This window comes from Allomuricauda sp. F6463D (assembly GCF_023015965.1).
Classification (GTDB): domain Bacteria; phylum Bacteroidota; class Bacteroidia; order Flavobacteriales; family Flavobacteriaceae; genus Flagellimonas.
The window spans coordinates 1,058,844-1,174,186 of the sequence record NZ_JALKAN010000001.1 but is presented as its reverse complement, the minus strand read 5'-3'; the positions used below and the strand labels follow the sequence as shown (position 1 = coordinate 1,174,186).

Sequence of the window (115,343 nt, the reverse complement as noted above, 5' to 3'; positions counted from 1 at the left end):
TATTGGCAATTATCCGACACCGGATGCGATTGGTTTTTTCAAGTTTATCCGATCAAACCTTAAAGCGGATGATTATTTTTTAGTTGCTTTTGACCTAGTGAAGCACCCCAGAAAAATTCTTGCCGCGTATGATGATTCACAAGGCGTTACCAAACGCTTCAACCTTAATTTACTGGAACGCATGAACCGGGAGTTGGGCGCTGATTTTGATGTGGAGCAATTTGATCATTTTCCTTTTTACGACCCATTGACGGGAATCGCTTCTAGTCAGATTGTAAGTTTGAAAGCGCAAACCGTGGAATTTGCGGATGGGTTCTCTGCCTGTTTTGATGCTTTTGAAGCGATCCATACTGAAATTTCCAAGAAATTTTTCTGGGACGATATAGAAGAAATAGCGCATCAATCACAAATGAAGATTGTCCACTCCTATTTGGATGACCATAATGGGTATACGCTGGTTTTGTTCCAGCCCCATGGGCAAGTTGGCACACCTAAATAGGAGCCTTAAAGTTAAGAGGGGATACTAGGGACAGCCCAATTCTTGACCTTGATGATGCAGGGATGAAAATATATCCCGTTTCCACCCAAGGTTGCAGCACCAGCACAAAGGATGTTCCAGAAATTGGCCGATTGCTTGTTGGTCCGTTCTTCCAATCGATCCAAAGGTTCCACACATCGGTATGAAGCCCAAAAACCAATATATTGCGTTTTAGGGCCACGTATTTTCGATATCCTGGGGACGCACCCATTCCCCAACCGTTTTCCCGTTCGTTCTCGGTGCTGAAATCCTGGCGGCCGGTACTATTGGCGCTAACCCGAAACAACCATGACGTATTGGGGGATACAAAGCGCTCATGGTTCACGGCAACAATAAAACCTGCTGGATAGGCCTGTAGCTCCAAACCGTAAAGATGTTCTTTGGAATCCGGCTTTAACTGTACGATGAGCGCGTGGCTCCCGAACAACAAAAAAAGTGCGCTAAGTCGTACGGTCTGTAACATAACCGGGTTCATAATAGCTTTAATCTTGCTTCCAAGGCCTTGTTTTTTTTGAGCATTTCCTTACCATCCCGGTAACCGAGATAGTTATGCCCTTGTTTTTTATTATAGCGGGCTATCCGATATAAAAGCCGCCAATGCCGTATAATCTCTTTCCATGCAAAAACCAAGGAGTGCTTAGGGTCATATATATGGGTGGGTTCACTTCCCGCCCCGTTCACTTCGATGACCTTAAAGTTGGTTCCTTTGGAAAGGTCCTCGATGGATGTGCATAAAATGTCCAGCCTGCCAAAATGAAACCCTTTGATCGTAGAACAGATCTTGTTCAAGGTTGTTTCCAACTCCTGGGTGTTACGATGGCTCTTATCGATGAACTTGGCACCCCGGGTATGGCTGCCGAACGGCACCAATACCTGTTTTTCCCCCTTGGGCAATACCTTGTTCCAGCTATCGCGAAATCTACGTGCTAAGCTGTGGCGCTGTAAGCGGCTTCTTGGTTGCTTTTCAATGAGTTGTCCAAAGGTTTCGGTGCCATTACCGGTTATGGAGAGAAACTTCTTTTGAACGATGCCGGTAATCCTACCATCCTTATTTCCCGGAGTACGTACGAAAAAAACACCCAGTTCCAAGGGATGCTCCACCAATTCCTGGACCAAAAAGTCAGCTTCCAAATTTTGTTGGTACGCCAACAGGTCCTGATGGGATCCGATACGTTCCACACCAAGACCTTTGAGCCCAATGTCCGGTTTGGCAATGTAGGGGGGCTTAAACCCGGCCAGTTCTACTTTTTGGACCACTTCCAATGAGGGGTCTGATGTTTTGATCAATATCGTTTTGGGGATATGATCTCCTGGCATGAGGTCGTAGATGGCCTTTTTGGATTCCATGGCCATTCCGCCATTTGCGATGGAAGGGTTTACCGCATTAAAGAAAAAAAAGGACCTTGCCCGTAACGAAAAATAGAGCCAAAAGGGGAACAAGGGATAATAAATGGCCCAAAAAGGCCAATATTCCCAATGTGACAATCTGTAAAAAAAATCCCGTATGCCCATTATAAATTGTGTTTTAGCTATATATACTGCTTTCGGCTTTTTTGCATACTGTAGGTGCCAAGGGCTCATAATCCAGTGAAAACCCCTTTTTATCGGGTTGGGCCTGAGTAATGCTTACCGAGATGATATTTTTCCCATTTTTGTGCAAAACATCCGTGCCCAATCGTTGAAATTGTCCTTTGTGTAACCTGAAAATGTCACGGGGCAATGGGGAGCCGTTTGTCAGGTTCAAAAACTCTCGGAAAATGGATTCCTTTCTTTGGCTGGTCTTTTTATCGTAGAGTGTAGCAGAAGACCATATATGGGACTGATTTACGTCGAGTTCACCAAATGTTGCTTTTTGGTCGTTCCATCGCACTTCAATCAAACGGTCAACGCTTGATAACAGAAGGGTGAACGGAGCCATGTTGTGGAAGTCTGTTTGTTTCAACAGCCACAGAAAGTTTGGGTGACGCATAAGTTCCAACATGATCATCCCCCTGCTTTTTATATGATGTGGCTCCGATTTAAAAGGCTCCAAGGCCCCATTGAGCAAGACGGCGACCCAACCATCTTTTCGGATGGCCATCCAAGTGCCACCTTTGCTGGGGTCTTTGGGATAACATATGGTTTGTTGTCCATGCCTGTAAAGTTTTGGCGGGATGGCTTTGGCACGGGATACATTTTCATCACGGGTAGAGGTGATAATACGGCCATGTGGCCCATTACTGTAGCTTACTGTGCACATTGATCTCTAAATTTTAGTGTTGAGGGCGCCACTCCAAAGGAAGTGGGGAGCACTATGGTCGTAAAATCTGCTATGGCTACTCGCAATAATGCTTCATGGTGTATGGTGTGCTCTAGATTGTACATCAATTCCCGATTGTAGCTTGTGGGGATCGTGTATTTGTCCCCATTGAGTTGATGGGTCAATAGTAATTTTTTATCGGCTTGTTGGAGGTTATGGGCTATTTTATGGAGCAACTTGACGGCATACGTGACATTTTCCTCTATTTTTTTATTTCTGGGCCTATCATCATAGGATACATGCCCGGATTGATAGCCATTCAACAATACGAGGTACATCTCAACCACATGACGGGTATGTTGTCCTATGGAAGCATCCGACAATAACTGGCAAGGCTCTGTATAAATCTCATAGGGCAGTTCCAATAGGATATCCCGCAATTCCAGTAAAACATTTTTAGTGGTTTCAAACATGGGCTTTGTAAAAAGATTTTAAATAAAGTTTGTAGAACAGTTGTGTCATATAAATGGCCAATCCCAGATAAAAAAGCCCCAAGAGCCATGTGAACATAAAATCATAGCGCTCCATATAGGTTTGTAGCCTATGGGCCATGTACACGAACATGGCCATACCGATGAGGGTTCCCAATGCAATGCCAAAGAGATAGACCATGGTCCAAGCGTTTCCTTTTCTCAGGATTTTCCTTTGATACAGCCATTGGTTCCAACCGCCCCAAAAAGGGAACTGTAACGGATTGCTGATGCCCAGGACAACACCCAAGGTGAAAGGGGAAGTCAGGGGTAATGGCAATGTCTCCGTTAGGGATCCATCCATCTGCTTTATGGTTATATCGCCAGTGAAGAAGCAGGAGTAGGATAGGTATATCAATAATAGTACGGCAATGGGCATGACATAGGGCAGGTATTTCTTCCCGGCCCTAAGTGCTGCCGATGCCTTTAATAATCCAAGGACCACCATTATTTCAATCAATAGGATCGTTGAGATAAAAATGATGGTCTTTGAAAGACCGCTCGAACCATAAATTTGACTGGCGGTAAGGTTTAGGGAGCCTATGGGCAAGGCTCCCAAAAAACTTATGGCAAAACCTGCAAAAAACAGCTTCCAGTATCTTTGAAAAAATGACGTTTCCATGGATGTATAGGATATTCCCAAGGGAAAGGTTTCTTACTAAGGTTTGTAATTCGCTTTGACTGTCACTTCGATTTCCTTGGCGATATTGGTCGAAGGTTTTCCTTTGGAAAAGGTTACCCCATAATCAGCCAATACGATGTTCATTTTGGACTCAAGGTTGATTTGTGAGGAAGCCACTGTAATCGCTGCGGTAGCCTCGAAATTTTGGGTAGTTTCCTTAATGGTCATTTCCCCGGAAATCTGAGCGGTGTACGATCCATCCGTGTCAAATTTTATAGCGCCCATATTGGTGATTTTTCCAACAAATTTCGCTTTGGGGTACTTTTTGGTATTCAAAAAGTTTTTACTGTTGTAATGCTTTTGCATCAGTGCCTTTTCAAACTCAAAGCCCTGCATGGGCACCGAAAAGACCAATTCTCCCGTATCGGTATCCAAGGTGGTGGTCACCTTATAATTGTTGGCCGTAATGTCCTCGACGGACGTATGGGAATAAAAACTGATATGGGCATCCTTGGCGACCAGTTTTGCCGGTGGCAAGGCAGTGAAGGCTGTTAGGGCACAAATACTTACAAAAGATAGAATCATTGTTACTTTTTTCATGTTGTTGAATTTTAATTGTGTTTAAATATGATATGATTTACTCTTTTACAATGTCGCATTTTTCAAGGATGACATCCTCGTAAAGTTCCATGTCGGCATCGTAGGATGCGCCGGAACGAATGACCCCTTTGACGGTGATTTGCTGTCCGGTCTTAATGTTGTCCGCATGCTTGTTCGTGTGCTGGGTAAAGGTGCAGCTCACCCCGGCCTTGTCATTGGCTTCCATAAGGAGTATCACTTTTTGTTGGTTCATGTCCTCATCGATGGATTGGACCGTTCCAGTGACCGAAAGGATTTTGGATTCCCCTTCATCGTTGAGGTATTTGGCATTGGCAGCAGTAGGGTTCTCCAAATATTCATGGACGATGGTCGAAGCGGTCAAATTGAAATCCGCTTTGGAACCCACGACATTCCTATGGGGCATGTTGAACAGGTATAGGGCAACCCCAAGGCCTACGATCAGAACACCTAAAAACACCAGACCAATTATTTTTATTCGTTTCATTTTTTCTGTTTGCCTGAATAGTCAACGGATTTTATTTTCCTGACAATTCTTTTTAAAGAGTGAAGATAAAATTGACTTAAGGGCCAAGAAATGTTTTGGTTCTTTTTGCGACTGACCTAAAGAACCTTCAGAAACAATCACTATAAAATGGACCATCAACTGATCGATTGGTTTGAAGCCTATTCCGACGACCTTTACGGTTGGGCATACTACAAAACCAGTTCCAAGGAAGTCGCGGAAGATTTGGTTCAGGACACTTTTCTCTCCGTCGCCAAAGCAAAAAAGGGATTCAATAACCAAAGTTCGGCCAAGACTTGGTTGTTTTCCATATTGAACAACAAAATTGTGGACCATTACCGAGGAAGGGCCAAAAAACAAAGGATTGCGGAGGAAATCAAGGAAAAGGAAATGTCCGAGACCATAGGTTCCTTTTTCGTGTCCGATGGCAGTTGGTCAGGTCCGCAAACGGGACGAGTGGATTGGCATCGAGACCACGAAATTTGGGACAATCCGGAGTTTGTTCAAACAATGAATTCCTGTATGGCCGATCTTCCGGATCATTGGCGATCGGCAATCTCCTTTAAGTACCTCTTTAATAAAAAGAGCAAGGAAATCTGTCAGGAACTCGGGGTAACGCAGTCCAATTATTGGCAGATCATACATCGGGCCAAGTTATTCCTGAGGGATTGTTTGAACAGACTTCAAGGGAACTGGCGCCGATAAAATTAAAAATAGAAGTGATGTTGAAAAGGATTATGGACCGATTGTTTTTTACCTGTGAACATACCAGTTATTTGGTGGAACGGGATAAGGTTGATAGATTGCCGCTGCTGCAAAGGTTTAGGTATTGGGTCCATTTGCGGTATTGTACCACTTGTATGAAATTTAAAAAACAATCGGACAGACTTGACGACATTTTAGCACTCATGTTCCATAAAAATCATGGAAGGAAGAAGTTGGAGAAAATGGACGAAGTCTCCAAGGAAACCATGCGTAAACGACTGGAAGAAAAAATCAATCGTTAGCCCAATTATATTTACCTGCTGGCAGATCTCACATTTAATTTATTCAAGATGAACAAGGAAGTTTCCCATAATACACTGTTCTTCATTCCCGATATTTCTGGTTTTACCAAGTTTGTCACGGAGGTGGAAATGGAACATAGCGGTCATATCATAGCCGAATTATTGGAAATTCTAATAGCTTCCAATACCCTAGGGCTTAAAGTGGCCGAAATTGAAGGGGATGCTGTTTTTTTTTATCGTAGGGGACATGAGCCCACCTTTCATGAAGTTGTTGGGCAGGTCGAGACCATGTACTTTAATTTTCACCAACATCTCAAATATTATGAACGAGATCGTATATGTCAATGTGGTGCTTGTTCCACGGCCAACCAGCTTACTTTAAAATTTATTTACCATTTTGGCACGTCCACCGAACGCAAGATCGGTCATTACACCAAGTTGTTCGGACCAGATGTGATATTGGGGCACAAGTTTTTAAAGAACACCATTAAGGCGAACGAGTATGTACTTTTTTCCCATTTACCGCCATTTTGTGACTGGCATAAAGAGGATTGGGTCGAACTAAGGCATGGATCGGACCATTACGAGGATATTGGGGAGGTTCAGTTCGATTATCTTCCCTTGGTACGACTCCGTAATAAAATGGAAGACCTGCCCCCTCGGCCGCAATTTAAAAGGTATGGCAAGCCTATCGTTCACAAGGTAGTACTGGATACCACGCTCAAGAACCTCCATGGAACCATTACCGATTTTTCATTGAGACCTCAATGGGTCTTTGGGTTGCGATCCGTGATTGCCCCCGACAAAAAACTGAAGACCGTTGGTGCAAAGCACCTTTGTGTCATGCCCAGGGGAAAGATGGAATTTGAGGTGACTTCCCAAAATATCGAGGAGGGGCATATTGAATATACCGAACAAAGCAATAGTGTTGGATGGTTGGCACCATTGACCACCATTTTTATATTGAAACGTTTATCAAACGGGAAAGCTTCGCTACAAATGGAGGTGCATTACAAACGTAGCCCACTTACCCGCTTTTTTTTGGATATGCCCTTAAGGATGATGCTATATTTTATGATGGTTTTATCCTTGCGCAAGCTAAGAGGATTGATCTAAAGTGTTTCCCTGTGATATGATATATGGTTTGGTTACCCAAACCCGCTGATAGGTTAGGGCGTGTTGTACTTTTCCAATCGCTTCCCCAGGGTGTCAATAAGGTCATCAAGAGTGGGGGATTGGTTCAATTCCCTAGCGTTCATTAAAGTTTCTATCTCCTGCTCTTGGGTCTTGATCAAGATAACGGGAAGTTCGTCCATGAAAGCAGCTTCAATTTCAGTGGTTTCATCTTTGTGCAGGAAGGTTTTGGTATAGGGAAGAGAGTCCAGATAGGTGGCCCACCGTTCTTTGATGGACATATTTCCATAGGTGAGTTGGCATAGCGAACAAGGGTAGGTTGATGGAAAAAATAGTTTATGGGCGAAATCACTCAGGGTACTGAACAAGTCGGATTTGGCATTGTAAACGAAGATGATTTCTTTGTCAAAGGTTTTCATAATATGATGGGTTTCAAAAGGATTCAATGGACTCGACCTTTTCTGATCTAATTTCACAGAATCATAATAATGGTCGTAATTCCTGTCAATCCTGACAATCGCACAGTCAAGTTGTTCTGTCATAATCTGCAAAGCTTATTTGTCAGGTTTTTGGAAGCCAGCGTCTGTTTTCAAAAATATATAGATGCGCCCACTATTTTATATTGGTTTGTTATTGCTGATGAACATTTACCCCATATTGGGCCAGACCTGTTGTTCCGGAGGGGTGCCCTTGGCCAATAACCTTGGGTTGCCCAATGAGGGAAACGGTGTGCTGAGCTTGAGTCTTAATTATGATTATAACAACCTTAACACCTTAAATGCAGGAACAGAAAAATTGGACGATCAATCCAGACAACGCATCACGAATTCCATCTTATTGGGGCTAGGGTATGCCTTTACCGATAGGCTTTCAGTGGAGACCATGTTTACCTGGGTCAACCAGAGCCGTACGATTACCCAGTTCGGCAATGAAAATTTCACTGAGACATCGGGGGTGGGGGATGCCGTGGTTTTAGGGAAGTATGCCTTTCCTTCGCTTTTGGGTTCTGCGTGGCAGCTGAACTTGGGAACTGGGGTGAAAATTCCATTTGGGCGATCGGATATATTGACCGACCAGGGCATACAGCTCACGGCAGATTTACAACCGGGCAGCGGGGCATGGGATATGCTGGGCTGGATCTCCATATCAAGACCTCTTGGCTTTAGGCCCTCAGCTACCATTTCGGGTAGTCTTACACATCGGTTTACCGGGACGAACAATTCCTATCTCAACAACACCGCAACCTATGAGTTCGGCGATGAGACCCAAGTGAATGTTGGATATGCTGACCAAATTTTTGCCCTAGGTACTGTTGTGAGGCCGGGCTTGGTCCTTAAATATAGAAGGGCCAGACAAGATAAAATTGATGATTCGGACATCCCCAATACAGGAGGGGAGTGGGTCTTTGTCCGACCTGAGGTCGGTATTGCGCTCAATCCGGATATCGCAGTGAATTTTAGAGCAGAACTGCCCTTGTACAGTTATGTGCAAGGGACACAATTGACCCCGACATCCCGCTTGACCATGGGGATGCTGGTCAATCTTTTTAGAAACAAAACACCACAAATAAATAGTTTGCCATGAAAAATGTATTGATTCTACTATTAGCATCAGGGCTTAGTTTTGCCTGTAGCTCCTCCTCGGATAGCACCGCACCACCTGATGGACCGGGACAGGGTAATGGAGGGGATAGCCCCTCAAATGTAGAGTGGTCGATTCCCAGATCAGAGGTCTTGGATGGTGGCCCGGGTAAAGATGGTATCCCGGCCTTGATAAATCCGGAATTGGTTTCCATTGAGGCCATTGACTTTTTGTCGGATGATGATTTGGTCATTGGTTTTAAAAACGGGGATGACGTTCGTGCATACCCCCATGCCATTTTAGATTGGCACGAGATCATCAATGACAATATCGGGGATGTTTCCGTGGCGGTAACCTATTGCCCTTTGACAGGAACTGGCATTGGGTGGAGCAGGCTGATCGATGGGTCCGAAACTACTTTTGGAGTATCCGGACTTTTGTACAACACTAATTTGATACCCTATGACCGTGCAACGGACACCAATTGGTCACAGATTCTCAACGAGGCCGTGAACGGTCCCCTTATCGGTACCTTGGCGGAAACCATTACCCTTTTTGAAACCGATTGGAAAACCTGGAAAGCCTTATATCCCGATTCAAAGATTGCAGGGAGGAACACGGGATTCTCCAGAACATATGGCGTATCCCCTTATGGGGATTACAACACGAACAACAATCGTTTTTTATTTCCTGTGCCCAAAGACTCCCGCTTGCCATCCAAGGAAAGGGTTCATGCCCTGTTGGACGGTGACCGGGCAAAAGCCTACCGTTTTTCCAGTTTTGATTCGGAACATGTGATTTCAGATGTGTTTGGAGGGAAGGGGTATCTGATTGTAGGTAATGCAAATTTTATCGTGTCCTTTGAAATGCCAGCAGGTAAAACCGTTGATGATTTTGAATATATCCATACTGGAGGGGAACTGTTACTGGAAGATAACGACGGCAATCAATGGGATGTATTTGGAGAAGCCCTTATGGGTCCAGATACGGGGTCTTTTTTAATCAAATCCAAATCCATGATGGGTATGTGGTTCTCCATTCCGGCATTCTATGAAACGGACATTTTCGGGCAGTAGAGGTTATGGGGTTTTATGCGCTTTAGATGAAGGTCCCAATGAAATAGTTAAAGGGAGGTCCCGTAAAATGGGTGATTGACTGTGCTTATTTTTTAAGTTCAAGTGCGGGACCTAACTTTTAGATCTTCTATATGTTTTTTATAAAACGTACTGAGTTCATGGGCCCCTGCACCGGACCATTTTTTCATATAAACACCTAAATGAAGCCACTGTAGCCTCCAGACTCCAATTGTATGATAGTGTCTTGCGGATGTGGTTATCGTTTTTCTTATCACTTTGAAAGAGGTGTTTTTATAGAGCCTTTGGATGAACTCGTTGTCCTCATAGACCTCATAGGTTTCGTCATAACCGTTCAGTGCAAAAAAGAGTTCGCTGTCGACAAAGAGTGATTGGTCGCCTCCCCTGCAGCAACTATGGTTGATTACTGTTGCCCACCCCATGAGTTTTAACCACCAATGGCCACTGTCAAAACGGAGTATAAAGCATCCGGCCTTGACCCTTGCGGTATGCGTTAAGGTTTTATGGATAAAATGGTCAAAGTGTCTTGGGGGAAAACTATCCGCGTGCAAAAAGTAGAGTATGTTTCCCTTTGCTATTTTGGCCCCATGGTTCATTTGTATGGCACGTCCTTTTTTAGAGGTGACATATTGGACATCGGAATATTGGGCCAATTTGGCTTTAATGTTATCGGAACCTCCACCGCCATCAACAAGAATCACCTCGGCTACGTGACCAAAGGTATTTTTATTCAGGTGCTCTATCAAATGGATGATACAGTCCGATGATTCATTATAAATGGGTACGATAATACTGATCATGATGCCAATTTAAAACTATTTGCCATTTAGGCCCCAATCATAATCCAAATAGTCAATATCTGCATTTGAAGAGATATCTATCTCGGTATATTTTTTAATATAGATGCGAATATCACCATCCAAAAAGTCATTTTTGTACCATTTAAATATTTTAGAGAGGTTCAGCTGCTCCCTGCTTATTTGGTTCCGTTCGGAATTGATAAAATCCTTTGTTGCGCTCTCCAATTGCTCATCAAGTCCTTTTGCTTCATAGGCTTTATTGGATAATTTAGGACAGGACGCTGAAGCACAGTTGATGGCAAAATGGATTCGGGGTTCTTCCATTTTTCGCAATATTTTATGTTCCAAATCGCCCAATGAGATCATGTCGCCCTTTAAGGGTATCAATTCTTGATCCCAAGGTTTTTTTATTTTTTTGATGCTCTCCGTAGGATAATTATCCAAGATCAGGAGTACGGTGTAGGCATTGTAGAGATTGATATAATAGGCCAGTTTTTCATTTTTTGACCACGTTTGTGTTGGTTGGTCCTCCTTTAGTAGTTTTAGGTATCCCTCTAAAATCTGTCTGTCCTTTGCAAACCCTTGATAGTCTACCTGTCCATTATCGTCCACATGTTGTTGCAACAGGAATTGCCATAGTGTATGGTCTGGATATTTGCCTTTGTCCTGTAGGACAGTTATTTCATTGTATCCATTGAACTGGCCCATAGAAGGGGGGGTAAAAATCAGTAAGGTTATAGAAAACAAAATCGTTAAGAAAAGTAACTTCATAAATATAGGATTGAATTTTTACTAATGTAGTCGGATAAAATGATTTTCCTGACAATTCAATGGGAATGCCATGGTCAGAATAGGCGTAAGTATTTTTCAGCATTGTGTTCGATTTTGAGATTTAAATGGAGAAAGATTACGAAAGATATGTCAGGAATACCATATGCCTCGTCTATTGATAATGTTAAGTCAGTTTTGGTTAACCAGTGTTTTATTTTTTGGTAAAAGCCCTAAAAGCCGGGGTATCCGTAAATGGTTAAGTTGAATAGGATATCCCCTTTTAGGCACTATGGCATCAAAAGAGTATGTATGTGTTGTTATGCAACTATGTCGGTGTACTGTAAAAAGATGCTGAGATTAATGCTCTTAACCGCTAGTAAAGAGAGACTCGATGTTCAGTGGATTGGTCAAAGCGTAATAATATATCCAAGAACCTAAGAAAATACTAATTCAATATTTATAAACTATGAGTATACCCAAATTGAATATCGAAAAGCTAGAAGTATCTACAAAGTCACAAACACTGTCAATTGTATGATTTTCAGTGTTTTTTTCTTTTAGGTAAATCGTTTGAACTCATTTAAATAATGAAGCTCAAGGCCCCTGACTTCCGAATCCTGGGCCATGGAGCTATAATGCCTTAAATTGAAATAGAATTTATTTGTTTTATACCGCAGTTCTTTGCGATGGCAAGTTTTTAACTTTCTACTTTTTTCAGAGGGGAATGATGTTCACTCACGATTTTCCATCCGTTATCCGTCTTCACGAATAACAACGAAATTTGGTCGTTTACAACAACAAGGTCTTCACCAAACTTCAGATGAAAATCAGAATGAAAGGTTAAATTGGCTACATCACCGTACACGGCAACCTTCATATCTTTAGTGTCGAATTTTACAACTTCGGTTACAGCTCCAAATGTATTGCGTTCAAATTCTTCATTATCCTTACTTCCATTTCGCGGAGCTCCATTTTTAAATTCAGTAAACTTTGGACTATAAGCATGGAAAGCAATTAGTTTATCCATATTTCCGTCTTTAAGACTTTGCGCAATGTCATCCCAGGTTTTCATTATTTCTTGTTTTGCCTCAGGAAATTCATCATTAATCAAATCTACTTTTACTTCTGCAACTTCTACTTTTTCTTCCTTTTCTTCACAACTCGTAACTACAATTCCGAGAATCATAATCATTACAAATATCAATTTTGTTCTCATAATTTTATATTTATTTGATTATTAGTTATTTATAAATATATGAAATTATGAATTAGTCGGAATTCGGGAATGTTTTGTCCTTAAATCTTGCTACAGGTTAATGTTGATTTTAAGCTGTTTTTAAATAAACCATATTCGGTGCTCCATAATCTTAAGATCAAAGTAATCTGATTTTATTGTATCGATTGATTGTATTTTTTGTTGTTCTTGTCGCGTGAGCTACGTCTGTATAATAGGTATCACGTTTTAGGTAAAAACTGGTACATACATCTTAAGTTTGATTCTCTTAAATTATTGATATACCCAGAAAGAACAGAAGAGAGAATTAAAGGTATGTTATATGATGAAAATTAAGGCTTCATCAACATTGGTAATCCCCTCTCTTTTATTACTCGGTCCATGTTCCGTTCTGTGAATCATTAATTCTCGTTTTCAAGTTATTGTTATACCTGTAACTGGCTGGCTCTTTCAAAAACTTGTACTTATGAATACATATAAAGAAACTATTTGGAGTCGACATCAGTAAGGGTCTATTTGTTGTGTATAGCAATACCGCAGGACATGTTGGGAATAACAATGAGTTCCGTATTCAAGAAGTCCCAGAGCGATAATACCTTAAATTGAAATAGAATTTGTTTTCACCTCAGTTCTTTGTTGGCACTTGTTTTTCTGTTTAATACTTTAATTCCAAGTGTTATTAAGACCACTATGAATGCAATAAAAAACATACTTGTTGAAATGCTTTTTATAACTGAAAATATATTAGTTGCATATGCTGTAGTCTCTTTCAATTCGGGATAGTTTTTAAGCATTGTGATAATTCCGAAATTCTCCAGATAATCTGCAATTCCGGCAATTATCGGTATTAGGCAGAGATAAATATATGGGGAATTTAATTTGTTCAATTTTTTCAAGAAATATCCCAAAAGCAAACAGTAAGAAAGTCCGAATAGTAGTGGGTAAATCATATCCACAGGTATTTGGTTGGTTAGATAAGTCACCCGTCCATTTTCTCCAAGCGAAGTGAATAGTTCACTGACATAATTCAAATCATATCCTGTGGGCATCATATCCAATAATTTCATTCCGTTAGCGAATTCCATTGTTTTGGGAATTGTAACTGTCAGCATAAAGGTGTAAACAACATTGGTCAAGATAAAAAGTCCTAAAACCTTTTGCCCTGATATGTTCTTTTCTAAAAATTCAGTTAATCGTTTCATTTTTTTCTCAAATAATTGCTGACGGTTGGTATATGAAAAGTAGGCGATTTGGAAGCACCAAACTTTCAGCTAAGCACAAAGTTTGATACGAGCCAAAAACCATGATTTTAGTACTGTTTCGTCTATTTTTCATAGGCTAACGATGTTAGCCACTGGTTTAATTTAATTCAGTTAAGGTATCATCTATGTATTTTTTAATAATATCTAGCAAAAGATCTACCTGTTCAAGATGCGTTCTAAATTGTACAACTGCTATTCGTATCCAAAACACATTATTTATGTTCGTTGAGGATAAAAATATACGTCCATCATTTTGAATGGCTTCAATTAATGCACTGTTGAATTCGTTTGCATCTCCATCTTTGGGCACATACCTAAAAATAGCAACAGAAAGTTCTGGTTCTGGCCCTACTTCAAAACCTGGTGTTTTTTGTATTTCATCATAAAAATACTTTGTTAGGTTTAGTTTTTCTTCTAATGCTGCTCTAAAAGGTTTTAAACCAAACAATTTTAATGGTAGCCACATTCTCATCCCTCGAAAGTGCTTTGTTTGTTCAGCAGATATATCTGCAGGTGAAATTTCATCTTCTTTACCAATAATATCTTGCATATAGTCTGCTAAGCAGTGATAGGCTTTTAATAAATTCTCTTTGTCTTTTATGAGTACAGCACCTGTTCCATAAGGAAGAAAAAGTGTTTTGTGCGGATCTAGTGTAATAGAATCGGCTTCTGTTATTCCTTTAAATTTTGAATCTAATTCTTTAACTAATTTAAAGAAACCACCATAAGCTCCATCGACGTGAAACCATATTTTGTGTTCTTTAGCTATCTCTGCAATGGTTTCTAAAGGATCAATTGTACCTGTATTTGTGGTTCCAAAAGAGGCATTAATATAGAACGGAATCAAACCATTTTCTTTGTCTTCAACAATTGCCTTTTCTAAATGTTCTGCGGAAAGCTTTAGGTTGTCGTCTAAGGGTATATATCTTAATTGCGCTTCAGATAATCCTGAAATCCGGATGGCTTTTAATATAGAATGATGTGCTTGTTTTGTAAGATAAATTACAGCTTTTTCAAAATCTCGTGCTTTTAAGTTACGGACTTCACGCGCTGTTACTAACGCCATTAAGTTAGCAATGGATCCACCCGAGGTTAAATTACCAAAGGCCGTATCAGGATAGCCCATAAGGCGGCACATCCATTTAATAATCATATTTTCTAAACGAACGGCTCCTGGTGCTGCATAAAATACGCCAGCATAACGATTGCTAATTGCTGCAATATAATCTCCAAGCGCAGAAGGGTAAAGCCCTCCACCAGGAATGTAACCCATGTGTCCTCCAGAGGCAGGATTTATACCTACACCATCAATATTTTTTGTTGTGCTATCTAATAATGACGTTAATTCAATCGCTTGCTCTTCAATATCTAAATTATATATAGCCTTGCCATTTTCTTTAGACTGCATAAAAGCTTTTGAAGTGTCTAAGTTGTTTATAAATGTATTGGAATACTCTAAAACCTCTGAGTTCCATTTTTCTCTTGTGCTTTCTTTAGGGTCTAAAAGGCGAGATAATTTCTCTAGCTCTTTAATTTTATTAATCATAGTTAAATAAAAGTTCTGAATGTTATTGTATTGTATACTTGTGGCTAACGGTTTAGCTATGAACAGTACGGGAGCAAACTAGCGTTTGCTTTCCGCCACGCACATAGCGAAATCTTTTGTTTTTGTTTTTTCTTTTTTTGTGTCAAAGCGAAATCCTAAAGATTTCGCGACCTTTTAAAAATACGCAAACCATTCGTTTAAGCCCGAAGCCTGTATTGTTTATAGGTTTTGTTGACATCTGGATTTTGCGTTCTGTTTTTCTATTATCACTTCCATTTCCAACTACGGTCATATTTTTCAATTTCGAAAATATTGATTCCTAATATTTTAGATTTTAATAATTCTTTTGATAAATCATTTCTTATGAAAATGATTTTATCTAAAATGCGATTATCATTTTCTTTGTGAGGAAATTGTCCCAAAAAAAATAACGGTAGATTATTAGGTATTTTTTTTTCATCAATTTTCAAAGGTGTAATTTGAGAAATGTTATATAGCTTACTCCAATCATCATACTCTCTACGATACGTGGAGTTTTTGTAATCCAAACAATCTACCCCAATTAGTGGATTAAACAAATAATAATCTTCATGAAAAGCGATACCATTTATTTTTGCCCGAGTCTCAAAGTATTCCCCACTTACACTATACCTTTCAAAGATATTTTTAATGCTTTTGGAAATAAATAGTTTTCCTCCTACAGTTAAAACAGGTGTTTTATCAATACTTAGTTTATTATCGGGAATATTTTTTTGACTTTGGATATTGAGTAAATCATCAAAGTCATAATTCGTCTTTTTTCCATTAAGTATCAAAGCATCAAATACCGATTGACGAGTTTTCTCATCTGCAAATTCGTATAGCGAATTGGAATCAACTAATATCTTATAATTCATTCTAGAAAAAGGATTAGTTTACGGGCTATGATTGACTTATAATTAAACATCTTTTTTTTATTTTCAAATCTTGTTATAATTTGACTCTGTTTTTATTAGCTTGTTGCCAACGTTGTCGGCCATGAGTAGTTGCGTGGTTTAGCACTTAACTTTGCAAGTACACAGCAAACTGAAAACCGCTAGGATTTTCAGAAATAGGCGAGAACAAGCAATTACTTATAGCATCGATGAAAAAGCAGTAAGTCGAGTATCTTTAAAATGAACTAAAAATTAAAGATATGATTACTCAAATTACTGCTGTACCGAAGTTATACATTGGCATCGACATTCACAAGAGAAGTTGGAAAGTGTATTGCGCCACAGATTTGTTTTCAGGCAAGTCCTTTTCAATGAATCCAGACCCTGAACAACTTAAAGATTATGTTAATAAACATTTCGCTGATTATGAAGTGTCGACCGCATACGAGGCAGGTTGCTGTGGATATTCAGCGCATCGTTGTTTCAAGTCTTATGGTTGGTTTTCTTTAGTGGTCAATCCTGCCGATATTCATAGAAAAGGCAAGGAAAAACATACCAAGACCGATAAGATAGATGCACAGCTGATAGCCAGAGAACTTAAAGATGGTAGATTGGAAGGTATTCATATCCCTGATGTTGATCGTGAGGAGCTACGAAGTCTGTTTCGAAGAAGGAATGATTTGGTAAAGGATTTTCGGAGGATAAAGAGTTACATAAAAATGCAGCTTTTGTATTTCGGTATTAAAGAGCCAGAAGAATTTGATAACGACCATTGGAGTCATAAGTACAGGAAATGGTTAGATGATATTGTGTTTAAAAACCCAACGGCAAAAGCTACTTTAGAGAGTCGTATGCGCTTCTTTCGTTTTGTGGACCAAGAGCTTCGAGATGTTTCTACTCAGCTTCGTAGGTATTGCAAAACGTACCATAAGAAGGATTATATGTTGCTTCGCAGCATACCGGGAATCGGCGGAATTGTTGCTTGTGGTATCTTATGTGAATTGGGAGATCTGCGACGTTTTAATAGTGTCAAACATTTGGCCGGTTATGTAGGATTGGCACCTGGAGTTCACCAAAGTGGAAGTAACTATAAAACCCTTGGTATAACTCCACGCGCACATCGTTTAATACGGAGCTATTTTGTAGAGGCATCTTGGCAGGCGATACGAGCCGATCCAGTTATGCAAGCTTACTATCGTAAGCATAAAGCTAGAAACGTAAAGAGTATTATTATTAAAGTAGCGCGAAAACTACTTAGTAGAACTTTGGCCGTTATTAAGACAGAGACCCCTTATTGCATAGGGGTACTGGAATAAAAAATAAACCATAACAAAGCTCACAAATTAGTAGTGAAACCCGTACCACAAAACAACGTGGGTGATCCAAGAAATTGGAATCACATCTTTATAGCAAGTGGCCGGGTCTATTATAATTTATAATCATACAGATGCTGGTGAACCCTAATAAAAATGGTGTATCACAAATAGGATGCGGAGCAAGTTATATTAAAATAAAAAAGGTGGTTTAAGGCAAAAAGAAAATATTATTTAACTTTAGAGAACCGGACTAGGGCTTTTCATAGGAGCCATTGTTAGCTGCTGGTTTTTTCGTTAAACGTATATTTTCCAAGTCTTAAAATACAGAAAAAAACTAAAGTTATAGCCTGTAAATTGTAATCCGAAAATTCTAAAAATGAGTGAGCAATATTGTTCCTCAAATTTTTTCCTTTTCGAGTGAATGTATACTTAAACAATTCAATGTCCTTTTCTGTAAAGTACTTTTTTGTTGTTTGGTTTTCTAATAATTCCTCAAGTAATTGTTCTTTTAATTCTCCATTTTTAGAGGTAGATGTATTACCTCCAGACAATCTTATAAAGTCTCTTAATGCACCTTCGAATTTTAAAGTCAAAGAATCCATTGCCAAAATGAAGTTGTTGATTTTATTAGTATTCATTAAAACCGAGAGTTCAAATTGAGCAAAAAGATTATGGATTCCTGGTGCGAGCATTGTTAACCAGTTCGAATTTTGGTCAATTTCATTATCGGTCATTCCTCTTTTGAATTTAGTACCATACCAAGTTTGAGATTCAAAAAAGTCATAGATTTTGTAATAATTGAGTTTACCTGTTAAAATTCCGTCTACAAAAACTTTTAGGAAAAGACTGAAACATTTAACTCCGTGGGAAATCGTATAACTCTGAATGATTTCTTTATCAATTTTTTCTGAATCCTTTAAATTCTTGAAGTTGCTGTTTATATCAAAAACACTTGTGCTACATAAATTATGAATTGAGTTTTTAATACTTTTCTTGGCATTTTCTAGATTTTCAATTGGGTCAACTAGAATGTCTTCGTTAATTGAGAAGAAAGCAAGTATTCCCTCTGTTGGCATATCCAATATGACTTTTGATTTCATATCGAGATAACTATTAAACATTTCTGTTTCCTTTTCTCCAAGTTGCCAGCTTACTTTTCCGAGTTTTACCGTTTGCTTAAGGCGATTATACTCGTTAAGATTTTCTTCTGCGTCTTCTAACTTACCTGCAAGTCTTAAATATTTTGCCTTTGTTCCAATTGTGGTATACTTGACAAAGTCTGTATCCTCTTGATGCTGTTCTAGAATCAAGTCTTCGTTTTTGGCTAATAACTCATACAGTTCATTCAACGGAAGTTCTAGTAAATTATAAAGTCGTATACCAGTTTCTAATTTTTGCTTATTTGAAAAATATGATACAGGATTTTTTTCTTCAATCCAACTTGGTAATTTTAAAGCAATATCATTTAGTTCCTTTTTAGTAAGGATATTATTTTCTAGAATAGAATTTAAAATATTTGGTTTAAACCAATTTGGTAAGTCATTAACAAGCGTAATTGCGACTTTTTTGGCGACTTCTGTTTTCTTCTTTGTTTTCTTTGATATATGTAAAATCGCAGATAGAATTATGGGTAATTCACGAGCTTCCTCCGATTTAATTCGATTGATTGTAGCAACATAATTATCAATAGCAATTTCAGCATATTTATGATGCTTAATTTCTTGCCAGAGTAAATGAGAATATCTTGATTTGAGCCAAGTATTTTGGGTAAATTCTAATCTCTTTTTAAGATATTCTAAGTCCTCTTTTTCTAAACTTATGGTTGTTATTTGACCTTGTGAATCTGTGACTTGAACATTTGTTACTAGCTCGCCTTTATTTAGATTGTAGTTTAGTGATTTTCTTTCTACAATAATTTCCTTTTCACAATCTCCTTTAATTTTAGCGGTTACTTTCAGTTCTCGGTGAATATTCCATATGCTCAATGAATTCAAATTTTCAATTGAGTCGTAAAAGTCTTTTAATTCATCTGGAATTTCATTCATAGGTTTTTGGTCAAACTTGCAGCTAACGGTCTTGTATATGACTCTTAGCGTGCAAATTAGAAAATTATTTTCGGATTAAGCACAAGCCAGATTTTTAAATTTTACTATTTATCTTTTTTGTTGGAAATAGTCAAATTTAAAAATTTGGCGACTTTCCAAATATGCATTAACTTCATTTAAGGAACTACCAAGCTATGAGCTATATACTTTGTTGGGTGTAGTACTTTTTCGTTCTTAATTCGCATTATAGCCAAATTTTCGACTTAATAAAGTTTCTTTCCACCAACTTTCTCTTTCAATTATTGTTTCGTTTTCGGTTGTTGATTTGAATATATCCAAAATTGAAAATCGGAAGTGTTCTTTTATATGGTCAAATTCTAAATTTTTCAGTTCTTTATTTCCACCATTTCCAATTTTCACATAGGATTTCCAACGATTTAAAATCATTTCGTCTCCGTAAGCTGAACCAACATACATTTTTCCATTAGAAGTATCAGTAATTAAGTAAACTCCTTTTTGGTTTCTCAATGCTGTTTTCCAAGTGTCTTTTGTAATTACTCTTGAAAGTTCTTTCCACGATATATTTACTTTATCATAACCTGGAAAAATATCATTATCAAAAATATCTGGTAGAATTTGAGCAATTTCGCAGTCGTCAATTACGGAAGTTGCTTTTCTAACCATATTTTGGGATTTATTCTTAAATCTTACTATTATTCGACCAAAATATTTTTCGTATTCAGTCAAGGTTTCATATTCGTAACCAACTGCGTTTTGTAGATTTAAATCTTTTGTAACTTTTCCAATATGAAATAAAAGCCAAAGATTTTCATTGTTTTTTATACGAATAAATCCTACTGTAATTTGTCCTGATTTATATGATTTCTTTTTATCGTAATTCCAATAATGTCCACCAAGAATAGTTTCCATTTCATTATTCTTAAACATTTCAATTGGATTCCAATTTCCTCCAAACATTAAATTAAATCTAATTTTGGTGTTATTTAGATTTTCTAATTTTAAAATGTCATTTAGTTTGATAGAGTTCATTTAGGTTTCGGGTTTTTTGGGTATTACACACAACGGTCTAGTATAACCGTCAGTTACGGGTTAGTATGCGGTAATTTTCGGTTTGGCACAGACTTTAGTAATTCCGAGTGGATTCGGACGTAGTAGAATCCGCCATAATTGCGGTTATACATTGTTGGCAATAGTTTTTTAATCAGTTTTATTTTCAATAGCGGTTAAATACCAAAGTCCTTTTATCCGTTCAAAAAAATATGCTAAATCTCTACCGTTCTCAATTCCCTTATAATGAACAACTCTTTCGTCAGTATCTCTTAACTCCTTTTGATGATTATCATAGGTCTGGAATCTTGCTACTTGGTCATAATATAAATCGTCGTGTTTCCAACTTTTCTTTGAAATGATAGTATCAAATAAAGCCGCATTATAATTTTCAAAGTCTTTTCTATAACTCAATTTTAAAGGGAATTTTACTCTGTCAAGCTGAAATTCTTCATTTAAGCAAAATTTATAAATAAATGAATCGAACTTTTCATTATTCGTAAAGTTAGGGTCTGACTTGTAATTATTGAAAAAGTCAAGTAACTCTGAAAGAGTTTCTTTTTTTACGAATCTTAAATTTATTTCGGAAGATTTTCTTTTAAAAAACCCCTCTGAATTCATTTGTTTTTCTTGGATTGAATTGTTCTTATTTGAAGTGAACTTTAAGGCAGTAATGTTTGTTTTTTCATAGAATTCAGTTTCAATTCCCTCAACACCTTTCAATTCTATTCTTATTTCACTGATATGCGCTGGTTTTCCGTCAAAGCCCATTAAGATGTTTTTCGTTGTCAATATTCCGCTTTTTAGAGTTATTGGTTCAGATAAATTGACTTTGCGTTGGTTTAGGTAAGACTCAATGTCGGATTCAGATTCAAATTTTTCAGTTTGTCCAAAACAGTTTGAAAGTCCGATAATATAAAATATAAATGTAATTTTTCTCATTTCTTAAATTATTGCCAACGTTGATGTATATGGCTCGTAGCGTGCAAATTAGAAAATTATTTTCGGATTAAGCACAAGCCAAATTTTTAAATTTTACTATTTATCTTTTTTATTGGAAATCGTCAAATTTAAAAATTTGGCGACTTTGCAAATATGCCTTAACTTCAATTAAGCAACTGATTAGCTATGAGCTATATACTGTGTTGGCAATAGTTATTGTTCTAAATTAAATTTGTCATTATATAATGATTTTCCAACGTCAGAATTCCAAAATTCTTCTGGGTTTCTCATTATTTCTTTTTCAATTTTATCTTGTTGTTCTTTATTTGGAAGAGGAAAACTATTAACCTCTCTAATTCTATTTCCTAAAAATGAAATTAATGGAAAGTATTCAAGTTTTTGAGGAATTTTGAAAACTCCACCATTTGGATTAATGTCAACTTCTCCAAGCAAATCTTCTCCGCCATAATTTTTTAAAACACTCCAAAAAATAAATCGATTGAACTTTCCATAAACTAAAAGACAAGTATGTGGTTCGTTATCCACAACTGTAGCATCCATAACTCTTGTGCAATAGAAATCAACACCTTTTAAATCTGTGTTATTTTCCAAAACTCTGTCAGTAAAAAACAAGTTAGTTTTTGAAAACGTTTTAGGTTTTGTTCCATTTACTAAATATTCTCTCCATTCTTTTTCCGCTTCTACCAAAATGTCATAATACCAGTAATTACTTAAACTCGGGTCAGTTTTGAAATTTAATGCTAAAATTCTCCAAAGAAAAGATGTAGCAAAATAGTACATATTTTCATCGTAAGGAAGTTCCAATTTTCCTCCTAAATAAGGAACATATATATTTTCTGCGAACCATTTTTCTCTTTTTGAAAACTCTTGTTCAGCATCTTCACTTAAAAGGTGTAATTTCACACCATCTTGTTCTCTCTTATTTGGGTTTACTACTTTTCTAAAGAATTTCGAGCCAGTTTTTTTCGTGTGATTAACTACAAATCTTGGATAAATGTGACTTTCTCTTAATACCGATTCAATTTTATATAATGCACATTCTCCTTTCACTTCGGTTTGTTTTAATTGTTGGCAACTTGATTATATGCTGAACTTTGTTGGGCATATACCGCCAATTTGGCTGGCTATGCCCAAGTTTTGTAATTTATGGTTCAGTATAGTTTTCAACGTTTTATGCAATATAAAGATAATTTTAGGTCATCAAATGGGTTATTGATGTGTTTGACCCTTTTTGCCGCCACATGGGTGTAGATCATGGTGGTCTTGGGACAATTATGCCATAAAAGTTCTTGGATATAGCGTATTCGGTTCCACCTTCCAATACATGGGTAGCATAGCTATGTTGTAACGTATACTGTATAACGCTTTCTGTATTCCCTACTCCCGTGTCAGCTATTTTTAAAACTTTGGAACACGTGATTAAGCACTTCAGTCAATAGATGTTGTAGTGGTGTCAATATCAATTTTAAGCCAAAGGTGTTTATAGATCACCATTTTTATACACTACAATACTACAAGCAAAATCCCTGGTTTTGTTCGTAGGATAATCTTAAGACAAATAATTAACGCAACATTGTTGCAATAAAATATTTTATTCCTAAGTTTGACAAATATTCCAGCGATAGAATTTACTTTATGGGAACGTATCCGACATATGATGTTATTGTAATAGGAGGGAGTTATGCAGGGCTTTCTGCGGCGATGGCGCTAGGAAGGTCGTTAAGACCAACTTTGGTTATTGATGGAGGCAAACCATGTAATGTGCAAACCCCATTTTCTCATAATTTTTTAACCCAAGATGGAAAAGCTCCTAAAGAAATTGCGGCACTGGCAATGCATCAAGTGCGGAAATATGATAATGTTGAGGTAATCGATGGCTTCGCCATAACTATTACCCCATGCAAACATGGTTTTTCCGTTAGTATTGCATCTGGTGATGTGTTCGAGGGACAAAAAATAATATTGGCAACAGGTATTAAGGATATAATACCGGAAATACCCGGTTTTCAAGAGTGTTGGGGGATATCAATAATACATTGTCCTTATTGTCATGGATACGAATACCGACATAAGAAAACTGCTATAATAGCTTCGGCCAAAAAAGCTTTGCACTTGACGCCACTGTTAACCAACCTTACGGATGACCTTACCATTCTGGGCGACGAAGTTTCGAACTTTACCAAAGAAGAGGTGGAAATACTTCAGAAACATGGCGTTAAAATGGTAAATCAAAAAATAATGAGCATAGAACACAAGAATGGACATCTCCACGAAGTGATTCTTGATAATGGTGATCACATGTCCTTTGCGGCCATTTATGCAGGTATCCCATTTGAACAAAGTACCGATATTCCCAAGTTGCTTGGTTGTGAACTTACCGATAATGGATTTATTAAAACAGATTCTTTTCAAAAAACCACAGTTCCCGGTGTTTTCGCATGTGGGGACAATTGTGTTCCCATGCGTTCTGTTGCCCAAGCTGTGGCATCGGGAAACGCAGCTGGTGCTATTGCAAACATGGAGCTTTCACAAGAATCTTTTTAAATTATAAAATACAACAATGAAAACGAATAGTCCAACTTTTGATGTTATAGCTCTTTTTAGCTCTCTTATATGCGCCATCCACTGTGCCGCAGTGCCTATTGTACTTTCATTCTCCTCTATGGCAAGTCTTCATTTTTTACATAACCCTATCATAGAATGGCTCTTTATAGGCCTTGCTGTGGTATTTGTCTTTGTTTCATTGTTGCCAAGTTATAGAACGGCGCATCGTAAATCTATGCCACTGCTAATTGCCACTGTTGGTTTTTGTCTAATTATATTGGGTAGATTTGATTTCGGTGAAACATGGGAAACCATAAATACAGGAGGAGGAGCATTAATGGTTTCTGTGGCTCATTTTGTAAATTTTAAACTTTTAAAGTCAACAGGGAATCATAAAAATTGTCACTCTTGATTGAAAAATTGGTGACTTCAACATTAACGTATCAATATTTATAATAACTTTAAGGCCCAATGCAGCGGAGCTACCTTAAACATAGTATCGTTTTTTTCTTTTTAGCTATTTTTCTAATGATGAAAATGGCTGGGCTTCATGTACTTGCCCATAGTGGAGATGAAGATCACTACGCCCATTGTATTGTTAGCGACTACGTTGTTAAAAGTCAACATACACCTCAAATATCTTCAACAGGCTTCGATTTTGCAGTTCTAATCCTTGAGCCTGTTCCTCAAGAACAAAATTCCAAGGAGTATGAATTTCTTTCTGATGGCGTTCTTGCCATTGGACAGCTTTTCTCCAGACCTCCACCATTTTAATATTTACTTTGATTTTCTTTAATTGAATTTTCACTGTCAACTAGTGAATAATCACTCAAAGTATATTCATTGGTACAAGTGTTTGAGTTGTTCTTAAACCCCCTTTGAAAAGACTTTTTCGTTAGTGGTTTCTTTGAATCATTTTTTAATGTGAATCACACCACTTCCACACGGGTCTTCATTCCAATTATATAGATTGCTTGATAAGCTATGTTTCCGCATTAATGTTGGTAGGAACTGGTGTTTGGTGATTTTTGATATGTATAATTCTATTTGAGAAAATATTGACAATACTACCTAGGTCCATTCATTTATTTAAAAACTATCTAACTAAAACCATTATGATCACCACAAACAAGCTCACAAAAAAATTTGGCGATTTTACCGCTGTAGACAATTTAAGCCTCTCTGTTAAAGAAGGGGAAATATTGTGTCTGCTAGGGGCAAATGGTGCCGGTAAATCCACAACCATTAATATGTTGTTGGGTTTTATTAAACAAACCTCTGGCACAGCCGAAATAAACGGACTCGATGTAGCTCGTAACCCTTTAAAAACCAAAGAATTCATTACATATATTCCCGAAAACCTAATGCTGTACCCTAGTCTTTCTGCAATAGAAAACCTGGATTATTTTTCGGGTATTGCTGGAAAAAAATTGTCACCACACGAACTGACTGCTTTTTTAAAGGAGTCTGGTTTACAGGAAGAAGCTTTTCAAAAACGAATATCAACCTTTTCCAAAGGAATGCGACAGAAAGTAGGTATTGCCCTTGCGCTTGCCAAGGATACCAAAGTACTCTTGTTGGACGAACCTACTTCTGGTTTAGATCCAAAAGCCAGTAATGAATTTGGCGAATTATTGCAAAAATTGAAAAATAAAGGAGTGGCTGTATTAATGGCCACACATGATCTGTTCCGCGCCAAGGAAGTTGCCTCCCATATCGGGATTATGAAAGATGGAAAGCTTCAACAGGAATTTGTAGCCGAGGACATTTCACTCACGGCGTTGGAGAAGGCTTATTTAGATACCATGAACTATAAAGAAGTATTGTCATGATCAGAAAGACTTTTATAAAAGAGAACAAGGAATTATGGAGGGATGGTAGGGTTCGAATCGCTTTTGCCATTGTGGTATTACTATTGGGAGTAGCCATTTGGATCAGTGCACGGCAATACCAGAATATTAATGAACAATATCAAATAGCCGAAAATACGGAAAGGGCAATCTGGGATAACCAGGGGGAGAAAAGCCCGCATTCCGCAGCCCATTATGGTACCTACGCATTTAAACCTAAATATCCACTGTCCTTGGTGGACCAAGGAGTGGATAAATATGTTGGAACTTCTATATTTCTTGAAGCCCATAAACGGAACGAAGCCCAGTTCAGTGCCGCAGCCGACCAAACGGGATTAGCCAGGTTTGGTGATTTGACTCCAGACTTTATCCTACTTTTTATTATTCCATTGCTCATCATTCTTTTAGGCTATAACAGTTTTACCAAAGAACGGGAAATGGGTACGTTAACTTTATTGAAAAGTCAGGGGATAAGCCCTTGGAAGTGGGCTCTAGGTAAATGGGCAGCCTTGTTCTTTCCCATTTTTATCGTATCGCTACTATTATTTTTGATTACGGGGATGGTACTGTCCAACCTCAAAGATTTTGGGGTGTTCAGTTGGCAATCCCTATTCTCGTTATTTCTGGTCTATATCGGATACTATATCATTTTCATCAACATTGTTTTATTCATTTCCTTAAAGGCTAAAAAATCGGGGATAGCCTTGGTTCTTTCACTATCTATTTGGATTTTGGCTTGTTTGGCAGCACCCAAAGCAGCCAGTAATATTGCCGAAGCAAAACATCCATACCCTACCCGTCAAGAGTTTGCGGCCAATGTACTCAAGGACAAAAAGAATGGTTTGGACGGTCATAACCCGTGGAGCAAGGAATCCAAAATGTTGGAACAAGAAGTTCTTGCCGAACATGGTGTGGACAGTATTCACAAACTCCCCTTTAATTTTGATGCTTACCGAATGCAAAAAGGTGAAGAACACGAAGCGGAAATATATTTTAAGCATTACAATTACCTCAAAGAACAGTATTCCAAACAAACCAATCTTTATCAGAGCTTGGCTGTGGTATCACCATATCTACCGACCAGATTTTTAAGTATGGCCATTGCCAAAACCGATTACACTGCGCATTGGGATTTTTCCGATACTGCGGAAGACTATAGGATTGCAACACAAAAGTTTTTGAACGATAATTTTGCCCAAAACTCTTCTTATGGGGAATGGAGCTACCAAGCGGATGCTGATCTTTGGAGCAAACTTCCAAAATTCAGTTACGAACCCCCAGAACTTAGTGCAATATTATCCACAAATGTGTCCAGTCTATGGATCTTGGGTGCATGGATCACTATATCATTTAGTCTATTTCTAATAACCTCCAAAACCATTTAACTATGTTACCATATAATTTTAAATATGAATTGCGTCTTTTGTTGCGAAGCCGTTGGATTCAATTATTAAGTATTTTATTACTGGTGCTTTTCGGTTTTTCGACCTATAACGGAAAGGAGAAGGTGGAAAAGCGTATCAGCGATATTTCAAATGCCAAACAAGAAGTAAAAGAGTCCGATGAAGCTATGCTTAAACTATTGGACTCTGTGGAACGTGGTTTGGAGGTCAGTGTTTCTTCTTGGTCCATACCTACCAGCCCTATGGCCGTAGGCAATAATCATCCGAGGGTAGCGGCGATGGAACCCCAGCCCATGGCATTTGTTTCTACGGGACAGGCAGATTTGTTTACCCATTATATAAAACCAACCGTTTCGGGTGACGATTTTGCTCTCAACTTTACTGAGATGACAAGCCCGGTGCAACTTCTTTTTGGAAGTTTTGACCTAAGCTTTGTTATCGTCTATCTCTTGCCATTGCTCATCATTGCCTTTACCTACAATATATTGTCTTCGGAAAAGGAACAAGGTTCTTTAAGGCTACTGGCATCGCAACCCATATCCATTCGAAAATGGGTGTTTCAAAAACTGATACTTCGGTTTTTTTGGTTATCTATTTTGGTAACACTTTCATTGTTGCTTGTTTTCTTTGTTGTAGGTATTCAACCATTGGAGTGGGTCAGTGTTTTAGGTTTAGTGGGACTTACCTTGTGTTATATGCTTTTCTGGTTTGCTTTGGCGTTTTTGGTAAACTTATTTGTGGATAGTTCGGCAAAAAATGCGGTGTCATTGATTATGTTATGGGTTCTGTTTGTGCTTTTAACACCCTCGGTACTCAATCAATTAGGGAATACCCTTTACCCAATGCCATCACGTACGTTGATGATCAACGAGATGCGAGAACAAAAAGTAGAGGCTACTAAACGACAAGATGAAATATTGGATAACTTCCTTCGTGATCATCCAGAATATGCCATTAACGACTCCACGCAATCAAGAAATTTTTACCATCGATATATGGCCTCTCAAAAGGTGGTGAAGGAAGCACTGGAACCTATCGTGAACACATACGAAGCACAATTACAACGGCAACAAACATGGTCTAAAAAACTGCAATGGCTATCGCCTGCTATTGTGGTCCATGAATCTATGAACCAATTGGCGGGAACATCTACTGCCGATTATGAAAATTATAGAGGTCAGGTAATTGCTTTTGCTGAAACATGGAGAAGTCACTTAATGACATTCTTGTATAACAACACCCCTTTTAGCCAACAGGAATACTCATCGCTGCCTCAGTTCGAATATTCACCTACAACTAATGGCACGGTTGGGTTATCTGCACTGGTTCTACTGGTAATCTCGGGAGTATTGTTGGTTTTTGGCTTTGTGGCACAAGGAAAATCGCAAAAAAGAGGGCTTTTGAGCAACTAACAACATATTGAACAACTATCAATTCGAACAAAGGTTTAAGGGTAAACAATTTATGGTAAGGACTGAGAATTTAACATTTCAATATACCAATGAAGACACGGTCTTTAAGTTCCCTGATATCTCCTTGGGGGACAACCAAAACCTTTTGGTGTTGGGGAAATCGGGCATTGGCAAAACAACCTTGTTGCATTTATTGGCGGGATTGCTGTCTCCCATGGATGGCGTTATTGAAATTGAGGATGAACCAATCCATAACCTGTCCAGCAAACAGCTGGACAGGTTCAGGGGACAACATATTGGGCTTATTTTTCAAAACAATCATGCCGTTCAATCCCTCAATGTTGTCGAAAATTTGGAAACAAGATTGTTTTTTGCACAAAGGAAGATTTCAAATACCATGATCACGGATTTATTGGAGGATCTTGATATCGCTGAATGCAAAAGAAAAAAAACAAGGGAGTTGAGCGAAGGGCAACGGCAAAGACTGGGGATTGCCATGGCCATAGTACATAAGCCAAAGGTGATTTTGGCAGATGAGCCTACTTCCAGTTTGGATGATGACAATTGTAATAAGGTTATACAGCTCTTAATAGCACAGGCCAAGGCCAACAATGCCAACCTAATTGTCATCACGCACGATCAGCGAATAAAACCATTGTTCACCCATAAACTGGAGCTATGAACATTTGGAAAATCAGTATTAGGAATTTTAGGTTTAAGCCGCTTTATACTTTATTGGGCATTCTTATACTTTCAGTTAGTATAGCTCTTCTTGTTGGTATTCAACAATTGGATAAATCATTTAAGCAACAACTGGATAATAATCTAGGAGACATAGACATGGTCGTAGGTGCCAAAGGAAGTCCATTACAATTGGTGCTTGCCTCGGTGCTTCATGTTGATAACCCTACGGGCAATATTAGCTTTAAAGAAGCAAAAAGCCTGATAAAAAACCCAATGATTGAAAAAGGGGTGCCAATTTCTTACGGCGATAATTACAAAGGGTATAGAATTGTTGGAACCACTCAAGATTTCCCAAAGCTTTACAATGCAGATTTATACGAAGGACGGTATGTGCAAAAATCTATGGAAGTTGTTCTAGGTTCCACTGTAGCCGAAGCAATTGGACTTCAGGTTGGCGACAGTTTTCAAAGCTCCCATGGCTTAGCGGAAACAGGTGGTCATGACCACGATGAACCATTAACAATTGTAGGCATATACAAGCCAACCCATAAGGTAATGGACCGTTTGATAATTACAGGGTTGGAGACGGTTTGGGATGCCCATCATCATGCAGATGAGTCTGTCGTTGATGGACATGTGACCAATAGTGAACGGGAAATCACCTCCATGTTGGTGTCATTCCGGAATCCAATGGCACTCCTGACCATTCCGAGAAGCATAAACGAAAATACCAATATGCAGGCTGCTCTGCCCAAATTTGAACTGGAACGATTGTACCAATTTACAGGTGTGGGGGTAAAAACGATTACATGGATAGCCTACGCCATTCTTATTATTTCCTGTATTACCATATTCATAAGCTTGTACCGAATGGTGCGGGACAGGGCTTTTGACCTAGCCTTAATGCGTAGTTATGGAGCCAACAGGCTCCAATTGGTCAAAATGGTGGCGTACGAAGGTTTTTTGATTGCCAGCATGGCTTTTGTTATTGGAGTGCTGTTATCACAAATTGGGGTCTACTTCATTTTAGAAATGATAACGGACCAATACAAACAAAGAATGCCGCTCCTGCTCGGCCCTATAGAATTGCTGCAAACCGCAGGTCTGGTCGCACTTATGGTCTTATCATCTATTTGCCTTGCGATTTACCCTATCCTTAAAATGAACATATCAAAAATTCTTAGCTATGAAAAATAATATACTGACCATCTTCTTTCTGCTATCCTCGATGATTGGATTCGCACAAACAGAAATAAATTGGTGGGATTTGGCGCGAATAGATTACACGGAGAAATTTTTCCCTGCCTACGGGGAAAATTTCCTATATCCAAAATTTAGCGAATACATGAAATCCCTTGAAGGTGAAGAGGTGGCCATAACAGGATACTTTTTAAATATAGACCCAAGTGGTAAAATTTTCATTCTATCCAAAAATCCAATGGCTTCCTGTTTTTTTTGTGGAATGGGAGGACCGGAGACTGCAATGGAGCTTCAGTTTAAATCCAAACCTGATTTCAATACCGATGATATTCTATCCGTCACAGGTGTTTTAAAGCTCAATGCAGATGATTTAGAACATTTCAATTACATCCTCACGGAATGCGAAGCCCTAAAAATGGAATAAACCTATCATTATAAATAAAAATGAACAGAAGAAATTTTTTTAGAAATGGTGCTCTATCAGTTATAGGAGCTTCAATTTTTACACCCTTTGAGACAATTAGGGCATCCGATTTTGAGAGCGGGTGGAAACAAAAAAAAGCCAAGAACATTATTATCCTGGTCAGTGATGGGATGAGCACAGGTACTCTGAACATGGCAGATCTGTATCTTTCCAGAAAAACAGGAAAAGGGAGTAATTGGTTGAACCTTTATAGGGAAAACAAGGTTTCCAGAGCCCTTATGGATATGGCCTCGGCCAGTTCCATAGTCACAGATTCAGCAGCAGCGAGCTCTTCGTGGGGAGGGGGTGCCAGAATAAAGAATGGCGGACTCAATATAGGGGTTAATGGAGAGCCACATCTTCCAATTTGGCAGAAATTCAAAGCAGTAGGTAAAAAAGCAGGTTGTGTAACCACTGTTCCGATAACACATGCCACGCCCGCAGGTTTTTGTGTCAACCAAAAGTCCAGAAACGATCAAGCATCCATCGCGGAAAAATATTTACAGCTTGGTTTTGATGTTCTGATGGGAGGGGGGAACGAATACTTTTCTCCAGAAAAAAGAAAGGACAAAAAGGATATGTATGCAGCCTTTGCAAATAAAGGATATTACGTTGCACATTCCAGAAATGAAATGTTATCAGCCCCTAAGAATAAATCGGTACTAGGTGTTTTTAACGATAACGGTCTTCCGTACACAAAGGACCGGGAAAGCAATGGGGAGCTTATGGAAAGTATACCTAGTTTGGCAGAGATGACGAATAAGGCCATTGAAAACCTCAACGGCAGCCCTTCGGGATTTGTACTTCAGGTAGAGGCTGGAAAGGTGGATTGGGCCGCACATGGTAATGATATTGCCGGTTTGCTTTATGATCAGGTCGCCTTTGACGAAGCTGTTCAAGTTGCCATGGATTTCGCGGAAAAGGATGAGGAAACCTTGGTAATCATCACAACGGATCATGGAAATGCCAACCCAGGCGTTATTTATGGAAAATATGCCAATGCTAATTTTGACTCCATCCAAAATTACAAGCATACTAACGAGTGGATTTTAAACGGTATTGGGAAAGAAACATCAATTAGCAGTGTAAAGGAGCGCGTTGCATATGCAAATGGTACGGCGTTGACCACTGATGAGGCTAAAATGCTTTTAAGCTATTATGATGCTTTACAGCCCGAGGATGGTTTGTACAATCCAAAACATTTACCGTTTAATGCATTGGCAGAGATTCAAAAACAACACAACTCCGTAGGTTGGATCAGTATGCAACATTCAGCCGATTTTGTGGAACTAGCCATGTTCGGCCCGGGCAGTCAACTGCTTAGTCCATTTATAAAGAACACAGATCTGCACTATCTCATGCTCGAAGCAGCTGAGGTGGAGAATACCTTTTAAATTTTAAAGAGTCAATCTTTATCCATCATTATGATATCAAAAAAATCATTTTTTAAAAAGCTGTTTCCCTATGTAGTATCCATTTTGTTTACAAGCTCTCTTGCTGGTCAAGAGCAGAATGATAATTTTCCTCCACCGGAACGTCCAATTACCATATCTGCTACCAAGGCTACGGGTAAAATAGCGATTGATGGTAGATTGAGTGAACCGGATTGGGAAAGTGCGGAGATTATATCGGATTTTTTTAAGGTGGAGCCTACACAGGGGGGGGATATTGCAAATCCAACATTGGTAAGAATTTTATACGATGATCGAAACTTATATTTTGGAGTGTTCTGTAAGGACTCCATGGGGAAGAAAGGAATTCGGATACAAGATCTTCGTCGAGACTTTGACAATGGAGAGAATGACGTGTTCGGTATTCAAATTGATGCACAGAATACCAGGCAATATGCCATTTCGTTTCAAACCACGCCCCATGGTAACCAATTAGATCAACAAAGTTTCAACGACACCAATACGGATGCCGATTGGAACGCCCTATGGAATGTTAGGACGCAGCGCACAGAAGAAGGTTACTTTGCAGAATTTTCCATTCCATTTAAATCCATACGATACGATAAACCTGTGGAGGGTATGCCAGCTGAGTGGGGCATCACCTTCTTTCGAATGGCACGAAAAGATTTTGAAAAAACTGTATTTCCAGCCATTCCGCAGTCTTTTTCAGAAAATAGAATGACGTATGCAGCTAAATTAACTGGGTTGAATGTGCCTCCTCCGTCGGCAAATATAAGAGCAGAGCCTTATGCACTTTATCAGTATGAGGAATCCAAGTCAGGAAATGTATTAACCGAGAAATCCAGTGAGCCCAAAATAGGTGGAGATGTTAAATGGGCCATAAGTCCAAATACTGTTTTGGACTTGACCATTAATACGGATTTTGCCCAAGCAGATGTGGATAGGGCAGTGAATAACCTGGAACGTTTTAATATTTTCTTTCCAGAGCGACGACAATTCTTTTTAGAGAATTCGGGTATTTGGTCGGGTGGGGGCAATACGCAGGTGAGGCCATTTTTCAGTCGTACCATAGGTTTGGAAAATTCATTTAACGCGAAGCCTGCTCCTCTCGATTTTGGTGCTCGGTTTACCGACCGTAATGAAGATAGGACACTTGCTGGTTTGGTGGTGCGACAAAGTGAAACGGACAATAGTACAGGGAGCACCTTTGGTGTGGCGCAGTATACCCAAAACTATGGTAAGGAGAACAATATAGGTGCAATGATTACCTATCGGCTGGACGACACGGCAAATAACCTTGGTATCAGTAGCCAGAACAACACCACTATTTCGATAGATGGTCTTATACGTCCTAAAAGCGAGATTACTTTGAGCTATCTGTTATCCACTTCCATGGATAGTGAAACAGGGCAAACGGGTTTTTCGGGACGGGTGTATGGAGGAGCATCCACAAACGATTATTATTTGGGTTACGTCAATGCATTTGTTAGTTCGGATTATAGTCCGGATATGGGATACGTCTTTCAAAAAGATGTGATGTACCACAGTCCTGGGGGCTATGCCATTATAAGACCGAAATCCCTTCCATTTATTAGAAGATGGGATCCCGGGGCTTTTTTAAACTATTATCATGATTTTGAGGATTTTGGAAACTTCCAGCAGGCTCGTCTTTATATTTTCCCCGTTTTTATCTGGTTCAAGGATAATAGTTTTTTCGAGATGTCTTTCACGCCTACTTGGCAGAACATCAATTTTGATTTTGCTCCTTTGGGATTGGAAATAGCAGAAGGTAATTATAGGTATACCCGATTTTTGTTGAATTACTTTACAGATCAGTCCAAAAAGATATCAGGATCAGGAAGTTATGACATTGGAAATTTTTATAATGGTTCAAGAAATACGCTTAACCTTGGTATGCGGTATGCTCCTTCTCCCCATATTGCGTTTTCTGCCAATTATGAACGCAACAATATAAACAGTCTGGGCACATTGCATCAAGATTTGGATACCGATTTGTATTCCGCCAATTTACGATTGGCATTAAACCCAAGGGTTCAACTGTCCACTTTCTACCAATACAATAGTTTTGATGAACAAGGGGGGTGGAACGTTCGTTTCAGCTGGGAATATATGCCTTTGTCCTTTATATATCTAGTTTTTAACGATACCCAAATGGATGTTTTTGATCCTGTTGAAAGCTCAACCCAGTTTATTAGTAAAATCACTTTTTTAAAACAATTTTAATTGCTTTGTGATTATATAATAATAACCATCTAATCAAATTAATTATTTAATGCAACTTAGTTGCATTTGTGTTGTAATTTTGTATTTTTGCTCCTTATTGCAAGAATTTTTAAAATTATAATGACCAACCCCCTTACTAACCAACGGTTTGGAATATGGCATACGTTCCATATCCATGAAATAGCAATATCCTTGTTTTTGTTTATGCTAAGCTTGGGCAGTTTTGCCCAAGATCATACGGGAACAACTTTACGGGGCCAATTATTAAATGAAAATGATTCCACCCCCATAGCCTATGCCACCGTATTGGAAGTGAATTCTGGAACGTTTGCTTATACTGATGAATTTGGGGCTTTTACGCTAACGGGATTAGCATCAAAGCCAGTGCATCTTCAATTTTCGTGTTTGGGGTATCAAACACGGGATATGCTTTTCGAGATTACCTCTCAAAAACATCAATTTTTCCTTAAAGAAGCAACCTTTAACCTTGATGACGTAGTTGTGGTTGGGAAGGAAGTAAAGACGGGGTCATCTACCATTATAGGTAAAAAAGCCATTGAACATACACAAGCCGTAAGTTTAAACGATATATTCCAATTGCTTCCCGGGCAACTGGCTATAAATCCAAGTTTTTCAAGTCCGCAGCAACTGACGCTAAGGCAAGGGTCTTCACTTTCTGCTGCCAATAAGGCGAATGCATTGGGAACTCAGATTGTTAGTGATGGTATCCCTCAATCCAACAATGCAGATTTACAGACTGATGTATCCATTCTCAATTCCAGCCCTGGATCCGATCCTCTTTTTTCAACAGTGGCCGGTAAGGGTACCGATTTACGGGAATGGTCGGCTGATAATATAGAGTCGGTAGAAGTAATACGGGGCATTCCCTCTGCAAAATATGGTGACCTTACCTCAGGGTTGGTATTGGTCAATTCCAGAATTGGGGCCTTTGATCCCGAATTTATTTTACGATTGAATCCAAACCTGGCACAAGTATCGTTTAATTTCGGAAAAAATCTCAATAAAAAAAACAGCCTGAGTGCAGGTGCCGATTGGCTTGAATCCAGTGGCGATTTACGCAATTCTACATCAAGCTATCAACGGTTCAATGGCCAACTGGCTTGGCAACGTAGAGGAAGCTTTCTCAAGATTAGGCAAATTGGCAATGTTTCATATAGTTATGACAAATATCAAGGCGAAAGTACTACCGAAGCCTTGAGCTACAGTGAATATAGTAGCCAAAACTGGCGGTTCAAATGGAATTCTGAGATCAGTTTAGCCACTCCGGGAAAAACGCTAAAGGCCGCATCGATCAAGACCGGTGTCAGCTATGCTTCGCAAGAGAGCTATTATCAAGATTTGATAACACGTGACCTATATCCAATTTCTGTTGCCACTACCGATACGACCATGGTAGGACAATATGGACGTAGTGAATATCTGAATCAAACCACAATTGATGGCAATCCATTGAACATTTACAATCGCATAGAAGGAGTTTGGTCTTTTAATGGGCTGTGGGGAGATCATCACCGTTTAACTGGAGGAACAGAATTTAGATACGATGAGAATTTTGGAAATGGTCGACAATTTGATCCACTTACGCCACCCAGACAGAATTATAGTATGGGGGACAGACCAGATTCTTGGGATGAGATTCCTGGTAAAAATCAATTGGGAGTGTATTTGGAAGATCGTATCCATGCCACACTGTTTTCTAAGGAAGTTGTTCTTTCCATGGGGGTGCGTTGGGATAGGGTTTCCACCGATAAACTGTTCAATGGCAATGTAGGTGATCTCGTTTCTCCCAGAATCAATATGAACTGGTCAGTACATAACAATTTGTCATTGCGAATGGGTTGGGGAAAAGCCTCTAAATCTCCAACATTGTCCCAATTATACCCTGGAAAGCGATATTTTGATTTGGTCAACTTCAACTATTTTGCCAACGATCCAGCAGAACGATTGGTTGTTATAACCACTAAGGTGATCGACCTTAACGATCAACCCCTAAGACCATATACCATGAACAAGTGGGAGGGTGGTTTTACTTTTACTGATGCGGAATGGGATATTACGGGAACTGCTTTTTATGAGAAAACTGACAATGCTATTAGTTATGTTCGGCAAGTAACCCCAATGGAGTATGACAAGTATGTAATTGATTATACAAGTGAGGGCCAGCCACCCGTTCTGATGGAAGAGCCAGCGAGTACCGAAACATTTTTTGCAGGTGTGGATGTACCACAGAACAACCTCACCATTATAAACAAAGGGTTTGAATACACAGTGGCATCGCCAAGATGGGATGCTATAAATACAGAGGTGTTGATGAATGGTGCGTGGTATTTTACAACCAGTCAAAACCATGGTCAAATTGCTGAGTCATCTTTTGTATACGCCAATGCTGCAAGCCCTACGCGCATTCCATTATATGAAAAAACAGGGAATGTTGTTTCGGAACGCCTCAATTCAAGCTTACGTACTGTGACCCATATTCCACAAATTGGCTTTGTGGTGTCTGCCTTATGGCAGGCCGTGTGGATTGATAAGTCGAAATCCGGCGCACTCAGTCCTTACCCAACGGGCTTTGTGAACACTGATGGTGAAGTTGTGGCATTGACATCAGAACAGGCTATATCAGAAGAGTTTAGTGACCTCCATAGAGTGGTCAGCGAGAGAAAGTGGAATAAATATCCATCCTTGCATTTATTTAATATTAAGGTTACCAAGGAATGGAAAGATAAGAGTCGTTTTTCCTTCTATGCCAACAACATTTTTAACCATCGTCCATTGCATTGGAACGATGCCAGTGAAATATTTGTTCGTAGAAACCCCTCCACAACATTTGGATTAGAAATCATTTATAAAATCAATTAAATATGAAACTAAGTAAACTTTCGATTTTTGCACTGAGCACATTATGTATGCTCCTATTTACAAATTGTAGTGAAGATGATGACCCTTCATCCGGAGATATGTCAGTAAGTGTAAACTATCCGGATAATTATGCTGAAGAACTTGCACAAAATGTTACCGTTAAAGTAATCAATACACTCAACGGTAAAGAAACTACCGGCCAAACCACAGCAGAAGGCATTGCTTTGTTCACAGGGATTACACCTGGGACCTATACTGTTTCTGCCAGTGTTTCCCTTACCGGTGCCGAGGCTGAGGCATTGACAGGAATTGCCCAAGAAGTTCAATTGAGCGGAGTGGAATCGAATGTTTCGCTTATGGCTGGGGGTGAAATTATGGTTGATTTAGATCTAGACGGAAGTCCATTAGGGAGCTTAGTCTTTAAAGAGGTGTATTATACGGGTTCGAAAACCCCTGCGGAGGGTAATTATTTTTCTGATCAGTTCATAGAAATTTACAACAATTCTACTGAAGTCATTTATTTGGACAATCTGTATATTGCTGATATTTACGGTGTTTCGGGTCTTATCAATTCCAGTAACGTCCCTACCGAATTTCAAGATGATCAAGACAATGTTTATGCAAATAGCGTTTGGAAAATACCTGGAAGTGGTACTGATTATCCTCTTGAACCCGGTAATAGTATTGTTATTGCTCAGGACGGGGTGAACCATCAGCTTGATGAACTTAATCCCAATAGTCCGGTAGACTTATCAAATGCCGATTGGGAAACATTCAATGTACGTGACGACAACAGGGATGCCGATGCACCTGAGGTGCCAAACCTAGAGCGTATGTATTTTACAGGAGGATTTGATTGGTTGGTTACCGTGTTCGGGCCAGGACTTGTCATTTTTAGAACTGACGATTTTGATAGCTTAGAGCAAGTACCTTATCCTGTACCAGAATATGCGGACTTTTTAGACCCACGTATTAAAATTCCAAATGAATTGATCATCGATGCTTTTGAAGCACTGAAAGACGGTAATAGCGGTTCGTTCAAACGTGTTCCCGTGGCTCTTGATGCTGGTTTTGTATACGCTGATGGCACTTATACGGCCCAAAGCTTTAGGAGAAAAGCTTTAACTACAATAGAAGGACGCGTTGTTTTGAAGGACAGCAACAATTCAACTGACGATTTTGAAAAGTTGGATACACCAACACCAAAATCATTGGATTAACTGGTCAATTTTAATGAATGAATAAGTATCTAGTATTTCTGCTCTGGATGTCCGCTCTTGGTAATATCTTGGCCCAACAAGCCCAAGATTCTATTGAAAGTGGTTCTGTTGCCTTGACTTCGGGGCTTTCCACTGGCTCTTTTCAACGAGCCATGGAGCCATCACGGTCCTATTCGATTGGTTTTGACACCAATGGTAAAACGACAATAGCACAATGGAAGCTCGAAGGTCGGTTTGCCTATCAAAGGCAATTCAAAGAAGACATTCTATTTGCGGGGGTACTAGATCCTTATGATGGTAATCCTTTTATTTGGGGAGATACATTAAGCGGGAATTGGCAACATGATGGTTTTGATACACGTGTAGATTTGGCTTTACCACGTTATAAGAACAATGTTTTTGGTATTACCGTAGATTATACGAATGCAACGGGAGCTCGCAAAAACGGTCCAAAACCCTTTTATAGATACCGTGACATTACAATTGCTCCTCGGGTAAAAACTTTTATAGCAGGGCGAGAAGATCATTATCTCTCTTTAAAACTATCCTATGCCTCTGCATTTGAAGAAAATGAAATGGGGTATTATTCCACTAACGATACCTATCTCATTAGGGGTAGGGGATATGGTTCGGCCCTTAAAGGCCCCATTAACTCTTTAGATAGAAGACGAAAATCTAATCGTTATGGCATCCACTTACAATGGATTTACACAGATTCATGGGACATTAAGGTGGGGTCACAATACAGGAAGGATAATATCCAAGATGGTTTGTCCAACCCACGAGAGGATGGAAATTACATGGAGTTCCAAGGTCATGGGGAAATAAATCATGCCATATCAAATGCACGTTATGGACTTTTACTGAATTATCGAGCAGGTAGCACGGATGATGCTGTTTTTGGATTTGAAAATAGTGAGGCAAAGGAAATGAGTGCTGTACTATCCATAGACTTAGATCGGAAAAATAACCATCAATTTCTTCCAGAATTTTTACTTGGTCTTTTTTACCATCAGCAAGACGATTATATCGTTTATGCCGACTATGAGAGCCAAAATTTGCTGATGCAATTAAGTAGAACGCATAAAATAAACAACATACAGTTTTATTGGGATATAGGTTACCAATATAATATAAATCGACAAAGTTCCGTATTGGATCCAGATGTGTTGAGCAATTTAATCTACTATCCCGATTTTGAATATCGGACATCCGATCATTTGATTGTTGATATGAACCCTATAATACAGTGGGGAGCGAACAAAAATGGTAAAACCAATTTTTTCATCAAATTAAAAAATAGAATATTGGCCCGGAGCACTTCTTCCATACGATATATTGGAGAGGTAACCCTCGGCATTAACCTTTAAAATACCTACATGATTTTTAATCACAAAAAAATAATTGTTCCAATCTTATGCACAACACTCCTAATCCTGAGCAGTTGTGCTCCAGCATCCCGCGGCACATCTTCAAAAAGGGTGACAGCCACCGTAGGGTTTGATGCTGCACTCGCCGATTCTATTTTGAAGGTTGGGCTCGATCATGAAGCACTGTATACTCTAGTCTCCGGTATAAAACCCATGAGCAGCTTAATAGGTTTTACACTGCCTTTTGAGATTGATTCTGCCCAATTGATTAAAGGACATGCCATTGATCTTGAAAAAAAAGCAAAGCATGTGGAAAAAATAAAACGTTATACATCAGTATTAAAAGGATTGGATTTACAGGATTTGGATTTTGTTTTGGTGCCTTTTAGCGCTCAATCTGACTCAATTAAATCGTTTCAAATCAATGTAATCAGAAAATCAAGATTAGAACAGGTGATAGATGACCATTTGGATTTCTTTGCTTACATGGGGATTGTTCCCGGAACCGACCCGGGGATTGTGCTCAGTACTGTGGAAAACCAAGAACAAATTATACGCTTACGTGCTTATGGCTATTTATTCGGCTATCCAGACTATGCGGTGGATTTTTTTGTTGAGGCCTATCACCAAAGCCAACAAACAAAAACCTTTGTGGAACGGGATTTTTTTCAGATTCCAGTTTTTACCAGAAAAACAGGACATTTTGTGTATGCCATGCCCAAAACCCATACACCAACAGAAACGGATAGTGTTCTTTTTCGCCGAGCCATGAAGGTGCTGGATAGGTATAAGGACATACGCCCCCAATACTTTAATGCTGACAGTACATTCCAGTCTTTAAAGTTGATTCGGAAATTGGGAGAATAGATTGTTTGAAAGGGCAATCCTCTTTATCTAAAATCCTATCTTAAGAAAAGCAATCAGCACATTCGCCTACCAAAATAACCTCTGATGATTGGATAGTGTATTCTTGTACTGAGGGAATTTGGATTGCAACGGGTAAACATTCCATACTTCCACAATGGGTGCATTTAAAATGAGGGTGATCATCGGTATGTTTGCCATCCTTGCACCCTTTACAGCGTGCATACCATTTTAAACCATCCGTATCGTTAAAAGCATGGATAATGCCATCTTCTTCCAGTCTATCAAGTATTCTGTAGACCGTGGATTTGTTCATTGTTTCCTTAAAACTGTCTACCAAGGCAACTGCCGATATAGCCTTATCGGTACGATTGAACATTTCCTTTAATATTTGAACCTTTTTAGTTTTTCTAATGACACCCATAACTTCAACTTGAAATATTCTGGCACTTCTCTTACCTGTAGTTCGTTATTCGGATTATCAAAACTCCATAGCTTCTAAGCCAACTGTATGATGACTTATACCCGCATAACTTCTATTCAACTTACAAAAGTAAATTAAAAAAAGCAAATGGTTTCCGGTCCTTGAATGATAGCTAAAGGACTACTTTGCTCTAATGATGTATTGGTAAGGTAACAAATCCACTACTACCTCAAAGGATGAAAATCCAGCTTTTTTTAGTTCGGAGACTACCTGGTCGATGGAGAGTTTATGCCCTATTGGAGGACCTACCGGTATACCGTCTGCCTTGAAAAAATCAATGACCACTAATTCTCCCTGAGATGTTAGTCCTTTATTGACCTTCGCAAAGTAATCGGGACGATTTTCTATATGATGATAAGTGTTCACGATCAAGACCATATCAGCCTCTCCAGCTTTTAAAGATGGGTCGTCATAAGGTATTTTACGCAATTCTATATTTTTGAGATTATTGTTCGCGATGCGCTGTACCAAGTATTGCTGAAATTCGTCATCCACATCGGCGGCTATCACATTAGCTCCTTTATCGGCCAATTTCACTGAAAAGTATCCTGATCCGGCCCCGATATCCATCACCGTTTTTCCTTTAAGGTCTCCCAAGTATTCCATTACTTTGTCCGGTTGCTGATAGGCATCCCGTTCCGGTGATTCAAAATTTTTAACGAGTTGGTCCACGGAAGAATGATGCATATATTCGTTTGCCGAATTTTCTCCGTGTTTGCCATTGTGCTTTTTCTCTTGCGCCATTACTGTATTTATTGTGGCCATGCCTAGCAATATTGCTAGGGACATTAGTTTTGTTTGCTTCATATTTGTTCCCATATCTATTGTTTTATTTTCGTGTTGTACATTCTTTTATTTATATAATAGGTAGCCAATCCCAAGATAAGATTAAATAATCCTGCCATGGCCTCGTAAGTATTGTTCATAAAAACAAAGATTATCATCCATAGGGACAATCCAATATAGAGTATTTGAAAAAGAGGAAACAAAGGGCTCTTGTAGGCTCCATTATCTTGATGGTTCCCACTTTTTCTGAGTTTGAACACACCCACAACCACCAGTAATGATGATATGGAAAGTAAAACTCCACAATAAACCAATATTTGCTCAAAAGTTCCGGTTAAAATCAAAAAACAACTGATTGAAAATTGTAGCCATAGTGCTCTTTTGGGGATTTCCCCTTGCTTTATGGGTTTAAAATAACCCCAAAGCCCATACACCTTCGCCATACTTGAGGTTACCCTGGGGCCTACCCATACCATGGCGCTTATTCCGGAAATCAATAACAATGAAATAGCCACTCCAAATAGATTTCCATACTGCTCTCCCAACATTTTTTTGGCCGCAATGGATCCAATATCTATTTGCCCAACAAGTTCATCCAAGGGCACGTTTCTTAAAAATATGTACTGCAACAGAACGTACAGCACCGTTACCAGAAAAGTGCCACCCACCAATGCGATGGGCAACGATTTGGAGGGTTTTTTAAATTCTTCGGTAATGTAGGCTGCAGCATTCCATCCAGAATACGAATAACTTACATATATCAATGCCACTGCAAATGCAGTAGATCCTATTTCCCTGAAATAATTGGCTCCCAAGTCAAAGTCAATATGTGTTTGCACTGGGGTCGCCATTCCGAAGATTATGATACCAACGATAAGGATTACTTTTAATAAAGTACCTATATTCTGAAATTTTGAACTTGTTCTTAAGTTTTGGACATGGATCAACGTAATTAGAGCTATTAGAGCTATCCCGATTAATTTGACATTGGCACTCTCATAGGGAAAGTATTCCACTACAGCAATTGCCGAAAGGGCAATAGGAGCTGCGAAACCTACGGTCAATGAAACCCAACCAGATAGATAACCAACCAAGGGGCCATAAATAGTGGACAGAAAAGCAAATTCCCCTCCAGATTTTTTAATTACCGTTCCCACTTCGGCATAACTGAAAGCACCTGAAAGTGCAAGTATACCGCCCATTACCCAAAGGGTTAATATGGCCGGGACATTATTTAAATCCTTTAGTTGAAAACCAAGACTGGTAAATACACCTGTTCCAATCATGTTGGCCACCACAATGGCCACACCTGTCATGGTTCCTATCTTATATTTTGACACCTATTATGGTTATTTATATTTACAATATTATTTAACGCGACCTTGTTGCAAATATAGTGATATTTCAAGATTGCTCAGAAGAATAAGACCAAAATTGACAACAATCGGTCATTCAATCATAGCTAATTGATGGCAAAAGAGAAAGTAACAGCTTTGTTAGCTTTCACAGTAAGATTTTTTGGGAAGTTGAGCATGATAAACTATTAATACCACTGATAACCTTTTACATTAAACCATGAAATTCCTTACAATCAGGAACTGGAAGAACTACCATATAAAAGTATGATGTATAAACCTGTTCCTTAAAAGTAGTATACAGAATTGAGCATCAAAGTTTAAACTATTTAATTATGGTTTTAAATTGAATTTTGGGCAGTATTTTTCAAAATACGAACCATCTTCACGAACCAAATCTATCTGTAACTAAAACCTAATGTTTTTGAATTTAGATAGTAAAACTAATTTTACAGGCTTCCATTATAGACCGTCTTTAGAATTTCTTCCATTTTATCCTCAAAAACAGGCTTAACGATATAACCTGAGATTTCTTCAAAGTCTTTTACTTTTTTCAGATCGCTTGGGTCATTGGAAGATGTAATCATAAATATGGTAACATTTTGTTCTTCAAGTTTGAGTTTCATTTTTTTAAATTCAGCCAAAAAACCCCAACCATCCAAGAATGGCATATTGATGTCCAACAGAATTAATTCCGGTAATTCAATGTTTTCTTTTAGGCAAAGATCAATGTATTCGATAGCTTGTTCACCATCCGTAAATGCATTTATTATAAGGTCCTCGGATAGGTTATTCAGTATTTTTTTAGTGACAAAAAGATAAACCTCGTCATCATCCACCAGTAAAATCTTTGGTTTTTTCATAGTTGATTGAATTTAATTTTAAATAAGGTTCCTTGTCCTTCTTCGCTTTCCGCTTTAATTGAAGCATTCATGGCCTCTAGTTGTGATTTTACTATAAACAGCCCCATTCCTTTACCAGAATAATTACGATGGAACCTTTTGTAAAGTTTGAACAGATTGTCTTTATGCTTATCCAAATCAATACCAAGTCCATTGTCTTTAACGTATAATACTTTTTGGTTATTCTCCCATGTGCTTTCAAAAATAATATGGGAGTCTACATCTTGCCTTCTATATTTAATTGCGTTGGACAACAGGTTTTGCAAAATACTTTTCATGTAAAACTTTGAACATTTAATTGAGTGCCAGGCATCCAACTTATAAATAATATTAAAATCTTTAGCATTGTTGTCTTCGAGCGTGGCTAGCATTTCATTTTCCAAATCTTTTAGCATCAATAAAAGATTTACGTTTTCTACTTCCAAGTCTTTATTGTTCAATATGGAAACATAGGTAAGCACGTCCTCCGTAAGAGTAGTAATACTGTTGGAAATGGTTGCTAGTTTTGGAAGTAATTCAAGTGTGGTTTTTTCATTCTTGGATTTACGTAACATATCTACAATAATGGACATACTGGATACAGGTGCTTTAAGGTTATGGGCAACTACATAATAGAAGTCTTCTAGTTGTTGGTTCCTAACTCGCAACTTATTATTTATGTTCTTAACATGCTGGTTGGTCGTTTCTATTTCGGCCTTGCCAACAATCAATGCTGTGTTCTTACTTTTGAGTTGCGCAATAAAATCCGTACGCTCCTTTTGCATTCGTGCGTATAACAGGGCAACCACTACTATAACAATCAATGTTAAAATATTAAACAAGATCAAATTGTTTTTTATCGTTTGCAACCTACTGGTTATATAGCTGTTTGGGGTTTCTTGGATAATGGCCCAATCGTTGTCAGTGATTATTTCACTCACATCTTCATATCGGTTCATACCAATGTTTTTTTCAAAGCCGATATCCACATTTCGATAAACCCATAAACTACCCTTTTCAAGAAAAAAAGTATCCTTTTTAAAAATAAGGTTTGTTAATTTGAGCTTATTATATATTAGGGAGTCAATTTTGTTCATTTCGGTCAAATGAGGCGAGGTGTTCTCTGAAAGATTAGTGGTGATTACATTTTGGTTTTTGTCTATCAGATAAAAATTCTCGTCCACCAAACTGGTTTTCATTAGTTTTAAACGTTCATCCATGTTAAAATTGATAACGGCCAAACCGATTTGATCCCCATTGACATCAAATACCGGGGTTACACCTCGTATAACCGGTTTATTAGGGTTTTCAATTATCCCATACTCCCTATTCAGTTCAATGGGTGATACATATACCTGTCCTTTTTTTAGTGATAGTCCTTTTTGAAAATACCCGCGATCTATTTTGTTCTGAAGATCGGTTTGTTGTACCATGGAGTCCTTAGCTATTTTCTCAAATCTGATTATTTCCTTGCCATGCAAGTCAATAATTCTAAATTGGTCATAACTTTTATAGACTTGGACGGTTTTGATGTAGTCTTTAATAAATGTGGAATCTATTTGAAACTTTTGCGAAAAAGCGGTTGGAAAAGAATAATTCGACCAAAACTTGGTAGTCTCCACAAGATATCGGGTCTGTTCTACAAGGTGATAGCTCTTTTTACTGATATCCCGTTGCTCTATTTCCGCTAAGTTTTGTATCAAACTTTGTCTTTGCTGATAGGACCAAATAAGAGAGAAAATTAATAAGGGTATGTATAATATAAAGATGACCTTCAAAAATTTCTTCCGCATATAAATGGTATTTATAAAATGCTCAATATATTTTGTAGGGGAAATCGTTATGTAATTTACAATATTTCTTCATCTTCACCTATTTTCCGGTACTGCTTTATTAGACTATTTTATACTATATTTTTATTGTTCGCCCTTGTTTTTAGTATTCTAACGACTTGTATGCAAAATGAAGCTCATTATTTATTGTTAGCCTACGTAAACATGGTTTATAATAAAAAGCGTGACCACTGGACTAAAACTGGTCTTGATCCTTATAACGGGATGATTGTGTTTACCTCAGTGTAAAAAATATTTTAAAATGTATGGTTATTTATAGGAAGGAACTGACAAAAAGAATAAACATGAGACTTTTGTCGATTATGGTGAAACCTTTAAGGTTAAAGGAAAAAACATGCTGAAAACCGATAGTAATACGGCTAGCAAGCTAAAATTAACGATGTACTGCTCGGTGGACGGTAGCAAAAATGATTATGGACTTTGAATATTAGATTACGATGCTCAGATGCAAGAAGCGTAGAAAGCACGGTGCCATCCTTATTAAATGGTGGTTGGTATTATTCTAATTAGATGTGGTAGTTTTAAGGCCGTTTGATGATTCTACAAGGCAGACAATGCGTGGAATCACCATTGGTTTAGGGAAAAAAATATGGCCCTTACTGGAAGGGCCATTTGAATTGTTGTATTGTAAATAAATCTCCAATCATTAAATACGGAACTTCACGCCGCCTGCAATTACCAATTGACCGCCATCAATGATTACATATTTCAACTCAGCGAATGGAGTTATGCTACCTCCGGTATTAAAGTTGGCACCTCCACCAAGATTAAGACCAAAACGGCCGTCGCTAGAAGAATAGTCATCTAGAAAACCACCAAAAGCACTGTCGTCATAATCTACTTTAACGCTGGAATAGTTTAAACCGGCTATACCGTAAACATCTACATTTCCATCCGTTATAAAGTAATAGTTGGCGTTGGCATTTACTTCAAACCAATTAATGCTAATACCAGCTTCGTCCTTTGGAAAATAATAGATCAAGGAAGGTGCAATGGTCAAATTTTCTGCGATAGGAAACTCCGCGTTTGCTCCTATACCAATACTTTCAATTTCGGTACCGTAGGCCAATAAACCTCCTAATCTGGTTTCTGACTGAGCATTTGCGGTGAAAGAAAAGGTTAGGCATAAAAATGCCGTTGCAATAATGAGATTGATTGTTTTCATAATCTAATTTTACGTGTTAATGGTTAATATTTAAATTTTTGCGGGGGAGGGGTATAATGAAATTCAATTAATAATCAAAATAGGACTATCATCCTCGTCACTATTTTCTTCATTATTGTAATTCAAAATGTCAGTTAATGAATTTTAGTGCAATTATAATAAAACTTGCTTGATATACAAAGGAAACATTTTTAAGTTATAGACTTAATTAGTTTAAAATTATATTCCAAATTAAAAAAGGTCTGGAGGTCTACTATTCCAACAGGAACCTTCACTTTTTTGGAGTGCCCGATACGCTTGTTGGCACTGAACGAACGTTGGTTCTTTGCATAATATGGATGGTTCTCGATTCCCTTCTAGCTAACGCGTATCTGGAGTTCCTTCAAAAAAAACCTTGAGCTTCTTTTTCCATTTGAACTGCTTCAGGAAATCGTCGCTGAATAAGTCTACATTCTTCATAATGTGCAAATATTTAAAATTAGACGAAAAATAGCGGGAGCATGCCCCCGCTATTTTCTATTTACACACTTTATAAGATAGTCTTATACTATCCTAAGATCCAAAGCGCTATTCAATCACAAACGTAAGTGTCAATTTCTTTTTCTGCATCATCTATGGCTTGATTAATTTCGGCTTGATTTACTGTAGGGACACAATCGGCAATATCCCGTAATGCTTCCAAGTAATCATACGCTGTTGATTCAACAGCGGCACAATTTGATGGCGTAGGGTCTTGACTGTAAGCACTTAACGCACTATAATAGGCGTTGAATTCGTTTTCAATCCATTCGTTCCATGTTCCTTCTTGGCAATTAACGCCCGATATGTCATTTTCCGAGTCGTCGCTGCTACAGCTTATCGTGATTAAAAATGCTATTGCCATACAACTGATTTGATAAAATTTCTTACTTGTTAGCTTGCAAATAGTTATATTCATTTATGTTTTTTTAAGATTGTTTTACTTCTGTGATTTTTTTATCTGAATCAATACTATATAAAAAAAGGGGGTACTATTGGTAGAAACTCTCCTGTATTTAGTTGTTTACGGGTCTCGTTATGTTTTAACCCCTCCTTCTTTTTAAAATGGGCCTTGAACGCTGAAGTCAAACTTAGAGACATTGACTTACTTGAGTGCTTGCTCCAAAGCCACATAGATTAAGTACTTGTTATATTTTTTTGATTCTTTTGTTGTTATATCCTAAACTTCACGCCGCCTGCAATGACCAATTGACCGCCATCAATGATTACATATTTCAACTCAGCGAAGGGAGTTATGCTACCTCCTGTATTAAAATTGGCACCTCCACCAAGGTTAAGGCCAAAACGGCCGTCACTAGCAGAATAATCATCTAGGAAACCACCAAATTCACTACCATCATAATCTACTTTAACGCTGGAATAGTTTAAACCGGCTATACCGTAAACATCTACATTGCCATCCGTTATAAAGTAATAGTTGGCGTTGGCATTCACTTCAAACCAATTAATGCTCACACCAGCTTCATCTTTTGGGAAATAATAGATCAGCGCAGGTGAAATGGTAAATTTTTCTGCGATGGGAAACTCTGCGTTGGCTCCTATACCAATGCTTTCAATTTCGGTACCGTAGGCCAATAAACCACCTAATCTGGTTTCTGACTGGGCATTTGCGGTGAAAGAAAAGGTTAGGCATAAAAATGCCGTTGCAATAAATAGATTGATTGTTTTCATAATCTAATTTTACGTGTTAATAGTTAATGTTTAAATTTTTGCGGGGGAGGGATATTATGGTAATCACTTATTGATCATATAGGACTTTCATATTCGTCACTAAATGCTTCATTTTTGTAACCTGAAATGTCAGTTAAATGATCATTGATGCAATTATAATAAAACTTTTTTGGACTACAATGGAAGCACTTTTAAGTTGTAGACTTGATTTTTTTAAAACTAAATGCCATACTAAAAAAAGTCTGGTGGTCTACTATCCCAACAGTAGGCGTCGCAATATGGTAAAGCATAAAAACCGCTATTGATAAGGTTTGATATACATGCCAGTTATAGCGATTTCATTGTAATTCTCTTTTTGTACCCTACCACGCTGTGCCGTACAAATGAGTTATACCGTGCCTGTATTCAAGCAATAATTGGTGCGGCCTGTATGTAGTGCACAACCGTTGAAAAAGTAAATAAAAAAAGAACTGAAAAATAGACTATAGCCAGACCGGTGCTCACAATGCTATCATTTAAAAAATTTCTTCAACCCTTTGATTGTCAAATGCGTCCCAAACAGTTTTTGTTCCACAGGTTGACTCTAGATCCTTACCGAAAATCTGTTCTTTAATCTCAAGACCTATTAATGAACTCTTTTTATTTCTTGTAATTTTTAAGCCTTGCAACTGTTGAGCAAAATCCTAACCGTTTTGCAAATTGTACAGCTTACTCTACTTCGTTGGGTTCTTTATTTTTTGATTTTATTATTGGTTATGAGGATCAACCACACGGCAATATGTATTGAATTCACTTTCGACTTAATGATTCCATATTCCAGTTTAGAAATTATGCAGAGGGACATGGCAAGAAAGAGAATTCACCTCCCATCATGGCAATTAAGTTTTCCACCCCGTCCATTCCGTTGATGGCCTTCTGTGCTTTTCCTCCCATTTTTCCGGCAAAAGTCAAGATAATACTTTTATAGACGTTACAAGCCAGCTCCTTTAGAGCCATGTCCACTTGTCCTTCCAATTTGTCAGCGTTCATTAATATGATGGCTTCTGAGGCAAAGGCATATAATTTCACCAAGGTCAAACTGTACAGAGCTACAATTGGGGCAGCCGATGTTGCGGCACCTGGAATCATCATCATAAGTTGGATTCCTCCCAGTACTTTTTGATATTCTTTGATCACGTTATCCAAGGCTTTTAATTGTTGCCATGTAGAGTAACTTCCCCCTCCGCTGCCATCTGGCAATATTCCACGAAGTTCTCCAGTGTATGGATCCACCTCATAGTAGGATGTAACCTCCATTTCCTTGTCAAAAAAAGATAATTTGTTGTCTTTGAATATTCGGCGAGCAAAGACCTTATCCTTTTCTTTTAAAATACCGTATTGATAATCAGGATCTTTACGGATATTGTACAAACAAACTAAGTTTTGTCCTTGCAATTGTTTTACGGCACTGTTGTCAAATTGTGCTTCTTCCAAAAAGGCAAATTGTGCTGTTTTTTTAATGGTTTCGTATGCGTTATCCCATTTTGTACCGGTCTTGCTTATACTGGTATATTTAGCAGTAGGCAAATAATCGAACGAAACACTTGTTTTGTCTTGGTAGTAGCCCGGTTTCATTTTTAACAAACAGGAACGGAATTGGGTGGGATAGGTCGCCGATTGCTCCGTTACTGGGTTGGCCAACGGTTGCATCATGGTAAGCAATAGGGGAGGGTAGCCCAGTGTACCCTTTTCAAGGGCTTTTACTGCACTCTTCGTATCGTTTTGTTGATACGCCGTATGCCACTCTTCATTGCTGAGCAAGGATTTTAGATACTCTGTTAGCCTAACGGATAGCGTAGGGGCTTCCCGCTCATAAGCCAGCATTCCTCCACCCAGCATCATTTCATGTACGTCGTTAATATATTTTCGGCTGGGAGTAAAACGGTTATTGTCCAGATAATAGTCCCAACCTGCCAACGTACGTTTGATCCTGGTGCTCCTCCAGCTTATTTCCAAATACAAACCTATAATCCGCTCACCCAAATACATCTCATTGGGTTTGGGGAATCGTAGGGTTGTTTCGTCGGATAGGTCTTTTTCTCTAATGGAAACACTTATATGATGTTCTTTTTCTTCTTCAAAGGAATGATAGGTGAACACATAAGGAGGAAAAGACTTCTGCTCTATGATTTTTAGAATTTCTTCCTTTGTTTTTTCCTGATCTTCGGCAGCAATCTCATGGAATTCTATATGCTCCCGAAGTCGTTTATAAAAGGAGTCTTTATTGTACACATTGAGTAAAATAGCTTCAGGGCCATTTTTGTACACATCTGTATATTCGGTATTGAATTTATCATCATTATGGCCATCGGTCGCATAAAGTATCAAGTCGGCGTCACTTTGTTTTGCTTTTAAAAGTGAGGTGTAGATATTGGAAGTGGTTGCCCTGCTTCTAACTTTAGCATTTGGATACATTTCCTTTATCATTTCTTCAAGTGATGCAGCAAATTCTTTTGCTCCTTTTCCCCTGTAATTCACTGGCATGCTCAAAGAGGTATCATAAAGCAATATAATTTTAGGAGAACGTACATTTTGTTCCATCCAACCGGTAATGTTCTTGCCATTATCGGTGATATTGAAATTGGAGGCTGACAATCCTTCCACAACGTCACCTGATTCGTCCTTTGGAAATAGCTCAAGTTTTATTTTTGGAAAAGTCATGGGACTTGCTTTGATTTCCAAGGTGTTTACATTTGTAACATCTCCAGGATTTACGTTTTTATCCTGAACAACAATACCTTGCATAATTTCTTTTCCATCCAAGGTAATCGGCTCGCCCACAAGGGAGCGTTCCTCCATAAAGGAAAGTTCCTTATCAAATTTCTGATAGGCAAAACACGGGGTGAATAAGCTGATATCGGAAACCGACTTCGTGGCTTGGTGGGTGAAATCCATATTCTTCATAAACAGAATCTGCATTGTGCTTCCGATCAAATCACTTAATTTCCATGTTCCGGAAAGAAGTTCTTTTTCTTCCAAATGCTCAACAGCAGTTCTATAGGTCAATGAAATTTTGATATCTTCATCGCGTGCTTCGGAATATTTGGGGGCGGCTTTATACTTTTTATCCTTATTGCTTGGGTGGAATTGGCCAACAGCCACTTCTGTATCAAAAACGTGAGCAAAATGTTCCGTCCCATCCTGAATGTATACTACTGAAGGTACCTGTTTTTGATGAAAGCGAAAGTATGTTGGTGATACTCTTGAAATATTCTGCTCTGTAACCTGCGCCATTAGATTATCTGCCAGACCTATACATTTTTCTTCCAGTTCCGGTACCTCACGGACATCCCCATTGTTATCATTGGCACCCAATAATTTTTTCCATTTTCTGAGTTGTTTATTACTGATGGGTGGTGCAAATTCCATTTGATTGGGACGAAAAACGATGTCTTTTGCCTCTTCTTCGGTAATTTCTGTTTCTTCTAAGACCACTTTTGCCTCAAAACCTGCTTCCGTGAGCATATCCTTAAGGATCTCGGCCTTTTCACGTGGTGTGGCCAACCCACAGCGTAGAGCAACATCGGTCCCATAAATTGATAAATTGTTGGATCGATGTAGAAAATGTCTGGTCTCAGGAATCATCTGTAAATTGTCCCGTACAAATTCAACCATGGCCTCTGGATTTTTGGCAGCGACCAATGTTTTTCTTCTACCGGGCAGGTGATCGGGACTTTGCTCCAATGCAGAGATCATTTCTTTCCATACATCAAATGGTACTGCGAGGTCTTTGTTGTCACATGCCGAAAATAACAATGGAGAAAAGTAAAGTCCTGCGGAACCATGTCCCATCAATTCTATAAATTCCCTTCGGTTTAATTTAATATCCATTAGTCTGTGATTTCAAAAACTTTCAACAGCCCCTTTTCTTTTGTATTGGGCACCTCAGAAATAAATACATACTTGCCCGGCTCTAAGTCCACGGTAAAATAGCCGGTACTCCCCGCGGGCATATCATTTACACCTCCAAGAAATGTTACGCCATTGGGAACAGGAGTGATCAATCCTTCGGGGTGTGACCAATCCATCCATTTTTCCAAGTCCTCGATATTGGCTTGGGTGTCCAATTGTGCGATATTGATGTCGTGCCAAAGAAAATTTTCATGTGGTTTTTGGTCTTTCACAAAGACAGAAAAGGTGTGCTTACCTTTGGTAATGGGTTCATCCCAACTGATACCTTCTTCACCTGAAAGAATTATATTGACACTGGCTTTAGGTGGTTCGTTCCCACTATTTCTGTTTGTTACAATGAGTGGCTTGGCCATACCCATAAGGGTATGAAATTTACCATTTGGCATTTTTACGTAACACTCCATTACATAATAACCAGGGTCTAAATGCAATGCACTTACAGCGGTAAGTTTTGGTGAGATGAGACCTGAACCACCACTGAAAACAATATCAGAATACCAAACAGGGAGTTTGCCAAAAGCTTCAAAACCCTCTTCGGATTTTCCGATGTTGATTAGATTCATTCCTTCTTCAAAAACTGGAGTCACCTCGGTAAGCGTGTTTTTAATGGTTTTACCCTCAGGATACTTGTCCAATAGAAAAAAATGAGCCTCGTTTGACAGGTTATCATAGATAAAAGTGTTCCAACCTGAAGAAATGGTGTCCACCGATTGAAATTCCATGCTACGGGTAGTTATCCTAATTGCATTCTCGGTCACGGCCATTGGGCGTGGCGTTGCTGGAGCTTCTTCAATCGTATTGGTTTGCTTGTTCTTCCCTTTACAATTTGTTATAGCGCATGCCAGAAACAATAGGCACATTGTTTTAAATACTGTTTTCATATGGCTTAACTTATACCCTATATGAACCACATTCTTTCGGGTTGTTACTATTTGTTTTTTATAATTGGGATCAATTACATGATTCGTTGGCCACCTCAACTTCTGCTTCATCTATGGCCTGCTCAATAGCGGCTTTGTTGGCCGTTGGAACGCAATCAACTATATCGCGAAGTCCTTCCAGATAATCATTGGCTGCCGATTTAACGGTCGCACAATTTAAGTTCGAAGGGTCTGCTGCGTATGCATTTACGGCATTATAATAGTTGTTGAGTTCGTTTGCGACCCATTCGGTCCATGTACCTGCTTGGCAATTAAGGCCCGATATGTCATCTTCCGAGTCATCGCTGCTACAGCTTATGGTGATTAAAAATGTAATTGCCAAACAACAGGTTTTAAATAGTTGCTTGCTTGTTGTTCTGTAAATAATTAGATTCATTTTTAGATTTATTTTGTTATACTTCCTTGATTATTTTTGATTAGAACCAATCCAATAAAAAAGAAGGGGAATCTACTAGTAGAAAATCTCCCATATTCAATTGCTAATAGGGCTCTCTACGTTTAACCCCTCCTTCTTTTTAAAATGGGCCTTGAACGCTGAAATCAAACTTGGAGACATTGACTTACTTGGATGCTCGGTCCAAAGCCACTTAGATTAAGTACTTGTTCTATTTTTTTATATTCTAAACTTAACTCCACCGGCAATCACCAATTGACCACCATCAATGATTACATATTTTAATTCGGCGAACGGGGTTATGCTGCCTCCGGTATTAAAATTGGCACCTGCGCCCAGATTAAGACCAAAACGCCCGTCGCTTGCAGAATAATCATCAAGGAAACCACCAAAAGCACTGTCGTCATAATCCACTTTAACACTGGAATAGTTTAAACCAGCTATACCGTAAACATCTACATTGCCATCAGTTAAAAAATAGTAATTGGCATTGGCATTCACTTCAAACCAATTAATGCTCACACCAGCTTCGTCTTTTGGAAAATAATAGATCAGTGCAGGTGAAATGGTCAATTTCTCAGCAATTGGAAATTCTGCATTGGCTCCAATTCCAATGCTTTCAATTTCGGTACCGTATGCAAGAAGTGCACCGAGTTTGGTTTCTGACTGGGCATTTGCGGTAAAAGAAAAGGTTAGACATAGCAATGCCGTTGCAATAATGAGGTTGATTGTTTTCATTTTTTATAGTATTTAATAGTTATTATTATTGTTTGGCCAAGCGTTCCAAATCCAATTCTGTAAGAATCTGTTGTAATTCGTCATGCGCGACCTCATTGGTTTTGATATCCACGGCAAACCTATCGCCATAAAACAGAGATAAGTTGTATGTATCATCTTTCAAATCGGATTCCTTTACTTTAAGTCCATTGATGGTTTTGGTCTTGGTAGTTCCCCAAGAGCCCTTTTCATCATAATTGATTTTACTTGACATACGGTATGGCCCTACACCACTGGCCCCTTTTTCTCCTGCACCGTCTATGACCATGACGCGTATACTTTTGTTTCCTATTTTATAAGTAGCACCACAGGATCCAAGTCCAGGCATAAAGTTTATTTGAGAAGAATTAATGGGCAAATCGAGTAATGTTTTTGGCATCCATGATTCCCATTCATCCTTAGTGAGATGTTCTTTTTCCCGCAACAGCTGGATGTTATCCTTCATTTCAGAGGCTTCTTTTACTGCAGTTTTGGCGTTTTTTACCAGATTGGATGTTTCCTTACTACTGGGATCTTTATCCTTATTGTTGCATGAAATCAGCGGTATTCCTAAAATGAAAATAGATAAGAAGAAATGCCGGAAATATGGTTTTGTAGTGTTCATTGTTGAATTTTTAGGCTGGGTTTACTTATAATACTGCCATTTTTCTATCATCTGTCTTTGTGTTTGTAAAATGGATTAATGCAACCAATCCTCAGTTTAATACCCTGTACAAGGTTTGAGTACATCCATTTCTTTACTAATAGCCATCCCTTCTTTCATAAGAGAAAGTGGATGGAAATATTTTTGTAAATATTCATGAATTTTAAAGTATTCTATCGACGGGTCATCTTTATAATATGGGTCTACAAGAAAGGTATCGTCTATATAAAACTTTATCATCGTTTTTTCAAAATCTGTTGGATCCTCTTTATTAATTATCAATGCAAAATCTTTTTTTATTTGCTTAAACAAGGTTAAGTCGGCATTTCTTGCAGTCCCTGATTTTATATTGTCTATTTCATTGAAAAGCTCCTCGGTACAGAACATAATTGATGTACTGGACATCATTGATGTCAATTGCATGCCATATAAATCATATTTTCTTTTGCAATCGCTAGTACCTTCTGTTTCTTCCTTAAGTGCTTCTAATTCCATAATGTATTTGGCCATTAGGTAAAGGCACTTGCTTGGTGGAGAATAACTATCAAGATTATTTGAAAACTCGCCCCATTTTTTGAACTTGTTAGTAAATGCCTCCTCAAATTTCTGTTGAGCTTCGGTATCTGCGGCTTTTTCAGCTTCATTCTGTGATTGGCCAAAGTAATCTTGTGCTTCGCCAATAATATCCCCAAGGTTAAAATCCTGAGCCTGGGACCCTGTACATAGAAACATTAAAAACAGTGTAAATCCTAGTACCTTTTTCATGTTGTTTTATTTAGTGTTCTAAGAATCTCAAAACCCGCCCATCGTGGCGTATTCCTCCTTTACTATGGACATGTTTTTTTCTATCAGTTCGGTGCATACCATGCTAAAGTTGTCCCGTTTCTTTTTGGCGGATTCGAACTGCATTTCCATAAACATGGTGTTTTCACCAATGGGCAGCACACTGCTGGGCAAGTTATCGGTGTTCGCCATACCGCCCAGATAACCCACCGGTGCCTCATCGGTGATCCACATTTTGGACACCCCATCTTTGGTAGTAATCTGGTAGCCTTTGCAGTCGTATCCCAAAATGGTCTTATTGGCAATGGGTGTTATTTTGGCGTCGTCCATGGTATCTTTGCTCTTTTCCTCCATTTTTTTAATGGCCTTGTCGATGGCCTTATTTCCAGCAGGAATTTTCATGGCGGTCTTTTGCTTGCCATCGTCATTGAACATTACCATTGCTTTATTGCCCAAATCCATTACCGTAATGCTATTGGTGTGTTCATCGTTCAATGTGCTGCCAAAGTATCGCTGGTCAGGTTCAAACCAGTAGATCATCTCGACCTCATCCTTTTGGTTGACTATCTTCATGGTTGCGCGGTAGGAAAACTCATAAACATCGGGAACGTTATCCAATCCACTACCGCCCAGTAAACCGGCCATTTTTTTCTGCATGGCAGATTGTTGAGCTTTTTTCTGTGCTTGGGTCTGCTGTTGCTTTTCTAAGTTTTTTTCAGTTTCGCCAATATTCTTGGTGTTTCCTTTTTTGTTGCTCTTGCCTTGATCACCTTTGGTGATGGAATCAATGGCATTATCCGTCCCTTTTGACACCTCCCTATCGGTACGGTTCAAAATGGTTCGCTCTGCGGCATTTTCGGCCTTTTTGACCAATTTTTTAAAAAACTGTGCTTCTGCAGAAAATGATATTGCAAGGCTGCAAATCAATAATAGTTGAATCTTTCTTTTCATGACAATGCTTTTTTATGATTATATGCTTTACTTAATGTGCCCAAGGAATGTATGTTCCTTCCTTTATAGTTTCATGTTTCTTACCCTCTTTTTTTTTCGATCTCCAAGGTTTGTACAATCTTGTTTTTCAACAGAATGTTGAGTTGGTATTTCCCACTTTTTAGATGGTCTATGCTCATATATATTTTATCGGGTACCGTATCTTTTTTCATGGTAATAGAGAGGGATTATACCGGCTTAATTGAAACTTGATGTAAATATATTTGAAGGTGTAATGAGGTGTTACAACATATGTTTCGGATGATACCACATATGTTTTTTTATTGTGTTAACACCTTGTATTACTTGTATTTGTGCAGATACTCATTAGGTGTGCAACCTTCGGAATCTTTAAAACATTTGTTAAAATAGGATGGTGTGTTGAACCCAACTTGATAGGCGATTTCAGAAATTGTAGTGTCGGAACTGGACAATAGTTCCTTTGCCAAATTAATACGTTGCGTACGAACGAATTCGGTTGTGGACATGCCGGTAATGGCGTGTAGTTTTTTATGTAATTGTGACCGGCTCATAAGCATGAGCTTGGAGAATTTTTCACTGGTAAATTCTGGTGAGGTGATGTGGTGGTCCAGAACCTTTTGAAGCCTTTTTACAAACTCTCCTTCGGTTGAGGTGGGAACCAATCCGGGTTCTACTTTAAATGTTTTTGAATAATGTTTCTGGAGTTGTTTCCTGTTTTCCAAAAGGTTTTCCACCCTCAGTTTTAGAATTTTCGGTTTAAAGGGTTTAGTTACATAAGCGTCGGCTCCTGTTTTAAATCCTGTCAATTGATTTTCTTCGCCCGCTTTGGCAGTCAATAAAACCACTGGAATATGACTTGTAAGTTCATTGCTCTTAATGTCTCTACAGAGCTCTACACCATTTTTCAAGGGCATCATTATGTCGCTTATAATCAAATCCGGTAGTTTGTCCAGAGCTATGTCCCAACCTTCTTCTCCGTTGTTGGCGGTTAGGATGGTATATTGGTCATTGAATATGGAAACTAAGTAAGATTGGATGTCCTTATCGTCTTCTACAATAAGAATGGTGGTGTTTTTTTGATTTCCAAAATTTGTTGTCTCATCGGAAGAAGTATTGATTTTTTGTTTTGTGGCCCTACTTGAAACTGCAGTTTCAAGGGCTGGTGGAGATATGGGCAATGTAAGGGTAAACTGGATTTTATCTTCCCCGATATTATTGGCAATAATACTTCCGTTGGATAATGAAACGAGCTCTCGAACCAGTGCGAGTCCAACTCCGACACCTTCGGAACCTTCGTGATTTTGATGAAAACGCGTGAACAACTTGCTCAAATCATCAATTCCAATATCCTTGGTGTTATTTACAACGGAGAACACGAGACTTCCTTCATTTTTTTCAGCATTCACAAAAACCTCACTGTGCTCTGGGGCATATTTAACCGCATTGGATAAAAGGTTAGAAATGATTTTTTCCACAACATCTCTATCAAACCATGAATTGCTCAGGTCCTTAAAATCATATTTAATTTTAATTTTTTGCTCCTCTGCAAGATAGGAGAATGCTTCCACCAATTGTATTAATAGTCCCTTTAGGTCATCTTGTTCAACGTTGAGTTTTAATTGTCCCGAGTCTATCATGGAAAGGTCAAGCATTTGATCCACGAGTCCCATTAGCCTGTTGGCATTGTTTTTTATAAGTGTTAATTCATTTTGGTCCTTATCGGAGAGGCCCGTTCTGCGCAGTTGATTTTCGATAGGTCCGGAAATCAAAGTAAGTGGGGTTCTAATTTCATGGGAAATGTCGGTATAGAGCTTGGTTTTAAGCTCATCAATTTTTTGAAATCTATTTTTTTCAATTTCGACATAATAAAACTTATGGCCCAAACCCATAGAGAAGACGAGCAGCTCGAGAAAAACGCCCAATTGGGTAATATTAAAACTATAAAAACCAAAAACGTTGTTGGACTCCACACTTCCTGAAAACGCATTTTGAGATCCATAGTAAACTCCTACCATGGAAAACCCTATCAAAAAGATATTCCCCAATAAAATATAATACCGTAGTGGGGATTTGACAACGATAAAAGCCCTGATCACAGCATAGATACCATATACGTGCAATGGCAATAGCACAAGGTTCATATGGCTTTTTACAAAAGTAAAATCCTTACTTATCAAGATATACAGGAACATTAAAACACCGGCCAAATAGGTGAACCCCGCAAACCACTTAAGTTCTTTAGAGAAAGCTGGATTATAACTTTTTATTTCGGCAAATGAATTGACAAATGCAATAAAAACACCTGACAACAAAAACACCATCGGCGCCATAAAATAGTAAGTGGTATTATGGTCCTTGAAAAACAGCCCCAATTGGAGTTCTAGGTTGATTCTTAGAAAAAAATAGGAGGCAAAAATTAAAATATAGATGCCATACAAGAGATAGTCTTGTTTTCTTAACCTAAAATAGAGCAGGAGCATAAATACACCTATGGCAATAAAACACCCTTGAAAAGTAAACGTTGAAAACACAGCTATGGCCATATTGGTAAAGTGCCATGGTTGTTCTATTTCAAAGTCATAGGTTGCTGGCCGTTCTCCCCAAATACCGTCATAATTACTGGATAGAACTTGAAAAGTATAGCGGCCAGGAGACAAATTTGTATACCGTACCTCATTGTCATTTCCAGCAGGTACCCAATCATCGTCATAACCCATTAGCCTATACTTATATTGGTTTAGATTGGGTTGCGAAAACTGTAGGGAAGAATAGGTGAAGGTTATTGTGTTTTGTGTGTGCTTTAAGGGAACCTTATCGGCTATGTCACGGGTTGCATTGAACACCCTTATGTTGGTAATTACCGTTTTAGGCTTAGATGGATTGGTTTGTAACTGTTCTGGTCGAAACCAGTTGAGACCTTCCAGACCACCAAAATAGAGTGTTCCGTCATCAGCCCTAAAGTAAGCTCCCGTATTGAACTCATAAGATTGCAGACCATCGTAGTTCTCATAGTTTTCAATAATCGGCTGATTCTCTTTTAAGAAAAACTTGGTGATTCCCCGATTGGAACTTAACCACAAGTCTCCTTCTTTGTCTGGTAAAATGCCATAGATTACATTGTTCGGAAGCCCGTCCTCAGTGGTAAAATGCAAAACTTTTGTGCTTGTTGGGTCAAAAGATTTTAATCCATTGCCATTGGTTCCAATCCAAAGCTTCTTTTCGTCTTGGTACAGTGATTTGATTTTATCGGGAATCTCATCGATTTTTATTATTTCCCGGGTGTCTAGATTTAATAAAAAGAGACCATCTTGTTCTGTCCCGATCCAAAAACTACGGTCTTTAAAACGTTCTATGGTCCTTATATTGTTGGAGGTTAGTACAGAATTTCTTGTGTGATATTCAGCAACAACCCCTGTATGCTTATCAAAAAGAATTAATCCATTGTTTCGGGTACATAACCAAAGTTGATCGTTCGGAGCCTCATGAATTTTCCAAATGGTATGACCTGCAAGCGCTTCAACCGTTTGAATAGGTGTGTTTTGATTTAATTTTTGGAGCCCATGTTCTTGATGGCCTACCCACAAGACCTCGCCATCGTGGTATAACGACATTATTCTGTCACCTGCTAAATTTGATTCGCCAACTTGTTTGGTTAAAGATTTTTGAGTCTCTAAATTTATTTTTGTCAATCCTTTTCCAGAGGTTCCCAGCCAAAGATCATTATTGTCTACAGCAATGGCTCTGATAACATCTACATGGATATCATCAGGGACTATATTGTTGGTAAGACTATTAAACTTGTACAAATACTCATCATAATAACTTAAACCAGCTCCATCCGTGCCGAGCCATACGGTTCCAGAAAAATCTTGAAATAGAAATAAGATATCTTGATAATGAAGTGCATTGGGATTGTTCTTATTGGCAACAAAGTGCCTAATATCCTTATTGGAGAAATCAATGATGTATAATCCTTGACCATAAGTTGCAACCCATAACCGTTCATATTTATCTACCAAAAGATCTTGAATAACCAGATTTGAAGGAAATTCTTTTTTTTCGAAACCTTTGAATTGTTCAAAACGTTCAGATTGTCCTGATTTTATAAAAAGCCCTTTTTGATAACTCCCTACATAAATATCTTCTCTGTTCTTGGCAAATGAACTAAAGTTTGTGTTCGGTATATTAAGGACGGTGTCCAAGTTGTGTTTCCTTTCTTCCAGTTTATACACCCCTTCGGTACCCGCAATCCAAATGCGGTCCTCATGCTCTATTAGATCATATATATCCAAGGCGTTTGCTGTTTCGTCCAACACCTGGATTGTGTCTTGGTTTTCAGTTTTAATTTTAAACAGCCCTTGCCCATATGTACCAATAAAAATGTTCCGTTTTGTGTCCTCATAAACAAGACTGGCACTATCTATGGATTGAATCCTTTGAAATTTCTCTTGCGGCCTGTCATAGTACTTCAGTGTACCTGGGTTGGTGATGGCCCATAGTGTGTTTCTGGAGTCAATGAATACCTTGCCGAGTTTACTATAGGAAGGTCGGGTAACATCTTCGAATTGCTCTTTGTAAATGGTAAACTTCCTTCCATCGTATTTATTCAACCCATCCTGTGTGGCGAACCAAAGAAAGCCAGTGCTATCTTGGGCTATGCTGACAACACTATTTTGCGAAAGACCATCATTAACGGTAAGATTGTTAAAAGAAAATCGATTGTGTGCCTCTTTTGAAATTTGGGAAAAACCGAATATGCAATTCCCAAAAACAAAAATCAGAAGCAGTATTGCGTGAGGTTTTAAATAGGCGAATATTTTATGGCTACTGATTACTGGCAACAATCTTAATTTAATGTTTTGATCTTAGAATTTACAAGATAGCCCTTTTCTTGATTTTTATTTTGCATTTCCAACTTTCAATATCTTAACACTTTACGAGTGTAAAATGATTGCAGGTGATGAAGAGCCCACATTTTTTCAGTACGTAGTGTTCTTTAAAAAAGCAATATCATGTATAAATTTTGATAAATTCTAATAAGGCATATCACTTTTAGCATCAACCACATTTTTGTAAAAGACATTTTTTTCTATCATGGACCATTTCAAATTGACCAAGTATTTAGTAGATTTGGGATTCAACCAAACTATTCTACTGACCCATGAGCTTAAAGCAACGATCCTTTTATTTTCTATTTACTTTTTTATTGAGTTGTGCAACATTTGCACAGGATTTTGAATCCTTGCAATACCGTACCATAGGACCTTCCAGGGGTGGGCGTGTAACTACTGTGACAGGTACACCGATGCAGCCAGGAACCTTTTATTTTGGAGCTTCAGGAGCTGGTGTGTGGAAAACGGAGGACTACGGAACCACTTGGAACAACGTTTCTGATGGGTTTTTTAACACCCCATCGATTGGAGCTATAGAAATAGCGGCCAATGACCCCAATATCGTATATGTAGGTACAGGTTCCGATGGAATCCGAAGTAACATTATTGAAGGTAAGGGGATGTATAAATCCATTGATGCAGGAAAAACTTGGGAACATATCGGACTGGAAAATGCAGGCCAAATCGGCGCTGTTGAAATAGATCCTACAAATAACAATATAGTTTGGGTGGCAGCTATTGGAAACGCTTTTAAGCCCAATAGCCAACGTGGTATTTTTAAAACTGTTGATGGAGGAAAAACATGGGAAAAAGTATTGTATGTTTCCGATGAAACTGGATTTGCTGACTTAGAACTGTTACCGGGAAATCCAAATACAGTGTACGCGGCCGCTTGGAAGACACGTAGGACGCCATGGACCATTGATTCCGGTGGAAAAAATAGCGAGGGCGGTATCTATAAATCTATAAACGGAGGAAAAGACTGGGAAAAATTGGAAAACGGCTTGCCCAAGGGATTGATCGGTAAAATTGATTTGGCCGTTTCACAAGCAGATTCAAGAATTTTATATGCTGTGATCGAGGCTCCAGATAAAGACAGAGGACTTTATAAATCAGAAGATCAAGGTAAATCGTTTACCCATGTTTCGGATGATATAAGATTGGTGAACAGGCCATTTTATTATACCAATATTGAATTGGACCCTACCAATCCAGATATTGTTTTTTCCAATGCCAATCCATTAATAAAATCCACGGACGGGGGGGAAACATGGACACATATGAGTGTTCCCCATGTTGATAACCATGATATATGGCTTAATCCAAACAATCCAGATTTATTGATTCAGTGTAATGACGGGGGAGCCAATGTTTCCCATAACGGAGGAAAGACATGGTCCACCCAATATAACCAGCCAACTGCGGAAATCTATCAGGTTGCAGTGGACGATCAATATCCTTATTGGGTATATGGAGCACAGCAAGATAATACCACATTGGCTATTCCAAGTAGGGCGCCAAAGGCCACAACAACACCCAATGAAAGTATTATGATGAATGTTGGTGGCTGTGAGACAGGACCAGTAATCCCAATGCCGGGCAACCATTACATCGTATACAATAACTGTAAAGGCCGTTTTAGCGTTTATAGCAAAAAAACAGGGTTGAGCAGGGAATATTCCATAGGTGCATCCAACATCTATGGGCACAATCCAAAGGATTTAAAATATAGATTTCAGCGGGTGGCACCCATCCATGTTTCCCCATACAACCCAGAAGTGGTGTACATGGGGTCGCAATACCTGCACAGAACAAGTAACGGAGGTAAGAATTGGGATATTATTTCACCAGATCTAACCGCAAACGAGCCAGATAAACAAGTTATATCTGGAAATCCTATTACCCGTGATATTACGGGAGAGGAGTATTACAGCACGCTGTATTCCATTAGAGAATCCAAGATCAGTAACGGGTTGATTTGGACAGGATCAAACGATGGGGTTGTATCGATTACAAAGGATGGCGGAAAAACGTGGAAAAACGTAACGCCGAAAAAATTACCTAAAGGAGGTAGGGTGGAATCCATTGAACCATCACAGTTTGACCCCGCTAAGGCATATATTGCGGTGGATCGCCATTTACTGGGCGACACTACACCGTATTTTTACAAAACAGAGGATTATGGCGAAAGTTGGGTTTTGATCAGTGCTGAATCCAATGGAATCCCATCGGACTATACCGCCAGGGTACTTCGAGAAGATCCTGTTAGGGAAGGCCTTTTATATGCAGGCACCGAGTTTGGTATGTTTATCTCGTTTGATGATGGAAAAACTTGGAAGGAATTCCAACAAAACCTTCCAGTTACACCTATCACAGATATTATTTTGTTTCGAGGCGACTTGATTTTAAGCACTATGGGACGTGGGTTTTGGATATTGGATAAAGTAACAACGCTTCATGATCCGAATATTACCCAACTTAAGGATTCTCCTGTGTTGTTTAAGCCAGACAATACCTTTAGGTATAGAACTCCGCGACGGGGAGGAGGTTTTCCGGATTATCCTTCTGCAAGTGTACTTATAGATTATTATTTGCCATCAGATATAAAAGAGGGGGTTAGCCTTCAGATTATGGATGCGCAAGGCAAGGTGATCGCAACTATTGTAAGCGATTCTACAAAGTTGGAATCCACAACCGAAACAGTGGAGGACATGAACCTTAGCGCGACTTTTGTTTATACAGATGAAAAGCTAGAGACCAAACAGGGGTTGAATCGATTTGAGTGGAATATGCAACAAAAAGGAGCTTGGGCAAAAAATAAGAAAAGGAGATACCAAAATGGTCCAATGGTCTTACCTGGGAAATATACGGCAAAACTGATCGTAGGTAACCAGTCGTTCGAAAAACCTTTTGAAGTTCTTGTGGATCCCAGGCTTAAAGAAGATGGAGTTGTCATTTCCGATATGAGGGAACAACAGGAACTACAGTTTAAAGTAATCGATCTTTTGTCTGAAGCAAGAAAATTTCAGGATAAAGTTGAAAGCACAATAAATGACCTTAAAAAGAACAACGCTAGTGAAGCCGACTTAAAACCTTATAAGGAAGCCTTAAAACAACTCAAGAATGATGAAGGCGCATATCCGGAGGTAGTTATGGTAGCACAGATATCGTATTTATATTATATACTGAGCGGTGCCGATAAACAACTGGGTCAAGAAGAAAAAGATAGTTACCAAGAGCTGTTAACCGAATTTAACACACTTAAGCAAAAGGTTGGGCTTTAATATAATTATGAAGGCCGTCTGGATTAGAAATATTCTTCTGAAAAATATTCAGGGTGATGAAAATCAACATTCTAGACGGCCTTTTAGTATTATGGTTTATTCTAACTCTTCGCAGTAAAAACCATTTTTTTTTAATAGTGTAGAAATTGCAAGTGCACTAAGGTTTTGTGTTTCAATACGGAGAATATTATCACAATCCTCCAAATCAAAATTCCAACACCCATTTTTATTGACCAACTTGTTCAAAGAAGAGCGAAGTTTTTTAATCTCCTTCTTTCTCTTTACGGTTGTTTTAAATACGTGAACAGTTCTCATGCAGCGAATCAATCTCGGTTATAAAAAAAAGGAGGTTCAATGTCCAAAGCACGTAGGTAAACAAATCCTTGTCCACGATGATGGATTTCATTATCTATAAAATATAGAATGGAAGATTGAACGGTGCCTTCGTACTGTCCAAAAAGAGTAATGTGTTCTTGATAACGTTCCAAAGGGATTTGACGCCATAGCTTATTGATTTCTTCGGTGTCCCGGTCCCATTTCTCCAAAAACTGAGCCTTTGTGTGCCCGTAGTCCTTATTTTCATCAAAGTCCCCGTTAGCGCCAGAAACGATTTCGGTAAGTCCAGGAACGGCAATAGCCAAAAGCTCCTTTGTTATTTCGGAAAAAGGTCGCATACCTCCAATACTGTGATTAAAAAAATCGTTTTCTGGAAATGTCTCAATAACTTTTCGGGTAAGTTTTCTGTGCCCTTGGTAATGTTGCAGTAATTGTTCTGGGCTTATTACCTGTGTTGCTGTTGTTTGTTTTTTACTGGTGTTTTCCATGTGTTGTGAATTTTAGAATTATTGCTTCCGAAATCAAAATTAAGAGGGGGTGTGACAGCCCCATGTCAGTAGTAAAAAAAGCTATCCAAAAAAACCTTGTTGATAGACGGTTGTCACGTTACGTGAATAGTTTTGGCCGTGTAATGTGACAACAGTAAAGACATTGAAGGTTTGAAATAATTAAATATTTAAAATAAATATGAGCCAGAAAAGACCTCCCATCCTTGGATTGAAATCCTATCTTTGGGAGATAGCTCATGCAATTATGGGAATGGATACCGTAAAACGATTTGATAGGATAGTTGCTATTTTAATACAATTGCAGACCAAGCGAATTGTAAAAGCACAGGAACTCGCAGACCGGTTCGAAGTCAGTTTACGAACCATTTATAGGGATATCAGGACTTTGGAAGCATCGGGAGTGCCAATTATTAGCGAAGCAGGTGTGGGATATTCCATTATGGACGGTTATCGTTTGCCCCCGGTAATGTTTACCCGAGAAGAGGCGGGAAGTTTTGTGGCGGCTGAAAAGTTGATGCAAAAATTTACAGATAAATCGCTTGGGGCCTATTATGAATCTGCTATGTTTAAACTTAAATCGGTACTTCGTGGGAGTGAAAAGGATTGGGTGGAAGCTTTGGAATCGCAAGTGTCCATAACACCGGGGCAAGCTTTGTTTAATAATGAGGTGTCCAATGCACTAGAGATATTGTTCGAGAGTATTGCAGAACAGAAACAGGTCTTTTTACGGTATGAGTCGTTACGGGAAGAAATCCCATCGGAACGGAGAATAGAACCTGTAGGCCTCTTTCATGAAAATGGATTTTGGTACATTTTGGGATTTTGTCACTTACGAACGGATTACAGGCATTTCCGAACTGATAGGATTCATAAAATAACAAGAACCTCACTCGACTTTTTATTGAAACACGGAACCATTGATGAACATCGAAAGAAAAGAGAAGTTGTGAGCAAAACGAAGGTGAGGATATTGGTAAATAAATCCGTAGCCAAGTTTATCCAGGGCCAAAGCAAATATTATGGGCTCATTTCCGAGGAAGATAAAGGAAAAGATGTGGAAATGACATTCATGACCACCGACCTCGAGAACGGTTTTGCCCGTTGGTACCTTATGTTCGGGGATTATGCAAAGATTATGGAACCCGAGACATTAAAGAAAAGGGTGACAGAAATACTGACCAAAAGCCAAGAAATGCTATCTTCTTAAGTAAGAGTAAAATAGTGGAATGGATTTGTTTACCAACCAAATAGACCCAAATAAGAATTGGCTGCCCTACGGGGGAATAGTCAATTACTTTGGACCCATTATGGAGCCCACAGAAGCCAATGGATATTTCCAAAAACTTAGAGACACCATACCTTGGGAGCACGATACGGTACAAATGTTTGGAAAACGTATCATTACCAAGCGCAAAGTAGCATGGTATGGAGAAAAACCTTTTGAATATACCTATTCCAATATAACAAAAAAGGCACTCTTTTGGACACCAGAATTATTAAAATTGAAAAAACGTACTGAACAGTTAACCAAAGAAACCTTCAATTCATGCTTACTTAACTTTTATCACTCTGGAGAAGAAGGGATGTCTTGGCATAGCGATGACGAAAAAGAATTGGCGCAGAATGGAGCTATTGCTTCCCTTAGTTTTGGTGCAGAACGCAATTTTGTTTTTAAGCACAAAACTACCGATGCAAAAGTGAAGCTGGGATTAGATCACGGTAGTCTTTTAGTGATGAAAGGCGAGACCCAAACTTTTTGGCATCATCGTTTGCCCCCGACAAAAATGATTAAAACACCAAGAATCAACCTTACTTTTAGAACCATTGTGCAATATTGATAATAAGAACTTTTGGTGGTGATCTTAATACGTTCAATAATACTATTATCAAGTCAAATAGAGTTGGGACGTTTAACTTTTAATCAGATCTATACGAGGTACTTATTTAAACTGATTTTAAGTAATCGAGAAAAAACCGAAAACAATGTTAATTTTTTAAAAATGTTTAACGCAATCAATCTTAATGTTGATGAAAATCAATAAATTGAGAATGAATTAATCAACATATGGCAACATTTACACTAAACATCAACGGAAAAGAACAAGAGGTGGATGTAGACCCTTCTACACCAATCCTTTGGGTTTTAAGAGATCATTTAAACTTGGTTGGAACAAAATTTGGTTGCGGTATAGCGCAATGTGGAGCCTGTACCATTCATTTGGATGGCACGGCAACCAGGGCGTGTATGCTCACAGTTTCAACGGTAGGGGATTCCAAAATTACGACTATCGAAGGATTGTCGGAAAAAGGCGATCATCCAGTACAAAAAGCTTGGTTGGAAGAAGATGTGCCACAATGTGGGTACTGCCAAGCGGGTCAAATTATGACGGCTTCAGCGTTTTTGGATAAAAACCCAAACCCAACAGACGGAGAAATTGAAATGGCCATGAACGGTAACATCTGTCGTTGTGGTACCTATACCAGAATTAAAAAGGCCGTAAAACTTGCAGCTAAATCATAAACCCATAAAATCAGCATCATGACACTTGTAAAGACAAAAATAGGACGACGCTCCTTTATTCGAAATGCAGGATTGGCCAGTGGAGGACTTGTTATTGGGTTTAATTGGTTGGCTTCTTGTAAAATGACACCGGAACAGGTAAACAACCTGCCCAAAGAATGGTTTGAATTTAATGGGTTTCTAAAAGTAGGAGACAATGGGATGGTGACCATTATGTCGCCCAACCCAGAAATTGGTCAGAACGTTAAAACGGCTATGCCCATGATCGTCGCAGAAGAGCTCGATGTGGCTTGGAAAGATGTAATCGTGGAACAGGCACCGTTGAACACCGATATTTTCACAAGACAATTGGCCGGTGGTAGCCAATCCATCCGACAGGGGTGGGAAAGTTTACGAATGGCCGGAGCCACGGCAAAACACATGCTAAAAGAAGCTGCAGCACAAGCTTGGGGTGTTTCAGCAGATGAAATTACCGTAAAAGATGGAGTACTTACACACCAAGGAAGTGGAAACTCAGCAGGTTTTGGAGAAATGGCCTCAGCGGCATCCAGTATTGAAGTTCCGGAAGAAGTGCAGTTGAAGGATAATGGCGATTTTTCGATTATCGGTACTGATAAGAGAAATGTAGATGGCAAAAAAATTGTAACAGGTAAACCCTTATTTGGGTTGGATGTGTATAAAGAAGGCATGCTTACTGCAATGATCGTACATCCGCCAGCTTTTGGAATGAAATTTAAGAGCATGAATGCGGAATCGGTAAAATCTATGCCCGGTATAAAGGATGTTTTCCATTTTGAAGCCTACCCGGATGATGTTGAAAGACAATGGGCGGATGGTGGAGGAATCCCAGAATTGGTAGCCATTGTAGGCAATAGTACCTGGGAATGTATGCAAGCCAAAAAAGCACTGGATGTGGAATGGGAGGAAGCATCTAAGTTAGAAAGCTCCGCTTACCATGACGAGGCGTTGGCATCGTTATTGGAAAAGCCTCAGGAAGAACCGGCCAGAGAGGATGGGAATGTGGATGCGGCCTTTAAAAAAGCAACAAAAATTGTTGAAAGCATCTATTCTGCACCATATTTGGCCCACAATACCATGGAGCCAATGAACTTTTTTGCACATGTTACATCGGAAAAAGCAGAATTGCTCGGCCCTATTCAGACGCCAGAATTTTTGGAAAAAACCTTGGTTTCCAGATTAGGTTTGCCAGCAGAAAAAATAGATATAATGATGACCCGTATGGGTGGGGGATTTGGTCGGCGCTTATATGGAACCTTTGCCGTGGAAGCAGCCTCAATTTCCCAAAAAATGAATGCCCCCGTTAAATTGGTGTATTCCAGGGAAGATGATATGACACAAGGCACCTATCGACCTTCTTATAAAGTAAAGTTCAAAGCAGGCCTTGATGAAGATGGCAAACTAATTGCATGGCATGTGCGTGGAGCAGGTACCAACGATGACCTCATCTTTGAAAACCGTTTCCCAGCTGGTGCGGTGGACAACTATTTAGCAGAAAAGCATAGCTTGCAAAGTAATGTGACCACAGGAGCATGGAGAGCACCACGTTCTAATTTTATTGCAGGGGCAGAACAGGCATTTATGGATGAAGTTGCAGAAGCCGCAGGAAAAGATCCATTGGAATTCCGTTTGGAGCTCTTTGATAGGGCTATCAACAATCCTGTAGGTGACCCGGAAAAGAACGATTATGATCCACAACGTTATGCAGGGGTTTTAAAACTGGTTAAGGAAAAAGCCAATTGGGGCTCAGAAACAGGCAAGGCTAGAGGCGTTGCGGCGTACTATTGTCACAATTCCTATGTGGCTCAGGTACTGGAATTGGAAGATACTGATGATATGCCGAGAGTAGAAAACATTTGGTGTGCCGTGGACTGCGGTATAGTAGTTAATCCTTTAGCGGCTAAAAACCAAATAGAAGGGGGTATGATCGACGGTATAGGACATTCAACCTATAGTGCAATGACTTTTGAAGAGGGAAAACCACAACAATCGAATTTTGATAATTACCGTCTTATGCGCCATTCAGAGGCACCGAAGAATATTGAGGTGTTCTTTGTGGATAATGGTATTGATCCAACTGGTTTAGGGGAACCTTCTTTGCCTCCGGCCATAGGTGCATTGGCAAATGCATTGTATAAAGCAACAGGCAGGCGGCATTATAACCAGCCTTTCATTAATGAAAAACCACCATTGGTAGGTTAGGTTTTATAAATAATACTTAATTAAAAATTGGTCAGTAGATGTTTTCTACTGACCAATTTTTATAGAGGTACACTTTGAATATAGACTTCTTTTTTTATACCATGTGCGATGTTTGAATTTCTTATTCAATAAATACTGTTTTTTAAGACCATTTTATTACGTCAATATGAAATTTAAATGAAACCGAAAAGGTATCCACTTGATCAAGTGTATCGTTGAATTTTTCAGGCGAAATTTTTATTGAACAATGAACTTGTGTTTAGGGTATGGGAGGAACTTTTTTATTCAAGTACATCACATTACCTTTATATTTTTTAAACATGACATTGTTCACTTTTTAAGTAAGCCAAGAGAAAAAGAGAAACCCCAACTCTTGATGGAAAGTAGGACAAAGATTTAAAACAGAGATTTAATCCCGGTAGAGCTAGTGGATTTGTTCATAATGCGATTAATCAGTTAAATACATATTAGTTTGAACGATTTTAAAATATTGGGTAGCGAAGAATGGTGCCAGTTTGATGATTTAAGAATCCCCGCTATAAAGGCAAGAGTGGATTCTGGAGCAAAAACATCCTCTATTCAGGCCAGTAAGATAAAAATTTTTAATAAAGGACTGGAAGAGTGGGTGCGTTTTGAGGTAAGCCCAATTCAAGATAATAGGAGTATATCTATCTTGTGTCAAGCCAAGTTGATCGATATACGTAGTGTGAAAAGTTCGCAAGGAATTGCGGAAGAACGCCCCGTAATTAAAACTCCGGTCAACATCGCGGGCAATGTTTTTGAAATTGAGCTCACTTTGGCCAATAGGGATGCCATGGAGTACCGCATGCTACTTGGGCGAGAGGCTATCAATGAAAGATATTTGGTGGATCCTTCCCAAAGTTTTGTACAAGGAGATATCTCCAATGAGGAACTTGAACAAAAATATCAGCCTTTTACAACAGAGAAAACAGGACTCCGATTAGGGCTGTTGGCTAGTAATCCAAATTTGTACAGCAACAAAAGAATTATTGAGGCGGGGGAAATGCGTGGTCACAAAGTAGTATTTTTAAATGTGGAGCATGTTTACATGAAATTGGATGCGGCTACCCCAGAAATAAGATATAGAGGTGGTAACATTTTGGATAAGTTCGATGCCGTAATCCCAAGAATAAAACCTGCGGTAACTTTTTATGGTTGTGCTTTGTTACGACAGTTTGATACTTTGGGAGTATACTGTTTAAACTCCGCAGATTCCATAGGTAGGTCCAGAGATAAGCTTTTTGCATCCCAACTGTTCTCCAAAAATGATATTCACATCCCTACCACCGGATTTGCCAAATCCCCTATGGATACGAAAGATCTCATTCGTATGGTCAGCGGAGCCCCATTGATCATTAAATTACTTGAGAGTACCCAAGGTAAAGGCGTGGTTTTGGCCGAAACCAACAAAGCTGCCGAGAGTGTGATCAATGCCTTTAAAAGTGTGCAGACCAATATATTGGTTCAAGAGTTTATTAAAGAAGCCAATGGGCATGATATTCGTTGTTTTGTAGTAAATGGAAAAGTAGTTGCATCAATGCAGCGAACTGCGCAAAAAGGTGAATTTAGGGCAAATATCCATCAAGGAGGGGCGGCGTCAAAGGTGAAAATAACCCCAGAGGAGCGAAAGCTTGCTATAAAATCAGCAAAAGTATTCAATTTGGATGTGGCCGGGGTTGACCTGATTCGTTCAAACAAGGGACCATTGCTTTTGGAGGTAAATTCTTCGCCAGGACTTCAAGGGATAGAAAATACTACAGGAAAAGACATTGCCAATGTAATGATCGAAACCATTGAAAAAAAATTGAAATACCAGCAATAGACCTCTTTTTTTGATTAATTATTTGGTAATCAACAAATTGAAATTTTCACATATATTTTCCTACACAAAGGTCTAAAAATCTAAATATAAATTGAAAATGGGCATTCGTTAACGCAAAAGCTCCATTGGTTAATTGTACCTCAAAAGATTCTCGGAACCATAGTATGTTTGTATCAGTTAACAATAAGCTTTCGGCTTTAGTTAAAAACCTTTGATAGGATGGGGTGATTATAGGGTACTTAGTGTTCTTTACCTAATGTCTTATTATTAATAAGGTTTACGTTGCTCCAAGGGGTTTTTTGAGGTTGAGCCCCTTGGTTGTAACGGTTTTCAAGATCAAATATATGTTCCCGTAAATTTGACCTACTTTTTCGGAAAAGAGCCGTTTTATACGGCTCTTTTTTATTTACACCTGATTTATTTTTTCCATCGTCCACAATTGTTGACAAGTTTTGCTTAAACGCAATATTGCGATGAAGTAAGGTTTTAAACAAAAAACCTACTTTTGTAATATAACAATAGAGGAAGTTTTTTTATGTCAGAACAAGTGGAAAGAATCAAAACATTGATTATTGGATCAGGGCCAGCAGGATATACTGCGGCCATCTATGCCTCCAGAGCAGATTTAAAACCAGTTTTATATACAGGTATGGAGCCTGGAGGACAATTGACCACAACGACCGAAGTGGACAATTTTCCAGGATACCCAGAGGGAATTGATGGTCCAACTATGATGATGCAATTACAACAACAAGCTGAAAGGTTTGGTACAGAAGTACGAATTGGTATGGTAACCGCTGTCGAGTTTAGTAATGAGGTAGGAGGGATACATAAAATAACGGTCGATGATGCTACGCAATTGGAAGCAGAAACCGTGATTATATCCACCGGAGCTTCTGCGAAGTATTTGAACTTACCCAGTGAGCAACGCTTGAGAGGTGGAGGAGTGTCTGCCTGTGCAGTTTGTGATGGGTTCTTTTATAAAGGTCAGGATGTCGCCATTGTTGGAGCAGGGGATACTGCTGCTGAGGAAGCATCTTATTTGGCCAATATATGTAGTAAAGTAACTATGTTAGTGCGCAAAGATCACATGCGTGCATCCAAGGCAATGCAACATAGAGTAAACAGTATAGACAATATTGAAATCCGTTATAATAGCGAAGTGGACGAAGTCTTGGGAGAACAAGTTGTTGAAGGTATTAGAGTTGTAAACAACGAAACTGGAGAAAAAGAAGAAATTCCTGTTACTGGATTGTTCATTGCCATTGGCCATAAACCCAATACAGATGTATTTAAAGGACAATTGGAAATGGATGAAACGGGTTACCTTATTACCCAACTAGGATCTACAAAAACCAATAAACCAGGAGTGTTTGCAAGTGGAGATGCACAAGATAAAATTTATCGACAAGCAGTTACCGCAGCAGGTACAGGTTGTATGGCAGCCTTGGATGCAGAACGTTATTTGGCATCGGTTGAAAGCAAAGAACTGTTGGCATCATAGGAAACAACAGATGGAACACATAAAAAAAAGACACTGATACTGTATCAGTGTCTTTTTTATTAGTCATAACCCATTACTCCATCAATTCGCTCGTAATTTTCCGAAAAAGTCCTGTTACCATCAGAATCTACCGTAATCTGACTAAATGAATCTTCGTTGTGAATTAGCTCGAATGTGAAGCTTCGCATGGTGTCCAACGCTTTCATCATATTGTCGTCTCCGTATTCTATGATTTCAACCAGAGCGTTGTCGGTTACTTTGTATGTACCATAACCAAACCTCCCATTTGGATCGTCCGGAACATATCGAGTCCACATAATTTTTTCTTTGGAGTACATTTTAACCTGTCTGTAACCATCTGATTTTTTAATGGTGTCTATAACATTCTCTCCGTCATAGTTATAAAAGCTCTTAAGCTCCCAAGCACCTTCGATGCTCCAAACGGTTAAATTCTGTTCTGTAAAACTTCCTGTTAATAGGTAAACAAAGATGAGTGTGAAAAGTAAAACTGATTTTTTCATAATGCCCTACTTTATAAAGTACTGATTTATAATATCTTTAAGATAAGGATAATATTTATCAATTTCACATTTTAAACGATATAAAATGATTCAATCTCATATATTTAATGCGTTTATTGTGAAAACAATAATCTAACAAGTATTCTGATAGATAATATGTATAATTAAAATTGGATAAAAATCTATTGGAATAGCACATTTAAAGATTCTGCCAATCGTTGAACATCCTCTTTATTATGATAAGCGCTAAGCACTATACGACTTATCAAAGGCCCATTCTCATCGGGATAATTAAAGTTGGTAAAAACAAACCCATCTTTGTGCAAGGCTGTTGCCATTTCGATATCCTGAAATTCAAAAGTCGGATGTCCCTCCATGTGAGAGAAAAAAGAAGGGTTTTTCAATAAACTTATAAAATACCGGTGGTTATCTTCAAGCATTTGCAATCGTTCGATGTAGATTTCCCTGGCATCGAATAGCGTTGCCATAAATGCTGGTGATGTGGGGCTTGCTCCACCATAAAAAGGAGTTGAACGTAGTAGTTTGATATCGTGTGTGTTTCCAAAAACGGCTCCAGCTTGTATACCCAATGCCTTTCCCAAGGAACAACACATCATCAGTTTGGCAGGGTTAAGCTCTTTAAGCATATTATGGCATCCATTTCCATTTTGCCCAACTAGACCTATGCCATGCGAATCGTCACCAATTAAAATCATTTTATCCAGTGGAAGCTGCTTGAAAAAATCGAAGTTTGGATATTGTCGACCAGAAAAATCAATAGTATCAAAAAGTAGAACAGGCATTAATCGGTTGGTACTAATTTCTTCGGATACCATATGCCCCAGTTCATCATAACTTGAGGTTACAACTACTCCATTTGCACAAAGTGCCGCATGGGCATTCGGTGTTGCAATGACAGTATGTCCTTTTGTTATAAAGGATTGTACTACTAACTGGGCGGCTAAATAACCAGAAGACATGGTAAGGCAGCTTTCACTGCCTACCCAATCTGCCAAGTAGCTTTCAGTTTTATCGTAAATATCCAAAGAGACATTGGATTTTCGGGATGCACCGTAGTGCATACCATATTTTGATATATTTTGAACATACAAATCCTTGAATGGTTGGTAGTTTTGGAGGCCCAGATAAGCAGTGCCGCCAAAATATAAGTAAGTTTTACCATCAATGATAATTTGTCTATCCGGTATATGATGCAGTGAATGGGCCATTACAATAATTGTATGCCGCTACCGGGCAACTCTGGGAAAATCACTTTGCCACCTTCCAAAATACTCACTCCTGTTGCAATGTCCCCTTTCAAAAGCATGGCTCCGTCCATGTCCACATAATCAAGCTGGGGCAAAAGTTGGGCAATGGCAGAAATTCCCACGGTGGATTCGGTCATACAACCGACCATGAGCTGTAGTCCCAGCTCCCTGCCTTTTTTGATCATGCGTCTGGCTGGTGTCAAACCACCACATTTGGTCAGTTTAATATTAATGCCATCAAAATAGGGACCACATTGTTCCACATCACTTTCTACAATACAGCTTTCATCCGCGATAACGGGTAGCACGGATTTTTCTTTGACCATTTTCATTCCCTCCCAATCATCAGCTTTCAAGGGTTGTTCCAGAAATTCTACCCCCAGTTCTTTTAATAAAGGTGCATTTTTGATGGTTTCTTCGGCTGTCCAAGCCGTGTTGGCATCAATTCTGAAAACACTGTCCGTATGTTTCCTGAGTTCGCGAACTATGGCTACATCATCGGAGGTGCCCAATTTGATTTTGTACAGGGGCCAAGGTTTTTCTTGGAGTTTGGCCACCATTTTTTCTATGGAATCAATACCAATGGTATAATTGGTTATAGTGTATTGGTCCGTATTGGTACCCCAGATTTCGTAAAGAGGTTTTGCTTTTAGTTTACCGTATAGATCATTTGCCGCCAAATCCAAAGCGCACAACGTAAATTTATGGAGTCCAAGAGACTCTAAATGCTCATAAAAGTTTTCGGCTGTGTCAAAATCGTAACGTTCAATTTGGTCTCTGACAGCTTCTATTTCCGCCATCATCCCTTCAACGGTGATGTTGTAATAAGGATTGGAAGTGGCTTCACCATATCCTGTTTTTCCGTTAAGTGTTAGGCAAACAATCAAGGTGTCCTGCTCGTCTCGGGACTCCCTTGAAATGCTAAAGGTATGGGCTAACTGCAGTGTGTATTTTCTAAGCGTTATCTGCATGGGTATAATTATGATTGAGTAACGCTAAGATAGGATTTCATGTAAACATAATACAAATAAAGGCCCACTGAAAAATCAGCAGGCCAATGCATATTTAAAAGGGAATTGGATCAATATTGGATGTCCGTAATGGGTCATAATATCACTAATGTCACCCTGAACATGATTCAGGGTCACATAAAGATGCTCATATTCAGCAAGGATGAGATGTTGAAACAAGTTCAACATGACGCCAAAAACACCCATTATGACATTAAACGGATAATCAGGATTAATATTTCCGAACGCTTCCGGAAACAGACTTTTTGGTCTCTACGCTAGCTTCACCGGTGTATCTAATGTCAGCTCCACTGCTGGCGTCCGCAACAAGGGACTCCGAAACGTTCACGGAAATATCGGCACCGCTACTAGCATCTGCATTGCATCTTTTTACCATCAAGTCTTGTGCTTTAATGTCCGAACCGCTACTGGCATCTGCAAATAATGCATCTGCCTCACCGGAAACCTTAATATCGGCACCGCTGCTGGCGTCTGCAGATACTTCACCTGCTACTACCTCTACCTGAAGGTCCGAACCACTACTTGCATCCAGTTCAAGGTTTTCAGATTTCACCACATTTTGTACAATTAGGTCGGCTCCACTGGAGCTTTTCAATCCTGTAATCTCGGGCAGGGTTACATAAACATTTTTGGTGGCCCTTCCAATGTTTTCTACAGCATGGATTTTTAGCCTACCATCTTTAATATCGGTTCCTATAAGATCTAAAATATTTTCGTCGGCCTCAACTGAAATTTTAAATTCCGAACCTTGTGTAACAAATACATCTATACCTTCCGAGGCGGAAACAATGTCAAAATCCTCGGTAACGTCCCGAGTTTCTTCGACCACTTCCCCATTCCCTGTTTTGCCATTGCCAAAATTCATATCCATCATGCATGAGGATGTAAATAAGGATAGGAGGGCTGCGATTGCTAATCTTGCTAGTGTTGTCATGATTGTTGTTTTTTAATTGATTGATTTTGAAAATTAATCTCTTCAATACTGAATATAAATTCAGTGTAAATATCCGTTTTAATGTTTATGTTGTGAATTATGATTTACTGAATTGACGATTTAAGGGGTTCAATTGTTACTCTTTTCGTTTGCCTTGACTTTTATGCCATCTTCATTGATTTTCATTTCAAACGAATCTTGATTATCTTTAATGTTGATGTCGATACCATTTTTATTGATAATGATCTTGCCGTTTTCGTTGTCTTCATCTTCATATCTATCTGAATCAGGACAGTCCAAACAGTTTAATTCCCCATTCTTGCCCATTAACCAGTAATGATCAATAAGACCGCTACGGTAATATCCTTGATCATTTTTAATACCACGTCCAATATATCTGTTTGTGGAATCGTCAAAATATACCGTTTTCGATGACGGTACATAAATGGTTATTGTTACTTCTTGGTTTCTGGCTTTGTTGGATGTATCGGTGGTCAGGTACTTGTCCAACAAAATTTCATTTCCATCAATACTATATCCATATTCAATGTTTCTGGCACGGTCTCGGGCTGCCAACGTTGAGCTTCCATCGGCATCTTTCCTTACATTTATGCTTATGGAGTCGTTATCCGATTTTCTAATCTTGATATCAATCTCATCCGACATAAGTACACGCTTGTCGTTTTCATCATAACCGAACGTCATACCGTTAAAATTAACTTCGTCCCAATTATAATCAATACCCAGGTCCTTCATTTTAATCATCAATGTGTCGGACGGCACTTCCATTGCCAATTCCATCTTATCGTTTACACTGCCCGTATAGGAGAACTCTGCCGCCTGGCGTATACCAAACACAATCAGTAAACCAATGGAAATCAGCCAAAGTCCCAAAAGAGTAAACTTGGCAATATTACCGATGGATTTAAGATTGTTCACCAATATCTTCAGTCCTAAATAAAGAAGAAAGAAGAACGGGATGCCCACAGCAAAGAACAGTAATAGGGAAACCACCCAAACGGGTGCCCCGGAGGTGTTTACGATTTCATAAAAATCGACACCGGGTACATTTATTGCATCGAACATACCTACGGTGAAAAGAGCGAAGAACAACCCAACCAATGTGGATGCCCCGATGATAATCAACAGGATACCTATGAACTTACCAAACACTTTAAATAGGAACAGAATAATGTCCCCGATGGTATCAAAAAAGGTCTTGGAGCTGCTTTTGACCTTGTCTCCCACTTTATCGTAGTCGACACTTTTTACTTTTTCGGCAACATCATCAAACCCCTCTTTAACTTTGCGTTCTATATTGCTGATGTTGACGGGCTCTCCCCGCATATCCAATTTTTGAGAGGTTGTGGCAGCTTCAGGTACCAAAATCCAAAGTAGAATGTACGCAACCAGTCCAAATCCACTAGTGAAAACAGCTAAAAGAATAAACATGAGCCTTATCCATAATGCATCGATGCCCAAATAATATTCCAGACCGGCACAAACGCCCCCAATGTATTTATGCTCTATGTCGCGATACAGTTTTTTAGCCTTACTGGTGTTTTCTGTGTGTGTCTTTTTGGGTTCGTCCTCAAAGATATCCTCGTCTACCATATAATCTTCAGGTTGTCCCATTACTTCGATCACTTGATCCACCTCTTTATTGGTGATTACCTGGCGCTCGTTCTCCATTTTTTCCAAGAAGAGTTCGGCAATTCTTGCTTCGATATCGGCAATGATCTCGTCGCTGCCCTTGGTACCAGCAAAGGAGCGTCTTATGGACTCCAGGTACCGTCTCAGCTTGTTATACGCGTCGTCGTCTATATGGAAGAGCGTATTTGCTAGATTTATATTTACTGTCTTGTTCATTTTTTGATTTTATTTTGTGTTGGTTACCAGATTGACTGCATTTCTAAGTTCGTCCCAGGTGCCATTAAGTTCGTTTAGGAACAATTGGCCTGTTTCTGTAAGGGCGTAATATTTGCGGGGAGGTCCCGATGTGGATTCTTCCCAACGGTAGTTGAGCAATCCGGCATTCTTAAGCCTTGTGAGCAAAGGATATATGGTGCCTTCCACTACTAACATCTTTGCGTCTTTCAGGGCTGCCAAAATTTCTGAGGCATACTTGTCGTCATCCTTTAAAATAGACAGGATACAATACTCTAGAACCCCTTTGCGCATCTGTGCTTTTGTGTTTTCTATATTCATAATTTCATGGTTCTATTAAATTAACTGTTCGTTTTTGTTCTGCCAAACTTTGTTTGGTGGCGTTCCCACTCCATTCCCCTGAATTGGGCAGGGGAGTGGAAACGGTTCTTTGATTGGTGATTGATGATTTTTTTCGTTTTTTGATTGATGGTTAAACTCCTTTTGCTTTCTTTGATTGATGATTGATGATTGATGAAAATTGTGGAGTTGATTATGCTCCTGTTCTTTTTATTTAATGAATTTGATGGTAAACGGATATTTGAAATATTCTCCCTCATTCGTTCGGATGGTGGCCAATATGGTAAAAACGATGTTTACAATACCTAGAACAACCTGCATAAAGCCGGATATCCCCACAGGCCAAATAAGTCTTCCAAACCTAAAATTGTCACTATCAATGTGGATGTTTAAGTTATTAAGGTCGCTTATACGATGGAACCCTAAAAAATTCCAATCGAACAGCTCTGGCCAAAACCCAATAAAAAAGGGAATGGAAATCAAACCTGCCACAATGGAATAAAGCAACATGCTTATCTGAAAATTGAGTGCTTGCTTTCCATTATAATCCACAAACTCGTGTTGCTTTTTGTTAGCGGTCCATAGAATCAAGGGAAGGATAAAATTTCCAAAAGGAATGAAATACTTCGAGAACATGGACGCATGAATGATTGCGGATAGATTTCGTTCGTGTTTTGTGATTGCAGTTGCCATTTTTTGATTGATGTTTTTTGATTGTAAAGGGGTTAACCTATTAGCTTACTATGCAAATATATGTTTAAAAGACAGTACTATGCAAAACAAAGTACTAAAAATTAACACAAAATTAACAATAATAGATACTTTCTTTTTGCCTATTTTTAAGCCAAACAAATCCAAGTTATGGCATTGACACCCAGTAAAATCAATATGTTTACATTCATGAAACTCCCTTCTGCCTGGTGGTGTGGGGTGCGGCTAAAATATATTGATGATAAAAAAGCAACTACCGCCGTAAAGCATAAATGGATGAACCAAAATCCGTTTAAATCCATGTTTTGGGCCGTTCAGGGGATGGCCGCTGAGCTAAGTACCGGTGCTTTGGTAATGAACGAAATACAGAAAAGTGGTAAAAAAGTGTCCATGCTTGTGGCAAACAACAAAGCAACTTTTACCAAGAAGGCGACAGGACGGATTACCTTTACTTGTGAGGATGGTGAATTGATTGCAGACACTATAAAAAAATCTGTAGAAACGGGAGAAGGACAGACCTGTTGGATGAAATCCGTAGGGGTAAACAAGGAAGGGGTAGAAGTTTCCACCTTTCATTTTGAGTGGACGGTGAAGGTAAAGGGATGATTTAGGTTAAAATGTTACAGGTTGAACGCACACGATTGATTATATCATTTTAGGTGTGCACTAAGTAGCATATAGCCTTTATAAAGATAGGCCGGTTTTATTAAAAGGAGAATGTGAATAGGTCGGCTGAAAAATACTTATGTAAAAAGACCATATAAATTATCACTGCAAAGCTTACTTCTATAAAAAACCAAATTAAACTCGACATGGTTGTTTTTTTGTTGACTGACCTGTAGTTTTCAGCTTCTATTTTATAATTCTCTGATTTCTGTACATCGGAAAATTTGTATTTCCTGGAAAGCAAATCAAATTCTTTGGCGAAACTTGTCAAATCTTTTGAATTAAGAAGGATTTTTGTCAACTTATATCCCCAAATGAAAACGAGTAGTAAAATAAAAAAACCAATCATAGCATTCTTATAAGAAACGATTGGAAAGATAGTGAATGATTATGGCAGAATCGGTTAAAATAATAAAAATTAAGCCATTGTATAAATTACTGTTTTTAGGAATAGGCCAGTTATATGGTGCTTTTGTTATCTACAGGTTAGGGGTGTTGAAAATAAAGGAAGCATGGATCAATCAAGTATGTCTGATCGCTGTTTTAGCTCTTGTTGGTTGGTCTGTGTACCTAATTTATTCGTTTTTCCAGTTTTATCGATTGAAGGATGATAAAATTATTTTGCGAGAGAACAACCTTTCACTTTTTGGGGTTGAAATCAATTATAGAGATATAAAAGACTTTGGAATCGATACATCTGATTCTGTTTTATCCGTTAACATATATATGAAGTATCTGGATGAACCTATTCCAGTCGTATCAAAATTCATGAAATTAAAGGAATTTCATTTGCTTATAAAAACTTTGATTGAGAAAACCAATCAAAATGCGATGTAGGGTTGGGTAATTGCACACCCAGTCATAAATACTCAAATACCTTCATATTGTGATTCGGTGTAACAAAATCATCCATTTATCTACATATAAACAGAAATCAAAAAACATACATTAAATGAACGCACACGAAATAGACTACCACATTTATGGTGAAGAAATGCAATATGTGGAAATAGAATTGGACCCACAAGAAGCTGTTGTTGCCGAAGCCGGCACTTTTATGATGATGGACCAAGATATTAAAATGGATACCATCTTTGGAGACGGTTCAGGACAAGATAATAGCGTTCTGGGCAAGATGTTTTCTGCAGGTAAACGTTTGCTCACGGGCGAGAGTCTTTTTATGACTGCGTTTCTCAATATTGGCCAAGGAAAAAAACAGGTAAGCTTTGCTTCTCCTTATCCAGGTAAAATAGTTCCGATAGATCTTTCCGAAAAAGGAGGGAAGTTCATTTGCCAAAAGGATGCATTTTTATGTGCAGCTAAAGGCGTTTCTGTAGGCATTGAGTTCTCCAAAAAATTAGGGCGAGGATTTTTTGGTGGCGAGGGCTTTATAATGCAAAAGTTGGAGGGCGATGGTATGGCCTTTGTGCATGCAGGTGGAACCATGGCCAAGAAAACATTGGCAGCAGGGGAAACGCTTAGAGTAGATACGGGCTGTATTGTCGGTTTCTCCCAAACCGTAGATTATGATATCGAATTTATAGGGGGCATCCGGAACAAGGTATTCGGCGGGGAAGGACTTTTCTTTGCCACGCTACGTGGTCCCGGAACCGTGTATGTTCAATCCTTGCCGTTCAGCAGATTAGCCAGCCGGGTTTGGGCTGCTGCTCCAAGGGGTGGCGGAAAAGACAAAGGTGAAGGTAGCATCTTGGGAGGTCTTGGCGATTTGTTGGATGGGGACAATAGGTTCTAAGTTTTTAGAAGTAAGAAGTCAGAAATCAGAAGTCTTATATCTGAAAAAAATTAGTTCTTTTGTGGATATGAATTTCAACGAGCTGTTCCACTTTCTGGAAGAATTGCAACAAAACAATAACAAGGAATGGATGGATACCAATCGCAAGTGGTACAAATCCCTCCGTAACGATTTTATTGCTTGGTTGGATGATTTGGATATGACCATGGCCCAGCTTCATGATGATTATTATTCAACACCTGGCAAAAAAGGCATCAATAGAATCAACAATAATTTAATGTTCCACCCGAACAAGCCTATTTATAAGGATCATTTTGGTGCGGGGTTGGACAAAGCTCCCAATTCTGCCGATTTTTATATCGAAATTGGCTTAAAACATTGTTTATTGGCAGGTGGCCGTTGGCGACCCGATTCCAAAACACTTCGTAGTATCCGTGATGCCATTGATTATAATGGTGAAGAACTTCAAAAGATATTGGATAAACCATCATTCAAGAAAATGTTCGGCGGCCTGTACAAAGACGAAAAACTGATAAAAGCCCCCAAAGGATTTTCCAACGACCACCACTATATCGAACTACTAAGAAACAAAACCTTCGCCGTAGAGCTGGAATTGTCCAAAGATGAAGTGCTTCGGGATGATTTTAAAGAAAAAATAGTGGAAGTTTATAAAGAGATGCTGCCTTTTAGACAATACCTTAATGAAGCGGTAACCGTTTAAATCCAATTATGAAATACGGAAATGTAAGAAACATCAAAAAAGAACTGTTGTCCGATAATTGGTACAGCTTAAAAAAAGTAACTTTTGAGTACCAAAAAGAGGATGGGGAATGGGAAACCCAAATCCGCGAAGCTTATGATCGGGGCAATGGTGCGGCCATACTTCTTTACAACACCAAAAAAGGAAAAGTGGTATTGACCAAGCAGTTTCGAATGCCCACTTACTTAAATGGCAATGAGGACGGAATGATGGTTGAAGTTTGTGCCGGACTTTTGGAAAAAGGCAATGCCGAAGAGACCATTAAAATGGAAGTGGAGGAGGAGACCGGTTATAAAATCGATAAGGTTGAAAAGGTGTTTGAAGCGTATATGTCGCCCGGCTCAGTCACTGAGATACTTCATTTTTTTATTGGTGAATATGAAGATGCCATGAAAGTGAGTGAAGGAGGCGGTGCCGAAGATGAAACAGAGAACATCGAAGTATTGGAGCTTGATTTTACAGAGGCCCTTGACATGATAAAATCTGGTGAGATAATAGATGCCAAGACCATTATGCTGCTGCTATATGCTCAAATCAACCATATTTTCAATTAGTAATGTTCGTAAAGTTGTTTTAGGGTAGTGTATATGGTCTCCCGAACTTCCGCAGATGGAACACGGAAATGATTGTTCATAAAACTAAAGATGAGTACTTTGCCGGATTTGGTCTTTACATAACCACTTAAATTATAATTGTTTCCCACAGAGCCTGATTTGGCGAACAGAAAGGGTGCCGTGGTAGGGTCTTCCCATTTTTCCACCGTACTGTTGGGTCCCCACATGGGAAATATGCCAAAAAGACGTTCCTGGGGCACTTCATTATATAGTTTCTGAAGGATCTGCACAAAGGAACGTGGGGTAAACAAATTATATCTGGACAGTCCTGAACCGTCCACCCAACGGGGCATTTGTTCCAAATCCTTTAAATCATTTTCCAGCATATATGTAATGGCCCGTTTTGTACTCAAAGTATCGGATATGGTGGAAGAAGCCATCATCAACAATTGTTCGGCCAAAAAATTATCACTTTTAAATAGCATCTGCTTTAAAATGGAATCAGTGGACATCCCGTAAAGTGTGTTTTTTTGAACCTTCGGAAAATGATCGGCAATCACAATCTTTTTATCCAACGTTTGTTCCAAGAAGTATTTGGTAAGACTGTCACTGGTCATAAATGGAACCTCTAAGGTATCCTCCTCGATTGGGGAAATGTAGAAGTGGTTGGAATATTCGTCCCTTTTAAAAGAATTTTCCATTATTTCCACGCTATCCCTAAAATATGGTGGAGATACCTGTAGTGAATCAACGTTGGACAAGGTCACAACATTCCCAAAGAGTGGAATTGGAGTCTTTTCAGACGAAAAATGGGTGTCAAAATCTTCCCATGCCCAGCCAGGTCCATAGCGTAGTTCATCCGTATTGTTGGCATAAAGGGCAATTGTATTTTGGCTTTGTAGCCATTTTGTCGCAGTACTATCCTTTAAATGCGGATGTAGCCATGAAGGGTCCCCCGTACCTTCAACGAATAGCGTATCGTCCACAATCGCATACTTAAGCGTGGGAACGTTTTTTTGGAGCATTTTTATAGCCGTGTAAAAGGTTACGATTTTAGTGTTGCTCGCAGGTGTGAAATATTTATCGCTATTCTGGTTATAAATTTCTTTTTTGGATTCCGCATCGATGACTAAAAGGCCGTGAAAAGAACTTGCCAGGCGAGTTTTACCCAATTCAGATTTAAGGGTATTCTTAATTGAACTACATCCCGTCAATAAGAAAATGGCCAAGAAAACACAAGCTATTAGTGGCTTGCATTGGGTTTTAGAGGATCTATGCATTGGCGCAATTCATCGAATTTAACAACAAGATATCTAATTTTTAACTGAATGTTAAATTTTTTATCTCGCTTTTTTATTAATTTTAGTGACAACCTATTTACCCAATATAATTAAATTATTATGCCTAGAGCTATGTTAGACTACACCAAAACTATCCTTCAAAAGGTAAGTTTTGATGTTAAACTCTTTACTAGGGAACTACAGAAAGCAATTTCTAGATTGTTGCCAAGTGAAGTTGAAGAACTTAAAATCTGGTTGCAATATTACATTGTGGATAAACCAGAATTACAATCAACATTAATTTTATTAAAATCATAAAAAAGGGCTGCTGAAAAGCAGCTCTTTTAATTTTTGCCCAATGGGCTGATAATTTTTACATCTTGAAAAGCGATGGCTCCACGAACAATACTGGATATTACTTCTCGCAATGCATCGGTAATCTGTATTTTCAGCTCACTTTTATGATATATTAAGCTTATTTCCCTAGCTGGTGTGGGTTTTTGAAAAGACTTTAGTTTTGTTTTTTTATCTTCTTCCAAATGTAAAGTGTTTAGGTAGGGCAATAAGGTCATGCCCATCCCTTCATCGGCTAAGCTTACTAAAGTTTCAAAACTTCCACTTTCTATTTTAAAGTGTTCGTTACGAAGGTTTTTGGAAGCATTGCAAAGGTTGATGACACCTTCCCTGAAACAATGACCGTCCTGTAATAAAAGAATATCACTTACTTCTAGATCATCGGTACTCAATAGATTTTTTGAATCCAATCGATGGTTTTTTGGGACATAACCAACAAAAGGCTCATAATATAATGGGCGTTCTTTTATGAATTCGATTTCCAACGGGGTTGCGGCAATTCCGGCATCCAAATGACCGTCCAATAAATTTTTGATCATTGTTTGCGTAGATTGTTCTTTTATGATCAAGTTTACCTTGGGGTACTTTTTTATAAAAGTGTTTAAGAACATTGGGAGTAATGTGGGCATTACAGTTGGTATGATGCCCAAGGTGTAGTCCCCTCCGATATACCCTTTGTCTTGATCTACAATATCTTTGATGCGTTCTGCCTCCGCCACAATATTTTTAGCCTGCGCCACGATTTTTTTCCCTACCTCTGTAATCGTAATGGGCTTTTTGCTTCGGTCAAAAATGAGAACATCAAGTTCGTCTTCTAACTTTTGTACTTGCATACTTAAAGTAGGTTGGGTAACAAAACTCTTCTCCGCGGCGAGCGTAAAATTCTTGTGTTCCGCTACGGCCAATACATATTGTAGTTGGGTAATAGTCATTCAAGTATAAGTTTAGGGTATAAAAGTATAAAAAACCATCAGGTTAGTCTATAGAAAAAGAAGAATCTCGATCGTGTAGGTTGGATTCATACAAAAAGCCTGCAACAGGGCAGGCTTTTTTATGATTGATGATTTTTGTCATCAGAATCTGATGGTAAATTCCAAATCCTCATTGTCTACCGTAAATTGGGCAGTTTCAAAGCTAGGCGGTCCCATGGTCATGTCGTTTCCGGACATTCCATAGCTTTCTTTGGGCATGCCGTTTGCTTCGTAATCCATTCGGTTGTTTTCGTTGGTATCGTGCATGGCCATAATGGCATAATCTCCTGGTGTAACATTGGTGAATTTTAGGATGACCTTTCCATCTTCAATGACACTCTGCATGTTTTGAACACCTGGACCTTTCATAAAAGTATCGGCGCTGTGTAGTCCTACCAATACTTTCCCTTCATTACTGGTTATGTTATCAATGGTTACGGTGATGTCGACACCGGTTTTCTCTTGTGCCATGGCAATGATGCTTACAAATAAGAAACTTAAAGCTAGTGTAACAGTTTTCATAATGTTTGTTTTTGATGTTTTCTATGCCCTAAAATTCAGGAAGAAGCTATTGCTAACAAATTTCCAATTACCCAAATGTTGAATTTAGGGAGTGAATTGGGAAGTAAAATTCTTGATGTCAATTCATCTGCAAAAAACCACAATTGGGTATTTCCTTTTAGCGTAGTAGTGGTTGGTAAGGCAATTTTGCACCATCAAACAATAAAGGAAAATCATGAAAATCATCATCAATCTTATCGCATTGTTATTAAGTACGGGATACTTATTTTCACAGCAGACCATCACAGGTAAAGTAACCGATTCTAAAAATAATCCCATTGAAGGCGCCAATATATATTTAGAGGGTACCTACGATGGAGCGTCGTCGGATCCCGACGGTAACTTTAGCTTTGAAACCACCGAGGAAGGACTGCAGACATTGGTAGTTTCCATCTTATCTTACGAGCCGCATTACGAAGCAGGTGATGTTTCTTATTTTAAGAATCTACATATTAAGTTAATGGAATCCATCAACTCCCTGTCCGGTGTTACATTGACAGCGGGCACCTTTGAGGCGGGAGACAATTCCAAAGCATCCGTGTTGAAACCTTTGGATATTGTTACCACTGCGGGTGCGGCGGGCGATTTTGTGGCGGCATTGCAAACATTGCCGGGAACTACAACGGTAAATGAAGATGGCCGTTTGTTCGTGCGAGGTGGCACCGCTGACGAAACACAGGTGTTTATTGATGGGCTTCGTGTTTTTCAACCTTTTAATGCCACTGCCAATAATACACCTACACGTGGTAGATTCTCACCATTTCTTTTTAAAGGAATTTCTTTTAGTACCGGAGGTTATTCTGCGGAGTATGGGCAAGCTTTATCCAGTGTGCTTTTGTTGAACACTACCGATGTTCCCCTACAAGAGAAAACGGATATTTCCATTATGTCCGTTGGGGGCGGGGTCGGGCATACCGAGATTTGGGGCGACCAATCTTTGAGCATCAACACTTCCTATATGAATCTTGCCCCATACGAAGCATTGATCCCATCCACTCAAGGTGTTCGCTGGAACAGCCCCTATGAATCCATTTCGGGTGAAGCAGTCTTTAGGAGCAAGGGCGAAAAGAGTATGTTCAAACTCTACACGGGTTTTAACCATTCCAACTTGGATATTGAACAGGAAGACATCAATTATGATGAGTATGTGAGGTTTAGTTTGAAGAATAACAATCTTTACTTTAACACTTCTTATAAATATTATTTTAATAATGACTGGAGCCTTACCTCAGGTGCTTCGATTGCATGGGACACCAATGATATTGGAATAGAAGAAAATGAGGTGGATGCCAAGGAAACTTCATCACACTTTAAGGTGAAGGCCAGAAAAAACTTTAGCAACCGGTTTGATTTAAATTTTGGTGTCGAGTATTTCAATACAAATTATGATGAAACCTATACTGATTTCAATGTTGATGAATTTTATAATGATTATGATGAAGGGCTGTGGGCCGCTTTTGCAGAGTCCGATGTGTTCTTGAGCAATAAATTTGCCATGAAGTTAGGATTAAGGGCAACACAGAGCAGTTTGTTGGATGCGTTTGAAGTATCACCCAGAGTATCCTTGGCTTATAAACCAGGAGAAGTTGGACAGTTTTCTTTAGCCTACGGGGATTTTTACCAAAGACCTTTAACGGACGTAGTAAAATATGAACATGATTTGGAAATGGAAAAGGCATCACACTATATTCTCAACTATCAATACATCAACAATGGAAAAACCTTTAGGGCCGAGGGTTATTACAAGAATTATGATCGCTTAGTAAAATATGATACGGATTTGCCCCAGTATAATTCCAATTATAACAATTTTGGAGATGGGTATGCCAAAGGCATTGATATATTTTGGAGGGACAGTAAAAGCATTGAAAACCTCGATTACTGGGCTTCTTATTCCTACTTGGATACAGAACGTGACCATCAAAATTTTTCAGGAATGGCAACACCAAATTATGCGCCAAAACATAATGTTTCCTTAGTCACCAAATATTGGGTAGATAAGTTAAGGTCACAAGTGGGTCTTTCTTATTCCTATGGATCTGGAAGATCTTATGACAATCCGAATAATCCAGGTTTTATGCAAGAAAGGACAAAATCTTATAACAACCTTAGTTTTAACTGGGCATATCTTATTGATCAACAAAAGATTTTATACTTTTCTGTCAGCAATCTTTTGAGCATCAATAATGTAAGTAATTACCAATACGCGGATAGTCCAAACGCAAATGGAGTTTTTGATAGAAGGGCAATTACACCTCCTGCAGATAGTTTTTTCTTTGTCGGTTTTTTCTGAACGATCAGTACAGATAAGAAAAGTAACCAATTAGATAACCTATAGTCTATTGTTGCATTTTGAGGTAGTAATCTGCGGAGTGCTTACCGGAACCATACACAATAAAAAAGAGGCACAAAAGTAAAACAACAAGGGCCAAGATGAGATTATTGGTATTCATGGCCCCTAAAAAGTTTGTAAGTACGGCTCCTAAAATAATAGGGATTTGCGCAATAGCGGCCCAACGTGTAAGAAGTCCTACGGCTATTAAAATACCTCCTACAAAATGTGCTGGTGCAATATAATGGAGAATAAGCATACCCCCAGGAATGTCTTTAAAAGGGCGTGCCATTGCTTCCATTTCCACGTGATTGGACATAAACTCGATTCCTTTAATAAAAAGGACTACCCCGAGCATAATTCGTATCAAGTCCAAAAACAGATAGGTGTGGGCATTGGCCCATTTATTAAGGTTTTTAATGTGCCCCATGACGATTACTAGTTACAACACCTTATAAGGTACACATTTTCAGGCAAGTATAAAAATTGTTTATTTGTTTAAGTGAATCGATTTAATGTAATGAATTGTGTTGCATTTATAAAATAATGTTCTGGCAACTAATTTTTTAAGGCAAAATTCAATTAGAATCACAATGGTGAAATGCGTTGTAAGCTTAAATTGGTTCAGAGATGCATTTGGTCAAGTGAAATGTCCCATACGTAAATTCAACTTGCCGAAGAATATAAAATATCTCTATTTTTCGTCAAGTAAAAGAAGTCTTATGATACGGCATACTGTATAAAATAATGGAAGATGAAAAATATATTACTGTGTGTTATATCCTTGGTTTTACTCACTAGCTGTTCAGGTGATAGAAAATTTGTGAATCTTGCCCTAAAAAAGGATCATAAGGTCTATTTGGTTCCTTTTATTGCAATCAGGTTGGTATTAGAGCAGCAATTATCAGAAAATGAATCTCCCACCATATTTAAATTTTTGGGTATTATCGAAGATAATGGAGAACTGTTTGTAGAAACTAAAGATTTGGAGAAAATTTTGAGTTTAATAGGTAACAATTATGTCCTATTAAGAAAGGAGGAAAAAACACATGATGGATATGTTGCATTCGGTGACATGAATATTTATAATTACTCCATAAAGACAATAAATACAGATAAGATAGGACAGCAAATTTATAAGCCTACCATTGTTGTTATCAATCCATCTACAAATAAAACACTGGAAATTGTATGGAGCAGTATCCCAGAACCAAAGGCAGAGAAAAACTGTACCAATAAAAAAGTATTTGTGACAGAAAACCCCTATCCAGGGAAAATGGTAGGGTCATATAAAAAGGTTGTTGTTGTCAATTTGAATGATATTCTTGACTTTTTCGACAACGGCACAACCTTGGAATATGATAAATCGCAGGAAATTTTATATGTTGTTAAGCAATAGCATGTTAAATTGTGTCTTTACTTTAGTATAAGTTCCATTTGAATATCACTACGAGAATATGGAGATGGGATTTTATCTATTTCCACAAAACCCAATTTTTTATAAAGCGATATGGCAGGACCTAATTTTCTACTGCTTTCCAAGAATATCTTTTTGGCTCCCATAATTTTAGCTTTAGTAATAATGTGTTGCGCTAATAATTTGCCAATGCCCATGCATTGTGCTTTTGGGGAGACACCCATTTTTGAAAGTTCAAAATCAAAACCATGGTATGGGTATGTAACCAGTGCGCATACCCCTACAGGGTTGCCATCCAGTAGGGCAATTGCAATGTACCCTCCCTTGTCCAAGATATATTCTTTAGGATGATAAAGAACCATGCGATCCATTTCTTCCATATTAAAATATTTGGTGATCCACTCTTCGTTCAGTTTTCTAAACGCATCTTTATAGATGTTGGAATAGGGAACAATTACAATTGATTGGTCCATAGAGTAAATTTCTGTGAATATATGGTCAAATTTAAATCGAAAGCAGAGTCAATGTATGAATTGAAACCCGATTTTTATGAATTATAACCGCTTATCCGTCAATTCACTATGCCGTTCAACGAAAAAATTGCCATTTGGACGATGAAATCAATAAATTTACAGTATAATTAGTCATAAAATTCTTACAAGGTCCCAAATCTTGCTGATAAGACTATTAAAAACATATAAACCTGACCCAATCAGGAAAATTAACCTACAAATTCCAATCGGCTATGGAGATAAAACTACCCCCGTTTCCCCAAATTGTATTTCCGCCCCATATTGAGCGTTACATTTATGCAGGAATGCTCATTGTTTTCCTTGGTAGCAACCCTTTGCTTGCACAAGAAGGAAATCCCTATGTTAGTTATGATGTCCCATTTCAAAATTTGTTGAAATTCAACAGGTTTTTGATCAATCCCACTTTCTCTTCTATTCGAGAAGACAAGTCTTACATTAACTTTTTTCATAGAAGCCAAAGTGCTGATTTCGCCAACAATCGTCAAAACTACTTTTTAAGTTATAGTGGTAGGCTAAACGAAAAGGTGGGGCTCGGTTTTAGCCTATACAACCAACAGGAAGGTGTAATTACCAATTTGGGTGTAATGGCCAATTATTCCCATGGCATTCAGTTGGGGGAAGAGAGCAGCTTAACCTTTGGAGTGAACATTCCCTATTATGTAAGTAGCTATGATTCCAGTAGAGCTATTGCAATGGAAGAAGATCCATTTTTAAACGATGCGGAAGAAAATTCCGTTATCTCATTCCAACCTGGGTTGAACTTAAGTGTCGGTAAGTTTGACTTTGGTGTCTTCGCCCAAAATTTGGTGGATTATAATTTGAAAACCGGAAAATCTTTGACCAATCTAAACCAAAAGATATTTTCGGGACACATCCAGTACAGCCACCCGTTTGAAAATGGTAGAGGTGTTTTTGAAGATGGCAGGTTAATGCCCTTGGCACGTGCTCGTTTTGAGGGAAGTGAAGACGCGGTTTTTGGAGGTGGTATTATTTTGGACCTTCCTAAATTGGGTTGGATACAAGGCGGTTATGATCAATTGTATGGTGCATCCGCCGGTACTGGGTTTAACTTGAACCAAAGACTGTCCTTTGGATATAATTTTGAAAAAAGTTTGAGCAATAGTATTGCCAATCTTGGGGTTACCCACGAAATATCCATCGCTTATTCGTTTGTGCCCAATCTTTCCAAAAACACATTTGTTTCAAACGAAGATGAAGAGAAAAGGAAGATTGAAGCAACCGCTGTGGCAGATGCAGGTGAAGAAACAGAGCAAACGAAACAAAAAAGCAAACTAGATTTAGAAACCACACTGCGACCCTATAACAAAGAAGATAGAGCGTATTGGGAGGAACGAATAGCGGAATTACAACAACAACAAGAAGACAGTTATGCTGTGATTGATGATTTGCTATTTAAAATGGACTCTATGAAGCAAAGTAGGGGAGATGAAATGGAAAAGCGCTTTGAGATGGTTATGCGAATTGTAAAGAGACACAATGGAACCAAAATCCCGGATATTGAAAAGAATGCTCAAAAATTGTATTTGGCAGAAACAAAGGATTTAGACTCCGTTTATAAAGCAATTGAAACTTCCACCGCTACGGCACTTGCCGAAAACACCAAAATAGCATCAAAACAAGTCGTGAAAAAAAGTGAGGGAACTTTTAATGGTGGTGAGTTCAAGCCTTTGGAAAAGTATATCAACCTTGAAGGTGTTGGACAAGGGCACTACATTGTGGCCAATGTGTTCAAAAATGAGAAGTACCTCAAAAGCTTCATGGAGGAATTAAAAAGTAAGGGATTGCAAGCACAATACTTTAAAAATCCTGATAATGGTCTTAATTATGTCTATTTGGCTAAATATGAAGAGAACGAAATGGCATATGCGGCTTACCAATCAAAATTGAAAGGAAAGTACCAAGATGAAATTTGGATCATGCATGTGGAAAACCCACGATACTCCAACTGGGCAGATACTATTTTTCAAGATATAGAATAGGCGGTTAAGAATTTTTACCTTTCATATGTTCGGCAATGCCTTGACTCCCAGAGTCGGAGCGTTCCTTCAGTTCAGAAATTATGTTATGATGGTCCTCCGAACGAGTTTGTGAAAGCTTATACGTAGCTTGAATATCCGTTATTTGAATTTTAAAACCTACCACACCTTTTACTTGACGTAGTGTTTTAGACGATAAATTGGTAAGAGAAATGGGGTTTTTGGAACCTTTCTCATATTTATCCACTAATCGGTGCATGGCTTCCATGGTTTCTTCCTCGGTCAAAACCTTTAAAACTCCATAAACGTGCACTGCAATGTAGTTCCATGTAGGTACTTCTTCCTCTTTATACCACGATGAGGAAACATAGGCGTGTGGACCATTAAAAATGCATAGGACTTCGGATTTATCCGTAAAATTTTGCCATTGAGGGTTGGCCTTGGCAATATGTCCAACCAAAATATCTTTTCCTTGTGAATTAGTCTCCAGTTCTAATGGTATGTGGGTTCCCCAAGGTTTGTTGTCTACAATATTGATTAAAATGCCAAAGCTGTTGTTTCTCAAAAAACTTTTGATTTCTTCAATGTCATCGTTGTTATAGTGGGGTGGGGTGTACATGGTTTGATTTAATTTATGGAATCGTTTGCTAAAGTATAAATATTCAATGGGCTTTTTAGGTCTTATGTTGTCACAGTCCATCCTCAAAAAAGTACAGTTCGGTAATCCTTCCTTTAAAAAACTAAGTGCTTAACCCACCTTTGGGGTATCAATAATCATCCAGCATTATTTGCAGGAGCTAAAAATAACAGTCATGAAAAAACTTATTTTATCAATGCTACTACTGGGAGCCACTATTGGTAATGCCCAAGATCGTTATTCCCAAGGAATGGAAAAGGCTTTTGGTTTGTGGCAGAATCAAAAAGTGGTGGAAGCGTCCAATATGTTTGAGCGTATTGCAACGGCAGAACAGGATAAATGGCTCCCTTACTACTATGTTTCCCAAATAAACACTATTATATCCTTTGGTGAAAAAGATGAAAATAAATTGAGCAAACAACTGGAAAAGGCAAAAGAGTTTTTGGATGTGGCCAAAGCCATTTCTCCGGACAATCCCGAGCTTTTGATTCAAGAGGCATTAATAAACACAGCTTGGATTTCTTTTGATGGAGCTACATATGGTATGACACTTTCACAACAGAACACACAACTCTATCAAAAGGCAATGGAATTGGCACCCGATAATCCACGAGTAGTATTCTCAAAGGCGGAATGGGATATGGGGTCCGCAAGATATTTTGGAAAGGATATAACACCCTATTGTAAGGATGTGGAAAAGGCCTTGGAACTTTTTGTTACCTTTAAATCCGAAACACCGTTTTATCCTTCGTGGGGAAAAGAAAGAGCTGAAGAAGTTTTGGCAAACTGTGGGAAATAGAAAAAGATGAAACTCTTACTAAGAGAAATATTCAAATCGATTATAGTGGGGATTGCCATTTTTTTGGTGGTCCTCATTATTATTTTTTTGAATGGATGGGAATTGAGTATACAAGAATTATGGGTGGAATTTTGGGAAAGTATGATTTTCTCGGTGACTATATACTTGTGTAACGCAGGTTCATTTATACTATTGATGCGTAAGTACAAAAAAGAGCTGTTTACCAGAAAGTACATTGCCTATGGTGTGTTGGGAAACATTGTCGCATCGATAATTGGAATTTTTATTGCCCGTTTGATATTGAGAGTGGTTGTTAACAAAACTCCGCTAGATGTATTTTTCACAGGAGAGCGACCACAGTATTATTTTTATTCTTTTATAATATCTATGGTGGTCGCACTATTGTTCTATGCGGCCTATTACTACAAATATTACAAGGAAAAGCAGGTAAAGGAGCAAAAGATAATTGCGGGATCGGCATCGGCCAGATTCGATGCGCTTAAAAACCAGCTCGACCCCCATTTTTTGTTCAATAGTCTTAACGTGTTGACCAGCTTGATAGAGGAAGACCCGCGTCAAGCCCAAAACTTTACAACTTCCCTTTCCAAAGTATATCGATATGTACTGGAACAGAAAAACAAAGACTTGGTCACGGTAGATGAAGAACTGAAGTTTGCCAGAACCTACGTGCGTCTTCTGAAAATGCGTTTCGAGGATAGTATCATTTTTGATATTCCGGACAATTGTTCCCAGCCCGAAGCTAAAATTGTACCGTTGTCCTTGCAGCTTTTATTGGAAAATGCGGTAAAACACAATGTGGTCACATCATCCAAACCATTGCACATCAAGGTTTTTGAAAAACAGGGAATGTTGGTCGTTACCAATAATCTTCAGGAAAAACAAGTGGTGAAAAAAAGTAGCGGGGTTGGACTTCAAAATATAAAACAACGTTATAACATTTTGACAGATCGCGAAATGGTCATTAAAAAAACAGAGAAGGATTTTAGTGTGTTTCTACCCATGCTCACCCAAAAGTATACCGTAATGGAAACCCAAGAGCATTATATCGAGGAGAAGCGATATGCAAAGGCAAAAGAAAGGGTAAAAGCTATAAAGGACTTTTATGGCAATCTTATGGCCTACTGTATTGTTATTCCGTTTTTATGGTGGCTCAATTTCCGGACTACGGATTTTTTATGGGCATTTTTCCCAACAATTGGTTGGGGCTTTGGTGTGCTCGCCCATGGCATGGAAGCTTTTGGTTACAATCCGTTATGGGGCAAACGCTGGGAGGAGCGAAAAATTAGGGAGCTTATGGAAAAGGACGATTTTTAGTTACTGGATGCCAGAGGTTCGTTCGAATTCAAATGAGAGTGCATTGATTGAGTCTAAATTGTCTTTACTATTCGCTGTAATTTTCTGTATCTTCCTTAGCCTAGTACCCTTCACCCTAACCAACCACAATTCATCCCTTTAAAATTACAATTCAGAAACTCGTTTTTCTTTTTGCTTATAGGTTTTCCGAAGTTTGACATGTAATCAATACTAAGAACGAACAGTCATGGAAAATTTAAACGAACAGCGATACACCAGAGCCAAGGAAAGAGTGGGGAACATTAAATCCTTTTATCATAGTTTAATTGCTTATTGTATTGTAATTCCACTTTTGGTGTACATCAATTATAGGACAACGGACATCCCTTGGGCCATTTTCCCGGCCATTGGGTGGGGGATAGGGCTGATATGTCTCTGGATGACTGCCTATGGTCACAACCCTATCTTTGGAAAGCAATGGGAAGAGCGTAAGATTCAGCAATTTATGAACGATAAAGAATTTTAATAATGAGTATTTTTAACTACCACATCTCAGCAAACACAAATATTATGGAGAACACCGATAAAGAAAGTAAATACATTAGGGCCAGGGGGCGCGTGGACGAACTAAAGAAGTTTTATGGCAATCTTACTTCTTATGTACTGGTAATTTCTGGATTGGCATTGATAAATTACTTAACCACTGGTTTTGGCTATATGTGGTTTTTGTGGGCGGCCTTTGGATGGGGCATAGGAATTGTTTTTCATGCTCTGAAAACATTTGACTTAAATCCATTTTTTGGAAAACAATGGGAGAAGCGCAAAATTGAAGAGTTTATGAAGGAAGATGAACAAAATGATAAATGGCGATAATTATGGATAGTTTAAATAAAGACAAATACAATAGAGCCAAAAAACGAATCGACGAACTGAAGGGGTTTTATATCCATTTGTCCATTTATGTAGTCGTTAACACCTTTATTTTAATCAATATTTATTTGAATACCGAGACCTTTTGGCAGTGGGAGCATTTTATAACATTGGTTGCTTGGGGCATTGGAGTGCTCTTTCACGCATCTAAAACCTTTGGATTTAACCCCTTTTTGGGCAAAGACTGGGAGGAACGTCAGATTAAAAAGTACATGGACGAGGACAAAGAGGAAATGAATAAATACAAGTAGGGGACATGATTGATAAAAACAATGCCATAGAAGCTGCGAAAAAGCGAGTTAAGGAACTAAAGGGGTATTACCGACATATATTGGTGTTTGTTGTTATCAACGGGTTTCTTTACCTTCTTAAAATTGGGGCAATGAACTCTTTGTTACCTGAAGCATTTCCCAAAGAGTCCTATTTTTACGATTGGATAAATGCCAATATTATCATTTGGGGATTGATATTGGTGGTGCATACCCTAATTATTTTTCGGGATAAATTTACTTTTGTCAAAAAGTGGGAAGAGCGCCAAATCCAAAAGTATATGGATGAGGATAGGGAGCAAACAAACAAATATAAGTAGTTACATCATTGGGGAGATTATTCCTTAATGATCAAGTAAAAAAGTAAAGCGAGAGCATAATAAAACAATCACCACAATACTAAACAAAAGCACATGAATGTCCTGATCATTGAAGACGAAAAACCAGCGGCAAGAAGGTTGTCTAGATTGCTCTCAGAATTGGAATTGGAAGTTTCCACCATGCTACATTCCGTCGAAGAATCTATTGTCTGGTTTCAAGATAATCCACACCCTGATTTGATCTTCCTCGACATCCAATTATCTGATGGGCTTTCCTTTGAAATTTTTGATGTGGTCAAGGTGAAAAGCGCTATCATTTTCACTACTGCATATGACGAATATGCACTCCAGGCCTTCAAGTTAAATAGCATTGATTATTTGTTAAAACCTATTGACGAAGAAGAGTTGGAAAGTGCTGTAAAAAAGTATCAAAATTTTAAGCCGGAAAATCAAAAAATCCCCATCGATTTTAACGATATCAAAAACCTTTTGGTGAACCCTTTGGAGCGTGAATATAAAAAACGATTTACCGCTAAGGTGGGGCAGCATTTAAAAATTATAAATGCCGATGATGTCGAATGTTTTTATAGCGAAAACAAAGGGACGTATGCCGCAACTTCGGATGGGAGAAATTATTTATTGGACACCACATTGGAGCAGTTGGAAGAAGAGTTGGTACCACAATCGTTTTTTAGGATAAGCCGTAAGTTTTACGTGAATATCAATCACATAGCAGATATTATTTCATACACAAATTCAAGGCTTCAAATAAAGTTTAATCACTTTAAAGAGCATGAGGTAATAGTAAGTAGGGAGCGAGTTAGAGACTTTAAGTTGTGGTTAGAGTGATTCTATTTAAACGTCTGAATATCAAATGACACCTGCTTTTAAAAACTCATTATAAGTTTTTCTTATAGTAGGTTTTTTGGGATAAATTTTCTATTTTTTATCAACCCTATTGTCGTCAAAGGCAGAAGGCAGTAATTTAGGAATCAATTTAATAAAAATAGGTAAAAGAATAGCGCCTCCTGGCAACATAAATATAGCCAAGGATGGAATACTCTTAAAAATATCCAATAACTGATTCTGTACTTTTTTCTTCTCTTCGTGGTTTAAATCTTTAACCGTTGACTTGGATAAAAGTGCAACCAATTCGCGACTTTCTGTGAGCTCTTTTTTTAACCTTTTACTGTTTCTGAGAATAAGCTTACTTACATTTTTAGACATGCCATCATAGAATTGAACAGCTAAATTTTTATTATTTAAGTATGCAATTTTCTCCTTATTTTCCTCAAAGAAAACCTCTACAAATTTAAGCTCCGACTCCACCTCTTTTTTAGACTTGTCCAGGTCTTTTCCCAAGCCAAAAATATAATCTGTTTCTGTATAGTCTAGGGTCTTATCTTCCCATATGGTCAAACAGGCCATATCCAAAAAATAATCCTTTTCATTTTTAGTAAAATTCTTTGTCAACAGGTCGGAATAATTACCCTCATATTTTGCTTTGTCCAGATCTAAATACGTTAACGATGAACCTAACAATTGAATCAATTTCGCATCCGATTCCTGAGTCTCTTTGGCGTTGAGTGCGTTGTATACGATATTGATGGTAACGTACTCTAAAAGTTGAGCGTGTTCCATCATGTTTTTTTTGCTTCGGAGGTAGATGGTGAATATCAGAATGTCTACATAAAGCAAGGAATTGGTCAAGCTATTTCCGAATGCTCTGCTAAAAGTATTATCACTCAAATAGATTCTTGAGTCGATTAATTGTTCAAGTTGCGACATTGTTTTAGAACCGGTCAATATTTTGTTCAGGAACGATATACGACTAACCTCCAAAGATTGGTAGTACTCAAATACTTTGCTAACAAATGCTTCAAAATCTGTTTTACCCACCTCAAAAGTATAGGTAAAGTATAAAGCAGTAAGTAGATTGGTTTTGGCAATCTCGTCCTCACTTAAGGTATGTTCCACTTCTATAAAAGAAGGTATGCCTAAATGTACGCCGTATACGAACCCATTTTTTTTGAGTTCTCTGTACAGGCTATCAAAGTCTTTAAACGGCGAAGACTGTTGATCTACGAGGTGACCAAATTTGTTGATCCATCCTGAGGTAGAAGGGTTCATTTTTGATAATTAACTTGTCAAAGTAAAACAATTTACCCGAATTTGCTTTACTCAAGTTAAAACACTTCGATAAAATTCGCTTAACCTAATTTTAATATGCTTAATAACTAGCTATCTTCGATATGGTTTTCTAATGCAAAGTAAGAAGCGGTTTTAAGGCTAAGTAGTTATAAAACCATAGTATATGGATTAAGTTTAAGAAAACTTCACAATTGTGGAAACTATTCGGGTATGGATAGGACCATTGGGACTTTGGCGATTCTAATTAAAGAGAACTTATTTACCTATCGAGTTTGATTGTAAATCAGATTAAGAATGAGTGAAAACAATAGTATAAGCACTTTTGGCAGAAGTAAACAGGAAATTAACTTAGTACTTATGCACTAGGTATTTTTTAGGTGTGCTGACAGCCTCAAAAGCATGTTTTTTTATTCCTCCACAATCGAAGAAACTTCAGTATCGGTAGTTTTCTTATTCAAAATTTCAATTCCTTTTTGGATTACCAGGTTGGTGGGTATCGTCAATCTTTTACCGTCATCTGTTCTCATAAAAAGGTAAAAACCACTAATGTCTTCCACCTCACCGGTCCAATCAAAATCTTTGTCCATCACTCTAATTCTGTCACCCAGTCGTAAGGGATGGCTAAAAAATAGTATTACACTGGCCGTTAAGTTTGATAATATAGACCATTGCGCCACAAATCCTATACCCACAATGGCCAATACTGAAGATAGGAAAACCGAAAAATCTTTCAAATTAACACCCCAAATCAAAGAAATGCCCACAATAGCTACTATAAAGAATAGAAGGCTGTTGAGGTAGAAAATCACTTTACGGCTATTCATGTCAATGGCACTGGTTCGGCCGAATCGCCGTATGGCTCTTTTGTTCAAAGAATGAAGGGAGAAAACAATAACCAGAAGTATTATAGTGTATAAAAGCTCGGATTTAAAGGAAGTTGGATCAATCATGACTGCACTTAGTAAATTTGGATTAACTTATAGTTCTAAACTACGAATAAACCCTTTCACTTACTAAAGCATGAAAACAGATTTTGAAGAAAATTCATGGGTAATAAATTACTCGCCGGATAATTACCATAACCAAAAATTCTCTTTGAAAGAAGATTTATTACTGTCTAAAGGTGATAAGTCCATAACCTGGATAAATACATATGGTTTAAACTATATGGAGGAATTCCGCCACATGGTAAACGAAAACGATTTGGATGATTTTCTACTTAGATTATTGCTTAAGCAGCAAATGGGGAGTAAGGTGATTGAGTTGGAAAATCAACTATTTGTGGCTGCCCGAATCTTAAAGACTGAATACCACAATATGGATTCCGAACAAATGTATTTTGTAGTATCAAAAGATTTTGTTTGGTGTATCCAAGAAAAGCGGGGCGATCATTTTGATTGGATTCGCGAACGGATATTCGAAAATAAGGGCATTATTAGAAAAAAACGTGCGGATTATCTTCTCTTCTTTATTTTGGAAACATTGATTACAAACTACAAGGAAAAATACGAAGAAACCGTACTGATGGAAAACGCATTGAATGCCATTGTAAAAAAGGAACCCACACCTGAATTTATGTTTGAAGTGGAGCAAAAAAAGGCCAAAATCCACGATTTTAAAAAAGCTACACATGGACTTAGGGATATTATAGTGAAGTTGGAAAGGGTTGAGGTGAATGGATTTCAAACTAAATATTATAGTGAACTTAGGGAACAGATCAATGGCTTAATCATGGATATAGATTCTGACATATTGGAATTGGAAAGTCAGATAAATCTGTTTTTTAGTGTACAGGGCCATCGTTTGAACGAAGTTATGAAGACTTTGACCATTTTCTCGGTCATTTTTATCCCGCTTACATTTTTGGCTGGAATCTATGGAATGAACTTCGAAAATATACCCGAATTAAAATGGCCTTATGGATACTTTGTATTGTTGGGGGCAATGTTGGTCATTTCTATATTCTCCATCATTGTTTTTAAACGCAAAAAGTGGTTTTAAGTGCTTGATTTCCTTTTTTGGCTTTTTTATCCAATGTGGATTAAACTTTATAATTAACCTAAATGGTTTTTAAATCTCGATATTAAAAATTAGTATTTGAATACAATCGCAACCGTTTATGAAATCACGGCTTGGGTCTATAAGTTAATTTAGGGAATCTAAGCGGCCTTCTTTTTTCTGATAAAAAAAGAGCTGCGGATGCAGCTCTTTTCATATGCTTTATTTATTGGGGATTAATTAGTTCTGTTCCAATAAAACTGATGCATTTATGGCAACATCTTCCCAGGTTTTACTTATACCATCAGCACCGGTATGCAAAATTTCGCAAGCTTCGTGCAAAGCAGCTAACGCATCTAAGGCATCCCATTGTTTTAAATCCATTACCCCAGAAAAGTTCACATAATTGTCATCTGTGATTTCATATTCCATAGGAAGTTCCGTGGTTACTCCGTTCATACTCAAATTGACAGTACACGTTTGGTCATCCTTAAAAGTAAAAACTCCTGAAATAGATTGGGTCTCTATCATTTTATCAAAAAAGAATTCAATAATTTTTGGATCTCTAACTTCGGTAGGATCATTGGTAAATAAACTGCTTATTGGAATAGTGAACTCGAGTCCGTTCAAGGTCTCTATTGGAGTTTCCCCCGATGTATAAGTGAGTTCAACTTCTTCAAAGGTTCCACCAACAGGAACTTTGTCCGTAGTTTTGTAAGCTGTAAAGCGAACATCTGTAGAATCCTGCACAATACTATAGGAGGAGGCAGTTGGTTCTTCCTTTTTTTCTTCTTTTTTGGTTTGTTTGCAGCTGAAAGCGGTTACCAAGAGAATGCCCAACGCCACAATTTGTATTTTTTTCATTCTGAAAATTTTAAATTTAGGTCCAAGTTAGGCAATATTTAAAGGGATGTCAATAAAAAAAGCTGTCCAGAGGACAGCTTTTGATAAAGTATTATTGGATTATTCCTGTGCAAGCTATTCTTGCACCAGCGGCACCCGAGGGTTGCGATGTATAATCATCCACACCTTGATGGACTATTACAGCTTTTCCCAAAATGTTTTTGGTATCGTCGTCACAACCAATGCACCATTCATCTGTAGAAAAATCCACAATTGCGTTGCCATTGGAATCAGTTGAGAAATTACCTATATCACCTTTGTGATAACCATCTTCCGAACCCCATTTACCATGTTGTTCAAAAGTTGGATTCCAATGTCCTCCAGTTGATTTTCCGTCAGCAGAAGAGCAATCTGCTTTTTCATGAAGATGTATGGCATGTTCTCCTTCATCAAGTCCGGTGAATGTAGCTCTCATAATTACCTCATTATCTTCCTCGGTGAACATAACTTCACCATTCACATTACTATCACTCTTGGGTTCCATAGTAAAGGTAATCACCTGGGGCTCCATGGTCTCCACTATCTGTTCTACCGTTTCCTCTACTTCCTCTGTAGTTTTTTCAGCTTCTTTTTTTGCTTGTTTACAGCTAAATGCTGTTATAAATATTAGTGCTAACGCTATTATTCGTAATGATTTCATTGCAATAAATTTTTAGTTAGCTTTTAAGTTAACTAATATTTATGGCGATGTCAACCTTTTCACCTTTTGATTTTTAGGGTTTTTCATTATTGAAAAGCCCCCTCAGATCTGGATTATAAAAAACTCCAATTTGCAGACGGTCATAAACGGCATTGGAAAACTGATTTCTCAAATACCCGACCTGAATGCTGCTGTTTTCGGTGATGTTTACACCAACAGCACCGTACAGACGGTTTTGACCGAACAAATCATCTTGAAGATTAATAAATAGCTCATCATAAAAGTTCAAGAAAAAAGTATTGGTCAGAGGTAATGTCATTTGTATACGATAGCGCGCCCTGTGCTGCGTTTCCGTAAGATCTCCAAAATCCAAGAAACGTTGCTCCAATCGATAACGATGTTCAAATAAGAATTCCCAAACCTTATTCTTTAGAATAAATTGTTCAAAAATTCGATGCTCTTTGGGGTTGACTTCTCCTTCAAACTCATAAAAAGTATTATCGGTATTGATAAAACCATAACCAGCAGTGGCTATTGCATTTGGATTGATATGATAATTGAGCCCTGTCCGTAAAAGCATCTGGTTAAAATTACTGGTGGTCTCGTAAAACCTGAACTGGGCTTCGGTATGAATACTAAAACGTTCCGAAACTTTGTTGGTGCCAAAATACATAAACCAAGTTCCCAATTCATCTTCACCAGGTTGTTGTGCATTTATTGTCAATAATCCAAATAAACTAAATAAGCATGCTAATTTTTTTATCATATATCTTCTTCTTTAATTGAGTTACTATTATCTTTTTTTAGGTACTCGTCCAAAAACTCTAAAATTTTGCTATATGCGGTAATCTGGTTTTCTTTTTTGACAAAACCATGCCCTTCATCCTCAAAAAGTACGTATTCTACGGGAACCCCATTTTTACGGACACCTGCGACTATCTCATCCGATTCCACTTGCAATACTCGCGGATCTTGCGAACCTTGAAGAACGATCAATGGTTTGGTCACTTTATCGGTATGGAAAAGGGGTGAAATCTGTTTCAAACGAACAGAGTCTGCACTGTATGGATTCCCCAATTCTTTATAAAGTGCTTCTTTGAAGGATTCCCACCACGGCGGAATGCTTTTAAGTGTTCTCATCCAATTGGTGACCCCGAACAGGTTCACACCCACATCAAACTCTTCTGGCGCATAGGTTAATGCCGCCATGGTCATGTAACCGCCGTAAGAACCTCCGATGATTCCAATTTTATCACCATCAATTCCAGGCTGTTGGGCCAACCAGTTTTTTCCTTCTATACAATCTTTAAGGTCTTTGTCGCCGTGGTTCAAGTCATCCATTTGATAAAAGGTTTTACCATATCCGCTACTACCTCGGTTGTTCACTGCCAATACAGCATATCCATGATTTACCAAATATTGAATGAACGAACTAAAATTTTGACGGGACTGTCCTCCTGGACCACCATGTACCCAGACCAATGCAGGTACCGGGTTTTCCGTGCTTGCCTGGTGCGGCGTGTAAAAAATAGCCGGTATTTCCAATCCATCAAAGGATTTGTAACGGACCACTTCTGCTTTTACCAAATCCTGAGCCTGTACCTCAGGGTTTAGCACATCGGTGAGTTTTTTCTGTTCCTTGGTCTCTAGATTGTACACATATAGGTTCGAGGGTGTATGGGATCCTCCTGCATAAAAGCGCATCATGGTTTCATCATCGGAAAAACTAACACTGGTAATTTCCATGTTTTCAACTGTGGGCAACGCTATTTTCTCCCCAGTAGCAACTTCCACTACTTCAATGGTATTTTTCGCATCCTCATTTATATAGGTTACTTGATAGGTGCCATTTTGGGTAAAATAACTTCCAGAAATATCCCAATCTCGTTCCATGGCCTTTTCGTAGGATTCATCGGCAATAGTGTACTTCATTACATATGAAAACTCACTGCCATCATCGGTGGTATAATAAAAAGTTGAGCCATCATGTGAAAAATCCTGACCATAATTACCGCTTTGGTTCTTATTTATTTTCTTTAACTCTCCCGATTCCAGATCATGCAAAAACAAATCGCTGTCATTGGTATTGATGGATTTGCTCAGTGCTACATACTTTTCATCAGTAGAAACAGTATTTATATCGTAACCATCATCATTTTGATATATCAATTGAGAGCTCAAGGTTTCCAAATCCATTTTATAGAGATCCATAAACCTATTATCCCTTTTATTTGAACCATAAAAGAATGCACTCTTATCTTTGGACCATTGGTAAAATAAGGAACGGGCACCTTCCTCAGGGGTAAGGTCCTTGTGGTTGCCATCTGTATCCCTGACAAAAATGTGATAGATTTCATCTCCATTATTATCCATTCGGAACAACATCCTTTCGTCTTTTGGAAAGTAGGAGATGGCAAACACTGAGGAACTGTCCGATTGTGTTACAGGCATCATGTCGCCACCAGAAGTCGGAATCGTGTACATGTTATATATACCAGAACGATTACTTGAAACCAGTAATTTGGATTTATCAGGTGAAAAACTTCCCCCCGCAATAGATTCGTTATCCATCATCTGGCTAATGGAATACGTCTTCATGGTATCGGCAATAGTAGGTTCCTTCTTTTCTTCTTTACAGGCCCAAAAACTTGAGATTAGAGCAATGATCAGTAATTTTTTCATTAGTGAATTGTGTTTAGATTAAAAGGGGACTTTCTCAGAATTGAATAACGCTTTAAAGATATCAAAAACATACTACTTCATAACTTAAATACGGTATTATGACGCTGTATAGTTAGTAGCGCTGGATAAATAATTCTCTAGTTATTTTTGTAAACAACGCCATTTTTCATCACGTATTTAACATGCTTCATTTTAGAGATATCCTCTATGGGATTACCTTCTACAGCAATAATATCCGCTAAGTAGTCTTTTTTAATCATTCCCAATTCTTTAAAATGAAGGATTTTTGCATTAACGGAAGTTGCTGATTGCAAAGCTTTTGTTGGATCCATTCCGTAGGCCACCATAAGTTCAAGTTCGCGGTAATTTTCACCATGTGTGAATACACCAACATCGCCACCGAAAATAATATCCACCCCGGACTGCAAAGCAAGCTGGAACGTTTTTTTCTTGTTGGCCACTCGTGCGGGGTCGGGCTGTATACCTTTTTTCCATCCGTTATATTGTTCAATAGCATCACCAGCGGCCAGAGTAGGGCAGAAGGCTATTTGCTTTTCTTTCATCAAATTAAAAATCTCCAAAGTGCCCCCATCACCATGTTCAATGGTTTCGACACCGCCAGTAATAGCGCGGAGCATTCCTTCGGGAGTACTTGCATGTGCTACCACATAGCGGCCAGCAGTGGTGGCCGCCGAAACCATGGCATTGATTTCTTCTTGCAAAAATGTGGGTTGCGAAGGTTCTCCTTTGCCCCAACGGTAGTCGGCGTAAATTTTTATGAGGTTGGCTCCATTTCCCAACTGGGTGCGAACTTCTTTAATGGCTTCGTTCACACCACTTACTGGAATAGCTCCCAACGGCACTTTGACCCCATCATGAAAGCCTTTTGGGCCATAGGCTCCAGTGGCCACTATGGCTGGCCCCGCCATTAAAGTGCGTGGACCGGGAACAATTCCATCATCAATGGATTTCTTTAGGTAAAGATCTGTATATCCAGCCCCTTCGGAGCCGAGATCGCGCATGGAAGTTACGCCGGCCATCAAGGAATTTTTGGCATGGACCACACCTCTGACGGCTCTTTCTACAGGAGACTCTTTCAAAACTTGATCGTTCCAAACAGTTTCGTTGTAGGGGTGCAACAATAAATGTGAATGACCTTCGATAATACCCGGCATTAAGGTCATGCCTGTCAATGCCTGTTTTGTATAGGAGTTGGCTTTTTTGAGACCATCTATTGGTCCGGCGTAGGCAATTCGATTTTCATTTACCGCTACAACCCAATCAGTATGCATTGCCGTACCATCAAAAACCCGCTCTGGAACCAATAAGATTTGTGATTGTAAACTGTTTAAACATACTAGTAGTAGCGTGAAGAAATAGTATTTTAATTGCATGTTGAGATTTTTGTAAATATTATTCCACTACGGAACTCTTCAATAGTTCTTGTAGTTGTTCTATAAAAAACACTTGGTTACCTTTTATAACCGTGGAAATATTTCGTGTGTTTTCAATGTTGTCCAATGGATTCCCATCCAAAATAACCAAATCTGAAACTTTTCCTTCTGAAATGGCGCCATACGTATCTGTTTGGTTTAAAAATTTTGCTCCATTGACAGTTGAAGTACGAAGTGCATTTAAAGGAGATATTCCACTGTGTACCATAGCCTCTAACTCCTTGTGTAAAGAAATGCCAGGATAGGCATAAGAATTAAACGCACCACTATCAGATCCAGCCAATAACTGTACGCCGGCAGAATCTAAGGATTTGGCCAATTCACCAAAAAACGTATCCAATTGCTTTCTATTTTCACGAGCTTCTTCGGAGGAGTTCAACGATGATTCTATCCTCCCTTGATAGGTTTTGATAATTCCCTTTCCCATATATTTTAAATAGGGATCTTTGGAATGATCTACTTCATCCAAATAACTCAAGGTTTTTCCAATATGAAGCGTGGGCACCACAAATACGTTGTCATCCTTTAATTTAGCAAAAGTGGTCTGGGCAGTGCTATCCGTGTAGGCACCCATAAGTGCAGGCATGGCATCCCAAAACCCCATTTCACCACTATTTAATTTATCAGTAACCTCAATTTCGTTGCTTGCGCACCCTTTCATAATGTAGTAAAGATGCTCAATCCCATCCATTCCAGCATCAATGGTTTCATCAAGAGTAACGGTGAAAGGCATATGGCCAGATACTGTAAATCCTCTGTTTTTGGCTTCTTTGATAGCATTTAGGTAGCTTTTAGGAGATATTCTGCTATCATAGATCTTAACAAAATCAACTTCTAGTGTCTCCAAAGAATCTAAAGCTTTTTGGAGATCAGCATCTGTTTGAACTTCGAGGGATCCTGCCCACGTAGAACCAATACCATCAATTTTGGGCCCTGCAGTAAATATGGTTGGACCTATCAAATCTTCAGATGCAATTTGATTTTTCCAGTCCATGACAGATTGGGTCAAATCTCCTCCGGCATCGCGTACCGTAGTGATACCATTGGCAATAAATAGCTTTAAGAAATTTTTGTTGTTGGCAATCAACGAATCTCCACCCCTTAAATGGATGTGGTTATCCCAAAATCCGGGTAAGAGGTATTTCCCCGAAGCATCAATAATGGAATCAGCCTTAAAATTATTTTCGGAACCTGCCATTTGGATAACCTCGATATTACCATTGGAAATAAAGATGTCCTGTGCTTTGACTTCACCTGTTTCCAAATCAATCACATTGGCGTTGGAAATGGCCCAATCGTACCTGTTTGCAGGTTCATTTTTACAACCAAAAATGGTAAGGAGTAGGACTGAAAAGAGTATTCGAATCATGTAGTGTTTCTTTTTTGAAGCTTTAAAGATACCTGAATTTTTATTTCACACCTGCTTGTGTTTCTCCTGTTTTTTACTGATTTTTAGTAAAAACCAAGTTTTTGAAGGAAACGAAGCCGAGTTGGCTCTATTTAACACTGTTGATTCTCTCGGGGGAGGCCATTTTTATACTTCCTTTTGTATTGCCCCGTGTTTTTAGACCTACGGTTTTGGATGTTTTGCAATTGGACAATGTTCAATTGGGGCTTTGCTTTTCAGTTTACGGTCTTGTGGCAATGGCCTCCTATGTTATTGGAGGGCCTCTTGCCGACAAGTATGCTCCTCGGAAATTAATAGCCGTTGCTTTGTGGATGACTGCACTGGGTGGATTTTTGTTTGCCCAATACCCCACTTTTTGGGTGCTACAATTATTGTATGGTTGGTGGGGCTTCACAACTATTTTCCTTTTTTGGGCACCAATGATCAAGGCCACCCGAATCTGGGGCGGAAGAAATTCCCAAGGAAAAGCTTTTGGGTTTCTCGATGGTGGCCGTGGGATGACAGGTGCACTGTTCAGCTTATTGGGTGTCGTGGTGTTTTCATTTTTTTTGTCAAAATCCCCTGAAACAGCAAACCTTCAAGACCGAAAAGAGGCATTTACCTATGTACTTTATTTTGCTTCTATCATCATTATTTTGGTTGGGATTTTGGTTTGGTTTTATATGAAAACGAACGATAGCGGTGAAAAAGAAGTTCTTGAGCGGATTTCATGGAAGGATATCAAACAAGTTTTAAAATTACCTTCGGTGTGGTTGTTAATGATCATTATTCTTTGTGGTTACGTAGGGTATAAAATCACGGATATCATTTCCCAATATGCAGAAGAGGTAATGTTGTACAATCAGGTAGATTCGGCAAAAGTGGGTACTTTATTGCAATTTCTAAGACCTGCAACAGGTATTCTTTTCGGTTTGATTGCAGATAGATTAAAGATCACATGGCTGTTGGTTGTCAGTTTTGTTTTGTCATTGATTGGAGGGTTGCTGTTTGCCAGCGGAGCGATAGCACCTACTACAACATTCTTGTTTTTTATGTCGGTGGTTGTTATCGCTGCAGGAGTTTATGCTACTAGGGCATTGTACTTTGGGGTAATGCATGTAGGCAAAATACCATTGACCTTAACGGGAACAGCGGTTGGGCTCATTTCGCTGATAGGCTATACACCAGATGTTTTTGCAGGCCCGGCCTACGGTATGCTTTTAGATGCGCACCCCGGTGAAGAATTGGGACATCAAAATGTGTTTTGGATGTTGAGTGCTTTTGCATTTGTTGGAGGAATAGCAGCGTTGATCTATCACAAAAAATATGGTAAGCAGTAACCTTATTGGTTTCTGTATTTAATGCCTTGTTCTGAAAGAGATACGATTTCCTTGATTCTTTTTTTTCGAGTTTCTTCCCGTTTGGCCTGTTTGAGCCAATAGAGATAACTTTTTCTTTGACTATTGGTGAATTTTTTAAAGTTTTCCCGTGCAGTTTGGCAATTCTCCAAAGCTTTTTGCAAATCTAAAGGAACCACACCATTTTCTACATCGTCCAATTCGGTCCAGGAACCATTTTCCTTGGCCACCTCAATGGCTTTAAGACCACTTTTGTGCATTGATCCATTGGTCTTTAATTCTTTTATATGATTCTTGTTTACCCTGCTCCACGTGCTTTTTGGTTTTCTGGGGCAGAAATATTGTTTGCGTTTTCCATCGCCGAGACTTCTGACGGTACTGTCTATCCATCCGTAACAAAGGGCTACTTTAACGGCTTCTTCCCATCGCATACTTTCGTTTTGGTGTTCTACCTTGTAAAAAATCAGGTGTACACCAGTATGGGTTTTATGGTTTTCATGGAGCCACTCACGCCATTCATCATCATTTTTAAAATAATGCTCAGGATGCTTTTTCACACTATATTTTTTGCGTCTCTATGTAGAAGTTTTTGTCAAAGTCAACCTGGGTTCCTTCCAAATCTTCTGTTTTCCATTCAGCAGTGGGAAACAACCACTTTTCAGAACCATCTACGGATACTTTGATGGGCATATCAAAACCCGCCACAATGTCTACATACCTATAACTTATGGTTTCCCCATCAATTTTATATTCCAAGGCGGGTATTAGGGTGGTGCGCAGGTATTGATCAAAGAATGCAGACAGGTCTTTACCTGATTTTTCACTTAAATAATTTTCGATTTGTTCGGAAGTGACCGTTTGGTGGTGAAAATCTTTATTAAGGCCTCGTAACATTTGACGCCATTTTTCATCATCTTCCACCAATTGCCTGAGGGTGTGCAATATGTTGGCACCTTTGTAGTACATATCGCTGGAACCTTCTTTGTTGACCCCATAAGGACCAATAATTGGGCTATCATTTTGAATACTGGCACGAGTTCCGATCACATATTCAGCAGATGCATTTTTTCCAAAATGATAGTCGAGGTACAAAATTTCCGAGTAGGCAGTAAACCCCTCATGCACCCACATGTCTGCAATATCTTTATAGGTGATGTTGTTGGCGAACCATTCATGACCTGCCTCGTGAATAATTATGAAATCAAATTGTAAGCCCCAGCCTGTACCTGATAGATCACGCCCTAAATAACCGTTTTCGTATTTGTTTCCGTAAGTAACAGAACTTTGGTGTTCCATACCCAAATAGGGCACTTCCACCAGTTTGAACCCATCTTCATAAAAGGGGTAGGGGCCGAACCAATATTCAAAAGCCTGTAGCATCATGGGAGTTTGCACGAACTGTTTTTTTGCCTTTTCCAGGTTTTCTGGCAATACATAATAATCCAGCTTTAAAGGCCCGTTTTCACCTTCGTACACTTCTCCAAAATGAACGTAGTTCCCAATGTTCACATTTACACCGTAGTTATTTATCGGGTTTTTGACTACCCAATTATAGGTTTTATAATCACCAAGGTCCTCTACACTTTCCAACTGTCCGTTGGATACATCCATTAGGTTTTTGGGAACTGTGGCACTAATGCGCATGCTATCCACTTCGTCGTACATGTGGTCTTTATTGGGCCACCAAACACTGGCACCCAAACCTTGACAGGAAGTTGCAACAAACGGGTTGCCGTTTTTATCTTCCTTCCACGAAAAGCCGCCATCCCAAGGGGCTCTAACAGCTTCTTTAGGATTACCTGAGTACGTTATTTTTAGTTGATTGAATTCGCCAGGTATCTGCTTTTTCTTCAGTTTGATAAAATGGGCATTTCCTTCGGAAGTAAACTTTAATTGTTTGCCATCTTGAACTACAGCTTCAATCCTCATGGGTTCTTGAAGGTCAATTTGAAGCGTTTGAGCCGCTTTTAAAACCTTGTATCGAACAATATTATGCCCCGAAATGAATTTTTTAGAAGGGTCTACCTTTACATTAAGATGATAATAATTCAAATCCCACCATTCCCTTTCTGGGGTTATGCTGCCCCGCAACGTATCTTGTCGTGTAAAATTCTGAGCATTTAGAGAAGTTATACTCAATAAAAGCGTGACTATGATTAAAAATTGTTTCATAGAGCTATGGTAGTGATTATCTAAAAACCTTATTTGGAAAAACCACTGGGCTTTCGTGCCCATCTTTTCCAACGGCTGCTACCCCAAAGAAAAAATTGTCTATGACGATGCCTTCCAAGGTATGTTCGTTTACATCTCCAACATATTTGTAATTGTCCCAAGTCGGCGAGGTAGTATCCCTCCAGTAAATTTTGTACCCCACCGCTCCATCTACTTTACTCCATTTGAGTTTGGCGCTGGGTTCCACAATACCTCCAATTTCAACAGTTTCTGGTGATTGGGGAGCCCAAGCAATGGAGGCAAGGTTTATGGCATTTACTGCGGTAAGCTTCTTGGCGTACCCAAAATCAACGTGTTCCAAGACATCGCCATAGGCTATGCCGTTTTCCACGCGAATATCTTGATGCTGTTGGGTATAATTTTCATGGGCTTCCATAATCCGAATACCTGCGTAACCGGCGTCATTAAAAGGTCTGTGATGACCGCCTCGTCCAAAACGATCCAAACGATAGATCAACATAGGATTCATTTCGGGCATATAGGTCTTGGTAGTTTTGTAAACATACCTTGCCAGCTGACGGGAGATTCCATCGACTTCTCCACCATAAAAACGTCTGGCCGCTCTTTCCTCCTCTGTTTCGGTAGGCGGAACGGGTTCGGAGAATATTCTAAAATCCCTATTGCTCACTACGCCATCAACACCGGAGATGTTTCCAATCATATCATTGTTCAGAATGCCGACAATTTCCCAACTATTCTCTTTGGCGTAGGCAGCCAATCCTTTTCCACCATATAGTCCTTGCTCTTCGCCAGAAAGCCCCACGTAGATGATACTACTTTCAAACTTGTATTCTGAAAGTACTCGTGATGCTTCAATAGTTCCGGCCATTCCACTGGCATTGTCGTTGGCACCGGGCGAATCTGAAGTATAGTTGGTCGGGTCGCTAACACGTGAATCAATGTCCCCGCTCATTATAATGAATCGATTTGGAAATTTGGTTCCTCTTTGGATAGCTACCACGTTTACAATTTCAACATCTTTTACAATTCTTGCATTGTCTCCTTTTTCAATAAAGTTTTTTTGATAAAACACTTCCAAACAATCTCCGCAGTTTGAGGATATTTTCTCGAACTCAGATTTTATCCATCGTCTGGCGGCCCCAATGCCCCGGGTTTGGGAAACGGTATCGCTCAATGTATGCCTTGTGCCAAAATTAACTAAGGTAGTTACATCACTCTCTATTCGGTCTGCCGAAACGGAATTGATGATATCGTAGATGCGGGTATCAGCTTGGGAAAAGCCAACTGTTGTTATAGCTAAAA

109 protein-coding genes (2 of these 109 cut by a window edge) are annotated in these 115,343 nt (G+C 38.7%); 47 read left to right on the top strand and 62 right to left on the bottom strand.

Features of this window, described 5'->3' with window-relative positions:
* Nucleotides 1-499, top strand: the 3' portion of a protein-coding gene (locus MWU56_RS05155) for an L-histidine N(alpha)-methyltransferase (protein WP_247042822.1). The gene continues 461 nt to the left of window position 1, outside the view; only the last 499 of its 960 coding nucleotides appear in the window; its start codon lies beyond the left edge, outside the window; the stop codon is at nucleotides 497-499.
* Here MWU56_RS05155 and MWU56_RS05150 read toward each other — a convergent pair.
* Genes MWU56_RS05150 through MWU56_RS05120 form a run of 7 tightly spaced genes read right to left on the bottom strand, consistent with a single transcriptional unit; the run spans nucleotide 492 to nucleotide 5,034 of the window.
* Nucleotides 492-1,013 carry a hypothetical protein gene (locus MWU56_RS05150; RefSeq protein ID WP_247042821.1) on the bottom strand — a complete coding sequence of 174 codons (522 nt, stop codon included), beginning with the start codon at nucleotides 1,011-1,013 and terminating at the stop codon, nucleotides 492-494. The genes MWU56_RS05155 and MWU56_RS05150 overlap by 8 nt on opposite strands.
* On the bottom strand, nucleotides 1,010-2,050 hold the full coding sequence (locus tag MWU56_RS05145; RefSeq protein ID WP_247042820.1) for a D-alanine--D-alanine ligase: 1,041 nt from the start codon (nucleotides 2,048-2,050) through the stop codon (nucleotides 1,010-1,012). The genes MWU56_RS05150 and MWU56_RS05145 overlap by 4 nt, the downstream gene beginning before the upstream one ends.
* A 13-nt stretch (nucleotides 2,051-2,063) precedes the next feature.
* Nucleotides 2,064-2,777: an NRDE family protein gene (locus MWU56_RS05140; protein WP_247042819.1), complete on the bottom strand. Its 714-nt coding sequence runs from the start codon at nucleotides 2,775-2,777 to the stop codon at nucleotides 2,064-2,066.
* Nucleotides 2,765-3,250, bottom strand: a complete 486-nt coding sequence (locus MWU56_RS05135) for a DinB family protein (protein WP_247042818.1) — start codon at nucleotides 3,248-3,250, stop codon at nucleotides 2,765-2,767. The genes MWU56_RS05140 and MWU56_RS05135 overlap by 13 nt, the downstream gene beginning before the upstream one ends.
* The gene (locus MWU56_RS05130) at nucleotides 3,243-3,929 is read right to left on the bottom strand and encodes a hypothetical protein (protein ID WP_247042817.1); all 687 of its coding nucleotides are present in this window, start codon (nucleotides 3,927-3,929) and stop codon (nucleotides 3,243-3,245) included. Before MWU56_RS05130 ends, MWU56_RS05135 begins: the two co-directional genes overlap by 8 nt.
* A 36-nt stretch (nucleotides 3,930-3,965) precedes the next feature.
* Complete coding sequence (locus MWU56_RS05125) at nucleotides 3,966-4,529, bottom strand: YceI family protein (RefSeq protein WP_247042816.1); 564 nt, start codon at nucleotides 4,527-4,529, stop codon at nucleotides 3,966-3,968.
* Between the two features lie 37 nt (nucleotides 4,530-4,566).
* On the bottom strand, nucleotides 4,567-5,034 hold the full coding sequence (locus tag MWU56_RS05120) for an OB-fold putative lipoprotein (protein ID WP_247042814.1): 468 nt from the start codon (nucleotides 5,032-5,034) through the stop codon (nucleotides 4,567-4,569).
* A 147-nt stretch (nucleotides 5,035-5,181) separates the two neighbouring features.
* Between MWU56_RS05120 and MWU56_RS05115 the strand changes: the two genes are divergently transcribed.
* The 3 genes from MWU56_RS05115 to MWU56_RS05105 are packed head-to-tail and all read left to right on the top strand — an operon-like array spanning nucleotide 5,182 to nucleotide 7,175.
* Complete coding sequence (locus MWU56_RS05115) at nucleotides 5,182-5,757, top strand: sigma-70 family RNA polymerase sigma factor (RefSeq protein WP_247042812.1); 576 nt, start codon at nucleotides 5,182-5,184, stop codon at nucleotides 5,755-5,757.
* Between the two features lie 17 nt (nucleotides 5,758-5,774).
* Nucleotides 5,775-6,059, top strand: a complete 285-nt coding sequence (locus tag MWU56_RS05110) for a hypothetical protein (RefSeq protein WP_247042810.1) — start codon at nucleotides 5,775-5,777, stop codon at nucleotides 6,057-6,059.
* 48 nt (nucleotides 6,060-6,107) lie between these two features.
* Complete coding sequence (locus MWU56_RS05105; RefSeq protein ID WP_247042808.1) at nucleotides 6,108-7,175, top strand: DUF2652 domain-containing protein; 1,068 nt, start codon at nucleotides 6,108-6,110, stop codon at nucleotides 7,173-7,175.
* A gap of 53 nt (nucleotides 7,176-7,228) precedes the next feature.
* Here the strand turns inward: MWU56_RS05105 and MWU56_RS05100 are convergent, their stop codons facing one another.
* On the bottom strand, nucleotides 7,229-7,735 hold the full coding sequence (locus tag MWU56_RS05100) for a hypothetical protein (RefSeq protein WP_247042807.1): 507 nt from the start codon (nucleotides 7,733-7,735) through the stop codon (nucleotides 7,229-7,231).
* Nucleotides 7,736-7,796: 61 nt separating this feature from the next.
* Between MWU56_RS05100 and MWU56_RS05095 the strand changes: the two genes are divergently transcribed.
* Both MWU56_RS05095 and MWU56_RS05090 read left to right on the top strand, forming a co-directional pair.
* Nucleotides 7,797-8,777, top strand: coding sequence for a hypothetical protein (locus MWU56_RS05095; RefSeq protein WP_247042806.1), 981 nt, complete (start codon nucleotides 7,797-7,799; stop codon nucleotides 8,775-8,777).
* Nucleotides 8,774-9,850, top strand: a complete 1,077-nt coding sequence (locus MWU56_RS05090; protein ID WP_247042805.1) for a DUF3179 domain-containing protein — start codon at nucleotides 8,774-8,776, stop codon at nucleotides 9,848-9,850. Before MWU56_RS05095 ends, MWU56_RS05090 begins: the two co-directional genes overlap by 4 nt.
* 98 nt (nucleotides 9,851-9,948) lie before the next feature.
* Here MWU56_RS05090 and MWU56_RS05085 read toward each other — a convergent pair whose 3' ends face one another.
* The 6 genes from MWU56_RS05085 to MWU56_RS05060 form a co-directional block, all read right to left on the bottom strand.
* Nucleotides 9,949-10,668: a TIGR04283 family arsenosugar biosynthesis glycosyltransferase gene (locus tag MWU56_RS05085; RefSeq protein ID WP_247042804.1), complete on the bottom strand. Its 720-nt coding sequence runs from the start codon at nucleotides 10,666-10,668 to the stop codon at nucleotides 9,949-9,951.
* Nucleotides 10,669-10,683: 15 nt separating this feature from the next.
* Nucleotides 10,684-11,439 (bottom strand): DUF547 domain-containing protein, encoded by a 756-nt coding sequence (locus tag MWU56_RS05080; RefSeq protein WP_247042803.1) that lies wholly within the window; start codon nucleotides 11,437-11,439, stop codon nucleotides 10,684-10,686.
* A 697-nt stretch (nucleotides 11,440-12,136) separates the two neighbouring features.
* Nucleotides 12,137-12,655 carry a YybH family protein gene (locus tag MWU56_RS05075; protein WP_247042802.1) on the bottom strand — a complete coding sequence of 173 codons (519 nt, stop codon included), beginning with the start codon at nucleotides 12,653-12,655 and terminating at the stop codon, nucleotides 12,137-12,139.
* 638 nt (nucleotides 12,656-13,293) lie between these two features.
* Nucleotides 13,294-13,875, bottom strand: a complete 582-nt coding sequence (locus tag MWU56_RS05070) for a hypothetical protein (RefSeq protein WP_247042801.1) — start codon at nucleotides 13,873-13,875, stop codon at nucleotides 13,294-13,296.
* A gap of 157 nt (nucleotides 13,876-14,032) precedes the next feature.
* The gene (locus MWU56_RS05065) at nucleotides 14,033-15,481 is read right to left on the bottom strand and encodes a pyridoxal phosphate-dependent decarboxylase family protein (RefSeq protein WP_247042799.1); all 1,449 of its coding nucleotides are present in this window, start codon (nucleotides 15,479-15,481) and stop codon (nucleotides 14,033-14,035) included.
* Nucleotides 15,482-15,747: 266 nt separating this feature from the next.
* Nucleotides 15,748-16,377, bottom strand: coding sequence for an imm11 family protein (locus MWU56_RS05060; protein ID WP_247042796.1), 630 nt, complete (start codon nucleotides 16,375-16,377; stop codon nucleotides 15,748-15,750).
* A gap of 278 nt (nucleotides 16,378-16,655) precedes the next feature.
* On the opposite strand from MWU56_RS05060, the gene MWU56_RS05055 reads away from it, so the two are divergent.
* Nucleotides 16,656-17,711, top strand: a complete 1,056-nt coding sequence (locus MWU56_RS05055) for an IS110 family transposase (RefSeq protein WP_247042794.1) — start codon at nucleotides 16,656-16,658, stop codon at nucleotides 17,709-17,711.
* Between the two features lie 275 nt (nucleotides 17,712-17,986).
* Here the strand turns inward: MWU56_RS05055 and MWU56_RS05050 are convergent, their stop codons facing one another.
* From MWU56_RS05050 to MWU56_RS05035, 4 genes are all read right to left on the bottom strand, one after another.
* Nucleotides 17,987-19,756 carry a DUF4209 domain-containing protein gene (locus MWU56_RS05050; RefSeq protein WP_247042791.1) on the bottom strand — a complete coding sequence of 590 codons (1,770 nt, stop codon included), beginning with the start codon at nucleotides 19,754-19,756 and terminating at the stop codon, nucleotides 17,987-17,989.
* Between the two features lie 234 nt (nucleotides 19,757-19,990).
* Nucleotides 19,991-20,806, bottom strand: a complete 816-nt coding sequence (locus MWU56_RS05045; protein WP_247042789.1) for a GIY-YIG nuclease family protein — start codon at nucleotides 20,804-20,806, stop codon at nucleotides 19,991-19,993.
* A 168-nt stretch (nucleotides 20,807-20,974) separates the two neighbouring features.
* On the bottom strand, nucleotides 20,975-21,766 hold the full coding sequence (locus MWU56_RS05040) for a DUF4348 domain-containing protein (RefSeq protein ID WP_247042788.1): 792 nt from the start codon (nucleotides 21,764-21,766) through the stop codon (nucleotides 20,975-20,977).
* A 213-nt stretch (nucleotides 21,767-21,979) separates the two neighbouring features.
* Nucleotides 21,980-22,837: a hypothetical protein gene (locus tag MWU56_RS05035; RefSeq protein WP_247042786.1), complete on the bottom strand. Its 858-nt coding sequence runs from the start codon at nucleotides 22,835-22,837 to the stop codon at nucleotides 21,980-21,982.
* Between the two features lie 585 nt (nucleotides 22,838-23,422).
* Between MWU56_RS05035 and MWU56_RS05025 the strand changes: the two genes are divergently transcribed.
* The 15 genes from MWU56_RS05025 to MWU56_RS04955 all read left to right on the top strand — a co-directional run bounded on the left by MWU56_RS05025 (nucleotide 23,423) and on the right by MWU56_RS04955 (nucleotide 41,336).
* The gene (locus tag MWU56_RS05025) at nucleotides 23,423-24,331 is read left to right on the top strand and encodes an NAD(P)/FAD-dependent oxidoreductase (RefSeq protein WP_247042784.1); all 909 of its coding nucleotides are present in this window, start codon (nucleotides 23,423-23,425) and stop codon (nucleotides 24,329-24,331) included.
* A gap of 16 nt (nucleotides 24,332-24,347) precedes the next feature.
* Nucleotides 24,348-24,743 (top strand): MerC domain-containing protein, encoded by a 396-nt coding sequence (locus tag MWU56_RS05020; RefSeq protein WP_247042783.1) that lies wholly within the window; start codon nucleotides 24,348-24,350, stop codon nucleotides 24,741-24,743.
* Between the two features lie 59 nt (nucleotides 24,744-24,802).
* Nucleotides 24,803-25,105 (top strand): hypothetical protein, encoded by a 303-nt coding sequence (locus tag MWU56_RS05015; RefSeq protein ID WP_247042781.1) that lies wholly within the window; start codon nucleotides 24,803-24,805, stop codon nucleotides 25,103-25,105.
* Between the two features lie 341 nt (nucleotides 25,106-25,446).
* Nucleotides 25,447-26,163, top strand: a complete 717-nt coding sequence (locus tag MWU56_RS05010; protein ID WP_247042779.1) for an ABC transporter ATP-binding protein — start codon at nucleotides 25,447-25,449, stop codon at nucleotides 26,161-26,163.
* Nucleotides 26,160-27,566, top strand: a complete 1,407-nt coding sequence (locus MWU56_RS05005) for an ABC transporter permease (protein WP_247042777.1) — start codon at nucleotides 26,160-26,162, stop codon at nucleotides 27,564-27,566. Before MWU56_RS05010 ends, MWU56_RS05005 begins: the two co-directional genes overlap by 4 nt.
* Nucleotides 27,567-27,568: 2 nt before the next feature.
* Nucleotides 27,569-28,996 (top strand): DUF3526 domain-containing protein, encoded by a 1,428-nt coding sequence (locus tag MWU56_RS05000; protein WP_247042775.1) that lies wholly within the window; start codon nucleotides 27,569-27,571, stop codon nucleotides 28,994-28,996.
* Between the two features lie 52 nt (nucleotides 28,997-29,048).
* Nucleotides 29,049-29,678 carry an ABC transporter ATP-binding protein gene (locus MWU56_RS04995; protein ID WP_247042773.1) on the top strand — a complete coding sequence of 210 codons (630 nt, stop codon included), beginning with the start codon at nucleotides 29,049-29,051 and terminating at the stop codon, nucleotides 29,676-29,678.
* On the top strand, nucleotides 29,675-30,877 hold the full coding sequence (locus MWU56_RS04990) for an ABC transporter permease (RefSeq protein WP_247042772.1): 1,203 nt from the start codon (nucleotides 29,675-29,677) through the stop codon (nucleotides 30,875-30,877). The genes MWU56_RS04995 and MWU56_RS04990 overlap by 4 nt, the downstream gene beginning before the upstream one ends.
* Nucleotides 30,867-31,304, top strand: a complete 438-nt coding sequence (locus tag MWU56_RS04985; RefSeq protein WP_247042771.1) for a hypothetical protein — start codon at nucleotides 30,867-30,869, stop codon at nucleotides 31,302-31,304. Before MWU56_RS04990 ends, MWU56_RS04985 begins: the two co-directional genes overlap by 11 nt.
* 20 nt (nucleotides 31,305-31,324) lie before the next feature.
* Entirely contained in the window at nucleotides 31,325-32,737 is a 1,413-nt protein-coding gene (locus MWU56_RS04980) for an alkaline phosphatase (protein ID WP_247042770.1), read from the top strand.
* Nucleotides 32,738-32,767: 30 nt separating this feature from the next.
* On the top strand, nucleotides 32,768-34,999 hold the full coding sequence (locus tag MWU56_RS04975; protein ID WP_247042769.1) for a DUF5916 domain-containing protein: 2,232 nt from the start codon (nucleotides 32,768-32,770) through the stop codon (nucleotides 34,997-34,999).
* 120 nt (nucleotides 35,000-35,119) lie between these two features.
* Nucleotides 35,120-37,879, top strand: a complete 2,760-nt coding sequence (locus MWU56_RS04970) for a TonB-dependent receptor (protein ID WP_247042768.1) — start codon at nucleotides 35,120-35,122, stop codon at nucleotides 37,877-37,879.
* 2 nt (nucleotides 37,880-37,881) lie between these two features.
* Nucleotides 37,882-39,099 carry a DUF4876 domain-containing protein gene (locus MWU56_RS04965; RefSeq protein ID WP_247042766.1) on the top strand — a complete coding sequence of 406 codons (1,218 nt, stop codon included), beginning with the start codon at nucleotides 37,882-37,884 and terminating at the stop codon, nucleotides 39,097-39,099.
* Nucleotides 39,100-39,116: 17 nt separating this feature from the next.
* Nucleotides 39,117-40,469 (top strand): DUF6850 family outer membrane beta-barrel protein, encoded by a 1,353-nt coding sequence (locus MWU56_RS04960; protein WP_247042765.1) that lies wholly within the window; start codon nucleotides 39,117-39,119, stop codon nucleotides 40,467-40,469.
* Between the two features lie 9 nt (nucleotides 40,470-40,478).
* Nucleotides 40,479-41,336, top strand: a complete 858-nt coding sequence (locus tag MWU56_RS04955; protein ID WP_247042764.1) for a hypothetical protein — start codon at nucleotides 40,479-40,481, stop codon at nucleotides 41,334-41,336.
* A 40-nt stretch (nucleotides 41,337-41,376) separates the two neighbouring features.
* On the opposite strand, the gene MWU56_RS04950 is transcribed toward MWU56_RS04955, so the two are convergent.
* The 17 genes from MWU56_RS04950 to MWU56_RS04875 form a co-directional block, all read right to left on the bottom strand.
* Nucleotides 41,377-41,757, bottom strand: coding sequence for a Fur family transcriptional regulator (locus tag MWU56_RS04950; protein WP_247042763.1), 381 nt, complete (start codon nucleotides 41,755-41,757; stop codon nucleotides 41,377-41,379).
* Nucleotides 41,758-41,937: 180 nt separating this feature from the next.
* Nucleotides 41,938-42,606: a class I SAM-dependent methyltransferase gene (locus tag MWU56_RS04945; RefSeq protein ID WP_247042762.1), complete on the bottom strand. Its 669-nt coding sequence runs from the start codon at nucleotides 42,604-42,606 to the stop codon at nucleotides 41,938-41,940.
* A 32-nt stretch (nucleotides 42,607-42,638) separates the two neighbouring features.
* Entirely contained in the window at nucleotides 42,639-43,943 is a 1,305-nt protein-coding gene (locus MWU56_RS04940) for an APC family permease (RefSeq protein WP_247042761.1), read from the bottom strand.
* A 464-nt stretch (nucleotides 43,944-44,407) separates the two neighbouring features.
* Nucleotides 44,408-44,821, bottom strand: coding sequence for a response regulator (locus tag MWU56_RS04935; protein ID WP_247042760.1), 414 nt, complete (start codon nucleotides 44,819-44,821; stop codon nucleotides 44,408-44,410).
* Nucleotides 44,818-46,632 carry an ATP-binding protein gene (locus MWU56_RS04930; protein ID WP_247042758.1) on the bottom strand — a complete coding sequence of 605 codons (1,815 nt, stop codon included), beginning with the start codon at nucleotides 46,630-46,632 and terminating at the stop codon, nucleotides 44,818-44,820. Before MWU56_RS04930 ends, MWU56_RS04935 begins: the two co-directional genes overlap by 4 nt.
* 706 nt (nucleotides 46,633-47,338) lie before the next feature.
* A complete protein-coding gene (locus MWU56_RS04925; RefSeq protein ID WP_247042756.1) occupies nucleotides 47,339-47,857 on the bottom strand; it encodes an outer membrane protein in 519 nt (172 codons plus the stop codon).
* A 571-nt stretch (nucleotides 47,858-48,428) separates the two neighbouring features.
* A complete protein-coding gene (locus MWU56_RS04920) occupies nucleotides 48,429-48,740 on the bottom strand; it encodes a DUF1320 domain-containing protein (RefSeq protein ID WP_247042755.1) in 312 nt (103 codons plus the stop codon).
* A 308-nt stretch (nucleotides 48,741-49,048) separates the two neighbouring features.
* A complete protein-coding gene (locus MWU56_RS04915) occupies nucleotides 49,049-49,567 on the bottom strand; it encodes an outer membrane protein (protein WP_247042753.1) in 519 nt (172 codons plus the stop codon).
* A gap of 828 nt (nucleotides 49,568-50,395) precedes the next feature.
* Nucleotides 50,396-53,437, bottom strand: a complete 3,042-nt coding sequence (locus tag MWU56_RS04910) for a hypothetical protein (protein WP_247042751.1) — start codon at nucleotides 53,435-53,437, stop codon at nucleotides 50,396-50,398.
* On the bottom strand, nucleotides 53,437-54,399 hold the full coding sequence (locus tag MWU56_RS04905; RefSeq protein WP_247042749.1) for a hypothetical protein: 963 nt from the start codon (nucleotides 54,397-54,399) through the stop codon (nucleotides 53,437-53,439). Before MWU56_RS04905 ends, MWU56_RS04910 begins: the two co-directional genes overlap by 1 nt.
* A 70-nt stretch (nucleotides 54,400-54,469) precedes the next feature.
* Nucleotides 54,470-54,835, bottom strand: coding sequence for a hypothetical protein (locus MWU56_RS04900; protein WP_247042747.1), 366 nt, complete (start codon nucleotides 54,833-54,835; stop codon nucleotides 54,470-54,472).
* Between the two features lie 237 nt (nucleotides 54,836-55,072).
* Nucleotides 55,073-55,591: an outer membrane protein gene (locus MWU56_RS04895; protein ID WP_247042745.1), complete on the bottom strand. Its 519-nt coding sequence runs from the start codon at nucleotides 55,589-55,591 to the stop codon at nucleotides 55,073-55,075.
* A 25-nt stretch (nucleotides 55,592-55,616) separates the two neighbouring features.
* Entirely contained in the window at nucleotides 55,617-56,234 is a 618-nt protein-coding gene (locus MWU56_RS04890; protein WP_247042743.1) for a hypothetical protein, read from the bottom strand.
* A gap of 96 nt (nucleotides 56,235-56,330) precedes the next feature.
* On the bottom strand, nucleotides 56,331-57,038 hold the full coding sequence (locus MWU56_RS04885; protein WP_247042741.1) for a hypothetical protein: 708 nt from the start codon (nucleotides 57,036-57,038) through the stop codon (nucleotides 56,331-56,333).
* 27 nt (nucleotides 57,039-57,065) lie between these two features.
* Entirely contained in the window at nucleotides 57,066-58,007 is a 942-nt protein-coding gene (locus tag MWU56_RS04880; protein WP_247042740.1) for a DUF4412 domain-containing protein, read from the bottom strand.
* 80 nt (nucleotides 58,008-58,087) lie between these two features.
* A complete protein-coding gene (locus MWU56_RS16525; protein ID WP_262917777.1) occupies nucleotides 58,088-58,219 on the bottom strand; it encodes a hypothetical protein in 132 nt (43 codons plus the stop codon).
* 129 nt (nucleotides 58,220-58,348) lie between these two features.
* On the bottom strand, nucleotides 58,349-62,869 hold the full coding sequence (locus tag MWU56_RS04875) for a two-component regulator propeller domain-containing protein (RefSeq protein WP_247042739.1): 4,521 nt from the start codon (nucleotides 62,867-62,869) through the stop codon (nucleotides 58,349-58,351).
* A gap of 320 nt (nucleotides 62,870-63,189) precedes the next feature.
* On the opposite strand from MWU56_RS04875, the gene MWU56_RS04870 reads away from it, so the two are divergent.
* The gene (locus tag MWU56_RS04870; protein WP_247042738.1) at nucleotides 63,190-66,204 is read left to right on the top strand and encodes a WD40/YVTN/BNR-like repeat-containing protein; all 3,015 of its coding nucleotides are present in this window, start codon (nucleotides 63,190-63,192) and stop codon (nucleotides 66,202-66,204) included.
* 96 nt (nucleotides 66,205-66,300) lie between these two features.
* Here the strand turns inward: MWU56_RS04870 and MWU56_RS04865 are convergent, their stop codons facing one another.
* Complete coding sequence (locus tag MWU56_RS04865; protein ID WP_247042737.1) at nucleotides 66,301-66,519, bottom strand: hypothetical protein; 219 nt, start codon at nucleotides 66,517-66,519, stop codon at nucleotides 66,301-66,303.
* Nucleotides 66,520-66,527: 8 nt separating this feature from the next.
* Complete coding sequence (locus MWU56_RS04860) at nucleotides 66,528-67,028, bottom strand: DinB family protein (protein ID WP_247042736.1); 501 nt, start codon at nucleotides 67,026-67,028, stop codon at nucleotides 66,528-66,530.
* 265 nt (nucleotides 67,029-67,293) lie between these two features.
* Between MWU56_RS04860 and MWU56_RS04855 the strand changes: the two genes are divergently transcribed.
* The 5 genes from MWU56_RS04855 to rimK all read left to right on the top strand — a co-directional run bounded on the left by MWU56_RS04855 (nucleotide 67,294) and on the right by rimK (nucleotide 73,633).
* Nucleotides 67,294-68,256, top strand: coding sequence for a helix-turn-helix transcriptional regulator (locus tag MWU56_RS04855; RefSeq protein WP_247043703.1), 963 nt, complete (start codon nucleotides 67,294-67,296; stop codon nucleotides 68,254-68,256).
* Between the two features lie 19 nt (nucleotides 68,257-68,275).
* Complete coding sequence (locus tag MWU56_RS04850) at nucleotides 68,276-68,887, top strand: alpha-ketoglutarate-dependent dioxygenase AlkB family protein (RefSeq protein WP_247042734.1); 612 nt, start codon at nucleotides 68,276-68,278, stop codon at nucleotides 68,885-68,887.
* A 227-nt stretch (nucleotides 68,888-69,114) separates the two neighbouring features.
* The gene (locus MWU56_RS04845) at nucleotides 69,115-69,570 is read left to right on the top strand and encodes a (2Fe-2S)-binding protein (protein ID WP_247042732.1); all 456 of its coding nucleotides are present in this window, start codon (nucleotides 69,115-69,117) and stop codon (nucleotides 69,568-69,570) included.
* An 18-nt stretch (nucleotides 69,571-69,588) separates the two neighbouring features.
* On the top strand, nucleotides 69,589-71,790 hold the full coding sequence (locus tag MWU56_RS04840) for a xanthine dehydrogenase family protein molybdopterin-binding subunit (RefSeq protein ID WP_247042729.1): 2,202 nt from the start codon (nucleotides 69,589-69,591) through the stop codon (nucleotides 71,788-71,790).
* 472 nt (nucleotides 71,791-72,262) lie between these two features.
* Nucleotides 72,263-73,633: a 30S ribosomal protein S6--L-glutamate ligase gene (gene rimK, locus MWU56_RS04835; RefSeq protein WP_247042728.1), complete on the top strand. Its 1,371-nt coding sequence runs from the start codon at nucleotides 72,263-72,265 to the stop codon at nucleotides 73,631-73,633.
* 239 nt (nucleotides 73,634-73,872) lie between these two features.
* Here the strand turns inward: rimK and MWU56_RS04830 are convergent, their stop codons facing one another.
* On the bottom strand, nucleotides 73,873-74,127 hold the full coding sequence (locus tag MWU56_RS04830; protein WP_247042725.1) for a hypothetical protein: 255 nt from the start codon (nucleotides 74,125-74,127) through the stop codon (nucleotides 73,873-73,875).
* A 41-nt stretch (nucleotides 74,128-74,168) separates the two neighbouring features.
* On the opposite strand from MWU56_RS04830, the gene trxB reads away from it, so the two are divergent.
* Entirely contained in the window at nucleotides 74,169-75,137 is a 969-nt protein-coding gene (gene trxB / locus MWU56_RS04825; RefSeq protein WP_247042724.1) for a thioredoxin-disulfide reductase, read from the top strand.
* 59 nt (nucleotides 75,138-75,196) lie between these two features.
* On the opposite strand, the gene MWU56_RS04820 is transcribed toward trxB, so the two are convergent.
* From MWU56_RS04820 to MWU56_RS04790, 7 genes are all read right to left on the bottom strand, one after another.
* Nucleotides 75,197-75,658 carry a hypothetical protein gene (locus MWU56_RS04820; RefSeq protein ID WP_247042723.1) on the bottom strand — a complete coding sequence of 154 codons (462 nt, stop codon included), beginning with the start codon at nucleotides 75,656-75,658 and terminating at the stop codon, nucleotides 75,197-75,199.
* 182 nt (nucleotides 75,659-75,840) lie between these two features.
* Nucleotides 75,841-76,887: a pyridoxal phosphate-dependent aminotransferase family protein gene (locus MWU56_RS04815; protein WP_247042721.1), complete on the bottom strand. Its 1,047-nt coding sequence runs from the start codon at nucleotides 76,885-76,887 to the stop codon at nucleotides 75,841-75,843.
* The gene (locus MWU56_RS04810) at nucleotides 76,887-77,897 is read right to left on the bottom strand and encodes a dipeptide epimerase (protein WP_247042719.1); all 1,011 of its coding nucleotides are present in this window, start codon (nucleotides 77,895-77,897) and stop codon (nucleotides 76,887-76,889) included. Before MWU56_RS04810 ends, MWU56_RS04815 begins: the two co-directional genes overlap by 1 nt.
* 271 nt (nucleotides 77,898-78,168) lie before the next feature.
* The gene (locus tag MWU56_RS04805) at nucleotides 78,169-78,891 is read right to left on the bottom strand and encodes a head GIN domain-containing protein (RefSeq protein WP_247042717.1); all 723 of its coding nucleotides are present in this window, start codon (nucleotides 78,889-78,891) and stop codon (nucleotides 78,169-78,171) included.
* Between the two features lie 129 nt (nucleotides 78,892-79,020).
* Nucleotides 79,021-80,760 (bottom strand): PspC domain-containing protein, encoded by a 1,740-nt coding sequence (locus MWU56_RS04800; RefSeq protein WP_247042715.1) that lies wholly within the window; start codon nucleotides 80,758-80,760, stop codon nucleotides 79,021-79,023.
* Nucleotides 80,761-80,769: 9 nt separating this feature from the next.
* The gene (locus MWU56_RS04795) at nucleotides 80,770-81,099 is read right to left on the bottom strand and encodes a PadR family transcriptional regulator (protein WP_247042713.1); all 330 of its coding nucleotides are present in this window, start codon (nucleotides 81,097-81,099) and stop codon (nucleotides 80,770-80,772) included.
* 228 nt (nucleotides 81,100-81,327) lie between these two features.
* Nucleotides 81,328-81,810 carry a DUF4870 domain-containing protein gene (locus MWU56_RS04790; RefSeq protein ID WP_247042712.1) on the bottom strand — a complete coding sequence of 161 codons (483 nt, stop codon included), beginning with the start codon at nucleotides 81,808-81,810 and terminating at the stop codon, nucleotides 81,328-81,330.
* 168 nt (nucleotides 81,811-81,978) lie between these two features.
* On the opposite strand from MWU56_RS04790, the gene MWU56_RS04785 reads away from it, so the two are divergent.
* The 5 genes from MWU56_RS04785 (at nucleotide 81,979) to MWU56_RS04765 (ending at nucleotide 85,561) form a co-directional block, all read left to right on the top strand.
* Entirely contained in the window at nucleotides 81,979-82,434 is a 456-nt protein-coding gene (locus MWU56_RS04785) for a DUF4442 domain-containing protein (protein ID WP_247042711.1), read from the top strand.
* 444 nt (nucleotides 82,435-82,878) lie between these two features.
* Nucleotides 82,879-83,331: a hypothetical protein gene (locus MWU56_RS04780; protein WP_247042710.1), complete on the top strand. Its 453-nt coding sequence runs from the start codon at nucleotides 82,879-82,881 to the stop codon at nucleotides 83,329-83,331.
* Between the two features lie 115 nt (nucleotides 83,332-83,446).
* Complete coding sequence (locus MWU56_RS04775) at nucleotides 83,447-84,247, top strand: TIGR00266 family protein (RefSeq protein WP_247042709.1); 801 nt, start codon at nucleotides 83,447-83,449, stop codon at nucleotides 84,245-84,247.
* Between the two features lie 67 nt (nucleotides 84,248-84,314).
* Nucleotides 84,315-84,968 (top strand): DUF2461 domain-containing protein, encoded by a 654-nt coding sequence (locus MWU56_RS04770; protein ID WP_247043702.1) that lies wholly within the window; start codon nucleotides 84,315-84,317, stop codon nucleotides 84,966-84,968.
* An 8-nt stretch (nucleotides 84,969-84,976) separates the two neighbouring features.
* Nucleotides 84,977-85,561, top strand: coding sequence for an NUDIX domain-containing protein (locus MWU56_RS04765; protein ID WP_247042708.1), 585 nt, complete (start codon nucleotides 84,977-84,979; stop codon nucleotides 85,559-85,561).
* Here the strand turns inward: MWU56_RS04765 and MWU56_RS04760 are convergent.
* Nucleotides 85,558-86,841: a D-alanyl-D-alanine carboxypeptidase gene (locus tag MWU56_RS04760; protein WP_247042707.1), complete on the bottom strand. Its 1,284-nt coding sequence runs from the start codon at nucleotides 86,839-86,841 to the stop codon at nucleotides 85,558-85,560. The two genes, MWU56_RS04765 and MWU56_RS04760, sit on opposite strands and share 4 nt — an antisense overlap.
* A 120-nt stretch (nucleotides 86,842-86,961) precedes the next feature.
* On the opposite strand from MWU56_RS04760, the gene MWU56_RS04755 reads away from it, so the two are divergent.
* Nucleotides 86,962-87,159 carry a hypothetical protein gene (locus MWU56_RS04755; protein WP_247042705.1) on the top strand — a complete coding sequence of 66 codons (198 nt, stop codon included), beginning with the start codon at nucleotides 86,962-86,964 and terminating at the stop codon, nucleotides 87,157-87,159.
* A gap of 26 nt (nucleotides 87,160-87,185) precedes the next feature.
* Here MWU56_RS04755 and MWU56_RS04750 read toward each other — a convergent pair whose 3' ends face one another.
* Nucleotides 87,186-88,127, bottom strand: coding sequence for a LysR substrate-binding domain-containing protein (locus MWU56_RS04750; RefSeq protein WP_247042704.1), 942 nt, complete (start codon nucleotides 88,125-88,127; stop codon nucleotides 87,186-87,188).
* Between the two features lie 141 nt (nucleotides 88,128-88,268).
* Nucleotides 88,269-88,688: a DUF2141 domain-containing protein gene (locus tag MWU56_RS04745; protein WP_247042703.1), complete on the bottom strand. Its 420-nt coding sequence runs from the start codon at nucleotides 88,686-88,688 to the stop codon at nucleotides 88,269-88,271.
* A 214-nt stretch (nucleotides 88,689-88,902) separates the two neighbouring features.
* Between MWU56_RS04745 and MWU56_RS04740 the strand changes: the two genes are divergently transcribed.
* Nucleotides 88,903-91,020 carry a TonB-dependent receptor gene (locus tag MWU56_RS04740; RefSeq protein WP_247042702.1) on the top strand — a complete coding sequence of 706 codons (2,118 nt, stop codon included), beginning with the start codon at nucleotides 88,903-88,905 and terminating at the stop codon, nucleotides 91,018-91,020.
* Between the two features lie 46 nt (nucleotides 91,021-91,066).
* On the opposite strand, the gene MWU56_RS04735 is transcribed toward MWU56_RS04740, so the two are convergent.
* The gene (locus MWU56_RS04735; RefSeq protein WP_247042701.1) at nucleotides 91,067-91,489 is read right to left on the bottom strand and encodes a DoxX family protein; all 423 of its coding nucleotides are present in this window, start codon (nucleotides 91,487-91,489) and stop codon (nucleotides 91,067-91,069) included.
* A 324-nt stretch (nucleotides 91,490-91,813) separates the two neighbouring features.
* Between MWU56_RS04735 and MWU56_RS04730 the strand changes: the two genes are divergently transcribed.
* Nucleotides 91,814-92,458 (top strand): hypothetical protein, encoded by a 645-nt coding sequence (locus MWU56_RS04730; protein ID WP_247042699.1) that lies wholly within the window; start codon nucleotides 91,814-91,816, stop codon nucleotides 92,456-92,458.
* Between the two features lie 17 nt (nucleotides 92,459-92,475).
* On the opposite strand, the gene MWU56_RS04725 is transcribed toward MWU56_RS04730, so the two are convergent.
* On the bottom strand, nucleotides 92,476-92,949 hold the full coding sequence (locus MWU56_RS04725; RefSeq protein ID WP_247042697.1) for a GNAT family N-acetyltransferase: 474 nt from the start codon (nucleotides 92,947-92,949) through the stop codon (nucleotides 92,476-92,478).
* A 272-nt stretch (nucleotides 92,950-93,221) separates the two neighbouring features.
* Here MWU56_RS04725 and MWU56_RS04720 point away from each other — a divergent pair, with 272 nt between their 5' ends.
* Nucleotides 93,222-95,009: a PorP/SprF family type IX secretion system membrane protein gene (locus MWU56_RS04720; RefSeq protein WP_247042695.1), complete on the top strand. Its 1,788-nt coding sequence runs from the start codon at nucleotides 93,222-93,224 to the stop codon at nucleotides 95,007-95,009.
* A 4-nt stretch (nucleotides 95,010-95,013) separates the two neighbouring features.
* On the opposite strand, the gene MWU56_RS04715 is transcribed toward MWU56_RS04720, so the two are convergent.
* Nucleotides 95,014-95,625, bottom strand: coding sequence for an FMN-binding negative transcriptional regulator (locus tag MWU56_RS04715; RefSeq protein ID WP_247042694.1), 612 nt, complete (start codon nucleotides 95,623-95,625; stop codon nucleotides 95,014-95,016).
* 193 nt (nucleotides 95,626-95,818) lie between these two features.
* Here MWU56_RS04715 and MWU56_RS04710 point away from each other — a divergent pair, with 193 nt between their 5' ends.
* The 7 genes from MWU56_RS04710 (at nucleotide 95,819) to MWU56_RS04680 (ending at nucleotide 100,124) form a co-directional block, all read left to right on the top strand.
* Complete coding sequence (locus MWU56_RS04710; protein ID WP_247042693.1) at nucleotides 95,819-96,442, top strand: hypothetical protein; 624 nt, start codon at nucleotides 95,819-95,821, stop codon at nucleotides 96,440-96,442.
* A 6-nt stretch (nucleotides 96,443-96,448) separates the two neighbouring features.
* Nucleotides 96,449-97,777 (top strand): 2TM domain-containing protein, encoded by a 1,329-nt coding sequence (locus MWU56_RS04705; protein ID WP_247042692.1) that lies wholly within the window; start codon nucleotides 96,449-96,451, stop codon nucleotides 97,775-97,777.
* Nucleotides 97,778-98,003: 226 nt separating this feature from the next.
* Nucleotides 98,004-98,282 carry a 2TM domain-containing protein gene (locus MWU56_RS04700; protein WP_247042691.1) on the top strand — a complete coding sequence of 93 codons (279 nt, stop codon included), beginning with the start codon at nucleotides 98,004-98,006 and terminating at the stop codon, nucleotides 98,280-98,282.
* Between the two features lie 44 nt (nucleotides 98,283-98,326).
* Nucleotides 98,327-98,629, top strand: coding sequence for a 2TM domain-containing protein (locus tag MWU56_RS04695; protein ID WP_247042690.1), 303 nt, complete (start codon nucleotides 98,327-98,329; stop codon nucleotides 98,627-98,629).
* 2 nt (nucleotides 98,630-98,631) lie between these two features.
* The gene (locus MWU56_RS04690) at nucleotides 98,632-98,937 is read left to right on the top strand and encodes a 2TM domain-containing protein (protein WP_247042689.1); all 306 of its coding nucleotides are present in this window, start codon (nucleotides 98,632-98,634) and stop codon (nucleotides 98,935-98,937) included.
* 5 nt (nucleotides 98,938-98,942) lie between these two features.
* A complete protein-coding gene (locus MWU56_RS04685; protein ID WP_247042687.1) occupies nucleotides 98,943-99,275 on the top strand; it encodes a 2TM domain-containing protein in 333 nt (110 codons plus the stop codon).
* A gap of 93 nt (nucleotides 99,276-99,368) precedes the next feature.
* Entirely contained in the window at nucleotides 99,369-100,124 is a 756-nt protein-coding gene (locus tag MWU56_RS04680; protein WP_247042684.1) for a LytR/AlgR family response regulator transcription factor, read from the top strand.
* Between the two features lie 90 nt (nucleotides 100,125-100,214).
* On the opposite strand, the gene MWU56_RS04675 is transcribed toward MWU56_RS04680, so the two are convergent.
* Nucleotides 100,215-101,405 (bottom strand): LETM1-related biofilm-associated protein, encoded by a 1,191-nt coding sequence (locus tag MWU56_RS04675; protein ID WP_247042682.1) that lies wholly within the window; start codon nucleotides 101,403-101,405, stop codon nucleotides 100,215-100,217.
* Nucleotides 101,406-101,833: 428 nt separating this feature from the next.
* A complete protein-coding gene (locus MWU56_RS04670; protein WP_247042679.1) occupies nucleotides 101,834-102,376 on the bottom strand; it encodes a mechanosensitive ion channel family protein in 543 nt (180 codons plus the stop codon).
* A gap of 70 nt (nucleotides 102,377-102,446) precedes the next feature.
* On the opposite strand from MWU56_RS04670, the gene MWU56_RS04665 reads away from it, so the two are divergent.
* Entirely contained in the window at nucleotides 102,447-103,427 is a 981-nt protein-coding gene (locus MWU56_RS04665) for a CorA family divalent cation transporter (RefSeq protein ID WP_247042676.1), read from the top strand.
* Between the two features lie 237 nt (nucleotides 103,428-103,664).
* Here the strand turns inward: MWU56_RS04665 and MWU56_RS04660 are convergent, their stop codons facing one another.
* The 6 genes from MWU56_RS04660 to MWU56_RS04635 form a co-directional block, all read right to left on the bottom strand.
* Nucleotides 103,665-104,288 carry a YceI family protein gene (locus MWU56_RS04660; protein WP_247042674.1) on the bottom strand — a complete coding sequence of 208 codons (624 nt, stop codon included), beginning with the start codon at nucleotides 104,286-104,288 and terminating at the stop codon, nucleotides 103,665-103,667.
* A 91-nt stretch (nucleotides 104,289-104,379) separates the two neighbouring features.
* The gene (locus MWU56_RS04655) at nucleotides 104,380-104,967 is read right to left on the bottom strand and encodes a superoxide dismutase family protein (protein WP_247042673.1); all 588 of its coding nucleotides are present in this window, start codon (nucleotides 104,965-104,967) and stop codon (nucleotides 104,380-104,382) included.
* 73 nt (nucleotides 104,968-105,040) lie between these two features.
* Nucleotides 105,041-105,733, bottom strand: coding sequence for a DUF2490 domain-containing protein (locus tag MWU56_RS04650; RefSeq protein ID WP_247042672.1), 693 nt, complete (start codon nucleotides 105,731-105,733; stop codon nucleotides 105,041-105,043).
* Nucleotides 105,730-107,649, bottom strand: a complete 1,920-nt coding sequence (locus MWU56_RS04645; protein ID WP_247042671.1) for a S9 family peptidase — start codon at nucleotides 107,647-107,649, stop codon at nucleotides 105,730-105,732. Before MWU56_RS04645 ends, MWU56_RS04650 begins: the two co-directional genes overlap by 4 nt.
* 137 nt (nucleotides 107,650-107,786) lie before the next feature.
* The gene (locus tag MWU56_RS04640) at nucleotides 107,787-109,043 is read right to left on the bottom strand and encodes a metal-dependent hydrolase family protein (protein WP_247042670.1); all 1,257 of its coding nucleotides are present in this window, start codon (nucleotides 109,041-109,043) and stop codon (nucleotides 107,787-107,789) included.
* A gap of 19 nt (nucleotides 109,044-109,062) precedes the next feature.
* On the bottom strand, nucleotides 109,063-110,472 hold the full coding sequence (locus MWU56_RS04635; protein WP_247042669.1) for an amidohydrolase family protein: 1,410 nt from the start codon (nucleotides 110,470-110,472) through the stop codon (nucleotides 109,063-109,065).
* 101 nt (nucleotides 110,473-110,573) lie between these two features.
* On the opposite strand from MWU56_RS04635, the gene MWU56_RS04630 reads away from it, so the two are divergent.
* A complete protein-coding gene (locus tag MWU56_RS04630; RefSeq protein WP_247042668.1) occupies nucleotides 110,574-111,830 on the top strand; it encodes an MFS transporter in 1,257 nt (418 codons plus the stop codon).
* Nucleotides 111,831-111,832: 2 nt separating this feature from the next.
* Here MWU56_RS04630 and MWU56_RS04625 read toward each other — a convergent pair whose 3' ends face one another.
* The 3 genes in view from MWU56_RS04625 to MWU56_RS04615 are tightly spaced (at most 16 nt apart) and all read right to left on the bottom strand, a layout consistent with a single transcriptional unit that may run on beyond the window.
* Nucleotides 111,833-112,405 (bottom strand): YdeI/OmpD-associated family protein, encoded by a 573-nt coding sequence (locus tag MWU56_RS04625; protein ID WP_247042666.1) that lies wholly within the window; start codon nucleotides 112,403-112,405, stop codon nucleotides 111,833-111,835.
* Nucleotide 112,406: 1 nt separating this feature from the next.
* Nucleotides 112,407-114,020, bottom strand: a complete 1,614-nt coding sequence (locus MWU56_RS04620) for a M1 family metallopeptidase (RefSeq protein ID WP_247042664.1) — start codon at nucleotides 114,018-114,020, stop codon at nucleotides 112,407-112,409.
* Nucleotides 114,021-114,036: 16 nt separating this feature from the next.
* A protein-coding gene (locus MWU56_RS04615; RefSeq protein WP_247042663.1) for a M28 family metallopeptidase crosses the window boundary here: on the bottom strand, nucleotides 114,037-115,343 show its 3' portion. 25 nt of this gene lie beyond the right edge of the window; the window shows 1,307 of its 1,332 coding nt (coding positions 26-1,332); the start codon falls outside the window, past its right edge — the gene reads right to left on this strand; its stop codon occupies nucleotides 114,037-114,039.

Coding starts and splice junctions, on each gene's coding strand:
- MWU56_RS04850 (WP_247042734.1), top strand. CDS start 68,276: ATGGATTTGTTTACCAACCAAATAGACCCAAATAAGAATTGGCTGCCC.
- MWU56_RS04990 (WP_247042772.1), top strand. CDS start 29,675: ATGAACATTTGGAAAATCAGTATTAGGAATTTTAGGTTTAAGCCGCTT.
- MWU56_RS04740 (WP_247042702.1), top strand. CDS start 88,903: ATGAAAATCATCATCAATCTTATCGCATTGTTATTAAGTACGGGATAC.
- MWU56_RS04690 (WP_247042689.1), top strand. CDS start 98,632: ATGGATAGTTTAAATAAAGACAAATACAATAGAGCCAAAAAACGAATC.
- MWU56_RS05080 (WP_247042803.1), bottom strand. CDS start 11,439: ATGAAGTTACTTTTCTTAACGATTTTGTTTTCTATAACCTTACTGATT.
- MWU56_RS04710 (WP_247042693.1), top strand. CDS start 95,819: ATGAAAAAACTTATTTTATCAATGCTACTACTGGGAGCCACTATTGGT.
- MWU56_RS04970 (WP_247042768.1), top strand. CDS start 35,120: ATGACCAACCCCCTTACTAACCAACGGTTTGGAATATGGCATACGTTC.
- MWU56_RS04915 (WP_247042753.1), bottom strand. CDS start 49,567: ATGAAAACAATCAATCTATTTATTGCAACGGCATTTTTATGCCTAACC.
- MWU56_RS04730 (WP_247042699.1), top strand. CDS start 91,814: ATGAAAAATATATTACTGTGTGTTATATCCTTGGTTTTACTCACTAGC.
- MWU56_RS04780 (WP_247042710.1), top strand. CDS start 82,879: ATGATTATGGCAGAATCGGTTAAAATAATAAAAATTAAGCCATTGTAT.
- MWU56_RS04885 (WP_247042741.1), bottom strand. CDS start 57,038: ATGAAAAAGGTACTAGGATTTACACTGTTTTTAATGTTTCTATGTACA.
- MWU56_RS04635 (WP_247042669.1), bottom strand. CDS start 110,472: ATGATTCGAATACTCTTTTCAGTCCTACTCCTTACCATTTTTGGTTGT.
- MWU56_RS04770 (WP_247043702.1), top strand. CDS start 84,315: ATGAATTTCAACGAGCTGTTCCACTTTCTGGAAGAATTGCAACAAAAC.
- MWU56_RS04865 (WP_247042737.1), bottom strand. CDS start 66,519: ATGAGAACTGTTCACGTATTTAAAACAACCGTAAAGAGAAAGAAGGAG.
- MWU56_RS05000 (WP_247042775.1), top strand. CDS start 27,569: ATGTTACCATATAATTTTAAATATGAATTGCGTCTTTTGTTGCGAAGC.
- MWU56_RS05010 (WP_247042779.1), top strand. CDS start 25,447: ATGATCACCACAAACAAGCTCACAAAAAAATTTGGCGATTTTACCGCT.
- MWU56_RS05100 (WP_247042807.1), bottom strand. CDS start 7,735: ATGACAGAACAACTTGACTGTGCGATTGTCAGGATTGACAGGAATTAC.
- MWU56_RS05005 (WP_247042777.1), top strand. CDS start 26,160: ATGATCAGAAAGACTTTTATAAAAGAGAACAAGGAATTATGGAGGGAT.
- MWU56_RS04620 (WP_247042664.1), bottom strand. CDS start 114,020: ATGAAACAATTTTTAATCATAGTCACGCTTTTATTGAGTATAACTTCT.
- MWU56_RS04765 (WP_247042708.1), top strand. CDS start 84,977: ATGAAATACGGAAATGTAAGAAACATCAAAAAAGAACTGTTGTCCGAT.
- MWU56_RS04925 (WP_247042756.1), bottom strand. CDS start 47,857: ATGAAAACAATCAATCTCATTATTGCAACGGCATTTTTATGCCTAACC.
- MWU56_RS04655 (WP_247042673.1), bottom strand. CDS start 104,967: ATGAAATCATTACGAATAATAGCGTTAGCACTAATATTTATAACAGCA.
- MWU56_RS05145 (WP_247042820.1), bottom strand. CDS start 2,050: ATGGGCATACGGGATTTTTTTTACAGATTGTCACATTGGGAATATTGG.
- MWU56_RS05110 (WP_247042810.1), top strand. CDS start 5,775: ATGTTGAAAAGGATTATGGACCGATTGTTTTTTACCTGTGAACATACC.
- MWU56_RS05090 (WP_247042805.1), top strand. CDS start 8,774: ATGAAAAATGTATTGATTCTACTATTAGCATCAGGGCTTAGTTTTGCC.
- MWU56_RS04760 (WP_247042707.1), bottom strand. CDS start 86,841: ATGCATAGATCCTCTAAAACCCAATGCAAGCCACTAATAGCTTGTGTT.
- MWU56_RS04725 (WP_247042697.1), bottom strand. CDS start 92,949: ATGGACCAATCAATTGTAATTGTTCCCTATTCCAACATCTATAAAGAT.
- MWU56_RS04975 (WP_247042769.1), top strand. CDS start 32,768: ATGATATCAAAAAAATCATTTTTTAAAAAGCTGTTTCCCTATGTAGTA.
- MWU56_RS05095 (WP_247042806.1), top strand. CDS start 7,797: ATGCGCCCACTATTTTATATTGGTTTGTTATTGCTGATGAACATTTAC.
- MWU56_RS04800 (WP_247042715.1), bottom strand. CDS start 80,760: ATGAACAAGACAGTAAATATAAATCTAGCAAATACGCTCTTCCATATA.
- MWU56_RS05105 (WP_247042808.1), top strand. CDS start 6,108: ATGAACAAGGAAGTTTCCCATAATACACTGTTCTTCATTCCCGATATT.
- MWU56_RS05015 (WP_247042781.1), top strand. CDS start 24,803: ATGCAGCGGAGCTACCTTAAACATAGTATCGTTTTTTTCTTTTTAGCT.
- MWU56_RS05125 (WP_247042816.1), bottom strand. CDS start 4,529: ATGAAAAAAGTAACAATGATTCTATCTTTTGTAAGTATTTGTGCCCTA.
- MWU56_RS04775 (WP_247042709.1), top strand. CDS start 83,447: ATGAACGCACACGAAATAGACTACCACATTTATGGTGAAGAAATGCAA.
- MWU56_RS05135 (WP_247042818.1), bottom strand. CDS start 3,250: ATGTTTGAAACCACTAAAAATGTTTTACTGGAATTGCGGGATATCCTA.
- MWU56_RS04870 (WP_247042738.1), top strand. CDS start 63,190: ATGAGCTTAAAGCAACGATCCTTTTATTTTCTATTTACTTTTTTATTG.
- MWU56_RS05020 (WP_247042783.1), top strand. CDS start 24,348: ATGAAAACGAATAGTCCAACTTTTGATGTTATAGCTCTTTTTAGCTCT.
- MWU56_RS04790 (WP_247042712.1), bottom strand. CDS start 81,810: ATGGCAACTGCAATCACAAAACACGAACGAAATCTATCCGCAATCATT.
- MWU56_RS05045 (WP_247042789.1), bottom strand. CDS start 20,806: ATGAACTCTATCAAACTAAATGACATTTTAAAATTAGAAAATCTAAAT.
- MWU56_RS04920 (WP_247042755.1), bottom strand. CDS start 48,740: ATGGCAATAGCATTTTTAATCACGATAAGCTGTAGCAGCGACGACTCG.
- MWU56_RS04695 (WP_247042690.1), top strand. CDS start 98,327: ATGGAGAACACCGATAAAGAAAGTAAATACATTAGGGCCAGGGGGCGC.
- MWU56_RS04650 (WP_247042672.1), bottom strand. CDS start 105,733: ATGATAAAAAAATTAGCATGCTTATTTAGTTTATTTGGATTATTGACA.
- MWU56_RS04715 (WP_247042694.1), bottom strand. CDS start 95,625: ATGTACACCCCACCCCACTATAACAACGATGACATTGAAGAAATCAAA.
- MWU56_RS04880 (WP_247042740.1), bottom strand. CDS start 58,007: ATGAAAAGAAAGATTCAACTATTATTGATTTGCAGCCTTGCAATATCA.
- MWU56_RS04820 (WP_247042723.1), bottom strand. CDS start 75,658: ATGAAAAAATCAGTTTTACTTTTCACACTCATCTTTGTTTACCTATTA.
- MWU56_RS04705 (WP_247042692.1), top strand. CDS start 96,449: ATGAAACTCTTACTAAGAGAAATATTCAAATCGATTATAGTGGGGATT.
- MWU56_RS04785 (WP_247042711.1), top strand. CDS start 81,979: ATGGCATTGACACCCAGTAAAATCAATATGTTTACATTCATGAAACTC.
- MWU56_RS05050 (WP_247042791.1), bottom strand. CDS start 19,756: ATGAATGAAATTCCAGATGAATTAAAAGACTTTTACGACTCAATTGAA.
- MWU56_RS04960 (WP_247042765.1), top strand. CDS start 39,117: ATGAATAAGTATCTAGTATTTCTGCTCTGGATGTCCGCTCTTGGTAAT.
- MWU56_RS04930 (WP_247042758.1), bottom strand. CDS start 46,632: ATGCGGAAGAAATTTTTGAAGGTCATCTTTATATTATACATACCCTTA.
- MWU56_RS05115 (WP_247042812.1), top strand. CDS start 5,182: ATGGACCATCAACTGATCGATTGGTTTGAAGCCTATTCCGACGACCTT.
- MWU56_RS04950 (WP_247042763.1), bottom strand. CDS start 41,757: ATGGGTGTCATTAGAAAAACTAAAAAGGTTCAAATATTAAAGGAAATG.
- MWU56_RS04840 (WP_247042729.1), top strand. CDS start 69,589: ATGACACTTGTAAAGACAAAAATAGGACGACGCTCCTTTATTCGAAAT.
- MWU56_RS04645 (WP_247042671.1), bottom strand. CDS start 107,649: ATGAAAAAATTACTGATCATTGCTCTAATCTCAAGTTTTTGGGCCTGT.
- MWU56_RS04905 (WP_247042749.1), bottom strand. CDS start 54,399: ATGAAAACAGTATTTAAAACAATGTGCCTATTGTTTCTGGCATGCGCT.
- MWU56_RS05065 (WP_247042799.1), bottom strand. CDS start 15,481: ATGATTAATAAAATTAAAGAGCTAGAGAAATTATCTCGCCTTTTAGAC.
- MWU56_RS04965 (WP_247042766.1), top strand. CDS start 37,882: ATGAAACTAAGTAAACTTTCGATTTTTGCACTGAGCACATTATGTATG.
- MWU56_RS04670 (WP_247042679.1), bottom strand. CDS start 102,376: ATGATTGATCCAACTTCCTTTAAATCCGAGCTTTTATACACTATAATA.
- MWU56_RS04735 (WP_247042701.1), bottom strand. CDS start 91,489: ATGGGGCACATTAAAAACCTTAATAAATGGGCCAATGCCCACACCTAT.
- MWU56_RS04895 (WP_247042745.1), bottom strand. CDS start 55,591: ATGAAAACAATCAACCTCATTATTGCAACGGCATTGCTATGTCTAACC.
- MWU56_RS05140 (WP_247042819.1), bottom strand. CDS start 2,777: ATGTGCACAGTAAGCTACAGTAATGGGCCACATGGCCGTATTATCACC.
- MWU56_RS05150 (WP_247042821.1), bottom strand. CDS start 1,013: ATGAACCCGGTTATGTTACAGACCGTACGACTTAGCGCACTTTTTTTG.
- MWU56_RS04755 (WP_247042705.1), top strand. CDS start 86,962: ATGCCTAGAGCTATGTTAGACTACACCAAAACTATCCTTCAAAAGGTA.
- MWU56_RS04995 (WP_247042773.1), top strand. CDS start 29,049: ATGGTAAGGACTGAGAATTTAACATTTCAATATACCAATGAAGACACG.
- MWU56_RS05130 (WP_247042817.1), bottom strand. CDS start 3,929: ATGGAAACGTCATTTTTTCAAAGATACTGGAAGCTGTTTTTTGCAGGT.
- trxB (WP_247042724.1), top strand. CDS start 74,169: ATGTCAGAACAAGTGGAAAGAATCAAAACATTGATTATTGGATCAGGG.
- MWU56_RS04685 (WP_247042687.1), top strand. CDS start 98,943: ATGATTGATAAAAACAATGCCATAGAAGCTGCGAAAAAGCGAGTTAAG.
- MWU56_RS05055 (WP_247042794.1), top strand. CDS start 16,656: ATGATTACTCAAATTACTGCTGTACCGAAGTTATACATTGGCATCGAC.
- MWU56_RS05070 (WP_247042801.1), bottom strand. CDS start 13,875: ATGAAACGATTAACTGAATTTTTAGAAAAGAACATATCAGGGCAAAAG.
- MWU56_RS04680 (WP_247042684.1), top strand. CDS start 99,369: ATGAATGTCCTGATCATTGAAGACGAAAAACCAGCGGCAAGAAGGTTG.
- MWU56_RS05025 (WP_247042784.1), top strand. CDS start 23,423: ATGGGAACGTATCCGACATATGATGTTATTGTAATAGGAGGGAGTTAT.
- MWU56_RS04815 (WP_247042721.1), bottom strand. CDS start 76,887: ATGGCCCATTCACTGCATCATATACCGGATAGACAAATTATCATTGAT.
- MWU56_RS05040 (WP_247042788.1), bottom strand. CDS start 21,766: ATGAGAAAAATTACATTTATATTTTATATTATCGGACTTTCAAACTGT.
- MWU56_RS05120 (WP_247042814.1), bottom strand. CDS start 5,034: ATGAAACGAATAAAAATAATTGGTCTGGTGTTTTTAGGTGTTCTGATC.
- MWU56_RS04910 (WP_247042751.1), bottom strand. CDS start 53,437: ATGGATATTAAATTAAACCGAAGGGAATTTATAGAATTGATGGGACAT.
- MWU56_RS04745 (WP_247042703.1), bottom strand. CDS start 88,688: ATGAAAACTGTTACACTAGCTTTAAGTTTCTTATTTGTAAGCATCATT.
- MWU56_RS04750 (WP_247042704.1), bottom strand. CDS start 88,127: ATGACTATTACCCAACTACAATATGTATTGGCCGTAGCGGAACACAAG.
- MWU56_RS16525 (WP_262917777.1), bottom strand. CDS start 58,219: ATGAAAAAAGATACGGTACCCGATAAAATATATATGAGCATAGACCAT.
- MWU56_RS04845 (WP_247042732.1), top strand. CDS start 69,115: ATGGCAACATTTACACTAAACATCAACGGAAAAGAACAAGAGGTGGAT.
- MWU56_RS04890 (WP_247042743.1), bottom strand. CDS start 56,234: ATGAACACTACAAAACCATATTTCCGGCATTTCTTCTTATCTATTTTC.
- MWU56_RS04855 (WP_247043703.1), top strand. CDS start 67,294: ATGGGAATGGATACCGTAAAACGATTTGATAGGATAGTTGCTATTTTA.
- MWU56_RS04980 (WP_247042770.1), top strand. CDS start 31,325: ATGAACAGAAGAAATTTTTTTAGAAATGGTGCTCTATCAGTTATAGGA.
- MWU56_RS05085 (WP_247042804.1), bottom strand. CDS start 10,668: ATGATCAGTATTATCGTACCCATTTATAATGAATCATCGGACTGTATC.
- MWU56_RS04955 (WP_247042764.1), top strand. CDS start 40,479: ATGATTTTTAATCACAAAAAAATAATTGTTCCAATCTTATGCACAACA.
- MWU56_RS05060 (WP_247042796.1), bottom strand. CDS start 16,377: ATGAATTATAAGATATTAGTTGATTCCAATTCGCTATACGAATTTGCA.
- MWU56_RS04700 (WP_247042691.1), top strand. CDS start 98,004: ATGGAAAATTTAAACGAACAGCGATACACCAGAGCCAAGGAAAGAGTG.
- MWU56_RS04945 (WP_247042762.1), bottom strand. CDS start 42,606: ATGTCCCTAGCAATATTGCTAGGCATGGCCACAATAAATACAGTAATG.
- MWU56_RS05075 (WP_247042802.1), bottom strand. CDS start 12,655: ATGAGAACAAAATTGATATTTGTAATGATTATGATTCTCGGAATTGTA.
- MWU56_RS04720 (WP_247042695.1), top strand. CDS start 93,222: ATGGAGATAAAACTACCCCCGTTTCCCCAAATTGTATTTCCGCCCCAT.
- MWU56_RS04795 (WP_247042713.1), bottom strand. CDS start 81,099: ATGAATATAGAAAACACAAAAGCACAGATGCGCAAAGGGGTTCTAGAG.
- MWU56_RS04935 (WP_247042760.1), bottom strand. CDS start 44,821: ATGAAAAAACCAAAGATTTTACTGGTGGATGATGACGAGGTTTATCTT.
- MWU56_RS04810 (WP_247042719.1), bottom strand. CDS start 77,897: ATGCAGATAACGCTTAGAAAATACACACTGCAGTTAGCCCATACCTTT.
- MWU56_RS04675 (WP_247042682.1), bottom strand. CDS start 101,405: ATGAACCCTTCTACCTCAGGATGGATCAACAAATTTGGTCACCTCGTA.
- MWU56_RS04900 (WP_247042747.1), bottom strand. CDS start 54,835: ATGAATCTAATTATTTACAGAACAACAAGCAAGCAACTATTTAAAACC.
- MWU56_RS04665 (WP_247042676.1), top strand. CDS start 102,447: ATGAAAACAGATTTTGAAGAAAATTCATGGGTAATAAATTACTCGCCG.
- MWU56_RS04805 (WP_247042717.1), bottom strand. CDS start 78,891: ATGACAACACTAGCAAGATTAGCAATCGCAGCCCTCCTATCCTTATTT.
- MWU56_RS04985 (WP_247042771.1), top strand. CDS start 30,867: ATGAAAAATAATATACTGACCATCTTCTTTCTGCTATCCTCGATGATT.
- MWU56_RS04640 (WP_247042670.1), bottom strand. CDS start 109,043: ATGCAATTAAAATACTATTTCTTCACGCTACTACTAGTATGTTTAAAC.
- MWU56_RS04860 (WP_247042736.1), bottom strand. CDS start 67,028: ATGGAAAACACCAGTAAAAAACAAACAACAGCAACACAGGTAATAAGC.
- MWU56_RS04660 (WP_247042674.1), bottom strand. CDS start 104,288: ATGAAAAAAATACAAATTGTGGCGTTGGGCATTCTCTTGGTAACCGCT.